The sequence below is a fragment of the Pseudomonas synxantha genome (assembly GCF_900105675.1).
GTDB lineage: Bacteria > Pseudomonadota > Gammaproteobacteria > Pseudomonadales > Pseudomonadaceae > Aquipseudomonas > Aquipseudomonas synxantha.
On sequence record NZ_LT629786.1, the window covers coordinates 1,537,273 to 1,640,325 of the forward strand.

Sequence of the window (103,053 nt, forward strand, 5' to 3'; positions counted from 1 at the left end):
CGCCGTTGTTCACGGCCGGGTAGATGCGTTCGTTCAGCGCATCAATAGTTGCGCGCAGTGACTCGGGGTAGAAGTCCAGCCTGTTGCCGGTCAGCCCGTTGAACGCGCTGTTGAACATGCGGATGATCTCCGCCGACTCATTGCTGACGATGCGCTTGAGCTTCTTGTCCCATAGCACCGGCACGGTGACGCGCCCGGTGTAATCGGCGGTTTCGGCGGTGTAGCGCTGGTGCATGAAGTCCAGACCGTCCAGTTTGTCGCCGCTGGAGCCGTGGGCCTTGTCGAAGGTCCAACCGTTTTCCAGCATCAACCAGCTGACCACCGAGACGTCAATCAGGCTTTCCAGGCCTTTGAGCTTGCGCAGGATCAAGGTGCGGTGCGCCCAGGGGCAGGCGAGGGAAACATAGAGATGGTAACGACCGGCCTCGGCCTGGAAGCCGCCTTCACCGCTGGGGCCAGGCTGGCCATCGGCGGTCACCCAGTTGCGGCGTTTTGCCTGCTCCCGCTGGAATGCGCCATCTGCGCTACTTTCGTACCACTGGTCTTTCCAGTGTCCTTCAATCAGCAAACCCATGACTGACTCCTTGGCTATAAGCGTTGGAGCCAGTCTAGCGGGGTGAGTTCGAACTAAAAGCGCAAAGACCCGGGCTTAATTATCGATTAAATCGATTTGTCCCGTGCGTCCCAGTATTGTCGGGCCAATTCGAACGCCTGTTGCCGTGGGTGACCGAGGCCGCGCAAGGCCAGGGCCATGGTGGCGATCAGGGCTAATTGTGGATAGCTGTCCTCGATCTCACCGCGCCACAGTGCTTTCAAGTGTTCAGGTTCCAGCGTCGCCGGCTTGACGTGACGCTGGGCGGAGAGGGCGGGCCACTCTTCGTCCCAGCTCTGGCCGCCAGTGGTGCCATACAAGTGACTGAGGGTGTCGGGGTTGATCTCGATCTCGCCACCGTCGCCCTTGACCACAATCACATTGTCACCGAGCAGGCCACTGGCATCGCGATGTACGCCCTGGTAACCCGGGTGGAAGATGCTTTGCAGGCCGCAACGCGCGTTCAGCGGGTTAAGCAACCGTGCTAGCGAATGGATGGGCGAGCGCAGGCCGAGGGTGTTGCGCAGGTCGATCATGCGTTGCAATTGCGGTGCCCAGTCGCCTAGCGGGATAAACGCCAGGTTGCCGTGCTCGAAGGCGCTCTCGACTTGCTGCCAATTGCGGCACAGCGGGATCCGTAGAGCCTCCAGCAACTGCTCGGTGTACAACCGGCCCGCCGTGTGGGCACCACCGCCGTGCATCAGGATGCGCACGCCGTTTTGTGCCAGGCACTTGGCCGCGAGCAGGAACCACGGCAGGTGGCGTTTCTTGCCGGCATAGGTCGGCCAGTCGATGTCCACATTCAGGGCTGGTGCGTTGAGCCGTTCACGTACCGCTTCGGTGAAGCCGGCAAGCTCTTCGGGGCTTTCTTCCTTGTGACGCAGCAGCATCAGGAAGGCACCGAGCTGGGTATCCTCGACCTTTTCGTCGAGCAGCATGCCCATGGCCTCCCGGGCTTCCTCGCGGGTGAGGTTGCGCGCGCCGCGCTTGCCTTTACCGAGGATGCGCACGAACTGCGCAAAGGGGTGCTCTTCAGGCGTTGCGAGGGTCAGGGGGGCAAAGTCGGTCATAAGCAATTCGTCGGCCTGGGCAGGCCCGCCAGCTTGGCGGCGAGTTTGGCGGGAGTGCCATTGAACAATTTGTTGAGGTGCAGGCTGTTGCCCTTTTCCGGGCCCAGCTTCAAGGCGGTGTACTTGATCAGCGGGCGCGTGGCCGGGGACAGCTGGAATTGGGCATAGAACTGGCGCAGCAGCCGGAGGATCTCCCAGTGATCCGGGGTCAGCTCCAGGGCTTCGGCGGCGGCCAGGGCCTGCGCCACCTCCTCGGACCAGTCATCCAGGTCGACGAGGTAGCCGTCCTTGTCCAGTTCCAGGGCGCGAGCGCCTACGGTCAAGGTGTTCATAGCCAGGTGTTGACCTTGTCGTAGTCGATCGACAGTTGTACGAAACCTGGGTAGTCCACACTGTCGGCCCAGTCGGGCAGGGGCAAATTACGCGCCTGCATGTCTTCGGCCAGTACAAACACCTTCACGCCCTTGGTGTGCAGGGCAGGGCTGTGCAAGCCGTAGGCGCCATCGCCGCAGAGCAGGATCGCGTCTTCGCGCCCACACAGGCGCAGGCAGCTGTCGAGGCGGCTATCGGTGAACGGAGAATGAGACAGCACATGTAAAGTTGACATCAGAGGGTTATCACCTGGTCGTAACGGTCAATCAGCCTGCAAATGTCTTCGTTGCCCAGGGGCTGGGCGCTGGCCGGCGGGGTGAGCCCGCGCTCCGCCAGGCTATGGCTGCAAGCGAATACGTCATCAATGCCAAACAGCCCCAATGCCTGCAGGTTGGCACCGAGGTCCTTTTGCTGCACAGCCTTGGCGTCCTGGTGCGGTGCCAGCTGAAACACACCGTCGTCAAGAAACAGCAGGCCAATGGGCAGATCAAACGCGCCACCGGCCAGCACGATATCCAGCGCTTCCCGCGCACTCGGCCCGGACCATGGGGCCTGGCGGCTGATTACCAACAGGGATTTGGACATGTCATGGCCCTCCAAAACAGATCAGGCGGTCGGCGCCCTGTATAGCGTCATGCAATTGCCCCAGGCCCGACAGCGCCCAGGGTGCCTCCAGGTTAACCGCGCTGCGTTGATAGCGCGTGGCTTCCTCGGCATTGAGCACGCCACGGCGCAAGGCCGCGGCGATGCACACCACGCCATCAAGCTGGTGCTGGCTGACAAATTCGCGCCATTGGCGGGCGATATCTTGCTCATCCTGGGGAGCAACGATGTTATTGGATGCGCTGTACACGCCATCTTGATAAAAAAACAGCCGCACAATCTCATGCCCGCCGGCCAGCGCCGCCTGGGCGAACAACAGGGCGCGGCGCGAGGAGGGCGTGTGGGCGGCGCTATACAGTGCAATCGCGAACTTCATGGAACACTCTGCCAACTAACGTGGGCCAATGATAAAGCCGCCGCCGCGAAAAAGCCCGCCGTGATCAAAACGGTCACTGCCGCTGATCGTTCTGACGATTGCCGGCAGGCGCAAGGCTGCCTAGTCTGTGGGGATTCGCAACCCGGATGGAGTCCGTATGTCAGGTCCCTTGGCGTCCCTTAAAGTGCTGGATTTTTCCACCTTGCTGCCCGGCCCGTTTGCCTCCTTGTTGCTGGCGGACATGGGCGCCGAGGTGTTGCGTATCGAATCGCCTACGCGCATGGACCTGCTGCGCGTATTGCCGCCCCATGACCGCGGCACGTCGGCGAGCCATGCCTATCTCAATCGCAACAAGCGCAGTCTGGCCCTGGATCTCAAGCAGGCCGAGGCGGTGGAGATCGTGCGTGAGTTGGTGAAGGAACATGACATTCTGGTCGAGCAGTTTCGCCCCGGGGTCATGGAGCGCCTGGGTTTGGGTTACGCGGCGCTGAAAGCGATCAACCCCCGGCTGATCTATGTATCGATTACTGGCTACGGCCAGACCGGCCCTTATAAGGACCGCGCCGGCCACGATATCAATTACCTGGCGTTGGCCGGCGTGGCCAGCCACACCGGGCGCCGGGACAGCGGGCCGCTGCCGCTGGGGGTACAACTGGCCGATGTGGCAGGCGGGTCGCTGCATGCGGTGGTGGGCTTGCTGGCGGCGGTGATTGCCAGGCAGCAGAGCGGGGTGGGACAGTACCTGGATGTGAGCATGACCGATTGCTCGTTCAGCCTGAACGCCATGGCCGGCGCCGGTTACCTGGCCTGCGGGGTGGAGCCTGAGTGGGAGAACCATGTGCTCAATGGTGGGAGTTTCTACGACTACTATCGCAGTCGTGATGGACGCTGGATGTCGGTGGGGAGTTTGGAGCCAGCGTTTATGCAGCAATTATGCGAGGCACTGGGACAGCCGGAGCTGGCGGCCCACAGCGTGAAGCCTGAACAGCAGGCCGTTCTTAAGCAGGCCCTGCGGGTGGAGTTTGAGAAGCGCAGCTTTGAGGAGCTTTGCGAGCTGTTCGCCGGGGTGGATGCGTGTGTGGAACCGGTGTTGAGCCTGGCGGAGGCTGTTGAACATCCGCAGTTGAAGGCTCGAGAACTGGTCAGCCAGGTGCCCAGAGGGGATGGCTCGACACAAGCGCAATTGGCCTGCCCGCTGAAGTTTTCCGAAGGTTTGCCAGAGCCTCGGCATATTGGTGTGGCAGTGGGGGCGCACAGTGATGAAGTGTTGGCGCAGTTGGGGTTCAGTGCTCAGCGGATAGAGGCGTTGCGGCAGGCCAGGGTGGTTGGGTGAATGTACTGGCCTCATCGGGAGCAAGCCCCCTCCCACCTTTGGATCTGTGAATACATTCTAAATGTGGGAGGGGCTTGCTCCCGATGAGGCCCTTATTCCACCCGTGTCTCCCCGGTATATACCAGGGTCTGCCGACACCGCCGACACAAATACCGCCGTCCCTGGTTCACCAACCCATGGCGCTGCGCCGAAAACGGAAAATCACTGTCCGCACACGGGCATCGGTAGATATAGCGCTTTACCTGGCGACGCTTGATCTCATAGGTATGGCAACGATCCGGCGGCAGTTCATAAACCCCGCGCATGATCAGCTGCCATTCCTCGCCATGGGGCTGGATACGTTCGCCGAACAACTGGTGGGCAATCAGGTGCGCCACTTCGTGGGCCACGGTTTGCTTGAGAAAGTGCTGGCTGTTTTCACGGTACAGCTGAGGGTTGAAGCGCAGCAGGTTCTCGTGCAAATGCGCGACACCGGCCTTCTGGCCCCGCAGCTTGAGGCTGACCTGGGGGCGTTTGAAGCTTCGTTTGAAAAAGGATTCGGCTTGCAGGAAACAATCTTCGACGCGGGTATTGAGTTGCTCGGGCATGCTGTACATATCTCCAGAGACACCCAGTATGCCGCAAAACCAGGTGTTTCCGAATCTGTCAGGCGCCGAATGGTCATGCATGACGCACAAAGCCACCTTGCGGTGGCCTTGCCCCAGGGTTTTGTTTGTTCAGCTGGTGTAGATCGGCCCGACGCCCAAGCCCCAGACGATGACAGTAAAGGCCATGATCGCCACCAGTACCACGAGGCCCACGGCCAATACCGAGCTGGAGAACAGGAAGCCTTCGTCCGGGTCGATGCTCATGAAAGTCGGCAAGCCCACATACAGCAGGTACACCGTGTAGCAGATCGCCGCCGTGCCGACGACCATGCCCAGCCACATATGCGGGTAGAGCGCCGCCAGCCCACCGATAAACAGTGGGGTCGCGGTGTAGGTGGCAAAGGCCACGCAACGGGCCATGCTGGGGCTGGCGTCGTAGGTGCGCGCCATCCAGTGAATGAACGCCCCCATCACTGCTACACCGCCGAGCATGGCGGCGTAAGACATCAGGGTCATCCACAGCGCGCTTTCCTGGGTCAGCATGACCGGCGCGCGGTTGCCGATGACCCAGCCGACCTGGGTGGTGCCGATAAAGGCAGATACGGCGGGGATCGCTGCAAGTATCAGGGTATGAGTGAGGTACATGTGGCCGATGCTTTCTTCCTTATCGCCACGAATTTCCCGCCATTCCTGGTCGGGATGGGTAAACAGCCCCACGACGTGATGGATCATGCCAGTCACTCCTGTCGTTATTACCATCGCCCCCCATCGGAGCGCCCACGGGCCAGATGGCCTGAAAGGTCTGGATATATGTGTGCGACCTCAAGTCGCAGTATAGGAAGTGATGACCGGAATAACTGTAGGGCCTTTAGAGCAAATCGCACTGTAAACCTGGGGTTTAATCGCCGCTGGGCCTGTCAAATATGGGGGGCTTGCTCCCACATTGAATGTAAGTACTCGACATCGCTAAAATACCCGGCTTTTCGTCACACACCTTCAGCGGATCCAAGCGCCATGGGCACTCTTACGGTCAACCAGAACAAACTGCAAAAACGCCTGCGTCGCCTGGCCGGTGAAGCGGTCGCCGATTTCAACATGATCGAGGATGGCGACAAGGTCATGGTCTGCCTCTCCGGCGGCAAAGACAGCTACACCATGCTCGACGTGTTGCTGCACCTGCAAAAGGTTGCGCCGATCCAGTTCGAGATCGTCGCCGTCAACATGGACCAGAAACAGCCTGGCTTTCCCGAGCACGTGCTGCCGGCCTACCTGAAAGAACTGGGCATCGAGTACCACATTGTCGAGAAAGACACCTACTCGGTGGTCAAGGAGCTGATCCCGGAAGGCAAGACCACCTGCTCGCTGTGCTCGCGCCTGCGCCGTGGCACGCTCTACACCTTTGCCGACGAGATCGGCGCGACCAAGATGGCCCTGGGTCATCACCGCGATGACATCGTCGAGACCTTCTTCCTGAATATGTTCTTCAATGGCTCCCTCAAGGCCATGCCGCCCAAGCTACGCGCCGATGACGGGCGCAATGTGGTAATCCGCCCGCTGGCGTATTGCAACGAGAAGGACATCCAGGCGTACTCCGACTTCAAGCAATTCCCGATCATCCCCTGCAACCTGTGCGGCTCCCAGGAAAACCTGCAGCGCCAGGTGGTCAAGGACATGCTGCTGGACTGGGAGCGCAAGACCCCCGGGCGTACCGAGAGCATCTTCCGCAGCCTGCAGAACGTCATCCCGTCGCAGTTGGCCGATCGCAACCTGTTCGACTTCACCAGCCTGAAAATCGATGAGACGGCCGCATCGCGTTTCGTCAATGTAGTGAACCTCTGAGCCTTATCAAGGCTCTAGTACACGGCGCTTGCGGGCGCCGTTTTCAATTCAACTGCCAGGAGAGGGCATGCGCGATTACAAGTGGCTGCACGAATATTGTCTGAACCGCTTCGGTTCGGCGGCCGAGCTGGAGGCCCACCTGCCTGTGCCCAAGACCCCGGCGCAATTGCGCAAGATCCCCGATGACCGTTACCTGTCGACCTTGGCGCTACGGGTGTTTCGTGCGGGCTTGAAGCACAGTGTGGTCGATGCCAAATGGCCGGCATTCGAGCAAGTGTTTTTCGGTTTCGATCCGGAAAAAGTCGTGCTGATGGGTGCCGAGCACCTGGAGCGCCTGATGCAGGACACGCGCATCATCCGCCACCTGGGCAAGCTCAAAAGTGTGCCGCGCAACGCGCAGATGATCCTCGATATCGAGCAGGAAAAGGGCAGCTTCGGTGCGTTCGTCGCCGATTGGCCGGTAACCGATATCGTCGGGTTATGGAAATACCTGAGCAAACACGGCCACCAGTTGGGCGGGCTGTCGGCGCCGCGGTTTCTGCGGATGGTGGGCAAGGATACGTTTGTGCCGAGCTATGACGTGGTGGCGGCGTTGAACGCACAGAAGATCGTCGACAAGGCACCCACCAGCCTGCGGGATTTGGCAACGGTGCAGGGCGCCTTCAACCAGTGGCATGGCGAGAGTGGGCGGCCGATGTGCCAGCTGTCGATGATGCTGGCGTATACCGTCAACCATTGATCATCGTAGGAGCGTGTCAATCGGCCAGTCGACGGTTCAGTTGATGCCGCCAACGCACATACAACAGCGCCGTGCAAAACACCGCCAGGCTCGCCAGCATCTCCAACACCCCGAACCACTGGCGGTTCGGGTCGTACGCCGCCAGTGCGCCCTTGATGAAATACAGGTTCACCACAAAGCACATCCACGAATGCCCGCGGGCGCTGCCTATGATCATCCCGGGCGCCAGTACCAGCAGCGGCACCAGTTCGATCAGCAGGATCACCCATGGACGCGCCCCATGCAGGTCGGCGATGAACAGGTAGTACACGCACAACAAACCCACCAGGCCAAAAAACGCCAGCAGGCTCAGCGCCCGTGCAACCTTGACCCGCGGTTCCAGCCACGCCTGGGGCGGCAGGATTTTAGGCTTCCTGGCCACGGCCGTTCTCCAGCAGCGTGGCGGTCTTGGCCAGGCGCAGGCCCAGGGCTCGGCACAGGGTGATTTCATGGGGGTCGAGCATACGTTTGCCGTCGGGCCCGGAATGGTGGCTGGCGCCGTAAGGCGTGCCGCCGCCCTGGGTATCAAGCAGCGCCTGCTCGCTGTAGGGCAGGCCGGTGATCAGCATGCCGTGGTGCAACAGCGGCAACAGCATCGACATCAGCGTGGTCTCCTGGCCGCCATGCAGGCTGGCGGTGGAGGTGAACACGCCGGCCGGCTTGCCCACCAGCGCGCCGGTGAGCCACAGGTTGCTGGTGCCGTCGAGGAAGTACTTGAGCGGCGCGGCCATGTTGCCGAAACGGGTCGGGCTGCCCAGGGCCAGGCCCGAGCAGTGCTTCAGGTCATCCAGGCTGGCATACAGCGCGCCTTCATCGGGAATGCTCGGCGCCACGGCTTCGCACTCGGTGGAAATCGCCGGCACCGTGCGCAGCCGCGCTTCCATGCCGCCTTGCTCGATACCGCGGGCAATCTGCCGGGCCATCTCGCTCACCGAGCCATTGCGGCTGTAATACAACACCAGCACATAGGGCGCGCTCACGGCAGGATCTCCAGCACGTTCTCGGGTGGGCGGCCAATGATGGCTTTATCGGCGGTTTCCAGGATCGGGCGCTCCATCAGCTTGGGATGGGCGGCGATGGCGGCGATCAATTGCGCTTCGCTGAGGTTGGCGTCGGCCAGGTTGAGGGTCTTGTATTCGTCTTCGCCGGTGCGCAGCAGCTGACGGGCGTTGATCCCCAGTTTTTCCAGCAGGGCCTTGATTTGCGCCGCATCCAGTGGGGTTTCCAGGTAGCGCACCACGGTCGGGGCGAGGCCACGGGCTTCCAGCAGTTCGAGCGCACCGCGGGATTTCGAGCAGCGCGGGTTGTGATAAAGCGTCAGATCGGTCATGTGCGGGTCGCATCTTACGTAAGGTGGCGGGTATTCTACCTGCGCTGGCGCCTGTCCTTAAACCGTAAGAGGCGATAGGCCGCAGCCCATGTTCATTTTTGCGAAGGAATACCCCATGACAAGGCGACTGATCGGTGCATTGGCGATCATCACAACCCTGCTGCTCAGCGGCTGCGGTAACGATTACGGCGTTGACCAATACGGCCAGAAAGTGGCGGCCGAACGGCTGGACAAGCAGTGGCTGGTGGTCAATTACTGGGCCGAATGGTGTGGACCGTGCCGCACGGAAATCCCTGAGCTCAATGCCTTGGCTGAGCAACTGAAAGGGCAGGGTGTGGGCGTGTTCGGGGTTAATTTCGATAATGTGCAGGGTGAGGAACTGAAGGCCGCCAGCGACAAACTGGGGATCAAGTTCACGGTCCTGGCCCAGAACCCGGATGGGATCTTCGAGATTCCGCGCAGCGAGGCTTTGCCGGTGACCTATATCATCGATGACAAGGGCAAGGTGCGGGAGCAATTGATGGGGGAACAGACCGCAGAAGGGGTGCTGGGCAAGCTCAAGGCCCTGCGCGGTTAAAGCAACACCTCAGAGAAAATGTGGGAGGGGGCTTGCTCCCGATAGCGGTGTAACAGTCAATTGATGTATTGACTGACACACTGATATCGGGAGCAAGCCCCCTCCCACATTGAGATCCCATCAATCCGAAGATTGAGGATATCAGCCTTCTTCAAGCCACAAGCGGATCGGCTTACCCTCGGCCGGCCAGAACCGCGTCTGTTCGATCGGCGAGATGTCCCAGCGCTGCACGCCTTGCAGAGCCTGGAAGAAGCGCTGCTCCTGCTCCATCAGGGCCTCGGCGCAGAGTTTGCGGGTGCTGCCGATCTGGCCGAAGCTGAGCTTGTCGCCCTCGACGGTGTACGGCGCGAACCAGTGGTTGCAGCCGCCATTGCCATAGGCACGGCCATCGGCACCGAGGGTGACGGTCAGGTGCGCATAGTCCATCAGCGGTCGTTCACCGATCCATTCCACCACATAGCTGTGGTCGCGCTCCAGCTTCGCGCCATCCGCGGCGCAGCCGGCCAGGCCAACGCCGATCGCGGCGAGCAACAACGCGCCTTTCATTGCGCAGCCTGCTGGCATTTCGGACAGCGGTGCTTGTCGCCTTCGCTGGCCCAGCCGAGTTCTTTGATGCGTGCGTTGGCAGCCGGCTGCAGTGGTTCCTTGGTCAGCTTGGTTTCCACCGCAAATTCAAACTCCAGCACGGTGTCGCAGCTGTCGCAATTGACCTTCCAGGTATGAATCTCCAGCTCACCGAACTTCGGCCCCTGGGCCATGGCGACCCATTGGCCGGCCGGGCGGATGGAGTAGCGCGCATCCCCTTCGACGGTCAGGCGCATCGACAGGGTTTTACTGCCGCGCAAGGTGACGATCAGCACGTCGCCATGCTTGATCGAACCACCGTTGCCGGTGACTTGGTAACGGCCCGGCACCAGGGCGCGGCATTCGATCAGGGTGTGTTGCGGGCTCAGCAAGCTGAAGCGGAAATCGTGTTCGGCCATGGATCCTCCAAATAGGCGCGGCATCCTATCACGGGTGCCGGCCTATCATGAGCCTGGTATGTGACCGCTGATCATCCCTCGACCCGGTTCTGCGCCCGTCCCTCGGCCCAGGCCGCGATGTTGGCCAGTGTCGTGCCGGCAATCGCCGCCAGGGCCTCGCGGGTGAGGAATGCCTGGTGCGCGGTAATGATCACATTGGGGAAGGTCAGCAGGCGGGCGAGCACGTCGTCTTGCAGGGGCAGGTCCGAGCGATCCTCGAAAAACAGCTGGGCTTCTTCCTCGTATACATCCAGCCCCAGATAGCCCAACTGGCCCTCCTTGAGCGCTTCGATCAGCGCCGGGGTATCGACCAGACCACCGCGCCCAGTATTGATCAGCATCGCGCCGGGCTGCATCTGCGCCAGGGAGCCGGCGTTGATCAGGTGCTGGCTGTCGACGGTCAACGGGCAGTGCAGGCTGATGATCTGCGCCTCGGCCAGCAATTCGGGCAGGCTCACGTAACGGGCGCCGAGGGCCTGGACCTGAGGATTCGGGAAGGGATCGCAGGCCAGCAGCTGGCAGCCGAAGCCGGCCATGATCTTGGCGAACGTGGCGCCGATTTGCCCGGTGCCGACCACGCCGACGGTCTTGCCGACCAGATCGAAACCGGTGAGCCCGTGCAGGCTGAAATCGCCATCGCGGGTGCGGTTGTAGGCCCGGTGCAGCCGCCGATTGAGCGCCAGGATCAGCGCCACGGCGTGCTCGGCCACGGCGTGGGGCGAATACGCGGGCACGCGCACGATGGTCAGGCCCAGGCGCTTTGCAGCCCGCAAGTCGACGTGGTTGTAACCGGCCGAACGCAGGGCGACCAGGCGCGTGCCGCCTTTGGCCAGCTGCTCCAATACCGGTGCGCTGAGGTCGTCGTTGATAAAGGCGCAGACCACCTCGTGATGTTCGGCCAGGGCCACGGTGTCGAGGTTGAGGCGGGCGGGTTGGAATTGCAGCTCGATGCCCTGGGGGCGCGGCTCTCCGAGAAAGCTGTCACGGTCGTAGGCTTGGCTGCTGAACAGAATGACGCGCATCAAAAAGGCTCCCTGCAATTTACACGTTGGAAATGCTGACTAAATGTGGGAGGGGGCTTGCTCCCGATGGCAGTGTTTCAGTCGAATATCTGTAACTGATACACCGCTATCGGGGGCAAGCCCCCTCCCACATTGTTGATTCGGTGCCCATGAATACAGGATCAGGCACTGACCCTGGCTTCACTGGCCAGCCGCGCAATTGCCATGTCCAGTTCATCCAGCGCGGCCATGGCCTTGGCATCATCCTGCTTGAGCAGGGTTTCGGCGCGTTGGCAGGCTGCGCGCAGTTGCGGCACGCCGCAGTAGCGCGTGGCGCCATGCAGACGGTGGACGCGTTCGATCAGGGCATGGTTGTCATTGGCTTCGCGGGCGAGGGTGATTGCCAGGCGATCAGCTTCCAGGGAAGCCAGCAGCATGGCGAGCATGTCAGCGGCGAGGTCTGCCTTGTTGGCGGCCAGGCGCAGGCCTTCCTCGTGGTCGAGCACCAGCAGTTGCACGCCCTGGGCCAGGCCGTCGTTGACGCGCTCCGGGCCTTGATTGCGCAGGGCCAGGCCGGTCCATTTCAACACCACCTGGGCCAATTGCCGCTCACTGATGGGCTTGGTCAGGTAGTCGTCCATGCCGCTTTGCAGCAGGGCGCGTTTTTCGTTGGCCATGGCGTGGGCCGTGAGGGCGACCACCGGCAGCGGCGTGCCGTGGCGTTCGCTTTCCCACTGGCGAATGGCCTCGGTGCTCTGGCGCCCGTCCATGCCGGGCATTTGTACATCCATCAACACCAGGTCGAAGGTTTCCTGCTTCACCGCATCAATGGCCGCATAACCGCTTTCCACCGCCTGCACCTTGGCGCCCATGTCTTCCAGCAGGGTTTGCACCAGTAGCAGGTTGGCCGGGTTGTCGTCCACGCACAGCACCCGTGGCGCACGGCTGGACAGCGGCTCTCCCGGTTCGCTGCGCGAGGGGCGCGGGCTGATCAGGTCGGCCAGGGAGCGGCGCAGCTTGCGTGTACAAGCGGGCTTGGCCTGCAACTGGCTGTTGGGGTTGGGCACCGATTGGTTGAACAGCATCTGCTCGGTAGTCGGGCACAGTACCAGGACCTTGCAGCCCAGGTGTTCGAGGTCCCATAAGTGTTGGTTGAGACGCTCGGGTGGAATGTCATTGGCGGTGACGCCGAGCACCGCAAGGCTGATCGCCAGTTCGGTCTGGTGCGCACTGGTGATGCCATTGGTCAGGCTTTCCAGGGTGTTGAACGGTGTGACTTCCAGGCCGCAGTCTTCCAGTTGATGTTGCAGGGCCTGGCGCGCCAGTTCGTGGTTTTCCAGCACAGCCACGCGGCGACCCAGCAGCGGCGGGCCGGGCAGATCTTCAACGTCGTCACGGGTCTTTGGCAGGTTCAAGCTGATCCAGAACTCGGAGCCTTCACCTGGTGTGCTGTCGACGCCGATTTCGCCGCCCATCTGCTCGATCAAACGCTTGGAAATTACCAACCCCAGGCCAGTGCCGCCGGGCTGGCGCGACAGCGAGTTGTCGGCCTGGCTGAACGCCTGGAACAGTGCGCGGACATCCTGGTTGGACAGGCCAATGCCGGTGTCTTGCACGCTGATGCGCAACTGCACGCTGTCTTCCTGCTCATCCTCGATCATCGCCCGGGCAACGATGGTGCCTTCGCGGGTGAACTTGATCGCGTTGCTGATCAGGTTGGTCAGGATCTGCTTGAGGCGCAGCGGGTCGCCCACCAGCGCCAGCGGCGTGTCGCGGTACACCAGGCTGACCAGTTCGAGCTGCTTGGCATGGGCGGCGGGGGCGAGGATGGTCAGGGTGTCTTGCAGCAGGTCCCGCAGGTTGAACGGCACGCTGTCGAGTACCAGCTTGCCGGCCTCGATCTTCGAGAAGTCAAGGATCTCGTTGATGATACCCAGCAGGTTGTCGGCGGATTTTTCGATGGTGCCCAGGTAATCCAGCTGGCGCGGTGACAGCTCGCTTTTTTGCAGCAGGTGGGTAAAGCCGAGGATGCCGTTGAGTGGCGTGCGGATCTCATGGCTCATATTGGCCAGGAACTCCGACTTGATGCGGCTGGCTTCCAGAGCCTCCTTGCGAGCCAGGTCCAGCTCGATGTTCTGGATCTCGATGGTCTCCAGGTTCTGGCGCACGTCTTCGGTGGCCTGGTCGATGCTGTGTTGCAATTCTTCCTGGGCATTCTGCAGGGTTTCGGCCATGCGGTTGATGCCCGACGCGAGCTGGTCCAACTCCTGGCTGCCTAACAGCGGCAAACGGGTTTCCAGGTTGCCGTCCTTGAGCTGGGCCACGGCTTGCTTGATCTGACCAATCGGCGAATTGATGGTGCGGCTGATTCGCAGGGCGAGGGCAGCGGTACACATCAGACCGATGGCGATCAGCAACAGGCTGGCGAACAGGCTGCGGTAGCCGCGCAGCAGCATGCCGTTGTGGGACAGCTCCACTTCGACCCACCCCAGCAGGCGGTCAGACTCATCGGGGATGAGTTCGCCGGCCAGATTGCGATGCCGGCCGAATACCGGCAGCAGATAACGGGTGGCATCGTTGCCGGTGCGCTGCAGTAGATGCGAACTGTTACCGGTAGGCGGCGGGTTGAGCATGGTCGGGCCGGCGTGCGCCAAGGGCGAACGGTCTGGAGCGAGGAACGACACCGCGCGCACGTCTGACTGCTCCAAGGATTGAGTGGCGATGCGCTCCAGCAGTTCAGTGTTCTTATGGCCCAGGGCAGGCGCCACCAGCGGCGCCAATTGTTCGGCGATCATTTCGCCGCGTTGCAGCAACTGGCTCTGCAATTCCGACAGTTGCATCCAGGTGAAATACCCTCCCAACACCAACACCAAGGCCATCAGGCTGGTCGGTAATAAGGTCAGCAACAGTACGCGGCCTTTTATCCCCATTCTTCTAAGCACGCCACTCTCCTGCTACCACGTTGTTATCAATTATCCACGCTGGCATCCGGCCCGCGCCACCTGCGCAGTGTAGCCATTTGCACGGTCTGGAATCTTGCAAATTAATGACATGCGGCAATCTTCGGGCCATTCGGCGCCGCGTGGCGATTGCCTGTAACCATTTAATCTTGAATAATCAGTGATTGAGAATGACTTGCAGACGCTAATGACTCCCGCAACAGTTGGCCTACCCACTATCCTGACCATCGAAGATGACCCTGTGTTGGGGGCCTACGTGCATGAGCAGCTCGGCCACAGTGGTTTTCAGGTGACGTGGTGTCGCAACGGCCAGCAAGGCCTGCAAATGGCCCGAGACCAGGCATTTGACCTGGTGTTGATGGACATCCTGTTGCCGGGGCTGGACGGGCTGTCGATCCTCACGCATTTGCGTCAGAGCCACGCCATGCCGGTGATTCTGATGTCGGCCCTGGGCGCCGAAGCCGACCGCATCAGCGGCTTTCGCCTGGGCGCGGATGACTATCTGCCCAAGCCGTTCAGCATGGCTGAATTGCGCGTGCGCATTGAAGCCATCCTGCGCCGGGTGGCCCTGGATCGCCGGCCTGAGCCGCCGCGCGCAGTGATGCGGGAGAATGCCCCGATGCTGCATTTTGATGATGAGCGCTGTGATGTGTGCTGCCAGGCACAGTGGGGCGGGCTGACGCGCAGCGAGTACCGGCTGCTGGAAACCCTGCACCGCAACGCTGAAGAAGTCCTCAGCAAAGCCTTCCTGTATCAGCAGGTGCTGCAGCGTGGTTATGCGCCCCATGACCGCAGCCTCGACATGCACGTCAGCCAGATTCGCCGCAAACTCAAGGCCATCGGCTATGCCGAGCGTGAAGTGCGCACGGTGTGGGGCAAGGGTTACATGCTGAGCGGTCATGATGAAGGGCTTTGAGCGGCTGCCGGGCAAGCACTCGCTGTTCTGGAAACTGGCCTGCCTGTTGATCGCCTTCTGTTTGCTGATGATCTGGCTCAGTTGGTCGTGGGGCCGCTATATGGAGCAGCAGAGCGCGTACCTGTCGGACAAGTCGCGGGAGATCCTCGGTGGCTATGCGGCAGGTGCCGAGCTGGCCTGGAGCACACAAGGTCGCGCCGGGGTGGATGCCTGGTTGCAACTGATGGCCAAGCGTGAAACCACCTGGGTTGGCGTGATCGGCAACGATTTGCAATCCCTCAGCAACACGCCCCTGAGTGACAAGGAAAGCCAGCGCCTGACCTTTTTGCGCGGGCTGGATTGGCCGGTCAGCCGGCATGTCATAGGGCTGCCGTGGATGAAGGTGCCGTTTCCGGTCAATCCTGGCCTGGGGTCACTGGTGATCGAGTTGCCGCAACGTTTTATGCCGGGGCGCTATCAACTGTTCTGGCGGGTAGTCACCAACGGTGTGATTCCGGGCCTGTTCACCCTGTTGCTGTGCATCGGCCTCTATCGGCTGCTGATCATGCCCCTCAATCAATTGCGCGAGCAGGCCAATGCCTGGCGTGCCGACCAGTTGCATACGCGGCTGTCCCGGGATGCGACCAGCCGCCAGGATGAATTGGGAGAGTTGGGGCGCGCCTTTGACCATATGTCCGAACGCTTGCAGGGCACGGTGCGCTTGCAGCAGCAGTTGCTGCGCGACATGTCCCATGAACTGCGTACGCCCTTGAGCCGTCTGCGGGTGGCTTGCGATAGCGAGCAAGACCCGACCCGCCTGCGCGAGCGCCTGGGCCGGGAAATCGACGCCATGCAACGCCTGGTGGAAGACAGCCTGCAACTGGCCTGGCTCGACAGCGAAACAGCGCCGCTGCCCCAGGAAGACATTCAGTTGCAGGCGTTATGGGACATGTTGCGCGAAAACGCCTGTTTCGAAAGCCACTGGCCGGCGTCGCGCTTGCCGTGCCTGTTGCCGGCTGACAGTTGGGTGCGTGGCAACCTGAACACACTGGCCCAGGCTCTGGAAAACATCCTGCGCAACGCCATACGCCATTCTCCCGACGATGGCTGCGTGCAACTCGACGGGTGCCGCGAGGGGGATTATTGGCATATCTGGCTGCAGGATCAGGGCGGCGGTATTGATGAGCGGGATTTGGAACGCATCTTCGCGCCTTTCACCCGTTTGGACGGCTCGCGGCCCGGCGATGGTGGTTTCGGCCTGGGCCTGAGCATCGCCCGCAACGCCGTGCAGCGCCAGGGCGGGCGCTTATGGGCGGAAAATACCGGACAGGGCCTGCGGGTGCATCTGCGCTTGCTGGCGCGTTAGCTGTTCAGCGCCGACGCAATTTACGTTTTTTCCACTGGTGCGCCACCCACCAGCGCCAGTACGTCATCGTCAAGCAATAGGCCAGCGCCCCCAATACCAGCCCCAATACCACCGAGCCCAGCAGGAACGGCTGCCAGAGCGTGCTCAGCTGGCCGCTGATCCATTCCCATGTGAGGTTATCGGGCAGGCTGCGCGGCGGTACGTTCATCAGCCAGGCGCCGGTCATGTAGGTACACACAAACACCACCGGCATGGTGATCGGGTTGGTCAGCCACACCAGGCTGACGGCGATCGGCATATTGCCGCGCACGACAATCGCCAGGATTGCCGCGAGCAGCATCTGCAACGGAATCGGTATAAAAGCCGCAAATAAACCCACCGCCATGGCACGAGCCACTGAATGCCGGTTCAGGTGCCAGAGGTTCGGATCATGCAGCAGGGTGCCAAGAAACTGTAATGACTTATGTTCCCTGATACTGCTGGGATCGGGCATGTACCGTTTGAATAAGCGCCGGGGCATAAGGGGTCCAGGTCAATTTGAGGGGCAAGTATGCCCGGATTCTATAAACAGAAAATTCAGACTTTGTGACAAAACATCATAGGCGCTGCCGGTCAGCCAGCTAAGACTGAATGGATCAGTGGAAAAGGATGATCCATGAAAACAGCGATGTTGGCCTTGGCGCTGGGGTTACTGGCGTTGCGTTGGTTACCTGCGTTGCCGCCCGGCGCAGGGGTGTTGGCCATGTTGGTGCTGGCGTTGATGCTGCTGCCTTTTCGCACCTATCCCGGGGCGTTCTTTCTGTTCGGTTTGAGTTGGGCCTGTATCAGTGCGCAGTGGGCGCTGGATGACCGCTTGCGCCCGGTGCTGGATGGGCAGACGCGCTGGGTCGAAGGGCGTGTCATCGGCCTGCCGCAACAGACGGGCACGAGCGTGCGCTTCGAACTGGCCGACAGCCGGTCGCGCACTGCGCGGCTGCCCAAGCGCATTCGCGTGTCCTGGCACGGCGGGCCCACGGTTAACAGCGGGGAGCGCTGGCGCCTGGCATTGACGCTGAAGCGGCCTGCCGGCCTGCTTAATTTCCACGGGTTTGACCATGAGGCCTGGCTGCTGGCCCAGCGTATCGGCGCCACCGCGACCGTGAAGGACGGCGAGCGCCTGGCGCCGGCCCGCAATGCCTGGCGCGACGCTGTCCGACAGCGCCTGCTGGCCGTGGATGCCCAGGGCCGCGAGGCGGGCTTGGCTGCATTGGTACTGGGCGACGGTTCCGGGCTGGCGCCTGAGGATTGGCAGGTGTTGCAGGACACCGGCACGGTGCATCTGCTGGTGATTTCCGGGCAGCACATTGGCCTGCTGGCGGGGTTGATCTACGGCTTGATCGCTTTGTTGGCGCGCCATGGGTGCTGGCCCCGAACCTGGCCGTGGCTGCCGTGGGCGTGCGGCCTGGCATTTGCCGGGGCGTTGGCTTATGGCCTGCTGGCGGGGTTCGGCGTGCCGGTGCAGCGAGCTTGCGTCATGGTGGGGCTGGTGTTGCTGTGGCGTTTGCGCTTTCGTCACTTGGGTGTTTGGTGGCCGTTGTTGCTGGCGCTGAACGCTGTGCTGGTGCTTGAGCCCCTGGCCAGCCTGCAGCCGGGGTTCTGGCTGTCGTTTGCGGCGGTCGCAGCGCTGGTCCTGGCATTCAGCGGGCGCCTGGGGCCGTGGAGCGCCTGGCAGGTCTGGACGCGTCCCCAGTGGTTGATCGCCATTGGTTTGTTCCCGTTGCTGCTGGTGTTGGGTTTGCCCATCAGCCTCAGTGCACCCGTGGCCAACCTGGTTGCCGTGCCGTGGATCAGCCTGGTGGTGCTACCCCTGGCGCTGCTGGGCACGGCGCTGCTGTGGGTGCCGTTGGCGGGCGGAGGTTTGCTGTGGTTGGCCGGTGGTGCGCTGGACGGCTTGTTCAAGGGCCTGGCGCTGTTGGCCGCGCAACTGCCGGCCTGGATACCGGCCGAAGTACCTTTGGGCTATTGGCTGGTGAGCCTGGCCGGCGCAGTGATTTTGCTATTGCCCAAGGGCCTCCCGTTTCGGTTTTTGGGCTGGCCCATGCTGTTGTTGGCGGTGTTTCCACCCAGGGAGTCGATACCCCATGGGCAGGTGGACGTGGTGCAGCTGGATGTCGGCCAGGGGCAGGCCCTGATCCTGCGCACTCGCCATCACTCCTTGCTTTATGATGCCGGGCCCCGGTCGGGGCCTGTCGACCAGGGGGCGCGGGTTGTCTTGCCGTCGTTGAAAAAGCTCGGGGTAGGGCAGTTGGACATGATGCTGCTCAGCCATGCTGATGCCGATCATGCCGGTGGTGCGGCGGCAGTGGCCCGGGGGCTGCTCGCCAAGCGCGTGGTGGGCGGCGAAACCGAAGGCCTGCCAGGGTTTCTCGGTACCCAGCCCTGTACCAGCGGCGAGCGGTGGGAATGGGATGGCGTGGCCTTTGAACTGTGGCAATGGGCCGGTGCGATTGATGGCAATCCCAGGTCCTGCGTACTGCAGGTCGAGGCGAATGGCGAACGCCTGCTGCTCACCGGCGATATTGATCGCGCCGCCGAACAGGCATTCCTGGCCTCGCCGCTGGCGGTGCCGACCGATTGGTTGCAGGCCCCGCACCATGGCAGCCGCAGCTCTTCGTCCTGGCCCTTCCTGCAGCGGCTGGCGCCGGCATCGGTGCTGATCTCCCGCGGGCGCAGCAATGCATTCGGCCATCCTCATCCACAAGTAATGGAGCGCTATCAGGCCCTGGGCAGTCGGGTATATGACAGTGCTGAACAAGGCGCTGTGCGCCTGCGCCTGGGAACGTTCCTGCCGCCGACTGTTGCGCGCAGTCAACGCAGGTTCTGGCGCGAACCGTTACCGTAATCCGGCGTTACCAAAGACTCTGGGCCGCGACGGGGGGGCCTGTAGCCGACGAACCCCGCTGCCGAACCTATATGGTAAAGTGGCGCACTTTTTCGAGGGGACATTCACTGTGTGGGAATTGGTCAAATCCGGTGGCTGGATGATGTTGCCGATCATTCTGAGCTCCATCGCCGCACTCGGCATCATTGCCGAACGCCTGTGGACCCTGCGCGCCAGTCGCGTCACCCCCGAGCACTTGCTGGGGCAAGTCTGGGGCTGGATCAAGAACAAGCAGCTCGACAAGCAAAAACTCAAGGAGCTGCGCGCCAATTCGCCGCTGGGTGAAATCCTAGCCGCCGGCCTGGCCAACTCCAAGCATGGTCGCGAGATCATGAAAGAGTGCATTGAGGAAGCGGCTGCGCGGGTGATCCATGAACTGGAGCGTTACATCAACGCCCTCGGTACCATCGCCGCCATGGCACCGCTGCTCGGCCTGCTCGGCACGGTGCTGGGCATGATCGACATTTTCAGCTCGTTCATGGGCGCGGGCATGGCGACCAACGCGGCGGTACTTGCCGGCGGTATTTCCAAGGCCTTGATCACCACGGCTGCGGGCCTGATGGTGGGGATTCCCGCGGTGTTCTTCCACCGCTTCCTGCAACGGCGCATCGATGAGCTGGTGGTCGGCATGGAACAGGAAGCCATCAAGCTGGTGGAAGTGGTGCAGGGCGACCGTGACGTGGACCTGGTCGAGGGCAAAGCGTGAAATTTCGCCGCAAGCAACGGGAAAATGTCGATATCAACCTCGCGTCATTGATCGACGTGGTGTTTATCCTGCTGCTGTTCTTTGTCGTGACCACCACCTTCACCCGGGAAACCCAGCTGCGTGTCGATTTGCCTGAAGCAGTGAGCGGTTCGCCTGCCGAGGACCAGCAGGTCAAGCAACTGGATATCGCCATCAGCGCCGATGGCGTGTTTTCGGTGAATAATCAGTTGCTGGAGAAAAACGACCTCGCCAGCCTGATGGAAGCCTTGCAGAAGGAATCCGGTGGTGACACCCAGCTGCCGCTGTCCATCAGCGCTGACGGCAAGACCCAGCACCAAGCCGTGATCACCGCCATGGACGCGGCCGGCAAGCTCGGTTTCAGTCATTTGCGCATGACCACCGTCGAGGCGGCGAGCCCACCCTGATGGCCATGTCCGATCGTTTGCTCAAGGCCTGGTACGAGGGCCATCCGGCGCTGGTGTTGTTGCGCCCGCTGGAGTCACTGTATCGCCGGATAGTGCAACGCAAGCGTGCGCGCTTTGTGGCGGGTGAGGGCGAGATCTATCAATCGCCGGTGCCGGTAGTGGTGGTCGGCAACATCACCGTAGGAGGCACCGGCAAGACGCCGTTGATCCTGTGGCTGATCGAACACTGCCGGCGCAGCGGTTTGCGCGTGGGTGTGGTCAGCCGTGGCTACGGCGCCAAGCCACCGCAACTGCCGTGGCGGGTCGAGGCCAGCCACAGCGCCGACGTGGCCGGCGACGAGCCCTTGCTGATCGTACAGCGCAGCGGCGTAGCGCTGATGATCGACCCCGACCGCAGTCGCGCGGTAAAGGCCCTGCTGGCCAGTGAACCCCTGGACCTGATCCTTTCCGACGACGGCTTGCAGCATTACCGCCTGGCCCGCGATCTCGAACTGGTGCTGATCGATGCCGCCCGCGGGCTTGGCAATCGCCGCTGCCTGCCTGCCGGGCCGTTGCGCGAGCCGGTGGAGCGCCTGCAGAGTGTCGATGCGCTGCTGTATAACGGTGCCGCGACGGACCGTGAAGATGGCTTTGCCTTTCGCCTGCAACCCAACGCGCTGGTTAACCTGCACAGTGGCGAGCGCCAGCCGGTAGCCTACTTTCCTGAGGGCCAGCAGGTGCATGCAGTCGCTGGCATCGGCAATCCGCAACGTTTCTTCAATACCCTTGAAACGCTACACTGGCAGCCGATACCCCATGCTTTTGCCGACCACGCGCCCTACAGCGCCGAGGTCTTGAATTTTACCCCGTCATTGCCGCTGGTCATGACCGAAAAGGACGCGGTGAAGTGCCGCGCCTTTGCCCAGCCCGACTGGTGGTACCTTGCGGTGGATGCGGTGCCGTCACCGGCGTTCGTCGCCTGGTTCGACACGCAGCTGATGCGTCTGCTGCCCGACCGTCTCTTGCCTTAAAACGCTTCTTTCCAGGAAACACTCATGGACACCAAACTGCTCGATATCCTCGCTTGCCCGATCTGCAAAGGCCCGCTCAAGCTCAGCGCCGACAAGACCGAGCTGATCAGCAAGGGCGCCGGCCTGGCTTACCCCATCCGTGACGGCATCCCGGTCATGCTCGAAAGCGAAGCCCGCACCTTGACCACCGATGAGCGCCTGGATAAATGACCACCGCCTTTACCGTTGTCATTCCCTCCCGCTATGCCTCGACGCGCCTGCCGGGCAAGCCGCTGCAAATGATCGGCGACAAACCGATGATCCAGCTGGTGTGGGAACAGGCCTGCAAAAGCAGCGCCGAGCGCGTGGTGGTCGCCACCGATGACCCGCGTATTATCGAGGCGTGCAAAGGCTTTGGTGCCGAAGCGGTACTGACCCGTGAAGACCACAACTCCGGTACTGATCGCCTGGCCGAAGTGGCCACCCAGCTCGGTTTGGCGCCAGACGCCATCGTGGTGAACGTACAAGGCGACGAGCCGTTGATCCCGCCGAGCGTCATCGACCAGGTTGCCGCCAACCTGGCGGCCCATGGCGAAGCCCGCATGGCGACCCTGGCCGAACCGATCGAAGATATTGACACGCTGTTCAATCCGAACGTGGTGAAAGTGGTCAGCGACATCAATGGCCTGGCACTGACGTTCAGTCGCTCGACCCTGCCTTGGGCGCGGGATGCCTTCGCCAGCAATCGCGACATATTGCCGGAAGGCGTGCCGTATCGCCGCCACATCGGCATATACGCCTATCGTGCCGGTTTCCTGCATGATTTCGTCAATTGGGGCCCCTGCTGGCTGGAAAACACCGAATCCCTGGAGCAACTGCGTGCGCTGTGGCACGGGGTGCGCATCCATGTCAGCGATGCCCTGGAGGCGCCGCCAGCAGGTGTCGACACCCAGGAAGACCTGGAGCGCGTCCGTCGCCTGCTGGGCGCCTGATGGAAGTCCTGTTTGTATGCCTGGGCAATATCTGCCGCTCGCCGACCGCTGAAGGCGTGCTACGCCATAAATTGCGCGACGCAGGCTTGTCCGGCCAGGTTGAAGTGGCGTCTGCCGGCACCGGCGAATGGCATATCGGCAACCCGCCGGACCAGCGCAGTCAACGTGCGGCGCTGGCGCGGGGTTATGACTTGTCGTCCCAGCGTGCCCAACAGGTCAGCCGCGCTGACTTTGCGCGCTATGACCTGATTCTGGCCATGGACCACAGCAACCTGCGCAACCTCAAGGCCATGCAGCCGGGGCAGGGCAAGGCGGAGCTGGATTTGTTCCTGCGCCGCTTTGATGGCGAAATGGACGAGGTGCCAGACCCTTACTACGAAGGTGAGCAAGGTTTCGAGCGGGTCCTGGACCTGATCGAGCGCGCCTGCGATTTATTGGTGATCGAATTGAAGGGGCGGTTATGACCTTGCAAGTGCTTGCGCAGGTATCGCTCAAGCCATTCAACAGCTTTGGCATTGATGTGCGTGCGCAATTGTTTGCCGAGGCCCACAGTGATGCGGATGTCCGCGAGGCGCTGGCCTACGCGGCTGCACAAGCGCTGCCGCTGTTGGTGATCGGTGGTGGCAGCAACCTGTTGCTGACCCAGGATGTGCCTGCCCTGGTATTGCGCATGGCCACCCAAGGCATTCGCGTGCTGCATGACGATGGCGAGCAGGTCATCGTCGAGGCCGAAGCAGGCGAAGCCTGGCATCCGTTTGTGTTGTGGACCCTTGAGCACGGCTTTTGCGGCCTGGAAAACCTCAGCCTGATCCCCGGCACCGTCGGTGCGGCGCCGATGCAGAACATCGGTGCCTACGGCGTGGAGATCAAGGATGTGTTCGCCGGCCTCACCGCCCTGGATCGCCAGACCGGCGAGCTGCGGGATTTCAGCCTGGACGAATGCAGGTTTGCTTACCGTGACAGCCTGTTCAAGCATGAGGTCGGGCGCTGGTTGATCCTGCGAGTACGCTTTGCCCTCAGCCGCGCCAGCCAGCTGAAACTTGACTACGGCCCGGTACAACAACGCCTGGCCGCCCAGGGTATTACCGACGCCACGCCAAGCGATGTCAGCCGGGCGATCTGCAGCATTCGCCGGGAAAAACTGCCCGACCCGGCAGAGCTGGGCAATGCCGGCAGCTTCTTCAAGAACCCGCTGGTATCCCAGGCCCTCGCTGATGAGCTGAAAAGCCAGTACCCGGACCTGGTGGCCTACCCCCAGGCCGACGGGCAAATGAAACTCGCCGCCGGCTGGCTGATCGACAAGGCAGGCTGGAAGGGCTTTCGAGACGGCGACGCGGGGGTACACAAGCTGCAGGCGCTGGTGCTGGTCAACTACGGCACCGCCACAGGCCGCGAGATTGCCAACCTGGCGTTGCGTATCCAGCAGGATATCTTCAAGCGCTTCAAGGTCGAGCTGGAAATGGAGCCCAACCAGTACTGACCATTCGTGCAGGCCTGAAAATAAAAATGCCCCGTATCTCACGATACGGGGCATTTTTTATTGTGACGACTGATCAGTCGTCGCGGCTCATGATGCCGAAGATCTGCAACAGGCTGATAAACAGGTTGTAGATCGAAACATACAGGCTCACGGTCGCCATAATGTAGTTACGCTCACCGCCGTGGATGATGGCGCTGGTCTGGAACAGGATGCACACCGAGGAAAACAGCACAAAACCCGCGCTGATCGCCAGTTGCAAGCCGCTGATCTGGAAGAACATGCTGGCCACTACTGCCGCCAGCAACACGAAGAAGCCCGCGGTAATGAAGCCACCCAGGAAGCTCATGTCCTTACGGCTGATCAGCACGTAGGCCGACAGGCCACCAAACACCAGGGCAGTCATGGCAAACGCCGAACTGACCACTTCCGCACCGCCGGCCATGCCGAGGTAGCGGTTGAGGATGGGCCCGAGGATGAAGCCCATGAAACCGGTCAAGGCAAACGCCGACACCAGGCCCCAGGCCGAATCGCGCAACTTGTTGGTCAGGAAGAACAGACCATAGAAGCCGATCAGCACGACAAAGATATTCGGATAACCAACGCGCATCTGCTGGGCCACGTAGGCCATCACGCCGCTGAATGCGAGGGTAAGGGCGAGCAGTCCGTACGTGTTGCGCAAGACGCGGCTGACTTCAAGCTGCTCAGCCTGCGCGTTACCATTCACTGCGTAATTCTGTTCGCGCATGGCGACACTCCTTCAGTTTTGAAACGTTCAGTCGCAAAGATCATAACAGACGCCCTGTAACAAGCGATGCAGAGAGTTTGACAGTGTGTTTCATTCGGGTATTATGGCGCCCGCTGAGACGGGATGAGCTACTATAATCCTGTGATGCACAAGGGAAATTGGCAGAGTGGTTGAATGCACCGGTCTTGAAAACCGGCGAACGTTAATAGCGTTCCCAGGGTTCGAATCCCTGGTTTCCCGCCAAGATTTACACGAAAGCCTCGCGAAAGCGGGGCTTTTGCGTTCCTGGGGTTTGAGAATGTTTCTTCTGCTTTTGGCGGGAGTTCCGAAACTTTTAGGTAGGAGTTCCGAAACTTTGCCTATTTGGACGGTTTCGCGGTGGCGCCAATCCTCCTGTAAACCCGCTTTGTGATCTCCTGTTTGCTGTGTCCAAGCAGCAGGCTTGCATCCCCGATATCGATGATTTCCGACGCGGCCTTCGGCCGGATGTCGCGGAACTGAAACTCTCCAATCTTGGCCGCGAGCAGCGGGTCGCCTTGTTCGATGGCGTTCTGCTGAGCTTTTTCCCGAGCCTTGTCCCAGCGCAAGCGCAACATCCCCTTCGTCATTCGCTTTCCATGCCTGTTGATCAACAGGTACTTGGATGAATGACCGACATTCCTTTCGGCAATCTCCCTGACCAATCTCCCCAAGCTGTTTTCCCCGGCTTCTGCACGCATCAGGATTCGAAGCTTCTGGCCGGTCTTGCCCTGCGTTACCAGGAAGTAGTCACCCTCGATATCGTCGCTGCGCATGATCAGCACGTCAGCTGGCCGCTGTCCGGTCAAATAGCCCAGGTCCATCGCTTCTTTGAGTTCTTGTTCGGCAACCGCGTAGACGGCATCCCAAACAGCTGCGTTGGCGTAGTAATCGCGCGGCGCCTCCTTGTTCTTCCTGATGCCCTGGCAAGGGTTCTCCCGCTCCGTCAGCCCCCACTCCCTGGCCATGTTGAAAACGTGCGACAGGAGCGCGATCTCGCGGTTGGCACGAACCTTTGCTGAGCGGGCATCACGGTAGCCGGCGATGTTGAACGGCGTAATTGAATCGATGGGCGCCTCATCAAACGTAGGACGAAGCTGTTTCAGTTCGGCCATGTTGTCCTTCTGGGTCCGCTCCCCCTTTTTTGGGATGACGTCGCGCACGTACCGGTCGAAGATGCCCTTCATCGTTGTCAGATCGGCAGGCTTTTCTTTGGCCTCCAGTTCGGCCCACTTCAGCCGGGCTTTGCTCAGGTCTGTACCAAGCGGAATCTCTTTTCCTGCTGAGTCACGGTAGTAGTAGCCGATCCAGACCTTGCCATTCTTCCTTGGGCGCTTACGGCGCACCATTCCTGGCGGCAAGTCCCTGTTTTCCGTATTTCGGGGGCGCATATCAGTTCACTCTTGAGAAATCAGGCGTCCAAGCTGGACGCGCCGGCGGCGGATTTGGATCAGTGATTTCGGCGTTAACCATGCCAAGTTTCATGCGGGCGAACATCCGGCCAACTAGCGGTCGGCCGCCGCGGCTCTCGACGAACACCCAGTTGCGATCCTTGAGCCATTTGCGCTGATCAGATCGACGCTTGTAGCCGGTTAGGTCGGCGAGTTCATCGTCCGACAGGATTTCAGCTTGCATATCTACCTCCCGCCGCCAGTAGTGGGTCGCGCTGTCTTGATGATGTGAACGACCAGGCCGAAGCTGACCAGCAGCCAGGCACATGTGCCGGCGAAGGCGTAGAGCAGTGCCTCGGTGGTGCCCGTGCCAACAAGTTCAGGCCCGGCCCAAAAGAACCAGTAGAGCGTTCCGACCAGGTACAGCAAAGCGCCCAGCAGTGTCAGGGTGAGTTTCATAGCAAGCATGGGGTATGTCCTAGCCGCGCGGGGCGGCATATAGGGGAATGGAGTGATAGCTTTCTGCCTATCTTTCAAACAGGTCCGAAGCGGTGTACAAAAGGGTTCAACTAAGTTCGTGATGAGGCATGGACGTGTCACACAACTTCGATGCACCGATAGCGCACGCTTACCGGGGCTATGTGATGTTTCTCAAGTTCGACTGGAGTCGCCCGAACGACGAGAGCCCTGTTGGCGCAAAGATCATTGAGTCAGCAGCCATCAATGGCCTGGGCGAGGTTGCAGCAGAATTAGAAGGCCCTTGGCCTGACTATCCGGCAGCGCTTGATGAAGCGATGGCGGCAGCTGAACGATGGATCGATAGTCAGTTGCCGTGACTTCGCCCACCGCCAGGCATGTAGGGGATTGGGGTTAGGGCTTTGCTGCTGCTTTTCGTTTTCTGGCAGCGATGACCAGTGCTTTCGATGTGCTGGCCACTCCGCCGGCTACGTCTTCAGGGAGAATCGCGGTCGTGCAATGAGGGCACAGCGGTGCCATCTTTGTGCTGCGCCAAGCCTCGTCCATTACTTTCGCGGCGCGGCTGCGCATCTGGAAAGTTTCGGCCTCTGCCAATTCACGCTGTCGCCGCTTCAGCGAGTTCATGCCGCCGCTGAACACCCCGACAATGCCAACGAATGCATCGAAGGGCTCGACCTCTGATTCGCAGTCGCTGCACCAAACGCGGCGCTCTTTCTCGTCGTAAACCAGTTTCTTGTGCTGGCAGGAGCTTGTCGGCCGTCGCGTCATGCCACGGGCAACGCGCAAATCTTCGATCTGCACGACCTTCACGCCGTACACGTAGTCCTGCGGCTCAATAGGTACGTCGCTCATGGCCTTGGCCCCTTGTAGATGAAGACGTAGGCGAACCAGAGGGTGGCGATCATCAATAGTCCTCCCAGTTCAAGCCTTGGATATATTCGTTCGGGATGGTGACTGCTGCGTCCGGTATCGCGCTTTCGACCTGTGCGTTGCCGAAGTACCCGATTGCCGCCTGGGCCCGCTCCATTGACAGACGAGCGTGTCGCAGCTGCCAGGCCTTGCGTGCCTTGTAAGAGCGCAGTGCCAGTGCCTTGTCGGTGTAGGCGAATCGACGGCCCCAGTTGCCACCGTCTTTCAGCACGCGCTTTCTGCGTTTCTTCACCGCCTCAGCGGTCCAGCTGTATTGCGGGCCTTTGACCAGGTCGCACGTATGGGTATCGCCGATGTAGAAACACTGCGCCGTCTCGCCGATCACCTGATAGGTGATGCAGTGCACCTCCAGGCCTTCCGGGCCAATGGTGTCGATATAGCGGAAGTGGTCCAGCCAGGCTTTGTTGATTTCTTCAGGCATGACTTCGTCCTTGCCGCTATAGCGGCTAACTTTGAAGGGGGAGGGGTTACAGGTTTTGCGGGTGGAGTACGGATGTACTCCTATCGGGGTTCTGCTGCATCGCTAGTGATCGGCACGGCCCTGGCCGCGATGTCTCGAATCACCTCGATAGACGGAGTTGGCATGTGCATCCCATCGTCAATGAATGCCTCAGCCCTACCGTGAATTCGGGTCAGCGCAGTGGTAAGCACATCCGTCCGCTCATCCGCCGCGGTCAGGCGCCGTTGCAGTTCCTTCTCCCGACGTTCCGAGGCTACGCAGCGTTCGGCCGCGTCTAGAAACAGGCGAGTGGCGTTGTCGAAGTCTTCGGCCATGACTACCGTTGGCTGGAAAACCGCCTTGCATTCACCCTCAACACCGGGCAGGAAGCCTTTCAACTTCCAGCGCTTCACTTCGCTCATACAGCCTCCCTCGTTACCAGATCATGGGCACTCATGACCGTCATGCCAGCGAACTCTTCGGCGGTGGGCAGATCTTCCAGGCAGGCAAAGATCGGCATACCCAGTTCACGGGCTCGGTGTACCTCGCCCAGGGTGCCGGCGCTGCATCGCCAGCCATTGATCAGGACAACCGCGTCACACCGCTCCATCAGCGCCAGGGTGCCGTCTAGGAAGAACTGGTCTTGGCCTGGCAGGTCGTCATCGAAGTGCGCGGTGTTGGTGTGCGGGCAGAGCGGGAACCAGCACAGACGGGCGGTGGCGACCGCGACCGACCTGGCAACGGCAATATTCTCGGCAATCAGTTCGCGGGTTGTGGCGCGGTAAGGGCCGGCCACGTAGACGACAGGGATTTTCTGTTTTGTAGGCATGGGGAGTCCTTGCCGGGCCATGCCCGGGCGGTGGAGTGGGGTCAATGGGGGAAAGATTTCAGAGGTAGTTGTAGTCGGGGCTTCTACAAGGTTTCACCCGCGAGAACTTCAATAAGCGCGTCATAAACTGGGCGGACTTGAAAAAGAGGCTCAGACCATGTTCGACAAATTTATGAAGTTCGTTCTGCTTGTCACAGCGATTCTCAAGCTTGTAGAAGTTATTCGCCGTACGGGCTGGTTTTGAGTTGCTGCAGAAGCCGCCGGCCGATCCAGCGAACTACGGTGACGGCCTTGCTGTTGCCGATCGCCTTGTAGCGGGGGCCGTCTGGGCATTCGCTTGCAGGCTTGCCGCGCCAGGGGATCAGCGTGTAGTTGTCGGCCATGCCTTGGGGTCGTTCGCACTCGACAGGAACGAGTCGGCGCACAGAGCTTGTATGCGACACAACGTTGGGGCCCAGGGCTGAGTCCGTGTTGTCGACCTGTTTGCCGTAGTTGCAGGTCAGCGTCTGCGCCACTTCTCGACACGCAACAATCGGCTGCCCGCGACCTGTCCCATCCTCGCTACCGTCGAATCCCTCAGCTTTCAGCGTGTGAGTGATTTCTCCAGTGATGCACACAGCTACCTGGCCGCCGGCGTTTGCATGGCTGCCTGAGTGATTCATTGCGCGCAGGGTCGGCGCAATCACCCCGGCATCAGCGCCGTGATCCTTGCAGGAGAAGGCCAGCAACGCATTTTCCGCTCCGTTGTTTCGGCCCAAGGCAAAGGCAAGACTGTCACTGACACCAGGGTCTTGCGTGCCATGCACCACCAGCAGACCCGATTCAGCATCCTGCTGAGTGGCGCTGCCAGCGGCCTTTCCGTTGGCGTTGAGTGTGCCTGCGATCAAGTGACCAGCTTGGGCGTGGTCGACATCGGCGCCGCCATCTGTGCTGCGTAGTGCGCCTGCGACCGCAAGAAAGTGACCTGCCGCTGCGCCCTCCGGTCTTCCGCCTGCGCCGCCACTGTATGCGTTACTTGTGAAGGCTCCGATGACATCTGGCTGAACAAAGAACGTCTCGCTGTCCAGATCGTTCCGGCCTTCATGGTGGGTGAGGGTGCCAGCCTTCTCGATGGAACCGGACATGCGGCCGGCACCGAAGGCCGGGATGCCGCCGAACATCGATACCGCTGGCCCGAAGTCGCCTTCGCAGTTCGGGCAGCCATAGGCGCCTAACTGCTCGGGGAAGACATACTCGCATCCTTCTCCGCACTGGAGCGCAGGGCCGAAAGGAGCTGTTCCGGTAACGTCCTGCCCCTCGCCTCGGCGCGGCGCAGTATCCCGGCGCACGCCTTCTCGCTCAAAAAGTACCTCGGTGGGATCGAATGCGTCACGAGCACTTGCGACAACGAACACACGACGGCGTCGTTGGGCCAGGCCGAAATATTGGGCGTCCAAGATCCTCCACGCGATTGTTCTTTTGGGTCCATACACACAACCAGCGTCCTGCCATTTTTTCCCTGGAGGCTGCAGCTCGCAGTCTTCCCCAGCAAGCGCGCCAAGAAAGCATCCGAAGGCGTTCCCTTTGTCGCTGAGGACGCCGGGGACGTTTTCCCAGACGATAACGCTGGCGGGCTTTCGCTGGCCGGCGCGAACATAGTCAACTGCATCTGCAAGCTCCACGTACTTGATGGTGAGGGCGCCGCGCGGGTCGGTGAGGCCTTCGCGCATACCGGCGACCGAGAAGGCCTGGCATGGTGTGCCGCCGACCAGCACGTCCGGCGCCGGGATCTTGCCGGCCAGCACCAGGGCGGCCAGCTTGGTCATGTCGCCGTGGTTCGGCACGTCGGGATAGTGGTGGGCCAGGACCGCCGAAGGGAACGGCTCAATCTCGGCGAACCAGGCGGCGCGCATGCCCAGCGGGTGCCAGGCCTGGGTCGCGGCTTCGATGCCGCTGCACACAGAGCCGTAGGTGATATCGGGCATAGGGGATCCTCGCCGGCTGGCGTGATTCGTTGATATGGGGTATTACGGGTGACCGGCATGGAGCCGGATCAAGGAGTGGTTATGAGCGAAGAGCATCGCAAGCTGATTGGAATCCCTGACGGGCATGAGCTCAAGCACACCAGTTCAAAGCGGGAACAGCGTAAAGGTCGCGATACTGATATTGACTTTTACGATGAGATAAATGAGGCGGGAGAAGTGCTCGCTAGCTACGAGGTACGAGACAGCATGTCTATCTACCCGCCACAAAGCACGACGCTGACGTTCAAAAAGCTCTGATTTTGCCGGTCAGTTGGCGGCGCGCTTGAGCTGTTCGGTCAGTTGGGTTGGCAACCCCTTTATGACCAAGGTGCCGCCTGCTTCGTCGAACTCGATCTTGTCGCCCAGCAGGTGCGCCTCGAAGCTGATCGACATACCTTCGGCGCGGCCGGTGAAGCGCCGGAATTTGTTAAGCGTCTTCTTGTCCGGCGGCAGGGTTTCGGAAAGCCCGTAGTCCTTCGCCTTGATGAAGTCATAGAAGTTCTTCGGCTGATCTTCGTCGATTAGCTCCGACAGTTCGCCAAGGGTGATCGGCTCACCCAGTTTTGCCTGGGCCATGGAGTAGCTGACCAGCGCTTGGGTCTTCTCGCGTGCTGACTCTTCTGGCAGATCCTCGCTTTCAACAAAGTCGCTGAACGCCTTGAGCAAGGTCCGGGTTTCGCTCGGGCCGTCGATACCTTCCTGACAGCCGATGAAGTCGCGGAAATAATCGTTGAGCTTCCGGCCCTGCTTGCCCTTGAGGTACGAGATGTACTGCTTCGACCGCGGGTTGCTCTGCCACTCGCTGATGTTGATGCGCGCGGCCAGGCGAATGTGGTCCAGGTCCAGGCGCTTCACCGTCAGCAGGCTGAGTTCCTCGGTCATGGTCACCGCTTCGGTTTCCTGCACCAGCGCAATGACCATGTATTCGGTCAGGCCTTGCTGGTAGTGGCAGAAGAGGGCGTTCCCGCCGGTGGTGAGGTTTGACTCTTCCATGAGCTTGACCAGGTGCTCGACAGCGATGGTGCTGAACTCGAGGAAGTCGGCCCCCTTGGCCAGGTACTTGTTGATCCAGCCGCTGAGTGGGTGAGCGCCTGACTCAGGGTGAAAGAGGCCCCAGCCCTTGCCGGCAGTGGCGTTGTAGCTTTCGTTGAACTGGTGCATCAGATCGTCGCGGGCCTGGCTCTCCACTTGCTCAGCGCCGCCAAGGAATAGAACGGCCGGGCTGCCATCAGGCTTCTTATCGATCTTGTGGATTGCACTATGAAGTACGGGCATTGCGGTTACCTCAGGTAGGCGCCGTCCTCCGTAACCGGTGGTGGCAATTTGGTTTGGGTTGGGGTATTACGGGTGATCGGCATGGGGCCGGATCAAGGAGAGAAAATGTCAGCTACTGCGGAAATGCTTTTCAACCTTCAGAAATTCCAATTGCTCACGCTCTTTACGAGCGATCGCACCGGAAAGAACATCACGCCCGCTTACGCGTACGCTTGGGACAATGGCGTCTACCCCATTGCGAATGAGGGCGCGTCTTGGCACGAACCATACAAGGAACAGTTCGAAATCGGCGAAGAGCAGGTTTCTGAATTGGCAAAATTTTTGGAAAACAAGTGGTTAGAAAAAGAAAAAATCTCCTTTTACGAACTTGAAATCCATTACGGTATTCGAGGGGCGGCAAGGTCTGCATATGAGTGGGAGCGAGGATCTTTGATTAACGCCTGTCGTTATTTTTATCTATCAGACTGGTTTGATGATGAGTTCTGGAAAGGGCTTGTCGGCCATTCTGACTGCCCATCTGAGTCGCACTCTATACGCCGCGAGTTCAAACCAGAGGGTGTATATTTCCTTTAGACGCCCGGCGTTATTATTTCGTCGTCCGGGTCTGCTGATAATTCGGCCATGCTCTTCTCGTAAAAGTCTCTCGACACCTTTTCGCTTGGTTCGTAAGGTGTCGTGACACATCGAAGCATATTGCCCTGGGTCTCGAAGTCAGCCTCAATCAGATTCATCAGCAGCCGCTGGTGAACGTCCTGCTGGTTGTTGATGCCGTGGGCCTTCATGACTCGCTGAAGGTCCTTCTTGAAAACGCCAGCAACCTCAACCGTGAACTTCTCGATGCCCAGGGCGGCGGCCTTCGCCGCTGCCTTCTCGCGCTTGCGACGCTGCTTCAAGGCTTCCGCCGTCGGCTGCTGCTCTTCCTCGGCCATGGCCTACCTCTTCTATTCCGCTGGCCGGCAGTGCGAGCCAGGTTTGACGTTTGCGCTGCTGGGTGCGGGCTATGCGGCGCATGAATCGACCTTCACCTGGTGCCAGGCGCCGACCGCTTCGAAGATCCGTGCGGCGTTCGCCTCGTCCAGCGACATCACTTCGGGAATGGCGATCCAGCCCGACGCCACTATCTGGCTTTGATTGGCCTCGTCGCGGAGCTTCTTGTAGCAATGCTCTATTACGTCTTCCAAGTGGTCGGAGAAGTAGTTGCCCTCGGGCGCAATCTCTACCGACTTGCTGTAGCGGTCTCCGCGGGCGTCGATACACAGGGCGCTGAGGTAGATCGTCCAGCGGTGGGGGATGCCGCAGACAGCCTGGCCAATCTTCCCTGGAGCGATGTTCTTCAGCGATTTGTAGTTGATCATGCCCTGTCGGCCACTGGGGTCGATGTTCACCACTGCGACGTGGTTGGCGGCCAGCAGCGACCGGCAGGATCGGTCAATGCGCGCTTTGAGGTTGTGCGCCTTGCGTTTGCTCATAATGCCTCCGCTAGTTTGCGCAGCGCGTTACGCTCAGCCCTCGTGATTGGCGGCTTGCGGCGCTTGAGGATGGTTTCGGGATCGATCTTGGTGGAGCGGGGCGGTGGCAGCGGTTTGCGTGGCGGGCTTGGCAACTGCGCGACTGTCCCGCCAGCGGCCAAGAACTCCGCCGTACGCTCCGATATCGAGTAAGCGTCCTGGCGGTGCTGCTCGACCAGGCTGAGGTGGTTGCTGATCATGATCAGGCTCCTAAACGATGGGCTTGTGCCCTAGCTCTGTCTGCTACCTCGTCAACCATGCGATTCAGTTCCAAGTTGAACTGGACCAGCTCTTTGTGAAGGTTGGCGATGTAGTCTTCGTCGCGGTAAATCGTTTCGATGTAGAGCTTGCACTCGTCGTCCTGGCGAGAATCGAATGACAGGAAGTCCCACCACTTACGTCCCGTCACGAACATGCAGCCCTGGACTTGCGGCATGTGTTCCTCGGGCATGCCTTCAAGCCAGGTCCTGACGTGAATCGCCTCGCTGAAGGGGTTCTTCGATTCGATTCCGCCATCAATGTCTATCAGTCCGTCAGGGGAGCACCCAAGCCAGTCGTACTTTGGGTGAACGATGAATCCTGACTTGGTCACCACGTTGCCGGTCAGCATCTCGTATGCGTCGTGGGATGGCTTCTCTTGCTCATGCCCCCACGCAAGCGACTTGCTGCTGACGCTGTGCTTGGCGCGCCTTGCTAAGCGCTCAAAGCACAGCTCGTGCATATAGGTGGTGCGGGCGCCTTGCGGAACTCGTTTGCCGTTTTTGTCCGGCTTCCCCCAGGCCATCACATCTTTGAAGCGGCTGGCTGTCACGCGGCCAGATCGGTCCGCATGCCACTTCTCTGTGCCCTGAAGTTCCGTTCTCACTATGCCGCCTCCTCTGCCTGGGACTGGTCGCCGTTATGGCCGGTCATATCTGTAAAGTCGGCATCGACAGTCGCCGCCATGGCTTTGAGGGCTTCGTGGCACTCCAGGCCGATTGCTGCGCGCTGCTTCGGCTTGAGACCTGCCCAGGCTGCCGCATAGGCCTCGATGTCTTGCTGCTTCGCGACGACCAGAAGGTCTGCAAATACACCGTCGATTTCTGGTGAAGGGGATTTGGGGCCGAACGAAACGCCAGCAGCGGCAGCAGTGTTTGCAGCATGCTTAGCGGGAGTAATGTCGATCTCGCCACCGTACGAGTCTTCGAATTCATCAGGGGTATAGACGCCAAGGATGACGTCAGGGCAGAAGAGGCGGGCCCACTTTTTAGTGACCAGGTACGCGATTTGCTGCTTTGGGTCTTCCGCCCAAAGCGTAGAGTTGCGAGTACGGACCTGAGTCAGCAAAAGCTCAAGGGTGCGTGGTTCGTCTTCACCCCGGAAGGTCGCCCAAACCTTAACGCCGATACCTTTTTCGTCGTCAAAGCTCCAGGCCGGAACGCGGTATTTTTTAAACTCTCCGGTGTCCTCGTCCTTTTTGGTCTTGCTGGTGACTTCACGCATTTTCCCGATGACGTTTTCCCAGGGGCCAAACCATTCGAAGTTAAGGCGACTCTTGACTGGCGCCTTGGCGATGATTACTGCGTTAACGAGCTGCGCCTCATAGCTCAACGCGCCACCGTTGACGATGAAGGTCTTCTGCGCAACGGCGAAGGGATTCATCTGCCACTGCATCGCTTGAAGCACCACCGCCATGCAGTCGGCCTGGTTACCCTTGAGATGTTTCGGGACGGTGGTCACTCCCTTCGACATCATCATTGCGAGGTCACTCATCGACCGCATGGTGCCCGGGTCGAGGATGAGTGCTGCCGCGTTGTGCGATGGGTCGTGGTAGGTGGCGAGGCCGGTTTGTGCTTGAGTGTCTGTGTCGGTCATAGCGCTCTCCGTAGCCAGCATGGGTTGTGCTGGCCGTCAGATGGAAAGGGTGGTTAGAAGCGGATGGCACGAAGCCAGGCGAGAGCAGTTTCGAGGTCTACGTCAAAGCCCAGTGCTACAACCTCGACAATGTCGTCAACTGCCGGTGCGGACGTAGTCAAATCGTCCTGTTCAGCTCTGGTCGCCTGTGAGATGACTGGTGCGACCTCGGCCTTCGCTTCGATCGACGCAGGAGCCGTAGCAATGACCGGAGCCGGCGCGGCAGCTTGTGCGCGCAGGCGGGCCAGTTCTTCCTGATCACGTTGGTTCTGCTCGTCCTTCAAACGCTGGGCATCTTGATCGCGCTGCAGTTGCTCGCGCTGCCGGTTGAGTTCTGCCTGCTGGTCTGCAATGCGCTGGCGATCTTCTGCTGCGATCCGTTGGCGTTCCTTTTCTGCGTTTTCATCGGCAATCCTTTGCTTCTCGCGCAACTCGTCGAGCTCTTTCTGCTGGGCTGCCAGCTTGGCGGCAGCCTCTTCACGCTCGACAGCAGCCCTGTGCAGCGTTTCAAGCTGCTCAATAGCGTTGTCCCGGGCGATGGTGCCTTCCGCTTCGAACTCGGCATATTCCTCTGGCAGGATTACCGACTCTTTGACGTTCTGCAGGACGCTCGCAACATCAGCGGCGCTGCGGCTTGCATATGCGGCAGCGACAGAACTGAAACGGGTAATTTTTGCCCGGATGGCTTCGATTCGCTCTTGCTCCAGGCGCTCTTTCTCGGCCTTAGCGTCGGCGACGCGCTTCTCCTCCGCCTTGATCGCTTCATCAATTGGCTCTTCAAGTACGAGGACGCGAGCCCTAAGCGTTTCGCCAAACTCTTTGACTTGATTGACACGGGCCTGCGCCTCTTTGACCTTCTGCTGATATGGCACCAGCGCCGTCTTGGTGGTGTTCGCCAGGGCATAGCGCACGTCGCGGATATCGACGCGAACCTCCTTCGCATTTGCCAAGCCTTCGCTCGTCGAGCAGTCAACGACCAGCTTCGCGTAGGTTGTTTCCAGGCGAACGATTTGTTCTTCGTGAGGCCGATATTCAGCGATGTCGGTGACCGCGACCGCAGGGGATACAGCTTTTTGCGCATCTTCGGCTTCGCTCATTTCGCGCGATTCTTGTGCAGGTGCTTTTTTAGGATTTGTGGACATGACGATCCCTCGCCGCGCCTGGCGCAGCATTGAAAGTGTTGTGGTGGGTTGGCGCCGTTAAGCGGCGGAAACGGTAGAGGTGTTGTAGTTGGCGTAAATCTTGTCGATGCGGGCGCGGAAGTAACGATGTTCGTTCTCGTCTATAACCCGAAGCATGAAAGCAAGGGTTACGCACGATGTGGCCGCCGCGCTGGCGTTTGGCTTGCCCAAGTCAAGAATTAGGTTTTCGATTTCGCCTTCGATCCAGCGAACGGCTGTCTGGTGGTTTCGCTGTTTAAGATCCATGCTTCACCTCGATGGGCGGACAGACCAGCTCCATCTGAGCCATGGCCAGACCGATGCGTAGTTTTAGGCTGGCCCGCTCCTTGAGTCGTCGCGCCTCGCGCTTGGCCAGATCATCAGCCGTGTACTCGTGAAACAGATCGACGTGCTGTTTCCTTCCGAAGTCGGGCAAGTCCCAGCGCCTGTCGGATTCCCTTGCCTGGGCGCTATCCGCGTAGCTGGTTGGCATTGCGAGTCTCCAGGCGCCGAGCGAGGGCGCAGGCTTCGTTGTGTTGACGGCGGAAGCCCATAACCTTGCCTGTCTGGCTATCTACCACATGGTAGAAGTCACGGCCCGCAGGCTTCACCGTCATTCTGAAGGTGACCACTGGCATTGGCCGATCAATCAGCCGGTAGAAATCGGCAGTGGCGAGAAGGGAGCGCTGATGCAGACCGTCGACAATGTCGCGGCGCATTTGGATGTCAGGGTGCATGGTCGCCTCCAGGCGTGATTACTCGATGGGTCGCATGAGGTGCGGTTGCCAATGGGTTACCCGATGCTCGAAGCGTGATCCGTCCGGATAGCGCCAATCGATGCCGTTCCAATAGAGGAAGCTCGATCCATTGGCGAACCGTTGCGCCTTTTTCGCTGGGGTGTAGGCAATGGCGTGGTGCTTTCCGCCACCCTTCGGCAGATCGGGCAGCCTGTCGCTGCACTTGATCCAATCGCTCATGGCGACCTCCAGTGTTTGGGGTTAGGCGGTAGCCTTGGCGATGATGCATTCGGCGTCGGCCAGGGCCGCGTGGTAATTGCCCAGGTGCGCGGCGCCGAGCCTTGCCAGCCCGACTAGATTTGTCAGGCTCTCCAGCAGGTCGCGAGAGGCCGCCATTGCCTTCGCGGTGGAAAGCGCTTCGGCGTGGGTGATCTCGCAATCGGCAATCACCGGGTGCGCGTCTCGCTGAGCCACGATCGCGACACTCTGATAAGCCGGGCAACGATCTGTATCAATGATCCGGAAGCCGCCTGTCACCGCGACCTCATCCACTTGAAGCACCATGTCGTTTCCTCCGTTGGTTCACCTGTATTCGTCAACACTCATTCCTCCCGCTGGTTGCCGATGGGCGCGGGGGAGGAGTGCTGACGTAATAGAGGTGGGGAAGGGGGGATGCCGGTCTTTCCCGGCTGTCATGGCGCTGGTTGTTCAGTCGTACAGGCCATAACTGAAATCGTGCTCGTCGCAATCGATCACCAGCTTGGCACCACCGAAGTAGAGGGCCGCAGTGAGCTTTTCCCACTTCTTGTAAATCATGAAGTTGCGGCCAATGGGTGCGCCGTCCAGCTTCGCGCTGTAGACCTCACCGAAGTCGTAGCCCCGGTCGTTCTGGCCCTTGACGCTGATGCTGATCCGATTTGCCAGCTCCCATTCGGTGCGCTTGGTACCAGAGGAGTATCGAGATGACGAACTGCGCTCTTCCGGCTGTGGGTCAAAGCAGATGTGCATGTGCTTGCTGCTGCCGATGTAGTCGTTTTCAGCCTCACGAATGGTGATGTGCGGGCTCTCCCATTGCTCGTCGGTTGCACGCTCTTTGTTTTCTTCGATGAAGGCATTCAACAAATCGCTCAGGTTTACGAATTCCGGCACGATGTCGTCTTTCAGCGCATCGTCGATCGCTGCTTGCGAACGACGGAGCATTTCGCCTGTAACGCCTGAAGACTCCCACTGTGTTTTCAATGCGGTAGCGATCAGGTCGTTGTAGCGAGTCAGCTCAAACAGATCGCTCACGTTGGATGGCAGCGCATCTTTAATGGCCTGGCTGACCAGCTTGCCCATGTCGCTGTAGCTGCGGAAATTGTCTTTGATGATGTCGGTGAACATGCTTTCCACATGTTTATCGATGATTTCGGCTGGCTTGGCGCTGTCTGTGAATCGGGTTACGCCATCCATCAGCATGGATTGAAGTGTTTGCTCGTTCATTTGGTGCTCCGTGCTTGATCGGTTGTTTTCCCAATGCACCCGACCGAACTGCAGTTGGGTGCATCAGTGAAAACTTCCGCGGTAACCCGCTACTGGCGTCGGTCACCGGCTTGAATCAAATGTTCTTCCAGCCGCGGGCCTTTCGGCTTGTTCTCCCGCTGGATAACTGTTCTTGGCGCTTTACGCTGCACGCCCGGGTCAGTTGCCAACCCTCTGAACCGTTTAGGCCGGTTCATCGCTGCCTTTGAATCTGGGCCGGTGGTGATCCGGCAAGGGGTGAAACCAAAGAGCGGTAGGCTGTGAGGCCCTGTCGAGCCCTGTTGGGTGACTCGATGGAGCAAAGATAAGCTAATGCCTAATCACCTGTAAATAGGTAATGCCTAATTATTTAAAGAAATTTCTCCTGCTGGTTATTCCCCTTTTTGGTGGTGACATTCAGATCGGGGCTGATATAAGCTTTGCCTAACCTGTATGGATATACAGCATTTAACCGGGAGGGGATTTCATGGCGAAGAAGCAGGCGGTATCGGCAGCACGGCAGGAAATGAGCGGCATGGCGCGTCTGGGGCTGCGCGTCTCATCGATGATCAACCACCCCATCGCCCAAGAGCGGCGGGAGGTGACGATTCACCGCCTGGACACGGATGGAGATCGCGAGTGGGAAGAGGTGCTGAGCGTAATCGCCGAAACCGACGAGCTTGAGCTGACACTCAATGACGACGGCAGCGTGACGGTGAGGTGGGAGCAGCAGGAAGTCGAGGTAGCGGGGAGGGGAGAGGTCGAGTTTCAGCCAGAAGAAGAGGCGGCGCCTTTCTGATAGGCATGAAAAAGCCCGCTCGTTGCGGGCTCACTTAAGCATGGTTAGTCAGTCCGTAATCGGTGGGTACTTGCCGCTCACCGAGTCTCTGTAGACGATCTCGCTGAACAGCCTGGGGCCATCACGCATAGTGACCAGGGCTGCCTTGGCCTCTTCCTTGGTTTCATATGGGCCGGCACCTACGGCCAGGCCGATCATAGAAACTACTGGAAGCCCGGTACTGGTAATTGCCTCAATGGTTCGCTGCTGTTCTTCTTCGTCACGGCAGGCAGTTGATGCAACCCATCCATTTTTAAGGCGCGGGGCGGCTAGTGGCTCAACATCGGCGCCGCAGTGCTTGCACTTGACCGCAGCAGTCTTGATGCTCTCGGCACACATAGGGCAGGGGCGAGTGTCTTTCTCTGCCTGGGTAGAAGCGGGGGAGCCCTTACCGCCCAGCAGAACCATGAGCAAGCCCGCGAGCGCGATCATGCCACCAACGATCGTATGGATCTGTCGGTCGGCCATCAGGCCCATGTTGTTTACTCGGCCGCCAGCGCCGGTCGGCACGGAGACATCCATGCCCAGTGCGAAGATCAGCCAGCAGACGCCAACAATCAGCGCGAACATCCCAAATCCTTTCATTGGATCCCTCCCGTAATTGAGCCAGCACTCTACCATTCGTGGCGTACAGCCACCATCGGCCCTGCGGACGATCAATTGCTGCTAACGACGCGAATCGGTCGCACGTCCAAACTAATGCGCTCGTGCCCCAGTTATCACGTAGAGGACGTCAACGCCGGCTTTTGCGACATTGGCCAGGTAGTTTGCGTTCGGCACTCGAGCGCCTCTCTCATAGTTGCCCTGGGCATTGACCAATACGCCTCCGGCGGTCGCAAGTGCTTGCTGTGTGAGGCCCAGGCGAACCCTTTCTTCCTTGAGCCGATCAGTGATCTGTTTCATTGGGTATACCTCACAATTGGGCAGACACCTTATCACTTAATTCGCAGGCACCTTTTGAGGGGGCGAATACCAGGTCTTGCGCTGCGCTATATCCAGGAACAAAAAGCCCGTTCAGTGGCGGATAAACCGGAGTTACGAAATCTTGTGATAACCCAAATTACTGAACACTCATACGCGCTCCGAACTCAATAAACTGTGTCTTATTTGGTGGTGAGCATGAGCAACGACAGGAAGGAAAATGCGCTAGCCCTTTGGCGCTCCATGATGGAAGAAACCGAACTGTATATCGACTATGAGGAGCTTTACGAAATTCTCATCGAAATGGCAAACGGCTTGATGCGTGAAGGAGTTGTCACTGAGGCTGAGTGGCTTGATCTCGTTCGACAGGCCTCCAAGATTCTGGCTTAGTCAGTCCACGGGTCCAGATCGGGGAATGCAATAACAAAAAGCCCGCCAGTAGGGGAGAGGCCATGGCGGGCTTGGCCCTTGGCCAGATGGATAGACGCCTCACTGGCGATAGACCAGATCGGGAAGGGCGGATACAAGAAGCCCGGCGCTGGGCCGGGCTCGTTTTGATTATTTCACGATGCTAAGGCGTGGCTTTTGCTTGAAATTATACAAATTACCAAAGTCTTCAGGCGCCAATCCAAGGATGCTCATTAGATCTTCAAGCGAATATCCCAGATCTTCCAGGTGAAGCTCCAGAATCTCTGAAGTCAGATGAGCTTTCTCATGCGGAAAGTCCAGTTCAGCGGGCTCCCTCATTCGATAGCCGAGGCTGCCGATTTGTCTCCACATATAATCGCTCTGAGACTTTGTAATTGCACCGATCGTGCCCGCCCTATAGAGCAAGGCGCTCATAGATACTTTCCATACAGGCTTAAGCGCGGCCAGCGACTGTATGCTGATGTTCTTCAACTGATAGAAAATATCTTTTTCTGGCATCAGTAATGCGGCTGCGAATTTGTTGGCCTCATCCTCCATCGTTGGACTGGGTTGTCGATGCATCACTAAATGACCGAGCTCATGAGCAAGTGAAAATCTCATTCTATCTGCGGATTGATTTTTGCTCAGAAAAATACAAGGCGGCATCCCACGAATGGCAAGGGTTACGCCGTCAATTTTTCCAGCAGGAAAATCGCAAACAAATATCAAAACGCCAGCGCGCTCCACGAAATCGGCGAGATTTTTGATAGGTCCGTCAGGGATCATCCACGATCTTCTGACCAAGAATGCGATCTCATCGGCATCGCCATTGTACTGGTCGATGTCTAGATAAGGGAGCTCATAATCCTTTGCGAGGTCGACGGATTTAAGAAGCTTTCGGTAGTGCATGATGCGCAGATTCATTTCGGCCTGGATGGCGTCAAGCGTCTTCTGCGGGACAGTAGCCTTCTTGCGATAAGCATGAACACTAACCGGCAGCCCATACACCCGATCCTGGTTAAAAAAATATTCCCTAGGAAAGGAAAGGCACTTGCAGAAGGCTTCAACCATTTCCTCGGCAGGCTCCATTAATCCATTTTCAATCTTTGATAGGTAGCCTTGAGTGATGCTCATGGATTTGGATAGAGCGCTCTGGCTGAAGCCGCGAAACTGCCTGGCCAGCTGAAGCATCTCAGGGTTAAATGTATTGCTCATCACGATGGTCGGGCCGGTTTGCTTTCAGTAGGTTTAACTGGCGCCAGCTCTTTCTTGACTGTTGCTCGGCGCCTTCTCGCGGGCTGGGCGCCCTGCGAATCCTTCGATGGCGCTGCGGGCAGTCCAGTTGGGATAGCTTCAACAGGCGCGACTGGTCGCTCATAAACTGGACGGGACCAAGCTACCGACTCGCCATCCCTGCGAACCATGCGGACTTGAAAGATCTCGGTTTCAAGCTTGTTGAGGATGTAAATAATTTCGGTCTTTACTGCCTCTGGAATCCCAAGAACCTGCTGTTCGGGGTCGTGAAAGGCAAGAGCCATAGGCGTAGGGTAGTTGCTGCTGAACCCCTTTTCGTCGCCTTTTTTGAAGCGAAATGCCAATTGCTGGCCAATCATGAAAATACAGGTGTTTCCCGCCCTGTTAACGTGGACGCCAGGGAGCGGATCAAGCGCCTCTTCCAAAGCTCCAATAGTGTAATCCCAAACAACGTTCGCCCGAGTTCTGTTATAGAACTGAGCTCGATTTGGCACCTCAAGCCATTGCTTCCAGCCTTTGAGTACGGCTTCTGCGATGACCTGTTCGTAGGGTTTGATGAGATTGCTGATTTCTGAGTCGGATAACTGGGCGGTCATACAGGAGCTCTCTCTAAGGCTTGAGAGAATCATAGAGCAGCTACAAAATATTAGTCAAATTATTCCAAAAAATATTCCTAAATGCGCCGACTTCCTATTTTAGCCTTGTTTTAACCCCTTCCTTGTACCTTGCCGCGTCACGCTTTCAATGCCTTCTGCACCTCATCCCCGCGCACCGTAGAAGTGGTTCAGCAGCATCAGCTCAACCACAGCCACGAAAGCGCAGACCACGACAAAGCCAGGGCTGAAGACTCGCTTGCGATGGGATGAACTGCCGTCCGGCCAAATGCCAGCTTCGGCTGTGAAAACCAGCATGAGCGCCATCAGAGCATAGGTCCACACCTTGCTCCAGAAGCTCTGCTCTCGCCATGCAGTCATTTTTTCTGTTCCGCAGACCGAATTATCCGGCCGTCCTTCACCTCATCCGCATAACCCGCCAGTCGATCCTCGTCCGCATGAAGCACGGTACACATCCTCAGCACGGCTTGGGCGTCCGCCTCATTCCTGGCAAGGCTCAGTCGCTCTGCAATCCTCATCAGCTCTACGGCCGACCACTTGAGGTCTGAGGCGATGCCTTGTAGGTCGCGCTTGAGATCTTGGTTTGGTTTGTCGAGGGTCATAATGCGTCCTTACAGATCTATGGCTCGAAGGCGCTCAATGGCGTCTCTGAGCTTTACGGACTGCTCCAGGGCTGCTTCGCCGAGATCGATAAGGCCTGCATTCATTAATTCCACTGCCTGACTGGCCAGCGTTTCGGCGATAGCTTCAAGGTTCGCCGAGTAAGCTTCAATCTCAGATTTTGCAGTCTGCGTCATAGCCATGTTCTCCGCATTTATCTGTGCGATTATTTACCTAGCGACTGACGCGCGTTATATGCGCCGTCTTTACCTCATCCGCATACCCATCCATCAGCTCCTCGACCTCCTGGAACCTCATAGCGATCGCTATCAGTTCGCGAGCGTCATCTTCCTGGCCGGCATCAGAAAGCTTTACAGCAGCCTGCTTCAGGTCGACGCCTGACCACTTGAGCAGGGCGGTAGCCTCTTTAAGGTCGCGGTGCAGTTGCTGGTTTGGCATGGTGAGGGGCATGCAGTCTCCTTGCTGTTTCTTCGATCCTACTCAGATTCGGTTCGCGTTATCAGTCCAGCACCAACCTCGTCTGCGAGGGCGGCGAGCCGATCCGCATCATCGTATAACTTCGCTACCAGCTTTAGGACGGCTGCAACATCGATATCTTGGCAGTCCTTAGTGATGTTGATTATGCCGCCCGCGGCTTGCTCGAGGCCCAGCCCAAGGTAATTGAGCTCGTTGCACAGCTGTTTGTTGGGCTTGGTGAGGGGCATGGGCTATACCAGATTGGCATTCCAGACGAGCAGCACACGCGCCTGGATGTACGTTTCATCAAGAAAGATGTCCTCGGCCTTGTGCTTCCGATTGTCCGACAGCATCTTGAATTTGTCCTTACCCTTCATTTGCAGACGCTTGATGTACTGAAAGCCTTGGTACGAGAAGAAGTAGATTCCATCGCCAACGAACTCTTTGATGCTGACATCGACCAGTAGCGGATCGCCATGCTTGATGGTTGGCGTCATGGACTGCCCCCAGCCGGTGATCATCTTCAGATGGAAGTGCTCTTTGAACTCGACGCCCATGGCTCGGAGCTGGGAGGGGCTGACGCGCACGTCCTGGAGCATCTCGGGGAAGTCATGAGCAATTTCGCCGCCGCCCAAGGCTCCGCGTACGTCATAGTGAGCAATCCATACTTCGTCGCCCACCTTTCCAGGCCTGTAGGCGTCATGCACCAAGCCGCCCAACTCCTCGCCCAGGGCGTCATCTTCCGCAATAGCTAGAAGCCTCATTAGCTTGTCTTCGCCGAGGCGCTTCCCAGCAAGCATTGCTCGGAACTTCTCGACGGCGGTCGAAGCAGGCTCTGGCTCAGCAACTAAAACGCCAGTTCTGGCGCCGTCTCCAATATTTTCATATGAAAAGCCAGGGCGCAGACCCCAGTGCTCTGGGCCAACGACATCGGAGAAATAGGCGATCACGTCCATCAGCTTCGACTTGTCGATCCTGCCGTTTTTCACCCAGCCCTGTATCGACGGAGGCTTCACGGAGAAGTCGTCTGCGAGGTCTTTTTTCGATACGCCCTTGGCGATCCGCGCAGCTTCAATGGCTGCGCCTAATTCTGGTCCGGTAAGCATTGCCTAATTAAGCCTATTGCGCTGACGGTTAGGCAATGGCTTGCCCGTGATAAGGTAATGCCTTATATTCGACACAAATCTCCAGGAGAGAACTCATGAAATCAGCAGAAGCGGCCAAAGAAGCATCTCGCTTGCTGGGTAGTCAGGTGGAAATGGCGCGCCTGCTGCAGGTCACTGCACCCACCGTTAATCAGTGGTGCTCCGGCGAGCGCGCAGTCCCAGCAAAGCGCGCAGTTCAAATCGAAGCATTGACCGGTGGCGTCGTAAACCGCGCCGACCTTTGCCCATCGTTTCCATGGGGGCAGATCGCTTCGGCATCTATTGAGGCTTCGCAGCAGTCCGCCGCCTGACATCCCCGTCCGCCGTTCCATTGAAGCCAGATTAGAAGAGAGCAGTCCCCATGCAAACGTCGAACTTGCGACACGAAACACGCGATGCGGTCTTGGTCGCCATTGCGCGCGACATGATCGCGAGAACGAGCATGAGCCAAGACGGCTTCGCTGAGCAGCTCAACCACCAGCTGTTTACGCGAGCGCCGGAGCGCTGCAAGGAAAAGGGTTTTCCGGATTTACAGGGCATGACCAAAACCGCAGACATGCAGGCCTACGGTCGCGCCTACAAGGCCTGGAGCAAGCGCGTAGAGCGCTGGCTCGATGACAGCGGCGACCGCATTGAGATCCCTTCGTGGATTGAAGAGTCATGGGTTGCAGCCCTGGATCAGCCCTGGCGTGACCGCGCATTGATTGAGCTGTCGAGTCGCTACGGTCTTTTGGCTGTTAAGCAGGTTGGCTCTGGTATCGACGACGCCTTGCAGGTGTTCGCCGGTATCTCAACGAGTTTTGGGCTCGTAGCTGGCCTGGGCGGAAAGGTTTTTGCCGATGGCGTGTTTGACCAGAAAGACCAAGTTTACGCCGAGTCATTTGAAACCTTCTGCCGGTCCCTTGCCGCTCATGCCGTCGCAATGGCAGATCGGGCCGCGCTTGTTGGTTCGAAGGCTCACTAAATCACAGGCACAAAAAAACCAGGTTCGTGGCCTGGCTCATTGCTACATCAGCGAGGCAATAATGAATACACAATCAACCCCCGTCAATACCTCCAACAATCTCGCGCCACGTTTTTCGCAATCTGAAAACGTGGCGCGGATTAAACCAGTGACACCTTTCGACTTCCACGGCTTTCCCGTCCGCGTAATTGACGACGGTCACGGGGAGCCATGGTTCATCGCCAAGGACATCGCCGAAGCCCTGGGCTACTCCAACACGTCGAAGGCGATCAATGTCCACTGCAAAGCGGTCAGCACCTGCCATACCGAAATGGGAGGTCAGGTCCGCGCAGTGCAAATCATCCCTGAACGCGATCTCTACCGGCTGGTGATGAAGTCCAAGCTTCCGGCTGCTGAGCAGTTCGAAGAGTGGGTGGTTGGCCAGGTCCTGCCGACCATTCGAAAGACCGGCTCTTACACCGGCCAGGAGACGAACAACTCCAAGGTCATTGGCGAACTCGCCATTCTGGAATGCTTCGATCGCCTGCTGAAGCCGGCGCCCTCCAGCAAAATGATGATGCTTGTGCAGATCGCCGCCAACAACGGCCTGGATGCCAAATTCCTCCCAGGCTATGCAGTGGACGCCGCCTCCGACGCTGCCGGCGGGTCTTCGATGCCGACCAAGGCAATCACCGCCCTGATCAAAGATCACGCCATCGCCAGCACTGCCCGCGCCTTCAACCTTGCACTTGAGGCCCACGGCTTCCTCAAGGTCCTCCAGCGCAAAAACTCCAAGCAGGAAATGGTGGACTTCTGGTCTGTGACCGAGAAGGGCATGGCCTACGGCAAGAACCTCACCAGCCCTCAATGCCCCCGCGAGACGCAGCCTCACTGGTACGTGGATCGCTTCCTTGATTTGGCCGCTAAGGTCGGGAAGGCCTGACATGCAATACACCGTCACGATTAATCAGGTGAAGGCGCTGGAGTGGGGGCTGAATTCTCAGCAGGCCCTGCTGTTTGCCTTCGTCTACGGCTGCCCGAGCTGGACCAAGCCAATCAAGACCGATGACGGGGTCTTCTTCGCGCTGAGCAAGGCAAAGATCACTGAGGAGCTGCCGCTGCTCACAGACAAGCCAGACACCGCTTACCGCATGCTGAAGGCCCTGGAAGAGGCCGGTTTGATTGAGCTTTCCAGCACTTCGAACATCACGCTTTTTCGCCTTACCGAGAAGGCCATCGAGTGGAACCAGAAGCTTGATGGGTCGGAAAAATATCCGACCCCACCAAAAAACAAAGGTCGGAAAAATATCCGATCTACCTCGGATAAATCTCCGAGCAAGGTCGGAAAAAAATCCGAGCAAGGGTCGGATAAATCTCCGACAAATCAGGATACCAATCATCAGGGTACCAATCAGGACACCAGTCAGGACTTGCAGGACGCCACCGGCAAGCCGGCTCAGTCCCGCGGCTTGGTGCTGGTGGTTGATCGCACCGATGCCCCACGGGTTGAGATCCCCGCCGATATGCCGGGCCCCAAAGACCAGACCTGCAAAACCTTCAAGGTCTGGGCGAACTACGCCATGGCTTACCGCAAGCGCTACAGCGCCTGGCCTGTGTGGAATGCCAAGGTCGGTGGCCAGCTCGGACAGTTGGTCGACCGCCTCGGCGCCGATGTAGCTCACCACGTCGCCGCCCACTTCCTGAAAACCAGCGACGCCGCTGTGCTGCGCAAGTGCCACAGCCTCAACGAGCTGCTGGCCAACGCCGAGAGCTATCACACCCAGTGGGTAACCGGGCAGCGCATCAACGGCACAACTGCTCGCCAGATGGAGCGGACAGAGGCGAACCACTCCGCAGCGGAGCAGGCCGCCCAGATGGTTCTGGCCAAACGCCAAGCAGGTGACCGCAATGAATACCTCTGAAATGAACGACCAGCAGGTTGCCGGGCTGGCCGCCGCCATCTGCGCCACAGCCGAGGCCATGGGCCAGGAAATGAACCCGGGGACCGCCGCAATGATGGCCGAAGACCTGTGCGCCTATCCGGTGCCAGCGGTCAAAGCCGCGTTGAAGGCCTGCCGCTTCGAGGTGAAAGGCAAGCTGGCTATGGCTGACATCCTCCAGCGCGTCCAGGCCTCCGACGGTCGCCCGGGCAAGGACGAGGCTTGGGCCATCGCAATGACCACCAACGACGAATTCGAAACCGTGGTGCTGACCGACGAAATCCAGCTGGCCCTGGCCGCCGCTAAACCGGTCCTCGACGCCGGCGACAAGATCGGTGCGCGCATGGCGTTCATCAGCGCTTACGAGCGGTTTGTCGGCCAGGCCCGCCAGGACACGAAGCCGGTGAATTGGCATGTCTCCGTGGGATTTGACGCTGGTCGTCGCATCCAGGCTGTCACCAAGGCTCTGGAGTTGAAGCGCATTCCCAGCGAACACGGCCAGAAGTACCTGGCAGACCTGAGCGTTGAGCCGATCACCGAGGATGGGCGCGCCCTGGCTGGCCTGATCACTGGCGCCGTTACCCGGCCGGCTCCAGCGCTGCGCGAAAAGTTGCAGATGGTGAAGGATTCGATGCTGGAAATGCGCGCTGCCAGTGCTGAAAGGAAGGATGAAATGCGGATAGACGCGGCCAATGAGTTGGCAGATCGCCGGGCGCTGCTGCTGAAGCAGGCGCGGGACTTGGAGCAGGAGAGGGCGTCGCAATGAATGAAGCCAGACAGCAACAGGTGCTCGCCGGGCAGTCCTCAATAGCTAAGAAGGTTTTCGGCTACGTCCCAATCCAAACGAGCTGGAGCAACCACGAAATCCACGGCGCGGTATCGACAGCCAAGGCCACCAACGCATCGCCTTACGCCATCCGCCGCGCCCTGGGCGAACTCAAGGAAGCGGGCCTGATCCGCGAGCCAGTCGGCGGCAAGTTTCAGCGTGACGCAGCAACCCCTAAACCCAAAAAGGAGCAGGCCGTGACCCAGGTAGCCAAGCAGGCAGTTGTTTCGACCAAGAAGCCAGAGGCCGGCGCCCTGGATGTTCTCGCCGGCTTGTCGGTCGAGGTGGTCAGCTTGGCCGATGAGATTGGTCAGCGCTTGAAGACGCTGGCCGGCCGCATCGAAGAAGTGGCGCTGTCGGTTGAGGCTGAGCGCGAAACCAATGCCGCTGCCGTGGGCAAGCTGAAGCAGTTGCAGGAGCTGCTGAAGGGGATCTCGCAATGAAACGAGCAAACCCAGCACAGCTACGCCAATCCATTGAGATGGCGAACACCATGGTCAAGCACGGTATTCGTTTCGTGTGCATGCCGGTGGTGGATGAGGCGGACTTAGCCAATCTCGCCAGCCAGGCCGCCGAGCGCTTTGAGCGCATGGCATTGATCGCAGAAGCAGCGGAGCAACGGACATGACCGACAAGATGCGTGAAGAGTTCGAGAAAAGCCCGCGCTTTCGTGGGATGGATTTCACTCGCTCGGCGACTCACCCAGAGTTCTACGACAGCCCTTACGCGAACGGCGCATGGGACGGCTGGAAGGCCTCCCGCGAGGCGCTGGTGATTGAGCTTCCTGATTACACAAGCCCGTATTACGGCGGCGACCACTTCGACGAATGTCAGTACGCAGCTGACTGTGAAAAAGCCATCGAAGCCGCAGGCCTGAAGGTAAAGCCATGATAATCGACAAAGCGAAGCTCAAAGCGCTGGTCGAGCAGGGCAGCTTGCCTCCTATCATCACGGCTCTAATCGAGGAAATCGAAAGGCTTGAAGGGTCCGTACAAAGCCTTATCCAGATGGAAAGGAACACCGGCAATCGGGCGCTCGAATATGCAGGGAGGTGTGACCAACTCCGCGCCGAAGTCGCCGGCCTCGAGACCGGCTACGAAGCCTACGAGCGGGTGAATGCTGAGCTGAAGGCTGAGGTGGAAGTCTTTCGGGGTCTTCTTCGTGAGATGCGCGCCATCGGGAACCATGCGCCTGCGGAGCTGACGCTGCGTATCGACGCGGCCTTGGGCAAGGGAGTGCGGTCATGACTCTGGATTCAATCGCTTTATGGCTTGGTTACGGCGTGATGATGGTCGGTGGTGCGCTGCTGGTGGTGGCAATACTCCTTGCGATCAGCCTGGTTCTCTCAGCGAAGGTCGATCTGATCGGGAAGTACCTGCGGTTTTACTGGGACCTGAAGACATTGCGCGCGACCATGCGCCAGCTTGAGGCTGAAGGGAAGGTAAGCAAGACAACAGGGGTGAAGCCGTGACCAGCCTGCAGATCCGCAACGAATCAGACCGTGCCCGGGTGATTGGGCATATCGCTGGAATGGACATCACCAAGCCAAAGAAGCTCGCCATCACCGAAGTGGACCGTAGCGGGGAGCAGAACAAGGCCCTGCACGCGGCCCTGGCCGATATCGCCGCCCAGGTCGAACACGCCGGGAAGAAGTGGGACGTCCTGATCTGGAAGCGCCTGCTGACGGCCGCCTGGCTGCGCGAAACGGGCGACCAGCCGCAGCTGATACCGGCGGTGGACGGCAACGGCTTCGACGTCATCTACGAGCGCACAAGCAAGCTCACCGTCAAGCAGTGCGGCGATTTGATCGAGTGGGTTATGGCTTTCGGCGCCGAGCACCAGGTGCGATGGACACAGAAGGACAAATGGGGAGGGCGTTATTGAATGGCCATCGAAAGGAAGCAGCCCAAGCCGAAAAAATGCCGCGTTGCTACGTGCAGGGCCTCATTCGTCCCTTCGCGGATGGGGCAGGCGGTTTGCAGCCCGGCCTGCGCGATCATCGACGGGCCGAGGCATGCACCGAAGGCGCGAAAGGCGCTGGCCGACATCGAGCGCAAGGACATCAACGTCCGCAAGGAGAAGCTGAAGAGCAGGGCTGATCACCTTAAGGATACACAGAAGGCCTTTAACGCATGGGTGCGCGCCCGTGACGCCGAGTTGCCATGCGTGAGCTGTGGGCGTCACCACCAGGGCAAATATGACGCAGGTCACTACAGGACGGTCGGGGGCAATCCAGCGTTGCGCTTCGAGCCCCTGAATTGCCACCGCCAGTGTTCACAGTGCAACACCCAGCTTTCCGGGAACATCGTGAACTATCGAATCGAACTGGTTAAGCGTCTCGGCGTCGAGGCAGTTGATTGGCTGGAAGGTCCTCATGAGGCTAAGAAGTACACCATCGAGCAACTGAAGGCGATGACCGCCGAATACCGGGCAAAGACCAGAGAACTGAAAAAGGAGCAAGCCGCATGAAGCTGATCAATGCAAGACAGGTTTGGACCGAAGCACAACACGAATCGAACGCGTCGATCAGCGCTGCGGCCATCGACCGGGCGGAGTCGGCACCAGTGAAGACCGGAGGGCGCATCGGCAAGCGTGACGCCCAGTTCCCAGCCCTGGGCAGCGAGAAGGGGGAGGAGGCCGGGCGCTTCTCAGTGCCTGGGCAGCGGATCAGCATCAGCGAAACCCGGCGCACATCCGCTGGCAAGTCCACGGCCCGCGCCGCACACCTGGCAACCATCGGCAAAGTCCTGCGCGCCATCGGTACACTTCCATTCCAGGAGCAACAGTTCGGGCACTACCTGTATCACCCATGCATGACGCTCGCTCACGTTCTCAACGCCGAGAAGCTGATCTGGAGTTGCGTGGACTTTTCCACCCTGACCGAAGCCAAGGAAGCAAAGGTGCATTGCCTTGTGACGATGGCCCTGCAGTCCTACAAGGTGGAGGCTCATGACGGCGCTCAATGGGGTCCAGCTCGTATCGCCGAGGGCATGCTCAAGCTCTACGGCGTCCACATAGAGCCCAAAGTATGGGATAGGGACTGGAAAGAAGCGTGGAATTTCCTGCGAGACGCCATTGAGGAAGTGGATATTCGTGTGCAACAGCCGGTTTGGCAGGTCATTCACGCAGAAAAAGAAGAGGTGGCGGCATAAAGGTGTTGTCATGTTGGGGTTTTTGATGTACTTTCCCCATAGTGCACAAGTAACGCGAAACGCACACGAAACCTTAAACCCGGCCAAGAGCCGGGTTTTTTGTGCCAAAGATTTCCCCAAGCCCTCAGAGCCTCTGACTTGTCGCGCTGATGAGGGACCTGTTCAGGGCCTCTGCACATGCAGGGCCCTTTTAGTTTTCGGCTCCGCCACACCCATTGCTCCGAGCTGGGAGTGCTGTGTGAGCCGATTCAATTCCGCAGGCCACGACCTGCCATATTCCTAACTCCCTGACGGGGAGGAACCGAGATGTCCAACATGCCAGACAAACCAGACACCTGGGCGATAGCGCTTGCGTGGTTGAGCCAGCATTCGCCGATTCTCTATGCGGCTGCGTTGTCCTGTGCGATGGCTGTTCTGCGAATCACCTACGGTGGCGGCACGCGTCGCCAGATGATCGTTGAGGGTGCTATCTGTGGTGGCCTGGCCCTGACCATCATCAGCGGCCTTGAGTTCTTCTCGCTCCCACAGAGCATGGCTACCTTCGTCGGGGGCTGGGTTGGCTTCCTGGGCGTGGAGAAGATTCGGACCATTGCCGACCGGGTGACTGACTTCAAGCTGCCAAGCCGTAAGGTCGATTAAGCCGCGCCACGTTTTCGAATGCGCCAAATCGTGGCGCGCATTAATGAGGAATCACCCATGGATAACCAGCATAAGAAAATCACCGGCTACCGCGACCTGAGCCAGTCCGAGATCGACGGCATGAACTCCATCATGGCGCTTGAGGCTGACGCGGGCGAGCTGTTCAAGCAGATTGGCCAGATTGAAGGTGTTGACCCGCGCCTGCTGACCTTGGCCAAGACCAACCTGCAACAAGGCTTTATGTGGTTCGTGCGTTCCATTGCTAAGCCAGCTGATACGTTTAGTTAACGCCCGCTCCTATCGTCGAGGTTCATCGAGGGCCATAATCGCGCCTTCAATAAATGGAGGTGTGAATGAACGTTAAAATCCTAGATCAGGCACAGCACAGGGCAGTGAGAGACGCGAAGGGCAACCTGAAGAAAGCGGCGGAATTTGCGGATGAGTTTCGCACGATTTTGCAGCACCAGTTTGCTAAACCTGGGGCTCCCGAAGCGTGGGGTGTGGACGTTGAGTTCGACTCCAGCGGCTTAGGCTTCAAATTGAAAACTCCATTTGGCCTTGCTCGAGCTATTGCTGTCAGCTCGATTATCCATGGAAAGTCTCAAATTCGATATGTAATTGAGAAGGAAGTAACGCTTGAGGGTGACGTGCATGGGCACGTCAAGGTTGCTGCAATTTGCATTGACGAGTTTGGAGTAGTCAGTGCAGAGGATGACGGAGATAAACTCGCCAATTTGAACGTTATCGATGAGAGCCAAGTGCACAGAGAGGTTGGCGAAGTTGGCGTTTCGATTGTTCACGCGATAGGCGCTGAAGAGAGGTACTTTTCGCAGCAATAACATGCCATGGAGTAGTCAATGAACAAGCAATCCGACTGGGAGGCAATCGAGCGCGCCTACCGGGCCGGGTTGCTTTCAGTGCGTGCCATAGGTGAATCGCACGGTGTCAACCACGCGACCATCCTGAAGCGAGCAAAGAAAGAAGATTGGAAGCGCGACCTCACAGACCAGGTCCGAGCGGCAACCAAGCAGAAGGTAACCACGGCGGTAACCACTAAAAGTAACCAGTCGAAAGTGGTTACCGACGCCGAGATCATCGAAGAGGCGTCTGACCAGGCCGCAGCTGTCATCCTGGCTCATCGCTCAGGGCTGGCTCAGTGGCGTGGCATTGCAGACAAGCTCAGCTACGTTCTGTCCGGCATGGAAGTGACCCCAGACAATGCCGGCGACTTCGCCCGATCCTTGAACGCCGGTGTTGATGCCCAGCTCAAGGTCATCAAGGGTGAGCGCCAAGCCTACAACCTCGACACCGAGACCGGCGATAAGACAGTCAGCGACCTGGCTGCACTGATGGACGATCTATCGAAGGAAGCCTGACATGAAGCCCGAGCACTTGAAGCTGCTCCGGGATAAGCGCTGGCGGTTGAACAACCTCTACTTCATCACGGACAAGCAGGGCAAGAAGGTCCGCTTCCGGATGACGGATGAGCAGATTGAATACTTCGAGGGGATGCACACCCGGAACATTATCCTGAAAGCCCGGCAACTTGGCTTTACCACTGAGTGCTGCATCATCCAGCTCGACGCAGCGCTGTTCGAGTCGGCCAAGTGCGCGCTGATCGCTCACACCCTGAACGACGCCAAGCGCCTGTTTCGGGAGAAGGTCAAATATGCCTACGACAACCTGCCTGCTGAGATACGTGCCGCCAATCCTGCTTCTAACGATGCTGCTGGTGAGCTTGTGTTCAGCAAGGGTGGATCGCTCTACGTGTCCACGTCCTTCCGGGGCGGGACTCTACGGTATCTGCACGTATCCGAGTTCGGGAAGATCTGCGCCAAGTTTCCCCACAAGGCCAGAGAGATCGTCACCGGCGCCTTCGAGGCTGTCGCCACCGATTGTTTCGTCACGATTGAATCGACGGCGGAGGGTCGGGCGGGCTACTTCTTCGATTACTCGCAGAGCGCGGAACGCCAGCAATTGGCTGGTGTGCCCCTGGGCCTGCTCGACTGGAAGTTTTTCTTCTTCTCCTGGTGGAAGAACAATGCCTACTGGCTTAACCCGACTGACGTGGTCATCCCTCAGCGCCTGACCGGCTACTTCAACGAGCTGCACGCCAAACACGGGATCGTCACCAACGACGGCCAGCGGGCGTGGTACGCGGCCAAGGAGAAGACGCTCGGCGACGACATGAAGCGGGAATACCCGTCTCTGCCGGCCGAGGCCTTCCAGCAGTCGATCGAGGGCGCGTACTACGCCAAACAGTTCACCAAGCTGTACAGCGCGCAGAGGATCGGCCCGCTGCCGGACAACAGTCATCTGCCGGTCCACACGATTTGGGATATCGGCGTCGGCGACTCCACGGCCATCTGGTTCGTTCGGATCGTCGGCGAGGAATACCACGTCATCGATTTCTACGAGAACAGCGGCGAAGGCCTGCGGCACTACATGAAGGTGCTCAAGGATCGCAAATACACGTATGGCGATCACTGGGGCCCGCACGACATCGACAACCGCGAATTCGGTAGCGACGGCAAGACTCGGCGAGAACTAGCCCGGGAGGGCTACGAGATCGACGGACAAAAATACAGCCTCAAGTTTAGCGTTGTTCCAAAGCTCGGCATCGACGAAGGCATTGAGCAGGTTCGGGAGATCCTTCCGGCCTGTGCCTTCGATGAGTCCAAGTGCGAACTGGGCATTTCCTGCCTGGAGAACTACCGCAAGGAGTGGGACGACAAGCGCGGCTGCTGGAAGGACAAACCACTTCACGATTGGTCATCGCACGGCGCGGACGCCTTCCGCTACTTCGCCGTCTCGATGGGCCGACGCAAACGCACAGGCGGAACACGCCGAATTGGAGGCTTGGCCTGATGCCAGTGCAATCGACAAACCCCGACTACGACGCGCACATCGCCGAGTGGGAGATGATGGACGACGCGCTCGAGGGTGAGTGCGCCGTGAAGCGCAACGAGCGCAATTTGCCCAAGCCGAGCGGCATGGTTGAGGCTGAAAAGCTCGACGGTGCGGGCAACAAGTACCTCTACGAGAACTACACGAACCGTGCCCAGTACGAGCACTGGGTGCGCGACTCGCTGCGGTCGATGATGGGCCTGGTTTCCCGATTGATTCCGGAGATCGAGCTTCCTGCTGGGCTTAAGGGGTTGGAGGACAACGCTACTGCTGACGGCTTCGGCCTGAAGCAGTTGTTTTTTCGCATGGTGCGCCAGGCCATTTCCCACGGCCGGGTGCCGCTGGTGGTGAACATCGACGACAGCGGCGAGCCGTACTTCTCGACGTACGCCACGCGCAACGCGATCAACTGGGACACCGCTGATCAAGGCGGCCGGCAGGATCTGGTGCTTTCTGTGTTCCGAGAGTTCCGCAAGAAGAGCGGAGATCGCTACAGCCATGACTGCGATGCGGTGTTCCGTGAGTTCTTCATGCAGGGCGAGGTCTGCTACACAGCGGTGCGCAACGAGGCCGGTGAGCTAATCGACGACGAACGGCCCCTGGGCACCACCGGCACCGACAACCGTTTGGTCAAAGGCCTGCCATACCTGCCAGTGATCTACTGCGGTTCGACCGACAACTCGCCAGAAGTAGACGAGGTTCCGCTGCTGACTATGGCGCGCGCCGCGCTCAAGTCTTACCAGTTGAGCGCCGACTACTTCACTTCGCTGCATCAAACCAGCCACCCGCAACCATGGGTTTCAGGGCTGGATGAGGCTGTAGAGCTGAGCGTCACCGGCCCTTCAGCGGCATGGGACCTGGGCCCGAACGGCGAATGCGGCTACTTGGAGTTCCAGGGCGCGGGTATTGAAGCCGTGCGCAGAGCCATGGACGACCAGAAAAACGCCGCGCTTGAGGCCGGCGCCAAGGTTATGGACGTGGCCGGCACCGAGTCGGGGGAGGCGCGCAAAACACGCCAGAACGATCAGCACGCCACTCTGCATAGCATTGTCATCACTGTGGCCGAGGCGGTCGAGCAGGGCCTGCGATACGCAGCCGAGTGGAAGGGCTACGACCCCAAGCAGGTCAAGTTCAAGGTGAACCCTGAGTTCGTGACCCCGGTGGTCGACGCCCAGGTTCTCGCCGAGCTGCTCAAGGGGGTGATGGCCGGCACGATCAGCGCCGACACCTACTGGCAGTACCTCACCACCGGCAAGCTGCCGGAGCGCCCATACGAAGACGAGGCCGAACTGATCAGCGATGAGCGCGAGTCGGCCGGCATCAACTTGGACAAAGACGATGCCATCGACAAACCTGGTGCAGGCGGACAGCCAACTGCTGGAGCAGACGACGCGCCACTCGGTAATGCTGGAGCGGCTTAAGGCCGGCGAGGTCAAGAAGTTCGAGAAGTACCTGCGCCAGATCGACAAACTGGTGCGGGATCAACTGACTCGCAAGGAGCTGACCACCTACAGCCGGGATCGCCTTGAGCAGTTCCTGGCCCGGGTGGACGGCAAGCTGCTGGATATCTACAAGGCCTACGGCGACCTTGTGCAGGCTGATCTGGTCGACATCGCGTTGTATGAGTCGAGCTTTGAGGCCAAAAGCCTGAGCAATGCACTCCCCATCGACGCGGTGGTGCCGACCAATACGGTGATCCGGGCGGCGGTGTTCTCCTATCCGCTGCAGGTGAAGGGTATCGACGGCGGCAAGCTGCTGAAGAGCTTTGTGAGTGGCTGGACGCGCACCGAGACGATGCGGGTTACCAACACCATCCGTCTTGGCTTCGGTCAGGGCCAGACCAACGCCCAGATCATCCAGGCGATTCGCGGTACCGCGGCACAGAACTTCACGGACGGCGTCCTGGCGGTGAGCAACCGCAATGCTGCCGCCGTGGTGCAGACGGCAATCCAGCACGTAGCCACCACGGCACGAATGGAGACGCTGAAGGCCAACAGCGACGTGGTGCTGGGCTATCGCTGGGTGTCGACGCTCGATCGCAAAACCTCGCAGCAATGCAAGGGCCTGGATGGGATGCGATTCGACCTGGGCAAAGGTCCGCTGCCGCCGGCGCATATCAACTGCCGGTCAACCACGGTGCCGACCACCAGGCTTTCGGAGATGTTCGCCAAGGACGCCACCCGTGCCTCGGTGGGCGACAACGGCGGTGCTCAGGTCGATGCAGGCCTGAACTATTACGAGTGGCTTGCCACGCAACCGGCGAGCTTCCAGGATCACGCCCTTGGTCCGGTCAGGGGCAAGTTGTTCCGCGATGGCGGGCTTACGCCGGAGAAGTTCGCCAAGCTGCAGCTCGACAAGTCGTTCAAGCCGCTGACGCTGGCGCAGTTGAAGGATGCAGAGCCCGACATGTTCACCCGAGCAGGCGTTACACTCGGCGCTCCACCAGGTTGAGATAGCACATGCAGATCATCGTTGAGGATGGGAAGGGCAGGCCAGACGCGAATAGCTTCGTGCCGCTGGAGAAGCTGACCTTCTACCGCGACTACTACGGGTTCCGGATACCTGAAGCAGAAGCTGACCAGGTCGAACTGCTGCTGCGCGCCGCAGCCGACATCAGCGGTCGCCAGTGGAAAGGGCGCAAAGCCAATCCTGAACAGGCAATGGCCTGGCCTCGGCGTGACTGCAAGATCGAATACCAGACGCTATCCGAGACGTTCGTGCCCTTTGAGCTTGAGTGGGGACAGGTACGGCTGGCGGTCGAGCTGTACGCCGCCGAGCAGGGCTTCCAGATCGAAGAACCGACGCATTGCACTGAGCCGAATGGCCGGCGCACGCGGCTCAACCGAGATACGCCCGGACTGCGCATGCGTCCGCCGCCATACGCGCCGAGCAGGACGCAGTTCGCCGATTACCTGGTGATGCGCGGGCTCTCGATAGTTCGATAAATCACAGAATTCACACCAAGCCGCCCAATGGGCGGTTTTTTATTGCCTGCAAAGCGGGCCGACCAAACCCAAGGGGTGCACCAAGTGGCAGACGAAAACCAGATTGATCTTGAAGACCCGGCAGTTCAGACCGCCATTGCTGCAGCTGTCGAGGCTGCGACCCTGGGCCTCAAGAACAAGAACACCGAGTTGCTTGGCTCGCTCCGGACCACCAAAACCGAGCTGGACGGCTTCAAGTCCCAGTTCGAAGGCCTGGACATCGCCGCAGTGAAAGGTCTGCTGACCAAGGTTGGCCAGGATGAAGAGACCAAGCTGATTGCCGAGGGCAAGCTGGACGAGGTCATTACCCGCCGTACCGAGCGCCTGCGCACCGACTACGACACCAAGCTGGCAGCCGAGAAGGCCCGTGCCGACAAGGCCGAGCAATTCGCTGCCAAGTACAGTGACAAGGTGCTAGCCGACTCCATCCGCGCCGCTGCCATCAAGGCCGGTGCGCTCCCAGAGGCCGCCGAGGACATCATCCTGCGCGCCCGGGGCACTTTCAAACTCAGTGAAGACGGTGAGGCGATTGCCACCGACCGTGACGGCGAGGTCGTTTACGGGAAGGACGGGAAAACCCCGCTGTCGCCGCTCGAATGGGCGGAGTCTCTGCGTGAAACAGCAACACACCTGTGGCCAAGGGCTCAGGGCGCCGGACAGGTCGGCGATCAAGGTGGCAAGGCCACGAAAAAGTGGGGCGAGTACACGGAAACCGAGCGCGCTGCGATCGCTCGTGACAATCCCGATCTCTTCAAGAAAATCCAGGCCACCAAAGGAACCTAATCCATGGCAACTACCCAACTAACCGACATCTTCGTCGGCGACTACTACGCCTCTCTGGCACCGGTTAACAGCCCGGAAAAGACTGCTGTATATGAGTCGGGCATTGTGACCCGCTCGCCTGTGCTGGATGCGATCGCCTCCGGCAGCCAGGGCACTGCCGAGATCAGCTACTGGCAGGATCTCAACGCCGATGAAGCGCCGAATATCAGCAACGACGACCCGAACGACCAAGGTGAAGTCGGCAAAGTCACCCAGGACAGCATGCGTGCCCGAGTCCTGTACCTCAACAAAGGTTACGGCGTGGCTGACCTGACGGCTGAACTGGCCAACAGCGAGCCTCAGCAGCAGATCCGCAACCGTTTCGGCACCTACTGGACCCGCCAGTGGCAGCGTTACACCCTGGGCGCGGCTCGCGGCATCATCGCCTCGAACATCGCGAACAACGGTGGTGACATGGTCATCGACGCCGGTGCGACCATCAGTGCGAATGCTTTCCAGGATGCAGCGTTCACCGCCGGCGATGCCGCTGACCAGTTCGGCGCGATCGGCGTGCACTCGGTGGTGATGAACCAGATGGTCAAGCAGGACCTCATCGAGTACCTGCGTGACTCCGACGGCAAGATCATCCTGGCAACCTACCTCGGCAAACCAGTCTTCATGGACGACGCCCTGGTGTACGGCGCAGGCAAGTACCTTTCCGTGTTCTTCGGCCAGGGCGCTTTCGGTTACGGCGAAGGCACGCCGAAGGTGCCGGTAGAGCTGGAACGCAAGCCTGGCGGCGGTAACGGTGGTGGTGCCGAAGTGCTGTGGGAGCGGAAGACCTACATCCTCCAGCCTGCAGGCTTCAGCTGGAAAGGCTCCGAGGCTCAGAACCTCAGCCCAACCGCGACTCAGTACGCAGCTGCTGCAAACTGGCAGCGCGTGTTCAGCCGCAAGCAAGTTCCCTTCGCTGCTGTCATCAGCGGTACCACCACGCCGTAATCCGGCCCACACAACCTGGCGTCTTTATCGGCGCCGGGGAGCTTTTGAGGTGACTCATGAAAGTGATCTACACGGACAAGCCGGGCAAAGAGCGCAGCGTGTGCTACCGCCTGCTGAGCGAATTCTTCGGTGTCATCGGCTCCGCTACCGAGGTGGTGGTCGATGGCGATGCCCCGGACATCTACGACGCCTACCAAGCGGCCGGCATCAAGGTGTCTGACGGCAAGGAGCCGGAGAGCAAAGAAACCGACCCTCTGAAAATGAAGGTCCCCGAGCTGAAAGAATGGCTGACCGAGAGGGGCATTGCCTTCGACCCGTCCGCTAAGAAAGAAGACCTGCAGGCCCTGGTGCCAGCGGAATAAGGACAAGCACATGACCGATTACATCACCGTCGCCGATGTTGACGCCCAGCTCGGTCCCGACTGGGCCGGCACCGGTGATCCGGTCCTTGCTGTGACCATGGCCAATGCCTGGCTCACGGCCAAGATTAAGCGGGTTGTTCCCGATCCGGTCCCGGCCGAGATCAAAACAGCCGGCGCCCAGGTTGCCGAAGAGGCAGCGGCTGGCAAGCTGTACACAGCAACGCAGAAGGAAGTGCAGAGCAAGACGGTATCGGCTCAGTCCGGTACGTCCGTGAGCAAGACCTACGTGGCGGGCTCTACCGATCAGTCGGCGGGCGTCAACTTCGCCCTGGCCTTGCTGGAGCCGTGGATCAAGCGCTCCGGCGTGATGATGCTGAAAAGGATCTGATCATGGGCATGCGCGAAGAGATCCAGGCCGAACTGGCTGAAGCGTTCGACGATCCTGACGGCTTGGCCGACGCGGTTAAGCCCGTGACGGGCGTGCGCAAGGTTGCGGGCGAGTATGACCCCGACTTGGGTGGCGAAACGCCGGAGACCACGGTGACGTACTCGGGGCGCGGTGTTCTGGGCAGCTACCTGTCCAAGGAGATCGACGGTTCCCTCATCCAGACCACCGACAAGAAGCTGCTCGTGCTGCAAAACGAGCTATTCGTCTCGGATGGCGCCGTGCCAACGGCGTTACCGGCAGCGCCGGCCATTGGCGACATCATCAACGGCCTGCGGGTTATGAATGTGTCCGCCGATCCGGCCGATGCCACCTGGACAGCTCAGTTGAGGAAGTGACATGGCAAGTAAAGGCGCCGGTCTGAGCGGAAGTTTTTCAGCTCAAATACAGGATTTCGCAGACCAAGCAAAAGAAGCTATAGATGCGACGTTGCGCGACATCATTATCAAGGTCGGGACGAGTGTAATTACGATGTCTCCGGTTGGGCAGCCAGAGATTTGGAAGATCAACAAAATAAGCCTCGAGTACAACAAGGCGGTCGCCGAGCATAACGACAACCTGCGAAAGAACCCTCAAAATTTCGACAAGCGCGGGTACTTAAGGCGCGGCCTCAAACTCAATGACGGTATGGGTATTCTCGCTCCAAAGGGATACGTTGGCGGGCGATTTAGGAACAACTGGATGTTCAGCGTCGGCACACCGGACAACTCGACAACCGAGGCGGTTGATGCGTCAGGGGCGGGCTCAATGGCGCGCATCGTCAATGGCGCAATTGAGTTCAACGCGGGCGAAACAGCCTACATAACAAACTCCCTGCCGTACGCAATTCCTTTGGAATATGGACACAGCTCCCAGGCTCCAAACGGAATGATTAGGGTGACCGTGGCTCGCTTCCAGCAGACCGTGCTGGAGGCCATCAGGAATAACCAGGTATGAGTCACGCAATCATCGCCTCGATCTACGAGGCAAAGCTCATCGCCTGGAACGCTGCCAGGTCGGAGAAGTTGAAGATCGTCTTGGAGAACAAGGCCTACACGCCGGCGGCGGACGAGACCTACCTTAGGGCGTTCACGATCCCGGGCGATACCGCGAGCAACACGCTCGGCGGTGATCACCGGCTGTTCACCGGCGTGTTCCAGGTGAGCATCATCGCGCCGGCGGGCACCGGCAAGACCAAGACGAACCCGATAGCAGCCGAACTGACCGACCTCTTCCCGCTGTATGTGCGCGACACGAAGAACGGCTTCGTCGTCACGCCCATGACACCTGTCGATCAGGGCCCCGGTATCACCGGCGACTCCACCTACACCGTACCGCTGTCGTTCTCATACCGGTCCGACACCACACCATAACCCGCCCGTTGGGCAAATCCTGAACCCGCCAAGTGCGGGTTTTGTCATTACTGCAAAGAGGAAAACCCATGTCGATCTACTTCCCCAACGGGGCAACACTGGCGCTCTCGACCGGCTTTGCTGCCGCCAAGTTGATCTCCGCCATCAGCAACGCAAATCCGGGTGTGGCCACGGCCCTGGCCAACGGTTTCGCCAATGGCGACATCCTGCTGATCACTTCTGGCTGGGAGGACATCAACGAGCGAGCCGTGCGCGTGTCCAACGCTGCGGCCGGCGCCTTCACGCTGGAAGGCATCGATACCTCGAACGTTGCGTTCTTCCCGGACGGCATCAGCGCGGGCACCGCCAAAAAGGTCACCGGCTGGGTTGCGGTGAACCAAGTGATCGGTAACTCGATGTCTGGCGGTGAGCAGCAATACTGGACGTACGCACCGCTGGAGGCTCGCCGCGACAAGCAGATTCCGACCACCAAGAATGCCCAGGCGTTTGCTTTCCAGCTCGCCGACGACGACAGCCTGGCTTGGTACGACGAACTGGACAAGGCTGATCGTGAGAAGGAAGTGCGCATCCTGCGGATGTCTCTGCCGAACGGTAAAACGATCTACTACGCCGGTTACCCGTCGTTCAACAAAACACCAACGCTGGTGCGCAACGAGGGTGCTGCTGTGACGTTCGGCTTCACCATCAACGCTGAGATTACGGCGTACCGCGCGCCAGTGGCTGCTGGCGGGGGTAGCTGATCATGGCGAAGTTCAAGATCGCGCAAGGCGCAACCTTCAAGGCTGATGTGGAGATTCCGCGCGTTGGCGGTGCATTCATCAAGGTGCCGTTTGAGTTCAAGTATCGGAACCGCAATGAACTGGCGGCCTTGTTTGCGGGGTGGCAGCAACGGGCGAAGGACGATCAGGAGGCTTTCAAGGCCAAAGCTGACGATCTGACCCTGGTGGATATCACTGATGCGGACATTGAACGCCAGGTAGATCAGGTCCAGGCATTGGTTGAAGGCTGGGGGTTTGAAGACAAGCTGAGCCCTGAGTCGATCCGTGCGCTGGTGGAAACATCTGCCGGCGCCGGTGAGGCCATTGTCGCGGCCTATCAAGCGGCTTACGCACCGGCCCGCGCGGGAAACTGATCCGCGTCGCACGCGCCCTGTATGAGCCACCTCCGAGTGCCGAGCAGTTGGCGGCATTCGGTCTTGACGCCTCGGACATGGAAGATGCGTTCGAGGTGTGGCCGTGTGTTTGGCCTTCATTCCGCCTATTCGACGGCCTCTCTACTCAGTGGCGCACCGGCGCGTGCGGCGCGACCGGCATTGATTACACCGCAATCACCAGCGTTGCCGAGCTCATCGGCATGAAGAAAAAACAACTCAGAGAGATCTTCCCCGACCTTCAAGTAATGGAGGCCGAGGCGTTGCTCGTTATGTCTGAGCAATCGAAATAATGGAGCACTCATGTCTACGATCGCTGAGCTTGGCATTGCGGTAAATTCAGGCGAAGCGGTCAAGGCCACCTCCGACCTGGAGAATCTCGCCCAGGCCGGCGCCAAGGCCGAGAAAGCGGCTGATGGTGTGTCTGCCGGCTTCGACAAGGCGGCGACCGCAACGGCGGATCTGTCGGCGTCTGAGCGCAAGCTTTCCGAGACGCTCGACGAAGCCAAGGCCCGCCTTCTGGCAACGGCGAAGGCCTCCCTGGAGTCGAGCGAGTATTACCAGCGCCTGACCACCAGCGTGAACACCAACGCTTCCGCTATGGAGTCGTCGGGATCGTCGGTAAGCAGCCTGGCTTCGCTTCAGCGGCGCTTGCAGGCTGAATCGGATGCGCTTGTCGGCTCGACTGATCGTCAGGCCGAGGCAACCAAGAAGGCCGCCGCAGCGACCGGAGTTCAGGCCGAGGGCCTGCAAGAGCTGCTCGGCAAGCTCAACCCAACAATGGCCGCGCTCGACAAGCTCGATCAGCAGCAGGCGCAGTTGCAGAAGTACAAGGCGGCCGGCGTCATTGATGCCGACACCTTCCGCGAGTACTCGACACGTATCGACGCGTCCCGGCAGAAGCTGGGCGAATTCGATGAGGGGCTTCGGAAAACCGGTATCAGTTCGGGGCAGACGCAGGCGGCGCTACGGCAACTGCCCGCGCAGTTCACGGACATTTTCACCAGCCTGGCGGGTGGCCAGAACCCTCTGATGGTCCTGATTCAACAGGGCGGTCAGATCAAGGACTCGTTCGGCGGCATTGGCCCGACAATGGACGCGCTCAAGGACAAGTTCCGCTCGCTGTTTTCTGGCGGTGCTGGTGCTGCTGTGCTGGGCGAATCCCTGGCGGGCATTGCTTCTGGCGCGAAGGACACTGCCGAAAACGCAGGCGAGGCAGGCGAAAGCCTCTCAGACCTGGCTGAAGGCTCGAACACAGCGGCGGAAGCGGCTGAGAACGCGCAGAAGGCATATGGCGCACTTCCGCCAGCCGTTACCGGCGCCTCTATGAGTATTTTGGGCATGGTCGCGGCGGTGGCGGCGGTCGCAGCAGTCCTTGGTACCGTGATCTATGGATACAGCCAGGGTAGCCAGGAGGCTGGTGAGTACAACAAGGCGCTGATCCTCACCGGGAATTACGCCGGCACCTCGGCTGATCAACTAGCAAGCTTGGCGCGCCAAGTCAGCGCAACGAACGGCACCACAGGCGAGGCCGCCGCATCGCTGGCCAAGCTGGCCGGTAGCGGCGCCGTCGCAGGTGAGAGTTTCGGAATGATTGCCGAGGCTGCGGCGGCAATGGAGGACGCCACCGGCAAGTCGGTAGACGCAACCATTGCCGAGTTCATCAAGATCGCGAAGGACCCCGTTGCGGCGGCCAAGGAGCTGAATGACCAGTACAACTTCCTTACTGCGTCCGTTTACTCGCAGATTGTCGCGCTCAAGGAACAGGGCGACACGGTAGGCGCAGCCGATCTGTTGACCAAGGCTTACGCAGAAACCATTCAGACCCGAAGCGGTGAAATCACCCAGAACCTAGGTCTGATAGAGCGCGCCTGGAAGGGTATCAAAGAGGCAGCCGCTGGAGCGCTGGATGCGACATTGAATGCCGGCCGCGCCCTCACCATGGAAGAGCAGGCCCAGGCTATACGGGATCGTCTCGCAACCAATCAAGGAAAGGGCGGTCGCCTCCAAGGGCTTGGAGCTGAGACGCGGAATACCAAGAAAGACCAGGCCGACCTGACGCTCCTTGAGCTTCAAATCGAAGCTGAGAAATCCAAGACAGGCTACTTGGGCGAGCAGGCGCGAATCCAAAAAGAGGGTATTGCCGCCGAACAGCGCCTGAAGCAGATCAGCGACTCTAACCTCACCAATGCCGAGAAACGCGGCAAATTGACTGAGGAGTATCTGCGCTACGTCAAGCAGCTCAAGGAGGCAAACCCGGACAGCCCGTTCGTCAAGGATGACTACGTTGCCAAAACCCTCCAGAACATCAAGGACAAGAACAAAGATCCAAAGGGCACGTCCGCCGGCCCCGTGGACCTTACCGTCTTCAACGACGCCCAGAACGCACTCAGGGGTATTCAGGACGAGTACGCTAACACCCTAAGGCAATTGGACGCCGCACAGAAGGCCGGGCTGATTTCGCAGGCTGATTACGCCACACAGCGCGCAGTTTTGATCCGCGCCGAAAAGGACGAGGTAACCGCCGGCTACCAAGCCGAGATATCGGCGCTGGAAGCTGCCCAGGGCAAGAAAGCTACAACGGCTGAGCAAAGCATCCAGCTGGACCAGAAGATCGCCGATGCACGCGCCGGCATGGTCAAGGCGCAAAAAGATGCCGACAGCCAGTTGGAAGTGCTGGCGATTGCGGAGAAGGGACGACTCGATAAGCAATCGCTCAACATTAAACGGTACGTCGATGCGCTGGGTGAGCAACAGAAGGCCCTGGAGCTGGCCGGTCAACGTGCCGTTATTGGGGTAGGCCAAGGAGATCGGCAAAACGCATTGTCCGGCGAGCTGAATGGCCAGCAGGACACCTATGCCAAGCAGGTTCGCGATCTTGAGAGCCAGCAGTCCGACCCATCACGGAAGATGGACCCGGAAGAGTTCGCTCGAAAGTCGCAAGCCCTTGCCGACGCGAACAAGAAAGCCACCGATCAGATCCGGCAAAACTACGCGGACGTGGAGGCCGCTCAGCGCGATTGGACGAAGGGCGCATCTGCTGCCTGGGAAAACTATCTGGATTCGGCGCAGAACGTTGCAGGCCAGACCAAGGCGCTGTTCAGTAACGCGTTCAGTTCCATGGAGGACGCGATTGTCAACTTCGCCATGACCGGGAAGCTGTCCTTCGCGGATTTCACCAAATCCATCCTGGCGGACATGGCGCGTATTGCCGCCCGCCAGGCTGCTTCTGGGCTGCTCAGTTCTCTTGCGGGGCTTGGGGCTTCGGCTTTGGGGGCGTATTTCGGTGGAGGTTCTGCCCCGTCATCTGCGGGCTCAACCGCTGCCGGCTACAGCCCTGAGGTTCTTGCTGGCTGGTCCGGTGTCACTCAGGCCAACGGGGGCGCCTGGTCGGGCGGTGTACAGATGTTCGCCGACGGCGGCGCGTTCACCAACTCAGTCGTCAGCAAGCCAACGGCCTTCGGTATGGCCGGCGGCAAGAAGGGCATTATGGGAGAGGCGGGTGATGAGGCGATCATGCCTCTCGCCCGGACATCCAGCGGCAAGCTAGGCGTTATGGCCATGGGCGGCGGCGGGGCCGGGTCAACACAGATCAATGTCGAGGTGCATATCGATGGTGACGGTAACGCGTCGTCCTCGGCTGATGCGCCTGGCTATGACCTGTTCGGCAAAGAGCTGGCCACGTTCGTTGAGCAGAAGTATCAAGAGTTGCGCTCAAGGGACATGCGCCAGGGCGGCGTCATCAACAAAGCAATCAAGGGGCGCTGATGGCAATCGAACGATTCACCTGGGCAACGGAGAAGGGCGCGGAGGGTGATATCACCCAGCGCGTTCGCTCTAAGAAGTTCGGTGACGGTTATGAACAGTCGGTCGAGGACGGCCTCAATAATAAGTCGCAGTCCTGGCCGGTCACCTTTACCGGCATGAAGTCGCGCATCAAGGACATCATGGCCTTCCTCGACCGGCACAAAGGGGCAACGGGCTTCCTCTGGGAGCCGCCCCTGGGTGAGCTTGGCCTTTACAAGTGCAACGGCTACAAGCCAGTGCACCGGGGCGGCCAGGTCTACGCCATCACCGCTACTTTCCAGCAAACCTTTCATCCCTGAGATAACCGCCCATGGCACTGATCACGGACATCCAGAAACTGGAGCCCGGCGGCGAGATTCGCCTGTTTGAAATTGACGGGACGGAATACGGCGCTGATTACCTGCGCTTCCACGGTCACGCCATCCCGCACACGCCAGAGGAATTGCTTGCCTACGAAGGATCCGAAGAGGACCTGCCAGCCAAGTCGATTATCTGGCAGGGCCAGGAATACGCGGCCTGGCCGGTGCAGATTGAGGGTATTTCCTCGAGCAGCGATGGCACCGCTTCTCGGCCGACTTTCGCCGCAGGCAACGTCAACGGGCGCGTAACAGCGTTGTGTCTGGCCTTCGAGGACATGCTCAAGTTCAAGCTGACGGTCCGCGAGACCCTGGCCAAGTACCTGGACGCGGCCAACTTCCCCGATGGCAATCCGACAGCCGACCCGACCCAGGAGGCGCTGGAGATCTGGTACATCGACCAGAAAACCAGCGAGGACGGCGAGGCGGTGGTCTGGGAGCTGTCTTCCCCGGGTGAGATTGATAACCACGGGCTGCCCGGCCGGCAAATGACGACGTTCTGCCACTGGGCCATGACCAACGGTTACCGGGGGCCGGACTGCGGATACACCGGCGCGGCCATGTTCGACGACGAGGACAACCCAACGGACGACCCAGCGCTGGACCGGTGCAAGGGTTGCCTGTCGTCCTGCAAGCTGCGCTTCGGCGAAAACAACGAACTGTCCTTCGGTGGATTCCCTGCCGTTTCCCTGATAGCAAGGAGCTGACCATGCGCAAGCACATAATTGCGACGGTCCAGGCGCATGCGGCAGCCGAGTATCCGCGCGAATGCTGCGGTCTGCTACTCGCTGTTGGCCGGGCGCAGAAGTATTTCCCTTGCCGAAACATCGCCACCGAGCCGAACGAAGAGTTCCGGCTTGATCCCGAGGACTATGCTGCGGCGGAAGACTTGGGCGAAGTGATCGGCATTGTTCACTCACACCCGGATGCCACCAGCAGGCCGTCACCGCATGACCTGGCCATGTGCGAGGCCACGGCCTTGCCCTGGCACATTCTGTCCTGGCCCGAGGGCGACCTGCGGTCGATCACCCCGACCGGCAATACCCCGTTGCTGAATCGCCCGTTCGTGCACGGGGCCTGGGACTGCTGGCAGGTCTGCGCTGACTGGTATCAACGTGAGTGGGGGCTCGAGTTCGAAGCCTTCCAGCGCGCCGACGGCTGGTGGGAGAGTGCGCAAAACGCCAGCCTGTACGAGGCGAACTACGAGGCGGCTGGGTTTGTGCGCGTCGACCGGCCACAGCGCGGTGACATGATCGTTATGCAGGTTGGCCGTACGGTGCACCCGAACCACGCAGGCATATACCTGGGCACCGATCCGGCGCTACCTGGTGAAGACTCAGGTACCTTCGGCCCTGGCCCGTTCCTGCTGCACCACCTATACGGCAGGCCATCCGAGATCATCGTCTACGGGGGGCCATACCTCGACAGAACACGCTTGATCCTGAGGCACAAAACAGCATTCAACCCTGAATGATAATCCGAATAGATCCTTGCAAAAGGTTGCGAATACTTGTTTACGGTTGTAAATGGTTGGGCAATCGTTATAATTGGTTGACACCAGCTACAAAGCCGAATAGGCAGCTGAAACGCTATCGACCCAAGTAGGGCGAATCAAATGACAAATACTGAAATCCGGTTGGATGGAAAGAAATCCACGCTTAGCGCCTACGAGCGCAAGATGGCCCGTCAGCGCCCTGCTTTTCTCAATCAAGCCACGCTTGATTACATTGCTCATGATAGTGCCGCCTATCTGATTGAATTGGGTAAGAAGTCCGGCGCTAAATGACAGCAGTCATCCTGAGCAGGAGGCTCACTCTTCTGATGCCGCGACAGGAAGCGGTTTCCCTCGTTTCCGAATTTAAGCTATGGCGCGAAGGTGGTATTGGGCCAGGCGATACGTTCGGTAAAGACTCAGCTTTTAAGAAACCGAAGAGTCTAGTTGATATGGGCTTGAGGAAGGTTCATCTGGAAGAGCCTTCCGTCTCCCAAGAGTGGGACCGCGGGATACGCCGTGGGATTATAGACCCTCAGCGATTTACATCAAACCGAGTGCTCGTATATGGGCAGCTTGGTGAGATGAAGCATAACCCTTATCTGTTACTGACTATTCTTGATCCTGGGCACTCGTTCATGGAGCAGCCGGACCTTGTAAGGGGGTTGGGCGTTTTCTTTGAAACAGAGAGGCAGGATATCGGAAAATATTTCCCGTCTCCTGAGTGGATTTCAGCCGGCCCCCCATAAAACCGTTTTGCCGTGTGCCAGAACGCCCAGCCTAACCGCTGGGCTTTTTCGTTTCTGAGTATTGGTACAGGCGAGAAAAGCCCAGCGGGCCGGGCTTGGGGGAGGGGTGTTCATACTGTGAATACCCCTCTGTTAAGCATAGGTCGTCAGTCGGGCGGATTAGAAAAGTCGATGCGGATGCTGCTTAGCTCATCAAGCGCCACTTTATAGCCTTGCTCTTCGAGGGCCTTGACAAGCCGCTTCAAGAATTCAAGCTTTTCAGACGGCAATTCAGCAAGGTTGTAGTCGTCAAGCCTTACAAGGGTTTCTGTGACTCCAGCGTTTGCTGCTGCAAGGATGAACCTTTGAACTCTCTCCTGAACATTCGTAGCGACATCCTTCCTTGCATATTCCGCGAGCGCCAGCGCCCGATCTGCGGATAAGAATCTATCCGGGCTTGGAGTGTCGAGTGCCACGCTGACCTCGAGGCGCATGACTACTTCTGACGTAAGTGAACGCCCGTTCGATTTTGCCGCCGCTTCAAGGTCTCTCTTGAGGCTGGCCGGCATTCTGAAATTGACCTGCAATTCTTCTTTGCTCATACAGAGAATTCTCTAGCACTTTGCTATAGACGGCAATAAAGCAAAGTGCTTTAATCGAGACCAAGCAAAGTGCTATACGAAAAGGAGAGGGCTAATGAGCAGGAAAGACCCGCAGTTCAACCTGAGGCTACCGGAGGAGGTAAAGGAATGGGTGGAGCAAAGCGCAAAGGAAAATTGCCGGTCACAGACTGCCGAGATTGTCTTCTGGCTTACGGCGGCAAAGAAGCGTCAAGAACAGGCGATAGCCTGAAACGAAGAAGCCCCGGCGTGCAGGCCAGGGCTTCAGGTGTAGTTAATTTCGAGGTCAACCACATGAGCAATATTACCGCAGTTCCAGCAGAACACAATGTCCGGCGTCAGACGGCCGAAATTATCCCTTTCAGTTTCGGCAAACGGCAGGTCCGCACCTTGCTGATTAATGATCAGCCTTGTTTCGTAGCGACTGATGTGTGCGAGGCGCTTGCGATCGTCAACACTGCACGAGCACTTAGCCGACTGGATGATGATGAAAAGGGTACTCACGCAGTGAGCACCCTTGGTGGCACGCAGAATCTCAGTGTGGTTAACGAGTCTGGCCTCTATTCATTGATCCTCACTAGCCGGAAGGCCGAAGCCAAGATTTTCAAAAAGTGGGTAACGGCCGAGGTTCTCCCTGCCATCCGCAAGCATGGTCGCTATGATGACCACGGCAAGATGACAACCCTCATGGACGAATTGATCGGAATGAGCGAGCTGAACGTCATCAAGGGCTTGATCCGAGACAAGTCCAAGGCTGTTCCGGCTGATCAGCGCCAAGGCTTTCAACTGGTGATGCACAATCGCCTGCACACCCGATTCAATGTTCCGCGCACCGAGCTGATTCCTGCCGCCCAATTTGATCAAGCCTGCAACTTCATTGGCAGCTATGCGCTTGAAGGCGAGTACATCCCGGCGCGAACGCACACGGGTGGGATTCATCTCGATCAGTTCGAGACGGCTAGCCTTTACATGCTGATGTCGCGCTTTGTGACTATGGAGAAGCATAAAAGCAGCATGCTCGCCGCCTCAAGGGCGCTGGGCTCAAGCGCGCTGATGGACTTCTTCGACCAGTTGCATGACGGCCACATTTCATTTTCTGTTCTGGACAAGCGCCGCGATGAAATTTATGCCGCTTACAAAGCGACTGGTTGCGAAGGTGGCTACGTGTGGAGGGCTGCGGCATGAACTTCACCCTAAAAGCTGGCGGTCGCGCTCTGATCCTTTCCCCGGCGCGGCCAAATCTGGTCGGTCGCTCCGGCCAGTTGATCCGCAAGATTGAAGAAAACTGGCTGATGCTGGTCGAGGGCAAGCGCTGCTCGGTCAGCGAGAAAAGCCTGATGCCGCTGGACGGCTTCAATCCTGGCGCGGCGGCATCGGTTGAGTTGAGGAAGATCGCATGAAGTCGACCATCATCCCGTTTGACTACAACGGAAACGAGATCAGCTTCAACACTGATGGCTGGATCAATGCCACTGAAATCGCAAGGCCATTTGGGAAGCGCCCCGTTGACTGGCTGAAGCAGGATGAGACCCGGCAGTACCTTAAAATTCTGGGCGAGGTTCTTAATTGTGATCCTGAGTCACTTTTAGAAACCCGCCGAGGCAGGCATCACGGCGGAACCTGGCTTCATCCGAAACTCGGCGTTCGGTTTGCGCAGTGGCTGGACGTCAGGTTCGCCGTCTGGTGTGACTTTCAAATTGATTCGATCTTGCATGGTGATTTGGGTGCGAGGCAGCAATTTGAAAATGCGTCCAAAGCTCTGGACCATCGCAAAGACCTTGCAAGCCTCCAGGGAAAGGGTCTTGCGGCATGGCGATGGCAAAAACCCACCCTTGAGAATCGCGTGGAGTATTGGCGTGAACAACTGCAATTGCAGCTCACGCTAGACGCGTAACCCCCACGAACCCGAAGAACCCCGCCCATGCGGGGCTTCCGTGTTGCCCCCTTGTTGGTGATAAAGTCTCGCCACATATCAACGAGGGAACGACATGAAATTATTCGTAGGGGCGCTGGCCTTGGTTGCGCTGTCAGGATGTTCAACTCCATCAGACTTGATGGCTGGGAAGCCTGTTACGACGCAATTTACGACGAAGGACCCGCGCGCGGTCGCGGTATGCGTGTATCCAGCCTGGCAGGACTACCGCTCCAACGCTGTGATGAGCGAAACCACAACTGGTTATCGAATCGTTGCTGGATCTGATGCTGGACAGACCGACGACGTTTTGGATATCGAGCGCGGGAGCCAGGGTAAGGGCAGCATCGTGAAACATTACCAGCGCGCCGCATGGTCGCAAATTGGACGCGGCGGGCTTCTGCCGGCCCTAAATAGATGTATTTGAGTTCAACTTAAAAAAGCCGCCTCCGGGCGGTTTTTTTATTCCCGGAGAAAGCCATGTCAGCATTAGCAATCAACTATCAACCAATGACAACAATTCTGCTTTACGGCCAGCTACGCCAGTTCGGTAGGTCATTTCGACTATCCGTTCGATCGCCAGCTGAAGCGATCAAGGCGCTATGCGTTCAGATACCGGGGTTTGAGCGGTTTATCTCAAACGCCAAATCGCGCGGGATAGAGTTCGCTGTTTTCCGGGGAAAAAAGGCTCTTGGCGAGAAGGAAGTGGCGTTTTCAGGCGCTGGTGACATTCGAATCGCCCCGATTATTACCGGCAGCAAGCGAGGCGGTCTTATTCAGACAATCATCGGTGCGGTGTTGATTGCTGTGTCTTTCATCCCGGGGTTCCAAGTGCTTGCTGCGCCTGGGATTGCGCTGGCGGCCGGTGGCGTAATCCAGATGTTGAGCCCTCAAGCCACGGGCCTAAAGACCAGCGCCGCGCCCGAGAATACCCCCGGTTATGCCTTCGGCAGTGCCAAGAACACCACGGCGTCGGGTAATCCGGTCCCGCTCTGCTACGGCAAACGCCGGGTGGGCGGCGCGATCATCAGCGCCGCGATCTATGCCGAAGATCAGATGTAGCGAACACCTGAAACACCGCTGCCGCCCATGAGGCGGTTTTTTATTGCCTGGAGAAAAGCATGGGCGCAGCACGCAAGATTGACATCCACGGCGCCAAGGGCGGCGAAGATAAACCAAAAACGCCGACCGAAGCGCCAGACAGTCTTCGTTCTGTCGCCATTGCCAAGATGCTCATTGCCATTGGTGAGGGCGAGTTCGAAGGGACGCCAATCGCCAAGGATATCTACCTCGACAACACTCCGCTGCAAGACCCACAGGGGAACATGAACTTCCCGAACGTGAAGTGGGAGTGGCGCACCGGGGCAGTGGACCAGACCTATATCCAGGGGATCCCGTCGGTCGAGAACGAGACCACCATCAGCACCGAGCTGCGCAGCGGTACACCCTGGGTCAGGGCGATCAATAACACCCAGCTTTCCGCCGTGCGTGTGCGCTTCGCCTGGCCTGCGCTCCAGTCCGTGGATGCCGGGGGCAACATCAATGGGTACCGGATCGAATACAAGGTTGAGCTGGCCACGGATGGCGGCGCCTACCAGCAGGTGCTGAGCGAAGCTGTCGATGGCAAGACCACCAGTGTGTACGAGCGCACGCGCCGTATCGACTTACCCAAAGCCACGACCGGCTGGCTGATGCGCATCACCCGCATCACGCCCAACCAGAACAACAACAAAATCTCGGACACCATGCAGATCGCCGGATTTACCGAGGTGATCGACGCGAAGATTCGCTACCCGAATACCGCACTGCTCTACATTGAGTTCTCAGCCGAACAGTTCCGCAGCATCCCGGCGGTTACGGTCGAGACCAAGCTGAAGAAGATGCAGGTGCCGAGCAACTACGATCCTTTGTCGCGCTCGTACAGTGGTGTTTGGGACGGCACCTTCAAGCAGGCCTGGACCGACAACCCTGTCTGGATGACCTACGACGTTACCACCGCTGACCGATTTGGCCTTGGCCGGCGAATCAAGCCGTGGATGGTGGATAAGTGGGAGCTGTACCGGATCTCGCAATACTGCGACCAGTTGGTGCCAGACGGGAAGGGTGGCCAGGAGCCGCGCTTCATCTGCAGCCTCAATCTGCAAAGCAAAGCCGACGCCTGGTCACTGCTGCGTGACATCTCGGCGATCTACCGAGGCATGACCTACTGGGCCCAGGGCCAGGTCTTCACCCTGTCGGATATGCCGCGTGCCACTGACTTCGACTTCGCTTATACCCGGGCCAACGTCCTCGACGGCAAGTTCACCTACTCGAGCGCGTCTGAGCGCACCCGCTACACCCGTGCACTGGTCAGCTACGACAACCCGCTGAACAACTACGACACCGACGTCACCGCCGTGACCGATCAGAAGCTGCAGCGGCGCTACGGCGACAACCCGCTGGAGATCAGCGCTATAGGCTGCACCCGCGAATCCGAGGCCCAGCGCCGCGGTAAGTGGGCGCTGCTGACCAACTCCAAGGATCGGGCCGTAACCTTCAAGGTTGGTTTGGATGGCCGTATCCCGCTGCCTGGCTACGTGATCCCGATTGCTGACGAGCTGCTGGCCGGCCGTGCCATTGGCGGGCGTATCTCAGCGGTAAACGGCAAGGTCATCAAGCTGGACCGCGACACCCAGGCCAAGCCCGGCGACCGACTGATCCTCAACCTGCCTGACGGCAAGTGCGAGGGGCGTACCGTGGAAGTGGTCAGTGGTCGGCAGGTCACGGTCACCGTGGCCTATTCAGTTACGCCTGAGCCGGAACTTGTGTGGGCACTGGATGCTGATGACTTGGCCGTTCCGCTTTACCGGGTGGTCAGCGTTGCGCGGCCAGAGCCTGGCGTGTTCGAAATCTCGGCCGTGCAGTACGACCCGAGCAAGTTTGCGCACATCGACACCGGCGCACGCCTGGAAGAACGCCCAATCAGCGTTATCCCGATCACCGTGGTACCGCCGCCGGCTAGCGTCACGCTGACGTCGAGCTACGCGGTGAACCAGGGCATAGCCATCAGCACCATGAACATCTCGTGGCCTGCCGTCGCTGGAGCCGTCGCCTATGACGTGGAGTGGCGCAAGGACAACGGCAACTGGATCAAGGTGCAGCGCACAGGCTCAACGAGCGTCGACGTCACCGGCATTTACTCAGGCGCCTATCTGGCCCGGGTGCGTTCGGTAAGCGCTTTCGAAATTTCGTCGATCTGGAAAAGCTCCAACCTGACCAACCTGGAAGGCAAGACAGGTCTGCCGCCGGCGGTGTCGTTCCTGACAACCACCAGCGAGCTGTTCGGCATCGGCATCAAGTGGGGCTTCCCTGCTGGCGCCGAGGATACGCAGCGGACCGAACTTTGGTATGGACCGGCGAACAACCTGGCGGCCGCGACGAAGCTGGCCGACCTGGCTTACCCGCAGGCTGACTACCGGATGCAGTCCCTGCTGGCGGGCGCCACGCTGTTCTTCTGGGCGCGCCTGGTGGACCGTACCGGCAACATCGGTCCGTTCTATCCGGTGGTGAATGGGGTTATGGGGCAGGCCAGTTCGGATGCCGGGCCGATTCTTGAGCAGATCAAGGGGCAGATAGACGAGACCGCCCTGGGTCAGCATTTGAAGGACCGGATCGACCTCATCGACGGGACGGGGCCTGGCTCTGTCAATGGCCGCATCGAAGCAGCCAAGGACGAACTGGAAGGGCTGATTGACCAGATCGTCGACGCGCTTGAGTACGACCCTGCGAAGGCGTACGCGCTTAACGATATCGTGCGCATGGGGCAGCACCTGTATCAGGCCAACGGCCCGGTTCCGGCGAACAGCCCGCCGCCGAACGCTACTTACTGGACCGACATCGGCACGGTAACGCAGACGGTCAACGCCCTGGTGACTCAGGTTCAGCAGAACTCGGCGACGATCAACCAGCACGGCCAGGACATCACCGCCCAGGCGCAACAGCTCAATGCGGTGAAGGTCACGGTCAACGACCCAGTCACCGGCGTGAACGCCACGGCCAGCGGGCTAAGTACCCTCAAAGCCACGGTTACCACGCTCGACGGCAAGGTCACCACCACGGCGCAGCGAGTAGACGGCATCTACCTGCAGGTCAACCCGCCGCTTCAGGGTGATGACAGTGCCTTGATGGGGTCGGAGGCCAGTTATGTAGGCGTCTGGTCCGTTCAATCCGCCCTGATCGAGGGCGACCTGGTGCAGGGGCAGCGAACCGACACAGTGGAAGTGAAGGTGGCCAACAACGCCGCCGCAGTCGTTGCTGAGCAAACCGCCAGAATCAATGCCGTCGGAGCGCTGTCGTCCAGCATCGAAACGGTCAAGAACTCGGTCAACGGCAACACCCTGGCCATCCAGACCAACACCACGGCCATTCAAACGGTCGACGGTAAGGTCACGGCGAATTGGTCGGTGCGGATGCAGTACGAAACCGCCACCGGGCTGTACAAGATCGCCGGCATTGGGCTTGGGCTGGAGAACGGCCCAGGGGGGTTGCAGTCGCAATTCATCGTGGACGCTGACAGGTTTGCCATCGGCCAGGCGGAGACGGTGCCCTTTGCGGTCACAGGTGGGCAGACCTTTATCAAGGCTGCGTTTATCCAGGACGGCACTATCACCAACGCCAAGATCGGGTCTTACATCAGTTCGACCAACTACATCGCAGGCCAGCAAGGATGGATCCTCAACAAGGACGGAACCTTCGAGATTAACGGCGTAGTGCCAGGGCAAGGTCGCTCGATTATGACGAATCGATCTTTGCGATTCTGGGATGTTAATAACGTGAAGCGGGTTCAGATCGGAGACTTGAGCGAATGAGTTCCGGTCTGAGGATATGGTCATCGGCTGGTGTGCTGGAATTCGATACGGGTACCTCAACTTATAGGGTTGTTCTGTCCGTACTTGTTTCATATGCGGGCGAGGGTAGATCCACGAAAACGTTTTCAGTGCCTGGATGCAGCCCTAGCAATTCAGTATGTTTCATGCTGCCGATCAACAATAATAATGATGACAGCTTGGCAACTAATAGGCAGTTGGAGTGCGAGATGGGGAATGGAGTAGTCTCTGTAAGAAACTTTCTAGGTCAGAGGCCGAATGATTCTATTTCCCAGGCGACGATGCGCTTAATAGTTATGAGGTGGATTTAATGAGTTATGGTTTAGAGGTGGCTAATGACGCTGGCGCCGTCTCTCTTGATTCCGAATATGCGAGGCTGTGTGTTTTTCACAAAGGCACGTATACAGCGGGCGTTTCCATCGTTTTTGCTTCGGTTATTGACACGCAGGAGCCTCCACTTGTCTTCGTTCGGCCTCAAAGTAACGGATCGCTCATTCAGCTTGGCGTTCTCCTAGTAGGAACGCCAGGCGCCTGGACGGGGTGTAGTGTCACATCAGGTCAAGCCCACTCAGGCGCTATTTTTGTCGCGGCATTTTCATCGAAACCTACTGCCTCATATGGATTGAGATTGTGGGATGCGACTGGAAAGCAAATATTTGATTCTGGAACCCAAGCAGCAGTATTTACCAGGGCCTTACAAAACTGGACCTACACACATACGACCTATAGCGGACAGGGGCTGCCTACTAATTGGTACTCTGTTCCGATGAGTTATGAGCTTGGCGATTATTTGATGGTAAATAATTCCAGAATGCCGATGATGGGCGGGAATAATGAATCCCGCGGGATTGGGCTTAGGTATGATTTTGCAGCCTCGCTTTTGAGATTTAGCGTTACGACTGTATCAAATCCAATCTACTTTTTGCTTCCTGCGATATTTGGAAAAATAACCGCTTAAATGTAATTTACAAGGAACATCTAAATGGCTAGGCAAGAAATTAATGTCGGCACGGCCCCAACAGGCGCCGGCGGCGACACTACCCGAAGCGCCGCTGTAAAAATCAATTCGATGACGGCAGAGCTATATGCGAAGACTAATAGCCTGGGTAGTGCGGCAACTCGGAATGTTGGCATCGCTTCGGGAAACGTCATGGAGATTTCACCAGCGCAACTGGTCGACGGGAACTCAGCGTTTATTGTTGAGGGTAGTCGGTTCCTATCCTACGGGGAAGGGACCACGGGTGGCCCACCTGGCGTTACCTATGCATCCGGCATCCGTTCAAGATTCTACGATGGTTCTTTTTTTGCTGTTGATATTGTCGGGAATATTCTGAACGGCAATCTTTACTGGCGAACAGTTAACTCGGTCGGGGTGCAGAACGGCTGGCGAACTATCTACGACACTTCCAATACCACCCGTGCCCAAGACGGCACCTTAAAGGCGATCTGAACATGGCAAGAGCAGCAATCAACATCGTGGGCGAAACCGGCGCCCTGTTTGACATCACATCGCTCGGAGGCAAGGACGTAGATAGTTACCGCTCTGGTGTCGGCGTGTACTGCGTCACGGGCACCCTGGGCATGGTTCCTTTTCCGCCATTAGATCAGGGCTGGGGCTACTCGCTGCATCCTTCGGAGGACACCGCGAAGGTCGATATCGCTTTCGCTGAAGGCCTGCTGACCGTGACCGTCACTATGGATGGCGAACCCTACGATCTGAAAACGATGATCACGCTTCACATAATGGTTCCGGACTTGCCGGTTCCGAAAATGCCCGAGGCGCCGCCGGTTGTTACTGACCCTTTGAAAGAGGCGCAGGCCGAGATTACCCGTCTACGAGCCATAGCAGACTACGCCGTCGCGCCGCTGCAGGATGCGGTCGATGTGGACGAAGCCACTGACGCCGAGATTGCTTTGCTCAAGGTCTGGAAGAAGTACCGCGTTGCGCTGAGCCGAGTGCCCGAGCAAGAGCATTACCCGGACGCTATCGAGTGGCCCGTGGTTCCGGCCTGACCGCCGACCTGGAAACCATCACCGCCTTGTGCGGTTTTTTTTCGTCTGGAGAAAAGCATGAACGCAATCGAGAGAGACCGAGACATCCTGGCGCGCACGCTGTGGGGCGAAGCCCGCGGTGAGGGGCTGGACGGGCAGATCGCCGTGGCCTGGACCATCCGCAACCGTGTGTTCGATGGCAAGGCCAAGTCATGGTGGGGCGAGGGCTATGCCGGTGTGTGCCTGAAGCCATGGCAGTTCAGCTGCTGGAACCAGAACGACCCGAACTACGCCTACCTGAGTGGCGCCAAGCAGATCCCGGCCGCGCAGTTCGCCCAGGCCCAGCGTGCGGCTGATCAGGTGATGTCGGGTGCGGTATCGGATCCAACCGGTGGCGCCACGCACTACTACGCAAACACGATGCCGGAGGCCCCGGCCTGGGCGGCGAAGGCTAAGCAGACCCTGCGCCTCGGGCACCACGTTTTCTTCAAGGATGTGCCGTGATGACGCCTGCACAGAACCTGATCGGCCTGGGGCTGGCAATCCTGCTGGCGCTGGCCATCGGCTTTGGCGGGGCATGGAAGGTTCAGGACTGGCGCCTGGGCAAGAAGATGGCCGAGCGTATCGCGGAGCAGGGCGCCCACCACCAGAAGGAACTGGATGCAATCACTGGCGAGGCCTGGCTTCAGCAGTCGGCCGAGCTGGATAAGCGCCTGGCCACCGAGGAAAAGCTCGCTCTCCAGGACCAACAACACACCAAGGAATTATCCGATGCCCAGCGCAACCAGGCTCGCCTGCGTGACCGGCTTGCTACTGCTGATGTCCGGCTGTCAGTCCTCATTGCCGAGGATTCAGCCAGTAGCTGCAACGTGCCTACCGCCCCCGGCGCCGTCGGCGTGGTTCATGCAGCCCGTCGAGCCCAACTTGACCCAGCGCATGCTCAACGAATTATCGCCATCACCGACGACGGGGATAACGCCATAATTGCCTTGCGCGCGTGCCAGGCGTACGTCAGGGCTGTGGCTCCTTGAGTGCCCGCAGCTCATCCAGCAACCGTTGGTTTTCCCTGAGAAGGTGATCTCTCTGCTCCGTGATTATCGCCAACCCGTTTAGCTTGCGGCCCTGGCCTGAGTTTTCCAGGTTCAATTCAGCAACTTGGGACAGTGCGGCTTTCAGGGCGGCCTCGGCCTGATCCTTTCCCGTCATCAGTAGGTCATTCATCTGCACCAGCCCGGCGATATTTGCCCGCGCTCGACGCAGCATGCGCTCGGTCTCCACCAGCTCATCTACGAGGATTGAGCATTGGTGCTGGTACATTTCCAGCGGAGTGGGGCAGCCGAGCCAATCATCGGTGTCCATGTCAACGTTCATAGCGTTAATCTCAAATACTGTATGCGTGTACAGTAATCGAGGTGCTGCTGGTTTGGGGAGTGGTGTTCGTCGGCAGGACGCCGGGAGGGGAATCACTGTAGCAATATCCAACGCTAAGTTATTGATTCTTATAGAGCTATAAGCAGGTTTTTGGAGTGGCCTAAATAGGCCTGATTTCTATATATATCAGTCAGTTACGAGTGTTCCGGGGTCACCTTGACATGGTGGCGTGCAGATCTACCCTGCAGGTGGATAGGTCGCGGATGAGCAAATTTGACTTGCCATTGCTCCGACTGGGGAGCTGCCCATGATGACCGATTTTCCTCCAGCAGGAAGAAGCGCCCAAGTGTACCCAACATAGGCCCCGTAGCTATTCTTCCCGTTGATTTCGATACACCAAGAATCTTTCGATTTGTCTCGCGCTTCTCCGCGGGCATCTGAGGTTACGAAAAACGTATCACGAAACTTCGCGCTTTCTGGATCCTTGAGATCGTGACTCGCCACCGTGTGAGCAAGCAGTACCGCGTTCTCGCTCATCGGATATCGGTATAGGACCAGGGGTTTTGCAGGGGCGGGCCTTGGTGGCGTGGAGCATCCAGCGAGAGAGATCAAAATCAAAGACAGGGTGAGATTCTTCATGCAGACACTCCATTGTTCATATTTCGGCCGCGACGATTGAGGATGGTACATGTTTCGGCTCGTGTCACTTCCGCGATATTTATTTTTCAGCAAGCAGGGCGTGAGGGAGGGTCAAAAAGAGTTCCAAAACTAAAACCGCACCCCTTGTAGAATGCGGTCTGTAGCCCGGTCACTTTCCTTTAGTAATGGAACTCCAAGGGGGCTCAAGGCACTAGCCCGCTTGAGTATGCATAGCGGTCTTGAAAACCGGCGAACGTTAATAGCGTTCCCAGGGTTCGAATCCCTGGTTTCCCGCCAAGATTTAAACGAAAGCCCCGCGAAAGCGGGGCTTTTGCGTTTCTGGGGCTTGGTTATGTCGGGCTATTAATGTTGACGATTCCGCATCAATGGCCACCCACCATAGCGTGTAAAAAACGCTTCGGGAAAATTGAAGCTTGCGCATCTATGAGAAATCCGAAAATTATCGAATGCTCAGCCGATCTGGGTTTTGCGTAGAAGCACGATTTTCAGTCCAACACTGGGCGCCAATCGCGGTGATAAACGTTTTTACACATCCTCGACCGAGAACTTCCCTCGGGGTTGCACGCTTGATTGGCGCCTGTATCTCATAAATGCGGGGCATCTGTGTCTACCGAAAAGGATCACTGCATAGGTACGGTCCGCAGACCCCCTTCCATTGATGAGGTAAACATGGACCTGACCGCTGTTCCATTTGGTACGACCGATTGGTCAACTGTCGAACCTATCGAGTACGTTGGACAGACGGGTACCGCCTATTGGCGAACTTGCCAGTTTGGTTCGACACGTGTGCGAATGGTTGAATACAGTCCTGGCTATCTTGCCGATCACTGGTGCTGGAGAGGTCATATCCTGTTGTGCTTGGAAGGCGAGTTGCACACGGAGTTGGAGGATGGTCGTCAGTTCACACTCACCGCGGGGATGAGCTATCAGGTGGGCAGCAACGCTGAGGGGCACCGATCTTCCAGCACCTGTGGGGCGAAGTTGTTCGTCGTGGATTAACGCTGGGATAGACCGCTATAGGCCCAGGGTTCCGGTGGTGTTGAGGACGATAGCCAGAAGATGATGCCGCAATCAAAAAACCACAGCAGGTGCGGTGGCCTTGTACACGTCGTTGCTCATGGATTATGTGCATTCAGGCGCCGCTCTCCGTGATCGCGGATGGTGGCGCAAAGGTTGATAAGGTTACGATGTGAGGAAATCTACAATTTCATTTTTATCAGGGAGACGAAAAAATGTTCCACAGGTACGTGCGCCCAGTTGGCTATTGGTTGGTGGTAGTAGGGACGATTTCGCTACTATTTTCGGCGTTTGAGTTGTTTGCTGGAAGAGATTCTCTGTTCGCCGTGGCTAAATCAGCAGCGTTTGTTCTTGTTGGTGTTTGGGTGATCAAGAGCTCAGTAAAACCCTAGTTATATGATTCTGGCCATGGTCGGAGGTTTTTTTCTTCGGCATGATATTCGCGAAATTCGAGCCTAATAAGTAGGTTTAAATCAAATTTATCAGCATGGCTGATTCACTCGCCTTCACCGTCGCCTTCGATGTCCATTCGTAGGGATTGCGCAAAGTCTGCCTGCCGTAATTTGCGCGCAACGTTTTTGGATACTGCCAAATCGTGGCGCGAAATTGTGAAGTAATCGGCGCCCAGCGGGTGGGCATGTGCGATCAGTGGGGCACCTTCGGCGGTTCGCTCCTGGCGGCCAAAGCCACTGAACTCTGGGCGCTCATTCCACCGCGGGCATGCTGATTTTGGTCGCCCTCCAGCTGCTGATCTTCGTGTGGGCGGAAAAAATTGAACCGTCTGCTAGGCTTCACTCCGCTGCTTCGGAGAAAGATGATCCTTTTGCCAGCATGTATGACTACTTAAGGAAAAGACATGTCGGTCTACACAGTTACCATCCCCTGCTTTGCGCAAATGCTACGAGCGTTATTGTCTCTTTTGTCTAAGGGCGAGGCCGCTGCATTCGAGCGCGGTTATGATCCGCAAACTCTACTCGAAGCTCGACTTGCACCGGATATGCATGATCTAGCCCGGCAAATTCAGTACGCTTGCACTCAAGCCCTTGAGGCTGTTCAGCGACTTACACAGCAGCCAGTGCGAACACTCACTCCTCCTGAAAACTTGACCACAGCGAAAGCACTCATTGAACGTACTTTGATAATTCTTGATTCGATGGACCGCGCTCAGATAGAGGAAGGGGCAGAGCGTCAAATCGCTATTGAATTGCCAAATGGCATGGTTTTCGATATGACCGGCAGTGAGTATGCTGTGAACTGGGCTATTCCACAGTTCTACTTTCATCTGGTCACTGCTTACAACATCCTGCGTCATAACGGCGTACCTCTCGGAAAGGCCGATTATGTACAGCACATGTTTGCCTATCTGCGAAAATAACCGTTGCGCATAACGTGCGGTAAAATCTCCCCGCCCACTATTGGCAACGGACTGGGTTGGTTGCGTGATCGATGAACGTGCCTACCGGGAAACGTCGTGGCACATCACGATCATTCCAATTTCGGCTATGTCGGTACTGAAGGGGATTTCGCCCGACGCCCTAAATCCGAAGCTCTCATAGAAGCGCTGCGCGTTTGAGTTGGTCTTCAGTACGTCCAGCCATAAGAAACCTTCATTGCGATTTTGCGCCGCGTGTTGGATGAACTGGAGAAGCTGCTTTCCGTAGCCTTTACCCGCCTGAGACTTAAGGAAGTAAATTTTCTGGAGTTCGGCGCCAATCTGATCAGACATTGGGATGGGCTTGGACCAGTTGACCTTCGAAAAGCCTACGGCCTCTTCCTTCTCGTTGAGTGCAATGAGCCAACAATGATGGGTAGGCGATTCGATAGATTTCTGCAGTTTACATGCTGAGAAGTCTTCGCTCAGGAAGGTCTGTAGCCCTGCATCGGTCCAGATATCAGAAAAGTGTTCTTTGTAAGTCTCTATGCCGATGGCTTGGAGCGTTTGAAGGTCATCAATTGTTGCCTCTCTAATCGTGATCACTGTCCTGCTCCTTGCACTGAATGACTTTAATCAATACCGGCAACGCTCTACTATTTCAAGCTCAAGGTAATCATGGATAGGCCATACCCTCGGTCGTCAGTGCCTGAGTTGTCCCCCATGGGGGTAATACCCTCCGATAAAAACGGGATATAGTCATGAAGAACATCTTCTTCGCGACTAAGGACGGTGATCATGAATTTCAAATACCTTTTGCCCCTGCTTCTGCTGGCCGGCTGCGTTCAGGAGTCTCTGAAACCCTTGTATTTGTACCCCAGCCAAGTGAGTCAGGAACTTGGCATTTAAACGCATGTACAGGCTCCATCGTTGCAGCATGCTCCTTGTGCGGCATTGGGCGTAGGGAACACGATGAAGAGCGCACCATTCAATTTATTGCGTTGCCAAAAGGTCGGTGTGGAAGCCGTGAAGGCGGACACCGCGCTCAGCTTTGGACGGCACACCCACGAGCAGTTCGGTGTTGGTCTTATCGATCGTGGGGCGCAGAAGTCAGCCAGTGGCCGGGGCATGGTTGAAGCGGGTGCGGGCGATATCATCACCGTCAATCCAGGTGAAGTGCATGATGGCGCACCGCTCGGCGACAACGGGCGTGCCTGGCGGATGCTGTATCTGGACCCTGCGATCATCCTCGAACTGGGCGCTGACATTGATGAAGGAAGGCTTTGCTGCGCCGTAGAGTTCGCCCAACCCACAGTCCGTGACGAGTGCATGGCGGGGCTTTTTCGAACGCTTTTTCATACGATGACCGAAGGCGGCAATAACCCTGATGAATTCGCAGCGGACGAAGCACTGTTACTCTTCATTGCGGGCTTACTGCGGCCAAAACCTGGCGCCGAGCGTGCAATACCTAGTGGGATTGCATCAGCTCGCGCCATGATCGACGACGCCCCGGCATCAATGTTGACCCTCGCTGCACTGGCAAACGAAGCTGGCCTGAGCCGCTATCAGTTCTTGCGCGGTTTCACTCGGGCTACGGGGCTTACACCCCATGCCTACCTCATACAGCGACGAATCCATCACGCGCGCCAACTAATCGGTCGCGGCGTCCGGTTGGCCGAGGTCGCCGCAGACAGCGGTTTCTCTGATCAGAGCCATATGACAAGGCTGTTCGTACGTTGCTTCGGTATATCACCCGGCGCTTATGCAAAGGCGTTCGATTGATTCAACGTTGCTGCAATTTTATTCAAGACGCATAGACCACTGTGAGTGAGGATCGAGGCTGAATATCCCTCCATATCCCTCACAAAGGCGCTGGTGCCATGAATACCGAGTTTCTTCTTACGTCCCTGATCATCATTGCTTCACCTGGGACTGGTGCGCTGGTCACTTTGGCCGCTGGCTTGTCGCGGGGACCCCGGGCGGCGGTCATCGCGGCCCTGGGTTGTACGCTGGGCATTTTGCCCCACATGCTCGCAGCGATTACGGGCCTGGCTGCTCTTCTACATACCAGCACCGCTGCTTTTGAAGCGCTCAAATACGCTGGAGTCGCCTACCTGCTTTATATGGCATGGATGACGCTCAAGGCCGACGGTCCATTACAACTGGATGCCGATAGCTGCGCCCAATCCGATTGGGGGGTGATCCGGCATGCCATCCTGGTGAATCTGCTTAACCCCAAGCTGTCGATCTTCTTCTTTGCCTTCCTGCCACAATTCATTGGCCAAAACGTCGAGCAACCCACTCTGCTCATGCTGCAACTCTCGTTCATCTTCATGGCAATGACATTCATGGTGTTCATCGGCTACGGAGTATTTGCCGCGGGTGTTCGCGGCCGCATTCTGGCGAATCCAGACATACTCAAGTGGATGCGCAGGAGTTTTGCCGCCGCTTTTGTAGGGCTCGGAGTCAAGCTGGCTTTTGTCCAAGGTAATTCGGTTTCATAAGCACCGACCGATTCGATTCAGCAGTTGAACACCGGCGCATAACGCTCTTCGCGCTTTTTGAAGTGAATCGGCGCCATGGGGACTTTTTCACCGTTGACGAAGATATCCGGAAAGGTCAGCGTGAAGTCGTCCATGTCGCCTTTACCCAAAGCTGTGCCTTTAATCGAGGACGTGGATATTTGCTTGGGGTCGAACCCAGTTTTCAACTGCTCAATACTGACCTGATAGGTCTGCCCAGAAGCCAGTTTCACGGTTACGTCAGGCGAGGCCGCACTTACCCAAAGCGATGTGGCGGCGTTGCCCAGATGCGGTTTATACAGGCGCCCGAACAGGCGAAGTTCTGTGTCGGTAGCCCTCACCTTACCCGGCCAACTGAGTGTCCCCGGCGGGGCCACATACACCAGCACGCGAACCCAGTTGAGCTCTTCGGACAGTGGCGTAAAACTGATTGCGGCGTGTGCACCCGGGCAGGTTCGTGAGAGCAGGGCATTCTGGCCCACCGACGATTCCGGATGCAGGTAGGGGCCCGTGCTGCACCCCGCGACCAGTGCCAACAGCGTACACAGCAGGTATTTGTTCATCGCGCATTTTCCTTTGCTATCTGGGTATCGCGTGCATTAAAGCATTTATATCGCGCTGGGCCGTGCACGGCGGATAACCCGAGCATTGACTGCGGCGGCGCGGTCTTTGGCCCAGTGGGGACGCCACACCCACCGTACCGGATCAGCGTGCAGCAGATCTTCCTGCCTGGGTTTCTACATCGGCTCTTCGACCGCTTGTCACCCACCGCCAAATCTATTTGAAATTTTGCCCGACGGGCCACTTCAGATAACTGAGAGGACGCAGTCGACGTCTTGCCGATTGAGTTTCGTCTTCCAGCCTGAGGAGATTTGTCATGTTTTTACATAACAAGCGACTTCAATACACGGTACGTGTTGCAGAACCCAATCCGGGGCTTGCCAACCTGCTGCTCGAACAGTTTGGCGGCGCCAATGGCGAGCTCGCCGCGGCATCCCGATACTTTACCCAGGCCTTGGCCGAGGATGACCCTGGGCGTAAAGACTTGTTGATGGATATTGCCACGGAGGAACTGAGCCATCTTGAAATCGTCGGCTCCATTATCGTGATGCTCAACAAGGGCGCAAAGGGCCGAGTGGCCGAAGGTGTGGAAGAGGAGGGCGAGCTGTACAGGGCGATTAACGGCGCGGGCAACGATTCGCATATCACCAGCCTGCTCTATGGCGCCGGGGCGCCGTTGACCAACTCCGCTGGGGTGCCTTGGTCAGCCGCGTACGTCGACACCATCGGTGAGCCGACGGCCGACTTCCGCTCCAATATCGCCGCAGAAGCGCGCGCCAAGATTGTTTATGAACGCTTGATGAATGTCACGGACGACCCTGGTGTCAAGGAGGCGCTGGGGTTCTTGATGACCCGCGAGATTGCCCATCAACTCTCGTTTGAAAAAGCGTTGCATGCCATTCAACCAAACTTTCCTCAAGGGAAACTCCCGGGTATGCCGGAGTTCACCAACGTTTACTTCAATATGTCCCAGGGCGCTGAGAGCACGCGCGGGCCCTGGAACCAGGGGGAAGATTGGGAGTTCGTCGAGCAGCCAGGGCCGGCTGTCGATGGAGGGGACGGTTCTGCGAGCGTTAACCTGGATGCCGATGATGAAGCGCTGCTAATGGACATGAAAGCCAGGACGATGTCGGACCCGGATTCAGACCCGATTACCGGTGCTGATCTCGGCTCGGGCGGCCAACCTGACATGAATGTTTGAGCAACCATTGCCGCACGCCCGTAGTGGCGTGCGGCCCAAGCTGAAAAATTATAATCAGGAGATTCCCATGAGTCGTGATCACGTGAATATGGCTTCGACTTCAGTTACAGCATTGGACGCTCTATTCCGCTCGGCAGCCGCTTCGTTCGAGCGTGATGCTGGGCGTATTGCCCAGCAACTGGCGTTGATGAAACGTCCTGCGCGGCGCGGTTCAATCAAGCGGGGCGGCTGATGTCGGAATTGACCACGGCGCCTGAAGGCTTGAAGAACGGCTGGGTCCAGCGTGCTGCGCAGTTGGGCTGGTCAGGAAGGTTATTCTGGACGGTTCTTGCGACGGTCACTGTCCTGCTGCTCGTTTGCGGGTATAGCGCGATTGTAGATGCCGATAAAAACCACCTTCGCTACGCCGTATTGGGGGGCGCGAGTGGTTTTGTCGCGACGGCAGCCGGTGCCATCGCTGCAATACTTTTGCGTGATATCGGCGCGAAGACCCAGGATGTGATGCTGGGGTTCGCCGCCGGGATGATGCTTGCAGCGAGTTCCTTCTCATTGATCCTGCCAGGCATTGACGCCGCTCAAGCCATCAGTGGCAATCAGCTGTTGGCCGCGGGCGTCGTCGTGTTGGGGCTTGCCCTTGGCGTTGCGCTGATGGTCGGACTTGACCGCTTCGTACCTCACGAACATGCCGAGATTGGACGCCAAGGTCCACAGACCGAGCGCTTCAACCGTGTCTGGTTGTTTGTTCTTGCGATCACGCTGCATAACCTGCCCGAGGGCATGGCCATTGGTGTCAGCTTTGCCCATGGAGACCTGACCGTTGGCATGCCCCTGACAACCGCTATCGCCATCCAGGATATCCCTGAGGGCCTGGCGGTGGCACTGGCGCTGCGCGTGACCGGCATTTCGGCATTGCGCGCCGCGCTTGTTGCCATCGGCTCCGGACTGATGGAGCCGCTGGGCGCTGTGGTCGGCCTGGGGATTTCAAGTGGATTTGCCTTGGGTTATCCCATCGCATTAGGACTTGCCGCAGGGGCGATGATTTTTGTCGTGTCTCACGAAGTCATTCCAGAAACCCACCGCAATGGGCACCAGACATCTGCCACATTGGGGTTGATGTTGGGCTTTGCGGTGATGATGTTTCTGGACACGGCGCTTGGTTAGCATGGGCAGTGGCTGTGTGGCAGGTTGCCGTCAGCAAGGCGCCAAAAGCTGCGCAAACACGTATCGGCATTCCCTATTTGTGAATGACATCACGATGCCTCTATGATCAGCACGCGCCCGGCATCGGGCCGCTGAGCCTCAACCCCCTTTGAAGGATACGAGCATGGACAAGTACTTCGATAATTCAGGCCTTTTCAAACGCACTTCGTATGAAGGCAATGCCTCCCTGGACGCCAGCATCACTGGCTGGGAGCTGAAAAATATCGCGCTGAATACGAAGGAATTTTTGATATGTCCAAAGAACTACTCGGAGTTTTTGCTTTAGGGTTGATGGTGATCGGGGAGTTTTGTGCAATCTACAGCGAGGTGGTAACCGCCAGGCTGGCCCACACCGGTGGCGGCTCCTGGGGAGCGTTTGTGCTGCCCGTCGTGGTGATGTGTTTTGCCGGGTTTTGCCTGCTGGGCGCCTATTGGCTGGGGTATAGGGCGGTGGGTGACATCTGGATTGTCACCGTGGTCTCGGTCACGTCCTTGTTGCTGCTTGAGCCAGTGGTGGTGTGGTCGCTGTTTCATGAAGCGCCAGGGCGCGGCGCGCTGGTCGGGTTTTGCCTGGGCGCCTTGGGCATGCTTGCCACGATACTGCTTTAACGCACCCGTTCATCCAGTGCCGGGTCAGATCAGCGCCTGTAGTCCTATGCTTATCTGACCCGTGCGGCTGCACTTTTTTCCATTCTGCTGATCTATCCCTGTCCCGGCCACCCGACTCCCGCGGGTAGCCCACAGAATCAGACCCGGTGCCGATGGATCGAACGTCAACCGTTTTTACCTCGCTATGGCCGCTGTTGTTGGCTGTGGTATTCGCGCTCTGCGCAGTGGGCTGCAGCCAGCAACAAGGCCGCGATATCGCCAGGCAGTTCAGCAGCGGCAAGCCCGATGAGTTCTTCCAGACCAGCGTCGACCGCATGGCGACCCTGGGCATGCGTGACAACCTGCAAAGCCTCTACCTGCTGATGAGCAAGCTCTACCTGCGTAACCCCAACCAGTGGCGCCAGTCGGGTTACCCGGATGCGGTGAGCGCTGCGCGGGAAATCCGCCAGGCCATCGAAAACCGCCAACCCTTGCCCGCACTGGGAGACCGGCGTGATTTGGCCGCGCTGAGTTATTCGTTGAGTCCCGACTTTCGTGGCGACCGGGTCGGTGCGTTTATCTACGCGATCGGCAGCATGCTCGTGACCGCCCACGGCGGGCGCACGCAGTTTTATGTGACTGACTCGATCAACCCGCAATTCGTCAGCAATGCCGCACGCAATATCGAAAAGGCCACCTGGCTGCTCAGCCAACGCCAGGATGCCAACGGTGTATTGCTGCTGTTTTCCAATGAGATATCGGAAGAGGGCAGCAACCTCAGTTTTGCTGTTGAGTTCGGCAAGATCGTTGCGCGCCTCGACTTGCTTACCGAAATTCTCGATGAACGTTACCGCCGCATCGGCCTCAATTATGCACAAAGCCTGTTGCTGATGAATTTTCTGCCGGTCCAGTGAGACGCGACAACGCGCATAAATAGCTCAAACGGTGCGGTGTTTCCCTTTCCACTGTAGGAAGCGGCCTATCTTGCCTCCTGCTGCTTGAAACGCGTCCCTGCGGGCAATAGCCTCGGATTTTTCTTAAACACGAGGCCCTACCTTGGGTAAACGAAAAACGGTTTGGCCCACGGATCGCGAAATACGTTTGCGGTTTATCCTCTTCGCCGTGATCGATGCGGCGACTGTCCAGGGCGTCTCTGCCGAGTTGCTGTTGCCGGCCCACAAGCTGCTGCGTGACTCGCCCACGGAGGCCCAGTTGCGCGATGCACTGGGTGAGATTCTGGCCACGGAGCAATGTGCGGTTTCCGCTTCCCGGCAGGATCGGAGGCCGATGATCTGATGCGGGCTTTGGCGGCGCCGGACGGCTAAATCAGGTTCGATACTGTTTTGAACGCCGCCTGGTCCGTCAATAAGGCGTGACTTGGCGGGCGTGCCTGCCTTCCCATCACTGTTCGCGTGGTGGGCCCGGCCTGCCACGCTCCTGAATTCCAAGGACCCGCGCCAATGTTGCTGCGTCAACCCCCGTTCCTTTTTGCCGCCCTGACTCTCAGCTCGCTGGTACAGGCCGAAGGCCTGCAATTGGCGCCGGTCGAAGTCACCACCACTGAGGCCAGCGCTGGCGAAATCGCCCAGGCGCAGCTCAACAGCGTGCCCGGCGGCACCAACTACATCGATATGAGCAGCGTGCAACAGGGGCGTGTCAGCACTAACGAAGATGTGTTCAAGTACCAGGCCGGGGTGTACGCCAAGGCGGCGAATAACGAAGGGGTGAAGTTATCCATTCGCGGCTCGGGCTTGAACCGCAGCCCGGGTGCCCATGGCTCCGGCCTGTATGAGATGTTCGACGGCCTGCCGCTGACTGGCCCCGGCGGCACGCCCTATGAGCTCAAGGACCCGCTGTGGCAAAGCCGGGTGGAAGTGCTGCGGGGCGCCAATGGGTTCGATCAGGGCGCATTGGCCTTGGGCGGTTCGGTCAATTACGTCACCCACACCGGCTACGACGCGCCCAAGCTGCAAATGCGCTACGAGGTCGGCAGTCGCGGCTACGCCCAGCGCGAGGTCAGTTCCGGCCAGGTGCTGGGGGATGCCGACTACTACATCAGCCTTACCGATTCAGAGTCCGACGGCTACCAGCACCAGAGCGCCGGCACCGGCAAGGGCATTGCCGCCAACTTTGGCTACCGCTTCAACCCGGACCTGGAAACGCGTTTCTACCTGCGCTACCGCGAAACCACCAACGATTCCCCCGGCAAGCTCACGCGCTACCAGGTCAGCCATGACCCGCGTGCCGCCAACAGCGTGAATGCTGCTCGCGATTCCAAACGCCTGCAACCGGGCTCCACCTGGATCGCCAACAAGACCACCTTGCAACTGGACGACGCATCAAGGGTCGAGGTCGGGCTGGCCTATCATGACTACCCCATGGACCTGCGCGAAGGCAGCAACCGCCTGAAAGTCGCCTACACCGATATCAGCGGCACCCTCAACTACATCCGCCAGGACAGCCTGTTCGGCCATGCCAGCAAAACCACCGTCGGCTTGCGTACCACCCAGGCGATGCCCAACAATGGCGCCTCCGAGTACGTACGCACCCCCACTGGCAATACCGCCAGCTACGCCCCCGGCACCAAGACCCGCGACTACAGCTACCTGGGGTCAGACACCGTGCTGCACATCGGCAACGACCTGGAGCTGGTCCCCGACCTATGGCTCACCACCGGCCTCGCCGCGATCTACACCCGCCGCGAAACCCAGGTGACTTACCCCGAGGGCCAGGCGCCGCTCAGTCAGCATGACTGGGACTACGCACCGCGCATCGGCCTGCGTTACGACTTCACCCCGCAATTGCAGCTGTACACCAACCTGAGCCGCTCGGTGGAGCCGCCCCATGCCTGGTCGATGATCTGGGGTTCCAACAAGTACTTCAGCACCGGACCCGCGAATGGGCTGGCACGCGAAGGCGTCAGCCTGAAGAACCAGACCGCCACCACCCTGGAAATCGGCGGGCGCGGCGAAGCCTGGCTCGGCCAGTGGGACCTGGCCCTCTACCGCTCCGAAGTACGCCACGAACTGCTCTCCGTGGAAACCCAGGCCCAGACCTCCACCAGCAATGCCGTTATCGCCGAATCCAACGCCAGCCCCACCGTGCACCAGGGTGTGGAACTGGGCCTGCTCAGCCCGTTATGGGACGGCGGCCGCAGCGGCAAGCTCGACCTGCGCCAGGCCTACACCTTCAGCGATTTCCACTACCGCGACGATGAGCGTTTCGGTGACAACACCCTGCCCGGCATCCCCAAGCACTACTACCAGGCGCAGGTGCGCTACAGCCACCCGACGGGTTTCTACACCAGCCTCAACACCGAGCATGCTTCACGGGTTGCTGTGGACTACGCCAATTCCTACTATGCCGCGGCCTACACTACCTTCGGTGCCACCTTCGGCTACGACGCACCCAAACAGGACTGGCAAGCCTGGGTCGACTTGCGCAACCTCACCAACCGTCGTTATGCCAATACCGTTACGCCGGGTTACGACGACAAGGGCATGGACGCAGCACGCTCTACCCCTGCTGATGGACGTGGTGTTTACACCGGTGTGTCTTGGAGTTGGCGTTAAATCAGCCTTCGTGCTGGCGCAGGCGTTTGTACAGGGTGTTGCGGCTTACCCCCAGTTCCCGCGCCAGGTGGGAAATATTTCCGCCCACGGCCTCAAGGCGTTGGCTCAGATCCAGGTTGTCATCCAGGCGCTCACGTGTAGACAGCGGCGCCGCCTCTTTTAGATCGACAAAAAAATCATCGGGCAGATGCTCCGCACGGATCGGCTGTTCTTCGGCCATTGCCAGCGCCACCTGTAACACGCTGCTCACCTGGCGCAAATTCCCCGGCCACGGATGTTGCTCGAACAACCCCAGCACCTCGGCACTCAGCCCGGCCCACTGGGTCGGCTCGCGGTGTTGCTGCCACAGTTGCTGGAACAACGCCTGTTTGTCAGTGCGCTCGCGCAACGGCGGCAACTCCAGGGTCAGGCCGCCGATGCGGTAGTACAAGTCCTCACGAAAGCGCCCGGCCTGCACCAGCTCACGCAGGGCCCGGTTGGTCGCCGAGATGATGCGCAAGTCCACCGGGAACACCTCGCTGCTGCCCACCGGTTGCACGCAGCGCTCTTGCAACACCCGCAACAACCGGGCCTGGGTCGGCAATGGCATATCGCCAATCTCATCGAGAAACAGCGTGCCCTTGTCCGCCTTGCGGATCAGACCGATGCTGCCTTTCTGATTGGCGCCGGTGAAGGCGCCTTTTTCATAGCCGAACAGTTCCGATTCCACCAACTCAGCGGGAATCGCCGCACAGTTCACCGCGATAAACGCCTGGCGGCTGCGGGAACTGGCCTGATGCAGGGCCTTGACGAACACCTCTTTGCCCACGCCGGTCTCGCCGTGGATCAGCAGCGGAATGTCCTTTTCCAGCAGACGCTCGGCCTGGCGCACGGCTTTTTCCACCCGTGCATCGCCAAAATGCAGGGTCTTGAGGTTGATCGAGGTCGGGGTTGGCGGCGGCGTCGGTTCATTGAACACCCGCGCTTGCACCGGCATCTGCTTGGGCCGCTTCAACAGGCACTGGAACCGATTGCGTCCCGCGGCCTGCAGCGAGAACGGCAAGCCCTCCGGCTGGTTGAGCAGCTCCAGCAGCGAGACCTTGAACAAACGGTCGATCATCACCCGCGACAGGCTGATACCCAGCAGGTTGTCCGCACGCCGGTTGGCCGACAGCACCTGGCCGCTTTCATCGAAGATCAACAGGCCGGCCCACTGGCTGTCGAGATTGCTTAAGCCGGTGTTGAACGTCAGTTGGAAATGTTCGCCGCGGAACAGGTTGAGGATCAGCCGGTTTTCCACGGTCTGGCTCATCATCTTGACCATGCCCAGGGTGTGGGAGGGCGGCAGGTAGCTGTCGCTGGACACATCCAGCACCGCGATGATTTCGCGCTGTGCATCGAAAATGGGGGCGGCCGAGCCGGTCATGAAGCGGTTGGCCTTGAGAAAGTGTTCATCGTGTTCGATATGCACCGCCTGGGCGCAAGCCAGCGCGGTGCCAATGGCATTGGTGCCGCTGGAACGCTCCTTCCAGCTGGCGCCAGGGCTGAAACCACGGGCCAGCTTGGGCTCGATAAAGCGCTGGGTGCCCCACGAGGTCAGCACCTGGCCCTGGTTGTCGGCCAGCATGATCAGGCAGTTGGAATTGCTGAGGATGTTCTCGTAGTAGGGCAGCACTTCCTGGTGGGTGGTCTGCACCAGTGAATGCTGGCTCTCCAACAGTTGGCGAATGCCTTCGGCGGGGAGTTGGTCAAAGCTGGGAGCGCTCTGGTGATCCAGGCCAAAGGCGCGGCAACGGCGCCAGGAATCCTGGATAAGGGTGTCGTGAGCCAGTGGTTCGGCCATGGTGCGACCTTCATTTTTATTGTTATTGGATGTGCACATTCAACCATTGAAATGGGTTCAAGTGTGGGAGGGGGCTTGCTCCCGATAGCGGTGTGTCAGTCAGCATTTTTTCACTGACACACCGCTATCGGGAGCAAGTCGAATCGTCGCACCGCCCCTCCCACATTTTTATCCTCTGTTGGTCATGAGAGTGTTGTTCAGAACTGTTCATTGTCAACCCCGAAAGTGTTCAGTTGTTCAGCCACTTTGTTCACTCCTGAACATCCCCATTAACCTATTTCCTTACGCATCAAGCGCTTGCAGTTTTGGCACGAAACTCGCTCTGACGACTGGCCAGATTCATTCCAATAATAAAAAGGTCGTGTCATGTCATTGACCCTGGAACATGTCTCCCGCGTTGTCGACGGCCAAACCTGGATCGACGACGCCAACCTGCGTTTCGAAGCCGGTTCGTTCAACGTCTTGCTCGGTCGCACGCTGTCCGGCAAGACCAGCCTGATGCGCCTGATGGCCGGCCTGGACAAGCCCGACAGCGGCCGCATCCTGATGAACGGCGTGGACGTCACGCAAAAACCGGTGCGCCTGCGAAATGTGTCGATGGTCTACCAGCAGTTCATCAACTACCCGACCATGACCGTATTCGAAAACATCGCCTCGCCGTTGCGCCAGGCCGGTGTGTCCAACGAGCTGATCCAGAGCAAGGTGCTGGAAACCGCCAGGATGCTGCGCATCGAGAAATTCCTGCAGCGTCATCCGCTGGAACTGTCCGGCGGTCAGCAGCAACGCACCGCCATGGCCCGCGCCTTGGTCAAGGACGCAGAACTGATTCTGTTCGATGAGCCGCTGGTCAACCTGGACTACAAACTGCGCGAAGAGCTGCGTCAGGAAATGCGCGAGCTGTTCAAGGCACGTCATACCATCGCCATCTATGCCACCACCGAACCCAACGAGGCCCTGGCCCTGGGTGGCACCACCACCATTCTTCACGAGGGCCGCGTGATCCAGAGCGGCAAGGCGGCCGAGGTCTATCACCAGCCGCAGACCGTGCTTGCCGCCGAGCTGTTCTCCGAGCCGCCGATCAACCTGATGCCCGGGCGCATCAGCGGCAACGAAGTCAGTTTTGCCAACTTCGTGCATTTCCCGCTCAACGTCGACCTGCGTCCCATCGGCGAAGGCGAATTTCGCTTTGGCGTGCGCCCCAGCCACATCAGCCTGGTGCCGAGTAATGACGATGACCTGGAGCTGGCGGTGACCGTGGAAGTCGCCGAGATCAGCGGCTCGGAAACCTTCCTGCATGTACGCAGCGAGCATTTCCTGCTGGTGCTGCACCTGCCGGGGGTGCACGAGTACGACGTCGACGCGCCGATCCGCGTGTATATCCCCACCCATAAACTGTTTGTGTTCGATGGCCAGGGCCGTTTGGTCCAGGCCCCAGGGCGCCGTATCGCGAGGGTTGCCTGATGGCCGAGATCCATTTGCGTAACCTAGCCCATAGCTACAGCCCTACGCCAGCGGGGCCAGAGGACTACGCTATCCGGGAAATGAACCACGTATGGGAGCAGGGCGGCGCCTACGCCTTGCTCGGGCCGTCGGGCTGCGGCAAGTCCACGTTGCTCAATATCATCTCCGGCCTGCTCAGCCCCTCCGAGGGCCAGGTGCTGTTCGACACCCAGGTGGTCAACGACCTGACCCCGGAGAAACGCAATATCGCCCAGGTGTTCCAGTTCCCGGTGGTGTACGACACCATGACGGTGTTCGATAACCTGGCCTTCCCGCTGCGAAACCAGGGCATGGCTGAGGCGAAAATCCACAGCAAGGTGCAGGAAATTGCCGAGGTCCTCGACCTGCAAAACCTGCTGAACAAAAAAGCCCGAAACCTCACCGCCGACGAAAAACAGAAAGTCTCCATGGGCCGTGGCCTGGTCCGCGATGACGTCTCGGCGATCCTGTTCGACGAGCCGTTGACGGTGATCGACCCGCACCTGAAATGGAAGCTGCGGCGCAAGCTCAAGCAGATTCATGAGCAGTTCAATATCACCATGGTCTACGTCACCCACGATCAACTGGAAGCTTCCACCTTCGCCGACAAGATCGCGGTGATGTACGGCGGGCAGATCGTGCAGTTCGGCACCCCGCGTGAATTGTTCGAGCGCCCAAGCCATACCTTTGTCGGCTATTTCATCGGCAGCCCCGGGATGAATCTGATTGAGGTGCAGGCCAAGCCCGGCGGCGTGGGCTTTGCCGACACGCTGCTGCCGTTGTCCGAGGCCTTGCAGCAACGTATCAGCGCCACCGACTACCAAAAGCTCCAAGTGGGCATCCGCCCGGAATTTATCCACGTATGGGACGAGTACAACCCTGACGCCCTGCAAGCCGAGATCGTGCACGTGGAAGACCTCGGCACCTACAAGATCATGACCCTCAACCTCGACGGCGCGCCGCTGAAAGTGCGCCTGGCCGAAGACAAGCCAGTGCCGGAGGGCAGGGCGTCGATCAGCTTCCCCGCGCAATGGCTGATGCTCTACGCCGACGATTACCTGCTGGAGGTGGCGCCATGAACAAGGTGCAGAACAACAAGGCCTGGTGGCTGGTGTTGCCGGTGTTCCTGCTGGTGGCGTTCAGTGCGGTGATCCCGATGATGACCGTGGTCAACTACTCGGTGCAGGACATTTTCGACCAGTCCAGCCGCTATTTCGTCGGGGCTGACTGGTACAAGCAGGTGCTGCTTGATCCGCGCCTGCACGACTCGCTGCTGCGCCAGTTCATCTATTCGGCCTGCGTGCTGCTGATTGAAATCCCCCTGGGCATCGCCATCGCCCTGACCATGCCAACCAAGGGCCGTTGGTCATCGCTGGTGCTGATCATTCTCGCCATTCCGCTGCTGATTCCGTGGAACGTGGTCGGCACCATCTGGCAGATTTTCGGGCGTGCCGACATCGGCCTGCTGGGTTCGACCCTCAACGCCATGGGCATCAGCTATAACTATGCGGCCAATACCATGGACGCCTGGGTCACCGTGCTGGTGATGGACGTGTGGCACTGGACCTCATTGGTGGCGCTGCTGTGCTACTCCGGTCTTCGGGCCATCCCGGACGTGTACTACCAGGCGGCGCGTATTGATCGTGCCTCGGCCTGGGCAGTGTTCCGACATATCCAATTGCCGAAGATGAAAAGCGTGTTGCTGATCGCGGTGATGCTGCGCTTCATGGACAGTTTCATGATCTACACCGAGCCCTTCGTCCTCACTGGCGGCGGGCCGGGTAACGCCACCACTTTCCTCAGTCAGACGCTGACCCAGATGGCCGTAGGCCAATTCGACCTGGGCCCGGCGGCGGCGTTTTCCCTGGTGTACTTCCTGATCATCCTGTTGGTGTCCTGGCTGTTCTACACCGCCATGACCCACTCCGACGCCAATCGCTGAGGCCGCCAACATGAGCAAGCGCAAGGTTATCCCATTACTGATCTACATCCTGTTCCTGCTGGTGCCGATCTACTGGCTGTTGAACATGTCCTTCAAGAGCAACACCGAAATCCTCGGCGGCCTCACGCTGTTTCCGCAGGATTTCACCCTGGCCAACTACAAGGTGATCTTTACCGACCCGAGCTGGTACACCGGTTACCTCAACTCGTTGTACTACGTGAGTCTGAACACGGTGATCTCCCTCAGCGTGGCGTTGCCGGCAGCCTATGCGTTCTCGCGCTACCGCTTCCTGGGTGACAAGCACCTGTTCTTCTGGCTGCTGACCAACCGCATGGCGCCGCCGGCAGTGTTTCTGCTGCCGTTTTTCCAGCTGTATTCCTCCATCGGCCTGTTCGATACCCACATCGCCGTGGCCCTGGCTCACTGCCTGTTCAACGTGCCGTTGGCGGTGTGGATCCTTGAAGGCTTCATGTCCGGTGTACCCAAGGAAATCGACGAAACCGCCTACATCGATGGCTATAGTTTTCCCAAGTTCTTCGTGAAAATTTTTATCCCGCTGATCGGCTCCGGCATCGGCGTCACGGCGTTTTTCTGCTTTATGTTTTCCTGGGTCGAGTTGCTGCTGGCGCGCACCCTGACTTCGGTCAACGCCAAGCCCATCGCAGCGGTGATGACTCGCACGGTTTCGGCCTCGGGTATCGACTGGGGCGTGCTGGCAGCGGCGGGGGTGTTGACCATCCTGCCGGGCATGCTGGTGATCTGGTTTGTTCGCAACCACGTGGCCAAGGGCTTCGCCCTGGGCCGGGTCTAGAGGAATCGATGATGGAATGGATGGCCTGGACCACCCCTACTGCGCTGTTTTTTGGCGGCATCGCGCTGATCCTGGCGGGCATGACCACCTGGGAACTGCGCTCGCCGAGCATCCCCCGGCGCGGTTTTCTGCCGATCAGTACCACTCGTGGTGATCGCTTGTTTATCGGACTTCTCGGCAGCGCCTACCTGCATTTGCTGGTGATCGGCGTTACCGACTGGAGCATCTGGGTGGCGTCCGCGCTCTCCCTGGTATGGCTGTTGAGTGTGATGCGTTGGGGCTAGTGCCCTTATGAATAAACAACCAGGAGGTCTCTATGTTGAATAAAAACAATAAGCTGCGACATAGCATTTCATTGGCCGCCGTACTGGCCCTCAGCGGGTTGAGCGCCTCGGCCTGGGCCGATGCCTATGAAGATGCCGCGAAAAAATGGATCGTCAGCGAGTTCAAGCCCTCCACCCTCACCGAAGCCCAACAGCTCGAGGAGTTGAAGTGGTTTATCAAGGCGTCGGAACCCTTCCGTGGGATGAAAATCAACGTGGTGTCGGAAACCCTTACCACACACGAGTACGAGTCCAAGGTGCTGGCCAAGGCTTTCAGTGAAATCACCGGGATCAAGCTGACCCACGACCTGCTCCAGGAAGGCGACGTGGTGGAGAAGCTGCAAACCCAGATGCAGTCCGACAAGAACATCTACGACGGCTGGGTTAACGATTCCGACTTGATCGGTACGCACTTTCGCTACGGCAAGACCGAATCCATCACCGACCTGATGGCCAATGAAGGCAAGGACTTCACCTCGCCGACCCTGGACCTCAAGGACTTTATCGGCCTGTCCTTCACCACCGCGCCGGACGGCAAGATCTACCAGCTGCCCGACCAGCAGTTCGCCAACCTCTACTGGTTTCGCGCCGACTGGTTCGAACGCCCGGAGCTGAAAGCCAAGTTCAAGGAAAAATACGGCTACGACCTCGGCGTACCAGTGAACTGGTCGGCCTATGAAGACATCGCCAAGTTCTTCAGCGAAGACGTCAAGGAAATCGACGGCAAGCGCATCTATGGGCACATGGACTACGGCAAGAAAGACCCGTCCCTGGGCTGGCGCTTCACCGACGCCTGGTTCTCCATGGCCGGCGGCGGCGATAAAGGCTTGCCCAACGGCCTGCCGGTAGACGAATGGGGCATACGTGTGGAGGACTGCCACCCGGTGGGCTCCAGCGTGACCCGCGGCGGCGATACCAACGGCCCGGCGGCAGTGTTCGCCACGCAGAAATACGTGGACTGGATGAAGGCCTACGCGCCACCGGAAGCAGCCGGCATGACCTTCTCCGAATCCGGCCCGGTGCCGTCCCAGGGCAACATCGCCCAGCAGATCTTCTGGTACACCGCGTTTACTGCCGACATGGTCAAGCCGGGCCTGCCGGTGGTGAACGCCGACGGCACGCCGAAATGGCGCATGGCGCCGTCGCCGGTCGGGCCTTATTGGGAGAAGGGCATGAAGAAGGGCTATCAGGACGTAGGTTCCTGGACCTTCCTCAAGTCCACCCCCGAGAAGCAGAAACTTGCGGCCTGGCTCTACGCGCAGTTCGTCACCTCCAAAACTGTGTCGCTGAAGAAAACCATCGTGGGCCTGACGCCGATTCGTGAGTCGGATATCAACTCCCAGGCCATGACTGACATGGCCCCCAAACTCGGCGGCCTGGTGGAGTTCTACCGCAGCCCGGCTCGCACCGAGTGGTCGCCGACCGGCACCAACGTGCCGGACTACCCCCGCCTGGCGCAACTGTGGTGGAGCAACATCGCCGCCGCCGCCAGCGGCGAGAAAACCCCGCAACAGGCGTTGGACAACCTGGCCAAGGAACAGGACGCGATCATGACGCGCCTGGAACGCTCCAAGGTGCAACCGGTATGCGGCCCGAAAATGAACCCCGAGCGTGACGCGCAATACTGGTTTGACCAGCCGGGTGCACCGAAGCCGAAACTGGCCAATGAGAAGCCGAAAGGCGAAACCGTGAACTACAACGACCTGCTAAAGCAGTGGGAAGCGGCGCGTAAATAATCGCGGTGGGGATTGAAGGATAAAACGGCATGCTTGCGTGCCGTTTTACCTTTGCGCGTCAGTCGTGCAGGCCAGGCTTTGGCGAACCGCATTCAACAGCGTGGGGTTGAACGCGTCGTGTCCGGCCTTGAACAATCGGCACTGCAAGGGCACACGCCGACGCAACCAACGCAGGCTTGCCAGGCCAATGGCATCGTTGACACCTTGTATGACCTGGCACACGTGGGTCAATGACAGTGCCTTATCCTGTTCGGTAAAAAAATACCCGGCTCGGTGGTAGTGCAGTTCCAGGCGAATCGCCCGCAGCGCGACATCATCGATAAACGCTTCCAACGCTTGTGCGTCGAAGTATTGGCGGTTAGCCCGCAGACCCGCTTTTACCCAAGCCATGGCGGCGAGCCGTTGGTGGTGCAGGTTGGGATGCTCGATGTCACTGCACAGGTGTCTGAACGAGGTGAAACCCAAGGTTTTCAGGTGTCGCGTCAACGCTCGATGGTAGGCTGCCCTGTTTTCGGGAGAGGGCACGAACAGGGACGCCAATACCAGCCGACTTACTCTGGAAGGGTGATGCCAGGCATATTGCAGCGCCAGCCAACTCCCCCAGGAAATACCCAGCAACGCGATTTGGGTAAAACCGAAGTACTGCCGCAAGGCTTCAATATCTTCAATGACCAGAGCTGTGTTGTTGTCCCGGCATTCGCCATGGGGTGTAGAGCGTCCGCCACCGCGCTGGTCGAACAAAATGATGTCAAAACGCGCCGAGTCAAAAAAATCCAGATGATGACCGCTGGAACAGCCGCCCGGGCCTCCGTGTAAAAAGAATACGGGTTCGGCGCCGTCACAGCCGTGGCGTTCCCAGTACAGGGAGTGACCATCCGCCCTTGGCAAGTAGCCCTGTCGGGGTATTGGCCTCATGGCGAGGGCCGTGTGAGCACATAGCATTGGAACAGCTCAAGCCGATTCGGTCGTGAGGCTATACACGATTCCAGAATCAACCCCGATTGTTGCGCAATCCAGGGGACTGCTGGCAGCACCGGAGTATGACCAAACACCAGGGCCACGCCCCCCGGGTTGAGGGAAGTGAGCAGGGTACCCAGCAAGGCTTCGGCATCAAGACGGGACATAACTTCTGCATTGAGAAACCGCAGGATCAATGCGTCGCAGTTTATTGACTCTACGGTTGCATCGGCTTGCCGCAAGTGCACGGGTGAGCTGGCGTACTGGGCGCGGGCATGGTCGATCATCGAGCCGCAACGGTCAGAACC

Annotated in this window: 141 protein-coding genes, 1 tRNA gene and 2 pseudogenes (2 of these 144 cut by a window edge); 87 read left to right on the plus strand and 57 right to left on the minus strand. The window is 58.9% G+C overall.

All coding sequences use genetic code 11. The annotated features are described in order from the left end of the window. From BLU48_RS07265 to tusD, 6 genes are all read right to left on the minus strand, one after another. Window positions 1-574: the 5' portion of a glutathione S-transferase family protein gene (locus tag BLU48_RS07265; protein ID WP_057024329.1), read on the minus strand. The gene continues 422 nt to the left of window position 1, outside the view; the window shows 574 of its 996 coding nt (coding positions 1-574); its start codon is at window positions 572-574; the stop codon falls past the left edge of the window. Window positions 575-660: 86 nt separating this feature from the next. Next, window positions 661-1,662, minus strand: a complete 1,002-nt coding sequence (locus tag BLU48_RS07270; protein ID WP_057024330.1) for a glycosyl transferase family protein — start codon at window positions 1,660-1,662, stop codon at window positions 661-663. Then, the gene (locus BLU48_RS07275) at window positions 1,659-1,994 is read right to left on the minus strand and encodes a TusE/DsrC/DsvC family sulfur relay protein (RefSeq protein WP_046068626.1); all 336 of its coding nucleotides are present in this window, start codon (window positions 1,992-1,994) and stop codon (window positions 1,659-1,661) included. Before BLU48_RS07275 ends, BLU48_RS07270 begins: the two co-directional genes overlap by 4 nt. Beyond that, window positions 1,991-2,269, minus strand: coding sequence for a sulfurtransferase complex subunit TusB (gene tusB / locus BLU48_RS07280; protein ID WP_057024331.1), 279 nt, complete (start codon window positions 2,267-2,269; stop codon window positions 1,991-1,993). Before tusB ends, BLU48_RS07275 begins: the two co-directional genes overlap by 4 nt. After that, window positions 2,269-2,619, minus strand: a complete 351-nt coding sequence (gene tusC / locus BLU48_RS07285) for a sulfurtransferase complex subunit TusC (protein WP_043046620.1) — start codon at window positions 2,617-2,619, stop codon at window positions 2,269-2,271. The genes tusB and tusC overlap by 1 nt, the downstream gene beginning before the upstream one ends. A 1-nt stretch (window position 2,620) precedes the next feature. Further along, window positions 2,621-3,013 (minus strand): sulfurtransferase complex subunit TusD, encoded by a 393-nt coding sequence (tusD, locus tag BLU48_RS07290; protein WP_057024332.1) that lies wholly within the window; start codon window positions 3,011-3,013, stop codon window positions 2,621-2,623. Between the two features lie 157 nt (window positions 3,014-3,170). Here tusD and BLU48_RS07295 point away from each other — a divergent pair, with 157 nt between their 5' ends. Further along, the gene (locus BLU48_RS07295) at window positions 3,171-4,346 is read left to right on the plus strand and encodes a CaiB/BaiF CoA transferase family protein (RefSeq protein WP_057024333.1); all 1,176 of its coding nucleotides are present in this window, start codon (window positions 3,171-3,173) and stop codon (window positions 4,344-4,346) included. Window positions 4,347-4,438: 92 nt separating this feature from the next. Here the strand turns inward: BLU48_RS07295 and BLU48_RS07300 are convergent, their stop codons facing one another. Together BLU48_RS07300 and BLU48_RS07305 are read right to left on the minus strand one after the other, a co-directional pair. Then, on the minus strand, window positions 4,439-4,933 hold the full coding sequence (locus BLU48_RS07300; protein WP_043046725.1) for a SprT family zinc-dependent metalloprotease: 495 nt from the start codon (window positions 4,931-4,933) through the stop codon (window positions 4,439-4,441). Window positions 4,934-5,062: 129 nt separating this feature from the next. Beyond that, window positions 5,063-5,665, minus strand: coding sequence for a Yip1 family protein (locus BLU48_RS07305; protein ID WP_043046623.1), 603 nt, complete (start codon window positions 5,663-5,665; stop codon window positions 5,063-5,065). A 282-nt stretch (window positions 5,666-5,947) separates the two neighbouring features. On the opposite strand from BLU48_RS07305, the gene ttcA reads away from it, so the two are divergent. Then, window positions 5,948-6,772 carry a tRNA 2-thiocytidine(32) synthetase TtcA gene (ttcA, locus tag BLU48_RS07310; protein WP_005789069.1) on the plus strand — a complete coding sequence of 275 codons (825 nt, stop codon included), beginning with the start codon at window positions 5,948-5,950 and terminating at the stop codon, window positions 6,770-6,772. A gap of 67 nt (window positions 6,773-6,839) precedes the next feature. Continuing rightward, entirely contained in the window at window positions 6,840-7,511 is a 672-nt protein-coding gene (locus BLU48_RS07315; RefSeq protein WP_057024334.1) for a DNA-3-methyladenine glycosylase I, read from the plus strand. A 16-nt stretch (window positions 7,512-7,527) separates the two neighbouring features. Here BLU48_RS07315 and BLU48_RS07320 read toward each other — a convergent pair whose 3' ends face one another. Genes BLU48_RS07320 through arsC form a run of 3 tightly spaced genes read right to left on the minus strand, consistent with a single transcriptional unit; the run spans window position 7,528 to window position 8,880 of the window. Next, complete coding sequence (locus tag BLU48_RS07320; protein ID WP_057024335.1) at window positions 7,528-7,932, minus strand: DUF2069 domain-containing protein; 405 nt, start codon at window positions 7,930-7,932, stop codon at window positions 7,528-7,530. Further along, window positions 7,916-8,530 (minus strand): NAD(P)H:quinone oxidoreductase, encoded by a 615-nt coding sequence (wrbA, locus tag BLU48_RS07325; protein WP_057014436.1) that lies wholly within the window; start codon window positions 8,528-8,530, stop codon window positions 7,916-7,918. Before wrbA ends, BLU48_RS07320 begins: the two co-directional genes overlap by 17 nt. Beyond that, window positions 8,527-8,880 carry an arsenate reductase (glutaredoxin) gene (arsC, locus tag BLU48_RS07330; protein ID WP_057024336.1) on the minus strand — a complete coding sequence of 118 codons (354 nt, stop codon included), beginning with the start codon at window positions 8,878-8,880 and terminating at the stop codon, window positions 8,527-8,529. The genes wrbA and arsC overlap by 4 nt, the downstream gene beginning before the upstream one ends. A 115-nt stretch (window positions 8,881-8,995) precedes the next feature. Here arsC and BLU48_RS07335 point away from each other — a divergent pair, with 115 nt between their 5' ends. After that, entirely contained in the window at window positions 8,996-9,457 is a 462-nt protein-coding gene (locus BLU48_RS07335; protein ID WP_043046629.1) for a TlpA disulfide reductase family protein, read from the plus strand. Between the two features lie 141 nt (window positions 9,458-9,598). Here BLU48_RS07335 and BLU48_RS07340 read toward each other — a convergent pair whose 3' ends face one another. The 4 genes from BLU48_RS07340 to BLU48_RS07355 all read right to left on the minus strand — a co-directional run bounded on the left by BLU48_RS07340 (window position 9,599) and on the right by BLU48_RS07355 (window position 14,422). Next, complete coding sequence (locus BLU48_RS07340; RefSeq protein WP_057024337.1) at window positions 9,599-10,003, minus strand: META domain-containing protein; 405 nt, start codon at window positions 10,001-10,003, stop codon at window positions 9,599-9,601. After that, window positions 10,000-10,440: a hypothetical protein gene (locus BLU48_RS07345; RefSeq protein WP_043046633.1), complete on the minus strand. Its 441-nt coding sequence runs from the start codon at window positions 10,438-10,440 to the stop codon at window positions 10,000-10,002. Before BLU48_RS07345 ends, BLU48_RS07340 begins: the two co-directional genes overlap by 4 nt. Before the next feature lie 71 nt (window positions 10,441-10,511). After that, the gene (locus tag BLU48_RS07350) at window positions 10,512-11,501 is read right to left on the minus strand and encodes a 2-hydroxyacid dehydrogenase (protein ID WP_057024338.1); all 990 of its coding nucleotides are present in this window, start codon (window positions 11,499-11,501) and stop codon (window positions 10,512-10,514) included. A gap of 161 nt (window positions 11,502-11,662) precedes the next feature. Beyond that, window positions 11,663-14,422: a response regulator gene (locus BLU48_RS07355; protein WP_057024339.1), complete on the minus strand. Its 2,760-nt coding sequence runs from the start codon at window positions 14,420-14,422 to the stop codon at window positions 11,663-11,665. A 205-nt stretch (window positions 14,423-14,627) separates the two neighbouring features. Here BLU48_RS07355 and BLU48_RS07360 point away from each other — a divergent pair, with 205 nt between their 5' ends. After that, window positions 14,628-15,356: a response regulator transcription factor gene (locus BLU48_RS07360; RefSeq protein ID WP_057024340.1), complete on the plus strand. Its 729-nt coding sequence runs from the start codon at window positions 14,628-14,630 to the stop codon at window positions 15,354-15,356. Next, window positions 15,343-16,701, plus strand: coding sequence for a sensor histidine kinase (locus BLU48_RS07365; RefSeq protein ID WP_057024341.1), 1,359 nt, complete (start codon window positions 15,343-15,345; stop codon window positions 16,699-16,701). Before BLU48_RS07360 ends, BLU48_RS07365 begins: the two co-directional genes overlap by 14 nt. 4 nt (window positions 16,702-16,705) lie before the next feature. Here the strand turns inward: BLU48_RS07365 and BLU48_RS07370 are convergent, their stop codons facing one another. Then, the gene (locus BLU48_RS07370; protein ID WP_043046639.1) at window positions 16,706-17,221 is read right to left on the minus strand and encodes a DUF2062 domain-containing protein; all 516 of its coding nucleotides are present in this window, start codon (window positions 17,219-17,221) and stop codon (window positions 16,706-16,708) included. A gap of 135 nt (window positions 17,222-17,356) precedes the next feature. Between BLU48_RS07370 and BLU48_RS07375 the strand changes: the two genes are divergently transcribed. From BLU48_RS07375 to murB, 8 genes are all read left to right on the plus strand, one after another. Continuing rightward, on the plus strand, window positions 17,357-19,582 hold the full coding sequence (locus BLU48_RS07375; RefSeq protein WP_231989021.1) for a DNA internalization-related competence protein ComEC/Rec2: 2,226 nt from the start codon (window positions 17,357-17,359) through the stop codon (window positions 19,580-19,582). 109 nt (window positions 19,583-19,691) lie between these two features. Further along, complete coding sequence (locus tag BLU48_RS07380; protein WP_043046641.1) at window positions 19,692-20,327, plus strand: MotA/TolQ/ExbB proton channel family protein; 636 nt, start codon at window positions 19,692-19,694, stop codon at window positions 20,325-20,327. Then, on the plus strand, window positions 20,324-20,752 hold the full coding sequence (locus BLU48_RS07385) for an ExbD/TolR family protein (protein ID WP_043046643.1): 429 nt from the start codon (window positions 20,324-20,326) through the stop codon (window positions 20,750-20,752). The genes BLU48_RS07380 and BLU48_RS07385 overlap by 4 nt, the downstream gene beginning before the upstream one ends. Beyond that, window positions 20,752-21,762: a tetraacyldisaccharide 4'-kinase gene (gene lpxK / locus BLU48_RS07390; protein ID WP_057024343.1), complete on the plus strand. Its 1,011-nt coding sequence runs from the start codon at window positions 20,752-20,754 to the stop codon at window positions 21,760-21,762. The genes BLU48_RS07385 and lpxK overlap by 1 nt, the downstream gene beginning before the upstream one ends. A 24-nt stretch (window positions 21,763-21,786) precedes the next feature. Then, the gene (locus tag BLU48_RS07395) at window positions 21,787-21,972 is read left to right on the plus strand and encodes a Trm112 family protein (RefSeq protein WP_003174668.1); all 186 of its coding nucleotides are present in this window, start codon (window positions 21,787-21,789) and stop codon (window positions 21,970-21,972) included. Then, complete coding sequence (kdsB, locus tag BLU48_RS07400) at window positions 21,969-22,733, plus strand: 3-deoxy-manno-octulosonate cytidylyltransferase (protein ID WP_057024344.1); 765 nt, start codon at window positions 21,969-21,971, stop codon at window positions 22,731-22,733. Before BLU48_RS07395 ends, kdsB begins: the two co-directional genes overlap by 4 nt. Then, window positions 22,733-23,197, plus strand: a complete 465-nt coding sequence (locus BLU48_RS07405) for a low molecular weight protein-tyrosine-phosphatase (protein WP_057024345.1) — start codon at window positions 22,733-22,735, stop codon at window positions 23,195-23,197. Before kdsB ends, BLU48_RS07405 begins: the two co-directional genes overlap by 1 nt. After that, the gene (gene murB / locus BLU48_RS07410; protein ID WP_057024346.1) at window positions 23,194-24,213 is read left to right on the plus strand and encodes a UDP-N-acetylmuramate dehydrogenase; all 1,020 of its coding nucleotides are present in this window, start codon (window positions 23,194-23,196) and stop codon (window positions 24,211-24,213) included. The genes BLU48_RS07405 and murB overlap by 4 nt, the downstream gene beginning before the upstream one ends. A 73-nt stretch (window positions 24,214-24,286) precedes the next feature. Here murB and BLU48_RS07415 read toward each other — a convergent pair whose 3' ends face one another. Then, the gene (locus tag BLU48_RS07415; RefSeq protein ID WP_046068609.1) at window positions 24,287-24,958 is read right to left on the minus strand and encodes a Bax inhibitor-1/YccA family protein; all 672 of its coding nucleotides are present in this window, start codon (window positions 24,956-24,958) and stop codon (window positions 24,287-24,289) included. A 152-nt stretch (window positions 24,959-25,110) separates the two neighbouring features. On the opposite strand from BLU48_RS07415, the gene BLU48_RS07420 reads away from it, so the two are divergent. After that, window positions 25,111-25,201: transfer RNA gene (locus BLU48_RS07420), tRNA-Ser, on the plus strand. Window positions 25,202-25,317: 116 nt separating this feature from the next. Here the strand turns inward: BLU48_RS07420 and BLU48_RS07425 are convergent. The 3 genes from BLU48_RS07425 to BLU48_RS07435 are packed head-to-tail and all read right to left on the minus strand — an operon-like array spanning window position 25,318 to window position 26,835. After that, entirely contained in the window at window positions 25,318-26,367 is a 1,050-nt protein-coding gene (locus BLU48_RS07425) for a tyrosine-type recombinase/integrase (protein WP_057024347.1), read from the minus strand. Window position 26,368: 1 nt separating this feature from the next. Further along, window positions 26,369-26,611 (minus strand): DUF4224 domain-containing protein, encoded by a 243-nt coding sequence (locus BLU48_RS07430; RefSeq protein WP_057024348.1) that lies wholly within the window; start codon window positions 26,609-26,611, stop codon window positions 26,369-26,371. Between the two features lie 2 nt (window positions 26,612-26,613). Continuing rightward, the gene (locus BLU48_RS07435) at window positions 26,614-26,835 is read right to left on the minus strand and encodes a hypothetical protein (RefSeq protein ID WP_057024349.1); all 222 of its coding nucleotides are present in this window, start codon (window positions 26,833-26,835) and stop codon (window positions 26,614-26,616) included. A gap of 119 nt (window positions 26,836-26,954) precedes the next feature. On the opposite strand from BLU48_RS07435, the gene BLU48_RS07440 reads away from it, so the two are divergent. Continuing rightward, window positions 26,955-27,203, plus strand: coding sequence for a hypothetical protein (locus BLU48_RS07440; protein WP_231989022.1), 249 nt, complete (start codon window positions 26,955-26,957; stop codon window positions 27,201-27,203). A gap of 34 nt (window positions 27,204-27,237) precedes the next feature. Here the strand turns inward: BLU48_RS07440 and BLU48_RS07445 are convergent, their stop codons facing one another. The 5 genes from BLU48_RS07445 to BLU48_RS07465 all read right to left on the minus strand — a co-directional run bounded on the left by BLU48_RS07445 (window position 27,238) and on the right by BLU48_RS07465 (window position 31,006). Next, window positions 27,238-27,696 (minus strand): hypothetical protein, encoded by a 459-nt coding sequence (locus BLU48_RS07445; RefSeq protein WP_057024350.1) that lies wholly within the window; start codon window positions 27,694-27,696, stop codon window positions 27,238-27,240. 52 nt (window positions 27,697-27,748) lie between these two features. Next, window positions 27,749-28,195 carry a hypothetical protein gene (locus BLU48_RS07450; protein WP_057024351.1) on the minus strand — a complete coding sequence of 149 codons (447 nt, stop codon included), beginning with the start codon at window positions 28,193-28,195 and terminating at the stop codon, window positions 27,749-27,751. Between the two features lie 80 nt (window positions 28,196-28,275). After that, window positions 28,276-28,635, minus strand: a complete 360-nt coding sequence (locus BLU48_RS07455) for a hypothetical protein (RefSeq protein WP_057024352.1) — start codon at window positions 28,633-28,635, stop codon at window positions 28,276-28,278. Then, window positions 28,632-29,042, minus strand: coding sequence for a DUF7768 domain-containing protein (locus tag BLU48_RS07460; protein ID WP_057024353.1), 411 nt, complete (start codon window positions 29,040-29,042; stop codon window positions 28,632-28,634). The genes BLU48_RS07455 and BLU48_RS07460 overlap by 4 nt, the downstream gene beginning before the upstream one ends. 218 nt (window positions 29,043-29,260) lie before the next feature. Then, complete coding sequence (locus BLU48_RS07465; protein ID WP_057024354.1) at window positions 29,261-31,006, minus strand: DNA cytosine methyltransferase; 1,746 nt, start codon at window positions 31,004-31,006, stop codon at window positions 29,261-29,263. An 81-nt stretch (window positions 31,007-31,087) separates the two neighbouring features. On the opposite strand from BLU48_RS07465, the gene BLU48_RS07470 reads away from it, so the two are divergent. Continuing rightward, window positions 31,088-31,303: a hypothetical protein gene (locus BLU48_RS07470; protein ID WP_057024355.1), complete on the plus strand. Its 216-nt coding sequence runs from the start codon at window positions 31,088-31,090 to the stop codon at window positions 31,301-31,303. A 9-nt stretch (window positions 31,304-31,312) separates the two neighbouring features. Here BLU48_RS07470 and yejK read toward each other — a convergent pair whose 3' ends face one another. Continuing rightward, window positions 31,313-32,320, minus strand: a complete 1,008-nt coding sequence (gene yejK, locus BLU48_RS07475) for a nucleoid-associated protein YejK (RefSeq protein ID WP_057024356.1) — start codon at window positions 32,318-32,320, stop codon at window positions 31,313-31,315. Between the two features lie 105 nt (window positions 32,321-32,425). Between yejK and BLU48_RS07480 the strand changes: the two genes are divergently transcribed. Then, window positions 32,426-32,893 carry a hypothetical protein gene (locus tag BLU48_RS07480; RefSeq protein WP_057024357.1) on the plus strand — a complete coding sequence of 156 codons (468 nt, stop codon included), beginning with the start codon at window positions 32,426-32,428 and terminating at the stop codon, window positions 32,891-32,893. On the opposite strand, the gene BLU48_RS07485 is transcribed toward BLU48_RS07480, so the two are convergent. The 12 genes from BLU48_RS07485 to BLU48_RS07540 all read right to left on the minus strand — a co-directional run bounded on the left by BLU48_RS07485 (window position 32,890) and on the right by BLU48_RS07540 (window position 39,100). Continuing rightward, a complete protein-coding gene (locus tag BLU48_RS07485; protein ID WP_057024358.1) occupies window positions 32,890-33,249 on the minus strand; it encodes a hypothetical protein in 360 nt (119 codons plus the stop codon). The genes BLU48_RS07480 and BLU48_RS07485 overlap by 4 nt on opposite strands. Before the next feature lie 69 nt (window positions 33,250-33,318). After that, window positions 33,319-33,789 carry a hypothetical protein gene (locus tag BLU48_RS07490; RefSeq protein WP_057024359.1) on the minus strand — a complete coding sequence of 157 codons (471 nt, stop codon included), beginning with the start codon at window positions 33,787-33,789 and terminating at the stop codon, window positions 33,319-33,321. Further along, complete coding sequence (locus tag BLU48_RS07495; protein WP_047882107.1) at window positions 33,786-34,028, minus strand: hypothetical protein; 243 nt, start codon at window positions 34,026-34,028, stop codon at window positions 33,786-33,788. The genes BLU48_RS07490 and BLU48_RS07495 overlap by 4 nt, the downstream gene beginning before the upstream one ends. A gap of 2 nt (window positions 34,029-34,030) precedes the next feature. After that, window positions 34,031-34,693 (minus strand): lambda exonuclease family protein, encoded by a 663-nt coding sequence (locus tag BLU48_RS07500; RefSeq protein WP_057024360.1) that lies wholly within the window; start codon window positions 34,691-34,693, stop codon window positions 34,031-34,033. Beyond that, window positions 34,693-35,682, minus strand: a complete 990-nt coding sequence (locus tag BLU48_RS07505; RefSeq protein ID WP_057024361.1) for a RecT family recombinase — start codon at window positions 35,680-35,682, stop codon at window positions 34,693-34,695. The genes BLU48_RS07500 and BLU48_RS07505 overlap by 1 nt, the downstream gene beginning before the upstream one ends. 53 nt (window positions 35,683-35,735) lie before the next feature. Next, the gene (locus BLU48_RS07510) at window positions 35,736-36,818 is read right to left on the minus strand and encodes a coiled-coil domain-containing protein (RefSeq protein ID WP_057024362.1); all 1,083 of its coding nucleotides are present in this window, start codon (window positions 36,816-36,818) and stop codon (window positions 35,736-35,738) included. 102 nt (window positions 36,819-36,920) lie between these two features. Further along, complete coding sequence (locus BLU48_RS07515; protein WP_057024363.1) at window positions 36,921-37,148, minus strand: hypothetical protein; 228 nt, start codon at window positions 37,146-37,148, stop codon at window positions 36,921-36,923. After that, entirely contained in the window at window positions 37,138-37,374 is a 237-nt protein-coding gene (locus BLU48_RS07520) for a hypothetical protein (RefSeq protein WP_057024364.1), read from the minus strand. Before BLU48_RS07520 ends, BLU48_RS07515 begins: the two co-directional genes overlap by 11 nt. Continuing rightward, window positions 37,352-37,618: a hypothetical protein gene (locus tag BLU48_RS07525; RefSeq protein WP_057024365.1), complete on the minus strand. Its 267-nt coding sequence runs from the start codon at window positions 37,616-37,618 to the stop codon at window positions 37,352-37,354. Before BLU48_RS07525 ends, BLU48_RS07520 begins: the two co-directional genes overlap by 23 nt. Before the next feature lie 18 nt (window positions 37,619-37,636). Continuing rightward, window positions 37,637-37,858, minus strand: a complete 222-nt coding sequence (locus tag BLU48_RS07530) for a DUF551 domain-containing protein (protein WP_057024366.1) — start codon at window positions 37,856-37,858, stop codon at window positions 37,637-37,639. 21 nt (window positions 37,859-37,879) lie between these two features. Further along, window positions 37,880-38,182 carry a hypothetical protein gene (locus BLU48_RS07535; protein ID WP_057024367.1) on the minus strand — a complete coding sequence of 101 codons (303 nt, stop codon included), beginning with the start codon at window positions 38,180-38,182 and terminating at the stop codon, window positions 37,880-37,882. 144 nt (window positions 38,183-38,326) lie between these two features. Beyond that, entirely contained in the window at window positions 38,327-39,100 is a 774-nt protein-coding gene (locus BLU48_RS07540) for a hypothetical protein (protein ID WP_057024368.1), read from the minus strand. A gap of 505 nt (window positions 39,101-39,605) precedes the next feature. On the opposite strand from BLU48_RS07540, the gene BLU48_RS07545 reads away from it, so the two are divergent. Continuing rightward, entirely contained in the window at window positions 39,606-39,917 is a 312-nt protein-coding gene (locus tag BLU48_RS07545) for a DUF1654 domain-containing protein (RefSeq protein WP_057024369.1), read from the plus strand. 48 nt (window positions 39,918-39,965) lie between these two features. Here BLU48_RS07545 and BLU48_RS32215 read toward each other — a convergent pair whose 3' ends face one another. Beyond that, a complete protein-coding gene (locus tag BLU48_RS32215) occupies window positions 39,966-40,526 on the minus strand; it encodes a hypothetical protein (RefSeq protein ID WP_231989023.1) in 561 nt (186 codons plus the stop codon). Between the two features lie 126 nt (window positions 40,527-40,652). After that, window positions 40,653-40,859 (minus strand): helix-turn-helix domain-containing protein, encoded by a 207-nt coding sequence (locus tag BLU48_RS32555; protein ID WP_057024370.1) that lies wholly within the window; start codon window positions 40,857-40,859, stop codon window positions 40,653-40,655. 216 nt (window positions 40,860-41,075) lie between these two features. Between BLU48_RS32555 and BLU48_RS07560 the strand changes: the two genes are divergently transcribed. Beyond that, window positions 41,076-41,267 (plus strand): hypothetical protein, encoded by a 192-nt coding sequence (locus BLU48_RS07560; RefSeq protein WP_057024371.1) that lies wholly within the window; start codon window positions 41,076-41,078, stop codon window positions 41,265-41,267. A 168-nt stretch (window positions 41,268-41,435) separates the two neighbouring features. Here BLU48_RS07560 and BLU48_RS07565 read toward each other — a convergent pair whose 3' ends face one another. From BLU48_RS07565 to BLU48_RS07600, 8 genes are all read right to left on the minus strand, one after another. After that, a complete protein-coding gene (locus tag BLU48_RS07565; protein WP_057024372.1) occupies window positions 41,436-42,500 on the minus strand; it encodes a helix-turn-helix domain-containing protein in 1,065 nt (354 codons plus the stop codon). Continuing rightward, entirely contained in the window at window positions 42,500-43,135 is a 636-nt protein-coding gene (locus tag BLU48_RS07570; protein WP_057024373.1) for a hypothetical protein, read from the minus strand. Before BLU48_RS07570 ends, BLU48_RS07565 begins: the two co-directional genes overlap by 1 nt. A 162-nt stretch (window positions 43,136-43,297) precedes the next feature. Beyond that, window positions 43,298-43,513, minus strand: coding sequence for a hypothetical protein (locus BLU48_RS07575; RefSeq protein WP_057024374.1), 216 nt, complete (start codon window positions 43,511-43,513; stop codon window positions 43,298-43,300). Continuing rightward, on the minus strand, window positions 43,510-43,755 hold the full coding sequence (locus BLU48_RS07580) for a hypothetical protein (RefSeq protein ID WP_057024375.1): 246 nt from the start codon (window positions 43,753-43,755) through the stop codon (window positions 43,510-43,512). Before BLU48_RS07580 ends, BLU48_RS07575 begins: the two co-directional genes overlap by 4 nt. A gap of 9 nt (window positions 43,756-43,764) precedes the next feature. Beyond that, window positions 43,765-43,950, minus strand: coding sequence for a hypothetical protein (locus tag BLU48_RS07585; RefSeq protein ID WP_124356191.1), 186 nt, complete (start codon window positions 43,948-43,950; stop codon window positions 43,765-43,767). A gap of 37 nt (window positions 43,951-43,987) precedes the next feature. Further along, the gene (locus BLU48_RS07590; protein ID WP_057024376.1) at window positions 43,988-44,224 is read right to left on the minus strand and encodes a hypothetical protein; all 237 of its coding nucleotides are present in this window, start codon (window positions 44,222-44,224) and stop codon (window positions 43,988-43,990) included. A gap of 26 nt (window positions 44,225-44,250) precedes the next feature. After that, complete coding sequence (locus BLU48_RS07595) at window positions 44,251-44,478, minus strand: hypothetical protein (RefSeq protein ID WP_017736483.1); 228 nt, start codon at window positions 44,476-44,478, stop codon at window positions 44,251-44,253. A gap of 3 nt (window positions 44,479-44,481) precedes the next feature. Then, window positions 44,482-45,336, minus strand: coding sequence for a S24 family peptidase (locus tag BLU48_RS07600; protein WP_057024377.1), 855 nt, complete (start codon window positions 45,334-45,336; stop codon window positions 44,482-44,484). Window positions 45,337-45,431: 95 nt separating this feature from the next. On the opposite strand from BLU48_RS07600, the gene BLU48_RS07605 reads away from it, so the two are divergent. The 37 genes from BLU48_RS07605 to BLU48_RS07780 all read left to right on the plus strand — a co-directional run bounded on the left by BLU48_RS07605 (window position 45,432) and on the right by BLU48_RS07780 (window position 70,243). After that, complete coding sequence (locus BLU48_RS07605) at window positions 45,432-45,686, plus strand: transcriptional regulator (RefSeq protein ID WP_057024378.1); 255 nt, start codon at window positions 45,432-45,434, stop codon at window positions 45,684-45,686. A 50-nt stretch (window positions 45,687-45,736) separates the two neighbouring features. Beyond that, window positions 45,737-46,339, plus strand: coding sequence for a hypothetical protein (locus BLU48_RS07610; RefSeq protein ID WP_057024379.1), 603 nt, complete (start codon window positions 45,737-45,739; stop codon window positions 46,337-46,339). Between the two features lie 61 nt (window positions 46,340-46,400). After that, a complete protein-coding gene (locus BLU48_RS07615; RefSeq protein WP_057024380.1) occupies window positions 46,401-47,261 on the plus strand; it encodes a BRO-N domain-containing protein in 861 nt (286 codons plus the stop codon). Window position 47,262: 1 nt separating this feature from the next. Continuing rightward, a complete protein-coding gene (locus tag BLU48_RS07620) occupies window positions 47,263-48,240 on the plus strand; it encodes an SIR2 family protein (protein ID WP_057024381.1) in 978 nt (325 codons plus the stop codon). Continuing rightward, a complete protein-coding gene (locus tag BLU48_RS07625; protein WP_057024382.1) occupies window positions 48,227-49,024 on the plus strand; it encodes a hypothetical protein in 798 nt (265 codons plus the stop codon). The genes BLU48_RS07620 and BLU48_RS07625 overlap by 14 nt, the downstream gene beginning before the upstream one ends. Next, a complete protein-coding gene (locus tag BLU48_RS07630) occupies window positions 49,021-49,527 on the plus strand; it encodes a hypothetical protein (protein WP_057024383.1) in 507 nt (168 codons plus the stop codon). Before BLU48_RS07625 ends, BLU48_RS07630 begins: the two co-directional genes overlap by 4 nt. Beyond that, window positions 49,524-49,712, plus strand: coding sequence for a DUF1382 family protein (locus tag BLU48_RS07635; RefSeq protein ID WP_057024384.1), 189 nt, complete (start codon window positions 49,524-49,526; stop codon window positions 49,710-49,712). The genes BLU48_RS07630 and BLU48_RS07635 overlap by 4 nt, the downstream gene beginning before the upstream one ends. Then, entirely contained in the window at window positions 49,709-49,975 is a 267-nt protein-coding gene (locus tag BLU48_RS07640) for a hypothetical protein (RefSeq protein ID WP_057024385.1), read from the plus strand. Before BLU48_RS07635 ends, BLU48_RS07640 begins: the two co-directional genes overlap by 4 nt. Then, on the plus strand, window positions 49,972-50,331 hold the full coding sequence (locus tag BLU48_RS32220) for a hypothetical protein (protein WP_057024386.1): 360 nt from the start codon (window positions 49,972-49,974) through the stop codon (window positions 50,329-50,331). Before BLU48_RS07640 ends, BLU48_RS32220 begins: the two co-directional genes overlap by 4 nt. After that, window positions 50,328-50,555, plus strand: coding sequence for a hypothetical protein (locus BLU48_RS07650; RefSeq protein WP_057024387.1), 228 nt, complete (start codon window positions 50,328-50,330; stop codon window positions 50,553-50,555). Before BLU48_RS32220 ends, BLU48_RS07650 begins: the two co-directional genes overlap by 4 nt. Further along, complete coding sequence (locus BLU48_RS07655; RefSeq protein ID WP_057024388.1) at window positions 50,552-50,968, plus strand: recombination protein NinB; 417 nt, start codon at window positions 50,552-50,554, stop codon at window positions 50,966-50,968. The genes BLU48_RS07650 and BLU48_RS07655 overlap by 4 nt, the downstream gene beginning before the upstream one ends. After that, entirely contained in the window at window positions 50,969-51,553 is a 585-nt protein-coding gene (locus BLU48_RS07660) for a recombination protein NinG (RefSeq protein WP_057024389.1), read from the plus strand. Continuing rightward, window positions 51,550-52,236, plus strand: coding sequence for a hypothetical protein (locus BLU48_RS07665; protein WP_057024390.1), 687 nt, complete (start codon window positions 51,550-51,552; stop codon window positions 52,234-52,236). Before BLU48_RS07660 ends, BLU48_RS07665 begins: the two co-directional genes overlap by 4 nt. A 306-nt stretch (window positions 52,237-52,542) precedes the next feature. Beyond that, window positions 52,543-52,875 carry a phage holin, lambda family gene (locus tag BLU48_RS07670; protein WP_057024391.1) on the plus strand — a complete coding sequence of 111 codons (333 nt, stop codon included), beginning with the start codon at window positions 52,543-52,545 and terminating at the stop codon, window positions 52,873-52,875. A 57-nt stretch (window positions 52,876-52,932) separates the two neighbouring features. After that, window positions 52,933-53,163, plus strand: coding sequence for an Acb2/Tad1 domain-containing protein (locus BLU48_RS07675; protein ID WP_057024392.1), 231 nt, complete (start codon window positions 52,933-52,935; stop codon window positions 53,161-53,163). A 65-nt stretch (window positions 53,164-53,228) separates the two neighbouring features. Further along, window positions 53,229-53,714: a hypothetical protein gene (locus tag BLU48_RS07680; protein ID WP_057024393.1), complete on the plus strand. Its 486-nt coding sequence runs from the start codon at window positions 53,229-53,231 to the stop codon at window positions 53,712-53,714. 18 nt (window positions 53,715-53,732) lie between these two features. After that, window positions 53,733-54,251 carry a hypothetical protein gene (locus tag BLU48_RS07685; RefSeq protein WP_057024394.1) on the plus strand — a complete coding sequence of 173 codons (519 nt, stop codon included), beginning with the start codon at window positions 53,733-53,735 and terminating at the stop codon, window positions 54,249-54,251. A gap of 1 nt (window position 54,252) precedes the next feature. Then, entirely contained in the window at window positions 54,253-55,743 is a 1,491-nt protein-coding gene (locus BLU48_RS07690; protein ID WP_057024395.1) for a hypothetical protein, read from the plus strand. Continuing rightward, a complete protein-coding gene (locus BLU48_RS07695) occupies window positions 55,743-57,203 on the plus strand; it encodes a DUF4055 domain-containing protein (RefSeq protein ID WP_057024396.1) in 1,461 nt (486 codons plus the stop codon). The genes BLU48_RS07690 and BLU48_RS07695 overlap by 1 nt, the downstream gene beginning before the upstream one ends. Then, on the plus strand, window positions 57,121-58,233 hold the full coding sequence (locus BLU48_RS07700) for a minor capsid protein (RefSeq protein WP_371851106.1): 1,113 nt from the start codon (window positions 57,121-57,123) through the stop codon (window positions 58,231-58,233). Before BLU48_RS07695 ends, BLU48_RS07700 begins: the two co-directional genes overlap by 83 nt. Before the next feature lie 8 nt (window positions 58,234-58,241). After that, window positions 58,242-58,727, plus strand: coding sequence for a DnaT-like ssDNA-binding protein (locus tag BLU48_RS07705; protein ID WP_057024397.1), 486 nt, complete (start codon window positions 58,242-58,244; stop codon window positions 58,725-58,727). Between the two features lie 84 nt (window positions 58,728-58,811). Further along, entirely contained in the window at window positions 58,812-59,549 is a 738-nt protein-coding gene (locus BLU48_RS07710) for a hypothetical protein (RefSeq protein ID WP_057024426.1), read from the plus strand. 3 nt (window positions 59,550-59,552) lie between these two features. Further along, window positions 59,553-60,530: a major capsid protein gene (locus tag BLU48_RS07715; protein ID WP_057024398.1), complete on the plus strand. Its 978-nt coding sequence runs from the start codon at window positions 59,553-59,555 to the stop codon at window positions 60,528-60,530. A 56-nt stretch (window positions 60,531-60,586) separates the two neighbouring features. Then, window positions 60,587-60,892 (plus strand): HeH/LEM domain-containing protein, encoded by a 306-nt coding sequence (locus tag BLU48_RS07720; RefSeq protein ID WP_057024399.1) that lies wholly within the window; start codon window positions 60,587-60,589, stop codon window positions 60,890-60,892. Window positions 60,893-60,902: 10 nt separating this feature from the next. Next, window positions 60,903-61,280 carry a hypothetical protein gene (locus BLU48_RS07725; RefSeq protein WP_057024400.1) on the plus strand — a complete coding sequence of 126 codons (378 nt, stop codon included), beginning with the start codon at window positions 60,903-60,905 and terminating at the stop codon, window positions 61,278-61,280. 2 nt (window positions 61,281-61,282) lie between these two features. Further along, window positions 61,283-61,675 (plus strand): hypothetical protein, encoded by a 393-nt coding sequence (locus tag BLU48_RS07730; RefSeq protein ID WP_057024401.1) that lies wholly within the window; start codon window positions 61,283-61,285, stop codon window positions 61,673-61,675. A gap of 1 nt (window position 61,676) precedes the next feature. Next, window positions 61,677-62,273: a hypothetical protein gene (locus tag BLU48_RS07735; RefSeq protein WP_057024402.1), complete on the plus strand. Its 597-nt coding sequence runs from the start codon at window positions 61,677-61,679 to the stop codon at window positions 62,271-62,273. Further along, window positions 62,270-62,689 carry a phage tail terminator-like protein gene (locus tag BLU48_RS07740; protein WP_057024403.1) on the plus strand — a complete coding sequence of 140 codons (420 nt, stop codon included), beginning with the start codon at window positions 62,270-62,272 and terminating at the stop codon, window positions 62,687-62,689. The genes BLU48_RS07735 and BLU48_RS07740 overlap by 4 nt, the downstream gene beginning before the upstream one ends. A 68-nt stretch (window positions 62,690-62,757) precedes the next feature. Next, on the plus strand, window positions 62,758-63,429 hold the full coding sequence (locus BLU48_RS07745; RefSeq protein ID WP_057024404.1) for a phage tail protein: 672 nt from the start codon (window positions 62,758-62,760) through the stop codon (window positions 63,427-63,429). A 2-nt stretch (window positions 63,430-63,431) separates the two neighbouring features. After that, the gene (locus BLU48_RS07750; protein ID WP_057024405.1) at window positions 63,432-63,821 is read left to right on the plus strand and encodes a phage tail assembly chaperone; all 390 of its coding nucleotides are present in this window, start codon (window positions 63,432-63,434) and stop codon (window positions 63,819-63,821) included. Window positions 63,822-63,898: 77 nt separating this feature from the next. Further along, complete coding sequence (locus BLU48_RS07755; RefSeq protein ID WP_057024406.1) at window positions 63,899-64,132, plus strand: DUF1799 domain-containing protein; 234 nt, start codon at window positions 63,899-63,901, stop codon at window positions 64,130-64,132. Between the two features lie 10 nt (window positions 64,133-64,142). Beyond that, window positions 64,143-67,607, plus strand: coding sequence for a phage tail tape measure protein (locus BLU48_RS07760; protein ID WP_057024407.1), 3,465 nt, complete (start codon window positions 64,143-64,145; stop codon window positions 67,605-67,607). Further along, complete coding sequence (locus BLU48_RS07765) at window positions 67,607-67,945, plus strand: phage tail protein (RefSeq protein ID WP_057024408.1); 339 nt, start codon at window positions 67,607-67,609, stop codon at window positions 67,943-67,945. The genes BLU48_RS07760 and BLU48_RS07765 overlap by 1 nt, the downstream gene beginning before the upstream one ends. Before the next feature lie 11 nt (window positions 67,946-67,956). Next, a complete protein-coding gene (locus BLU48_RS07770; protein WP_057024409.1) occupies window positions 67,957-68,709 on the plus strand; it encodes a phage minor tail protein L in 753 nt (250 codons plus the stop codon). A gap of 2 nt (window positions 68,710-68,711) precedes the next feature. Further along, complete coding sequence (locus tag BLU48_RS07775) at window positions 68,712-69,476, plus strand: C40 family peptidase (RefSeq protein WP_057024410.1); 765 nt, start codon at window positions 68,712-68,714, stop codon at window positions 69,474-69,476. A gap of 141 nt (window positions 69,477-69,617) precedes the next feature. Continuing rightward, window positions 69,618-69,788 carry a hypothetical protein gene (locus BLU48_RS31990; RefSeq protein WP_167659867.1) on the plus strand — a complete coding sequence of 57 codons (171 nt, stop codon included), beginning with the start codon at window positions 69,618-69,620 and terminating at the stop codon, window positions 69,786-69,788. Next, window positions 69,785-70,243 carry a type II toxin-antitoxin system YafO family toxin gene (locus BLU48_RS07780; protein WP_057024411.1) on the plus strand — a complete coding sequence of 153 codons (459 nt, stop codon included), beginning with the start codon at window positions 69,785-69,787 and terminating at the stop codon, window positions 70,241-70,243. The genes BLU48_RS31990 and BLU48_RS07780 overlap by 4 nt, the downstream gene beginning before the upstream one ends. 146 nt (window positions 70,244-70,389) lie before the next feature. Here BLU48_RS07780 and BLU48_RS07785 read toward each other — a convergent pair whose 3' ends face one another. Beyond that, on the minus strand, window positions 70,390-70,824 hold the full coding sequence (locus BLU48_RS07785) for an Arc family DNA-binding protein (protein ID WP_057024412.1): 435 nt from the start codon (window positions 70,822-70,824) through the stop codon (window positions 70,390-70,392). A gap of 94 nt (window positions 70,825-70,918) precedes the next feature. Between BLU48_RS07785 and BLU48_RS07790 the strand changes: the two genes are divergently transcribed. The 12 genes from BLU48_RS07790 to BLU48_RS07840 all read left to right on the plus strand — a co-directional run bounded on the left by BLU48_RS07790 (window position 70,919) and on the right by BLU48_RS07840 (window position 80,642). Beyond that, window positions 70,919-71,074: an Arc family DNA-binding protein gene (locus BLU48_RS07790; RefSeq protein WP_057024413.1), complete on the plus strand. Its 156-nt coding sequence runs from the start codon at window positions 70,919-70,921 to the stop codon at window positions 71,072-71,074. Between the two features lie 62 nt (window positions 71,075-71,136). Next, entirely contained in the window at window positions 71,137-72,027 is an 891-nt protein-coding gene (locus BLU48_RS07795) for a BRO-N domain-containing protein (RefSeq protein ID WP_082636702.1), read from the plus strand. Then, window positions 72,024-72,242, plus strand: a complete 219-nt coding sequence (locus BLU48_RS07800; RefSeq protein ID WP_057024415.1) for a hypothetical protein — start codon at window positions 72,024-72,026, stop codon at window positions 72,240-72,242. The genes BLU48_RS07795 and BLU48_RS07800 overlap by 4 nt, the downstream gene beginning before the upstream one ends. Then, entirely contained in the window at window positions 72,239-72,736 is a 498-nt protein-coding gene (locus BLU48_RS07805; RefSeq protein WP_057024416.1) for a KilA-N domain-containing protein, read from the plus strand. The genes BLU48_RS07800 and BLU48_RS07805 overlap by 4 nt, the downstream gene beginning before the upstream one ends. Window positions 72,737-72,830: 94 nt before the next feature. Continuing rightward, the gene (locus BLU48_RS07810; RefSeq protein WP_057024417.1) at window positions 72,831-73,181 is read left to right on the plus strand and encodes a hypothetical protein; all 351 of its coding nucleotides are present in this window, start codon (window positions 72,831-72,833) and stop codon (window positions 73,179-73,181) included. Window positions 73,182-73,234: 53 nt separating this feature from the next. After that, complete coding sequence (locus BLU48_RS07815) at window positions 73,235-73,816, plus strand: tail assembly protein (protein ID WP_057024418.1); 582 nt, start codon at window positions 73,235-73,237, stop codon at window positions 73,814-73,816. Window positions 73,817-73,875: 59 nt separating this feature from the next. After that, window positions 73,876-77,601, plus strand: coding sequence for a TipJ family phage tail tip protein (locus BLU48_RS07820; RefSeq protein ID WP_083348194.1), 3,726 nt, complete (start codon window positions 73,876-73,878; stop codon window positions 77,599-77,601). A 328-nt stretch (window positions 77,602-77,929) separates the two neighbouring features. Further along, window positions 77,930-78,577 carry a hypothetical protein gene (locus tag BLU48_RS31645; RefSeq protein WP_124356071.1) on the plus strand — a complete coding sequence of 216 codons (648 nt, stop codon included), beginning with the start codon at window positions 77,930-77,932 and terminating at the stop codon, window positions 78,575-78,577. A 24-nt stretch (window positions 78,578-78,601) separates the two neighbouring features. Next, complete coding sequence (locus BLU48_RS07825; protein WP_057025738.1) at window positions 78,602-79,069, plus strand: hypothetical protein; 468 nt, start codon at window positions 78,602-78,604, stop codon at window positions 79,067-79,069. Between the two features lie 2 nt (window positions 79,070-79,071). Further along, window positions 79,072-79,632: a tail fiber assembly protein gene (locus tag BLU48_RS07830; protein WP_057025737.1), complete on the plus strand. Its 561-nt coding sequence runs from the start codon at window positions 79,072-79,074 to the stop codon at window positions 79,630-79,632. Between the two features lie 57 nt (window positions 79,633-79,689). Then, window positions 79,690-80,115: a cell wall hydrolase gene (locus BLU48_RS07835; RefSeq protein WP_057025736.1), complete on the plus strand. Its 426-nt coding sequence runs from the start codon at window positions 79,690-79,692 to the stop codon at window positions 80,113-80,115. Further along, entirely contained in the window at window positions 80,115-80,642 is a 528-nt protein-coding gene (locus tag BLU48_RS07840) for a lysis system i-spanin subunit Rz (protein ID WP_069556779.1), read from the plus strand. The genes BLU48_RS07835 and BLU48_RS07840 overlap by 1 nt, the downstream gene beginning before the upstream one ends. Here the strand turns inward: BLU48_RS07840 and BLU48_RS07845 are convergent. Both BLU48_RS07845 and BLU48_RS31650 read right to left on the minus strand, forming a co-directional pair. After that, complete coding sequence (locus tag BLU48_RS07845; protein ID WP_057025568.1) at window positions 80,623-80,982, minus strand: hypothetical protein; 360 nt, start codon at window positions 80,980-80,982, stop codon at window positions 80,623-80,625. The two genes, BLU48_RS07840 and BLU48_RS07845, sit on opposite strands and share 20 nt — an antisense overlap. 237 nt (window positions 80,983-81,219) lie before the next feature. After that, on the minus strand, window positions 81,220-81,621 hold the full coding sequence (locus BLU48_RS31650; protein ID WP_124356157.1) for a hypothetical protein: 402 nt from the start codon (window positions 81,619-81,621) through the stop codon (window positions 81,220-81,222). A 690-nt stretch (window positions 81,622-82,311) separates the two neighbouring features. On the opposite strand from BLU48_RS31650, the gene BLU48_RS07850 reads away from it, so the two are divergent. Then, a complete protein-coding gene (locus BLU48_RS07850; protein ID WP_057025569.1) occupies window positions 82,312-82,641 on the plus strand; it encodes a DHCW motif cupin fold protein in 330 nt (109 codons plus the stop codon). Between the two features lie 874 nt (window positions 82,642-83,515). Beyond that, a complete protein-coding gene (locus BLU48_RS07855) occupies window positions 83,516-84,034 on the plus strand; it encodes a DUF1993 domain-containing protein (protein WP_057025570.1) in 519 nt (172 codons plus the stop codon). A gap of 81 nt (window positions 84,035-84,115) precedes the next feature. On the opposite strand, the gene BLU48_RS07860 is transcribed toward BLU48_RS07855, so the two are convergent. Further along, window positions 84,116-84,637: a GNAT family N-acetyltransferase gene (locus BLU48_RS07860; RefSeq protein ID WP_057025571.1), complete on the minus strand. Its 522-nt coding sequence runs from the start codon at window positions 84,635-84,637 to the stop codon at window positions 84,116-84,118. 366 nt (window positions 84,638-85,003) lie between these two features. Here BLU48_RS07860 and BLU48_RS07865 point away from each other — a divergent pair, with 366 nt between their 5' ends. Together BLU48_RS07865 and BLU48_RS07870 are read left to right on the plus strand one after the other, a co-directional pair. Next, the gene (locus BLU48_RS07865; protein ID WP_057025572.1) at window positions 85,004-85,813 is read left to right on the plus strand and encodes an AraC family transcriptional regulator; all 810 of its coding nucleotides are present in this window, start codon (window positions 85,004-85,006) and stop codon (window positions 85,811-85,813) included. A 98-nt stretch (window positions 85,814-85,911) separates the two neighbouring features. Continuing rightward, window positions 85,912-86,535: a LysE family translocator gene (locus BLU48_RS07870; RefSeq protein ID WP_057025573.1), complete on the plus strand. Its 624-nt coding sequence runs from the start codon at window positions 85,912-85,914 to the stop codon at window positions 86,533-86,535. A gap of 17 nt (window positions 86,536-86,552) precedes the next feature. Here BLU48_RS07870 and BLU48_RS07875 read toward each other — a convergent pair whose 3' ends face one another. Both BLU48_RS07875 and BLU48_RS32615 read right to left on the minus strand, forming a co-directional pair. Next, a complete protein-coding gene (locus tag BLU48_RS07875; protein WP_057025574.1) occupies window positions 86,553-87,116 on the minus strand; it encodes a hypothetical protein in 564 nt (187 codons plus the stop codon). A 75-nt stretch (window positions 87,117-87,191) separates the two neighbouring features. Continuing rightward, a pseudogene (locus tag BLU48_RS32615) lies at window positions 87,192-87,281 on the minus strand (DUF159 family protein); the annotation flags it as partial. Between the two features lie 149 nt (window positions 87,282-87,430). On the opposite strand from BLU48_RS32615, the gene BLU48_RS07880 reads away from it, so the two are divergent. From BLU48_RS07880 to BLU48_RS07905, 8 genes and pseudogenes are all read left to right on the plus strand, one after another. Beyond that, window positions 87,431-88,315 carry a manganese catalase family protein gene (locus BLU48_RS07880; RefSeq protein ID WP_057025575.1) on the plus strand — a complete coding sequence of 295 codons (885 nt, stop codon included), beginning with the start codon at window positions 87,431-87,433 and terminating at the stop codon, window positions 88,313-88,315. Window positions 88,316-88,382: 67 nt separating this feature from the next. Beyond that, entirely contained in the window at window positions 88,383-88,547 is a 165-nt protein-coding gene (locus tag BLU48_RS31655) for a hypothetical protein (RefSeq protein WP_156422425.1), read from the plus strand. After that, complete coding sequence (locus tag BLU48_RS07885; RefSeq protein ID WP_057025576.1) at window positions 88,547-89,476, plus strand: ZIP family metal transporter; 930 nt, start codon at window positions 88,547-88,549, stop codon at window positions 89,474-89,476. Before BLU48_RS31655 ends, BLU48_RS07885 begins: the two co-directional genes overlap by 1 nt. Before the next feature lie 163 nt (window positions 89,477-89,639). Beyond that, entirely contained in the window at window positions 89,640-89,801 is a 162-nt protein-coding gene (locus BLU48_RS31995) for a hypothetical protein (protein ID WP_164484442.1), read from the plus strand. A 5-nt stretch (window positions 89,802-89,806) separates the two neighbouring features. Continuing rightward, window positions 89,807-90,124, plus strand: a complete 318-nt coding sequence (locus BLU48_RS07890) for a hypothetical protein (protein ID WP_046068601.1) — start codon at window positions 89,807-89,809, stop codon at window positions 90,122-90,124. 152 nt (window positions 90,125-90,276) lie between these two features. Beyond that, window positions 90,277-91,017 (plus strand): hypothetical protein, encoded by a 741-nt coding sequence (locus tag BLU48_RS07895; protein ID WP_057025577.1) that lies wholly within the window; start codon window positions 90,277-90,279, stop codon window positions 91,015-91,017. A gap of 142 nt (window positions 91,018-91,159) precedes the next feature. Continuing rightward, window positions 91,160-91,428 (plus strand): annotated as a pseudogene (locus tag BLU48_RS07900) (hypothetical protein). A gap of 135 nt (window positions 91,429-91,563) precedes the next feature. Then, the gene (locus BLU48_RS07905) at window positions 91,564-93,675 is read left to right on the plus strand and encodes a TonB-dependent receptor family protein (RefSeq protein WP_057025578.1); all 2,112 of its coding nucleotides are present in this window, start codon (window positions 91,564-91,566) and stop codon (window positions 93,673-93,675) included. A 1-nt stretch (window position 93,676) separates the two neighbouring features. Here BLU48_RS07905 and BLU48_RS07910 read toward each other — a convergent pair whose 3' ends face one another. Further along, window positions 93,677-95,497, minus strand: coding sequence for a sigma-54-dependent Fis family transcriptional regulator (locus BLU48_RS07910; RefSeq protein WP_057025579.1), 1,821 nt, complete (start codon window positions 95,495-95,497; stop codon window positions 93,677-93,679). Between the two features lie 366 nt (window positions 95,498-95,863). On the opposite strand from BLU48_RS07910, the gene BLU48_RS07915 reads away from it, so the two are divergent. From BLU48_RS07915 to BLU48_RS07940, 6 genes are read left to right on the plus strand one after another with little or no spacing between them, the layout of a single operon-like run. Beyond that, complete coding sequence (locus BLU48_RS07915) at window positions 95,864-96,958, plus strand: ABC transporter ATP-binding protein (protein WP_043046713.1); 1,095 nt, start codon at window positions 95,864-95,866, stop codon at window positions 96,956-96,958. Continuing rightward, entirely contained in the window at window positions 96,958-98,055 is a 1,098-nt protein-coding gene (locus BLU48_RS07920; RefSeq protein ID WP_057025580.1) for an ABC transporter ATP-binding protein, read from the plus strand. Before BLU48_RS07915 ends, BLU48_RS07920 begins: the two co-directional genes overlap by 1 nt. Continuing rightward, window positions 98,052-98,918, plus strand: coding sequence for a carbohydrate ABC transporter permease (locus BLU48_RS07925; RefSeq protein ID WP_005789024.1), 867 nt, complete (start codon window positions 98,052-98,054; stop codon window positions 98,916-98,918). Before BLU48_RS07920 ends, BLU48_RS07925 begins: the two co-directional genes overlap by 4 nt. A 10-nt stretch (window positions 98,919-98,928) precedes the next feature. Next, a complete protein-coding gene (locus tag BLU48_RS07930) occupies window positions 98,929-99,729 on the plus strand; it encodes a carbohydrate ABC transporter permease (RefSeq protein WP_003174634.1) in 801 nt (266 codons plus the stop codon). 11 nt (window positions 99,730-99,740) lie between these two features. Further along, window positions 99,741-100,013, plus strand: a complete 273-nt coding sequence (locus BLU48_RS07935; protein ID WP_003232363.1) for a DUF2160 domain-containing protein — start codon at window positions 99,741-99,743, stop codon at window positions 100,011-100,013. A gap of 32 nt (window positions 100,014-100,045) precedes the next feature. Continuing rightward, a complete protein-coding gene (locus BLU48_RS07940; protein ID WP_057025581.1) occupies window positions 100,046-101,788 on the plus strand; it encodes an ABC transporter substrate-binding protein in 1,743 nt (580 codons plus the stop codon). A gap of 45 nt (window positions 101,789-101,833) precedes the next feature. Here the strand turns inward: BLU48_RS07940 and BLU48_RS07945 are convergent, their stop codons facing one another. Both BLU48_RS07945 and BLU48_RS07950 read right to left on the minus strand, forming a co-directional pair. Beyond that, window positions 101,834-102,703 (minus strand): alpha/beta fold hydrolase, encoded by an 870-nt coding sequence (locus tag BLU48_RS07945; protein WP_057025582.1) that lies wholly within the window; start codon window positions 102,701-102,703, stop codon window positions 101,834-101,836. After that, window positions 102,700-103,053: the 3' portion of a class I SAM-dependent methyltransferase gene (locus tag BLU48_RS07950; protein ID WP_057025583.1), read on the minus strand. 369 nt of this gene lie beyond the right edge of the window; the window shows 354 of its 723 coding nt (coding positions 370-723); its start codon lies off the right edge, out of view; its stop codon occupies window positions 102,700-102,702. The genes BLU48_RS07945 and BLU48_RS07950 overlap by 4 nt, the downstream gene beginning before the upstream one ends.

What these genes read in the sequence shown, in the direction of transcription:
- yejK (WP_057024356.1), bottom strand. Translation starts at nt 32,320, where the DNA reads ATGCCCGTACTTCATAGTGCAATCCACAAGATCGATAAGAAGCCTGAT.
- BLU48_RS07795 (WP_082636702.1), top strand. Translation starts at nt 71,137, where the DNA reads ATGAGCAATATTACCGCAGTTCCAGCAGAACACAATGTCCGGCGTCAG.
- BLU48_RS07675 (WP_057024392.1), top strand. Translation starts at nt 52,933, where the DNA reads ATGGATAACCAGCATAAGAAAATCACCGGCTACCGCGACCTGAGCCAG.
- BLU48_RS07785 (WP_057024412.1), bottom strand. Translation starts at nt 70,824, where the DNA reads ATGAGCAAAGAAGAATTGCAGGTCAATTTCAGAATGCCGGCCAGCCTC.
- BLU48_RS32555 (WP_057024370.1), bottom strand. Translation starts at nt 40,859, where the DNA reads ATGAAACAGATCACTGATCGGCTCAAGGAAGAAAGGGTTCGCCTGGGC.
- BLU48_RS07725 (WP_057024400.1), top strand. Translation starts at nt 60,903, where the DNA reads ATGACCGATTACATCACCGTCGCCGATGTTGACGCCCAGCTCGGTCCC.
- BLU48_RS07610 (WP_057024379.1), top strand. Translation starts at nt 45,737, where the DNA reads ATGCAAACGTCGAACTTGCGACACGAAACACGCGATGCGGTCTTGGTC.
- BLU48_RS07480 (WP_057024357.1), top strand. Translation starts at nt 32,426, where the DNA reads ATGTCAGCTACTGCGGAAATGCTTTTCAACCTTCAGAAATTCCAATTG.
- BLU48_RS07780 (WP_057024411.1), top strand. Translation starts at nt 69,785, where the DNA reads ATGACAGCAGTCATCCTGAGCAGGAGGCTCACTCTTCTGATGCCGCGA.
- BLU48_RS07425 (WP_057024347.1), bottom strand. Translation starts at nt 26,367, where the DNA reads ATGCGCCCCCGAAATACGGAAAACAGGGACTTGCCGCCAGGAATGGTG.
- BLU48_RS07885 (WP_057025576.1), top strand. Translation starts at nt 88,547, where the DNA reads ATGTCGGAATTGACCACGGCGCCTGAAGGCTTGAAGAACGGCTGGGTC.
- BLU48_RS07820 (WP_083348194.1), top strand. Translation starts at nt 73,876, where the DNA reads ATGGGCGCAGCACGCAAGATTGACATCCACGGCGCCAAGGGCGGCGAA.
- BLU48_RS07870 (WP_057025573.1), top strand. Translation starts at nt 85,912, where the DNA reads ATGAATACCGAGTTTCTTCTTACGTCCCTGATCATCATTGCTTCACCT.
- BLU48_RS07810 (WP_057024417.1), top strand. Translation starts at nt 72,831, where the DNA reads ATGAAATTATTCGTAGGGGCGCTGGCCTTGGTTGCGCTGTCAGGATGT.
- BLU48_RS07940 (WP_057025581.1), top strand. Translation starts at nt 100,046, where the DNA reads ATGTTGAATAAAAACAATAAGCTGCGACATAGCATTTCATTGGCCGCC.
- BLU48_RS31990 (WP_167659867.1), top strand. Translation starts at nt 69,618, where the DNA reads ATGACAAATACTGAAATCCGGTTGGATGGAAAGAAATCCACGCTTAGC.
- arsC (WP_057024336.1), bottom strand. Translation starts at nt 8,880, where the DNA reads ATGACCGATCTGACGCTTTATCACAACCCGCGCTGCTCGAAATCCCGC.
- BLU48_RS07490 (WP_057024359.1), bottom strand. Translation starts at nt 33,789, where the DNA reads ATGAGCAAACGCAAGGCGCACAACCTCAAAGCGCGCATTGACCGATCC.
- BLU48_RS07800 (WP_057024415.1), top strand. Translation starts at nt 72,024, where the DNA reads ATGAACTTCACCCTAAAAGCTGGCGGTCGCGCTCTGATCCTTTCCCCG.
- tusB (WP_057024331.1), bottom strand. Translation starts at nt 2,269, where the DNA reads ATGTCAACTTTACATGTGCTGTCTCATTCTCCGTTCACCGATAGCCGC.
- BLU48_RS07600 (WP_057024377.1), bottom strand. Translation starts at nt 45,336, where the DNA reads ATGCTTACCGGACCAGAATTAGGCGCAGCCATTGAAGCTGCGCGGATC.
- BLU48_RS07805 (WP_057024416.1), top strand. Translation starts at nt 72,239, where the DNA reads ATGAAGTCGACCATCATCCCGTTTGACTACAACGGAAACGAGATCAGC.
- BLU48_RS07535 (WP_057024367.1), bottom strand. Translation starts at nt 38,182, where the DNA reads ATGGTGCTTCAAGTGGATGAGGTCGCGGTGACAGGCGGCTTCCGGATC.
- BLU48_RS07510 (WP_057024362.1), bottom strand. Translation starts at nt 36,818, where the DNA reads ATGAGCGAAGCCGAAGATGCGCAAAAAGCTGTATCCCCTGCGGTCGCG.
- BLU48_RS07580 (WP_057024375.1), bottom strand. Translation starts at nt 43,755, where the DNA reads ATGACCCTCGACAAACCAAACCAAGATCTCAAGCGCGACCTACAAGGC.
- BLU48_RS07615 (WP_057024380.1), top strand. Translation starts at nt 46,401, where the DNA reads ATGAATACACAATCAACCCCCGTCAATACCTCCAACAATCTCGCGCCA.
- BLU48_RS07445 (WP_057024350.1), bottom strand. Translation starts at nt 27,696, where the DNA reads ATGAGCGACGTACCTATTGAGCCGCAGGACTACGTGTACGGCGTGAAG.
- BLU48_RS07560 (WP_057024371.1), top strand. Translation starts at nt 41,076, where the DNA reads ATGAGCAACGACAGGAAGGAAAATGCGCTAGCCCTTTGGCGCTCCATG.
- BLU48_RS07770 (WP_057024409.1), top strand. Translation starts at nt 67,957, where the DNA reads ATGGCACTGATCACGGACATCCAGAAACTGGAGCCCGGCGGCGAGATT.
- BLU48_RS07590 (WP_057024376.1), bottom strand. Translation starts at nt 44,224, where the DNA reads ATGCCCCTCACCATGCCAAACCAGCAACTGCACCGCGACCTTAAAGAG.
- tusC (WP_043046620.1), bottom strand. Translation starts at nt 2,619, where the DNA reads ATGTCCAAATCCCTGTTGGTAATCAGCCGCCAGGCCCCATGGTCCGGG.
- BLU48_RS07270 (WP_057024330.1), bottom strand. Translation starts at nt 1,662, where the DNA reads ATGACCGACTTTGCCCCCCTGACCCTCGCAACGCCTGAAGAGCACCCC.
- BLU48_RS07695 (WP_057024396.1), top strand. Translation starts at nt 55,743, where the DNA reads ATGCCAGTGCAATCGACAAACCCCGACTACGACGCGCACATCGCCGAG.
- BLU48_RS07745 (WP_057024404.1), top strand. Translation starts at nt 62,758, where the DNA reads ATGTCGATCTACTTCCCCAACGGGGCAACACTGGCGCTCTCGACCGGC.
- BLU48_RS07850 (WP_057025569.1), top strand. Translation starts at nt 82,312, where the DNA reads ATGGACCTGACCGCTGTTCCATTTGGTACGACCGATTGGTCAACTGTC.
- BLU48_RS07880 (WP_057025575.1), top strand. Translation starts at nt 87,431, where the DNA reads ATGTTTTTACATAACAAGCGACTTCAATACACGGTACGTGTTGCAGAA.
- BLU48_RS07720 (WP_057024399.1), top strand. Translation starts at nt 60,587, where the DNA reads ATGAAAGTGATCTACACGGACAAGCCGGGCAAAGAGCGCAGCGTGTGC.
- BLU48_RS07340 (WP_057024337.1), bottom strand. Translation starts at nt 10,003, where the DNA reads ATGAAAGGCGCGTTGTTGCTCGCCGCGATCGGCGTTGGCCTGGCCGGC.
- BLU48_RS32220 (WP_057024386.1), top strand. Translation starts at nt 49,972, where the DNA reads ATGATAATCGACAAAGCGAAGCTCAAAGCGCTGGTCGAGCAGGGCAGC.
- BLU48_RS07395 (WP_003174668.1), top strand. Translation starts at nt 21,787, where the DNA reads ATGGACACCAAACTGCTCGATATCCTCGCTTGCCCGATCTGCAAAGGC.
- BLU48_RS07730 (WP_057024401.1), top strand. Translation starts at nt 61,283, where the DNA reads ATGGGCATGCGCGAAGAGATCCAGGCCGAACTGGCTGAAGCGTTCGAC.
- BLU48_RS07935 (WP_003232363.1), top strand. Translation starts at nt 99,741, where the DNA reads ATGGAATGGATGGCCTGGACCACCCCTACTGCGCTGTTTTTTGGCGGC.
- BLU48_RS07755 (WP_057024406.1), top strand. Translation starts at nt 63,899, where the DNA reads ATGGAAGATGCGTTCGAGGTGTGGCCGTGTGTTTGGCCTTCATTCCGC.
- BLU48_RS07335 (WP_043046629.1), top strand. Translation starts at nt 8,996, where the DNA reads ATGACAAGGCGACTGATCGGTGCATTGGCGATCATCACAACCCTGCTG.
- BLU48_RS31650 (WP_124356157.1), bottom strand. Translation starts at nt 81,621, where the DNA reads ATGAAGAATCTCACCCTGTCTTTGATTTTGATCTCTCTCGCTGGATGC.
- BLU48_RS07690 (WP_057024395.1), top strand. Translation starts at nt 54,253, where the DNA reads ATGAAGCCCGAGCACTTGAAGCTGCTCCGGGATAAGCGCTGGCGGTTG.
- BLU48_RS07835 (WP_057025736.1), top strand. Translation starts at nt 79,690, where the DNA reads ATGAACGCAATCGAGAGAGACCGAGACATCCTGGCGCGCACGCTGTGG.
- BLU48_RS07575 (WP_057024374.1), bottom strand. Translation starts at nt 43,513, where the DNA reads ATGACTGCATGGCGAGAGCAGAGCTTCTGGAGCAAGGTGTGGACCTAT.
- BLU48_RS07305 (WP_043046623.1), bottom strand. Translation starts at nt 5,665, where the DNA reads ATGATCCATCACGTCGTGGGGCTGTTTACCCATCCCGACCAGGAATGG.
- BLU48_RS07415 (WP_046068609.1), bottom strand. Translation starts at nt 24,958, where the DNA reads ATGCGCGAACAGAATTACGCAGTGAATGGTAACGCGCAGGCTGAGCAG.
- BLU48_RS31655 (WP_156422425.1), top strand. Translation starts at nt 88,383, where the DNA reads ATGAGTCGTGATCACGTGAATATGGCTTCGACTTCAGTTACAGCATTG.
- BLU48_RS07920 (WP_057025580.1), top strand. Translation starts at nt 96,958, where the DNA reads ATGGCCGAGATCCATTTGCGTAACCTAGCCCATAGCTACAGCCCTACG.
- BLU48_RS07435 (WP_057024349.1), bottom strand. Translation starts at nt 26,835, where the DNA reads ATGCTTGCTATGAAACTCACCCTGACACTGCTGGGCGCTTTGCTGTAC.
- BLU48_RS07515 (WP_057024363.1), bottom strand. Translation starts at nt 37,148, where the DNA reads ATGGATCTTAAACAGCGAAACCACCAGACAGCCGTTCGCTGGATCGAA.
- BLU48_RS07450 (WP_057024351.1), bottom strand. Translation starts at nt 28,195, where the DNA reads ATGCCTGAAGAAATCAACAAAGCCTGGCTGGACCACTTCCGCTATATC.
- BLU48_RS07790 (WP_057024413.1), top strand. Translation starts at nt 70,919, where the DNA reads ATGAGCAGGAAAGACCCGCAGTTCAACCTGAGGCTACCGGAGGAGGTA.
- BLU48_RS07620 (WP_057024381.1), top strand. Translation starts at nt 47,263, where the DNA reads ATGCAATACACCGTCACGATTAATCAGGTGAAGGCGCTGGAGTGGGGG.
- BLU48_RS07925 (WP_005789024.1), top strand. Translation starts at nt 98,052, where the DNA reads ATGAACAAGGTGCAGAACAACAAGGCCTGGTGGCTGGTGTTGCCGGTG.
- BLU48_RS07350 (WP_057024338.1), bottom strand. Translation starts at nt 11,501, where the DNA reads ATGCGCGTCATTCTGTTCAGCAGCCAAGCCTACGACCGTGACAGCTTT.
- BLU48_RS07705 (WP_057024397.1), top strand. Translation starts at nt 58,242, where the DNA reads ATGCAGATCATCGTTGAGGATGGGAAGGGCAGGCCAGACGCGAATAGC.
- BLU48_RS07775 (WP_057024410.1), top strand. Translation starts at nt 68,712, where the DNA reads ATGCGCAAGCACATAATTGCGACGGTCCAGGCGCATGCGGCAGCCGAG.
- BLU48_RS07430 (WP_057024348.1), bottom strand. Translation starts at nt 26,611, where the DNA reads ATGCAAGCTGAAATCCTGTCGGACGATGAACTCGCCGACCTAACCGGC.
- BLU48_RS07640 (WP_057024385.1), top strand. Translation starts at nt 49,709, where the DNA reads ATGACCGACAAGATGCGTGAAGAGTTCGAGAAAAGCCCGCGCTTTCGT.
- BLU48_RS07685 (WP_057024394.1), top strand. Translation starts at nt 53,733, where the DNA reads ATGAACAAGCAATCCGACTGGGAGGCAATCGAGCGCGCCTACCGGGCC.
- BLU48_RS07665 (WP_057024390.1), top strand. Translation starts at nt 51,550, where the DNA reads ATGAAGCTGATCAATGCAAGACAGGTTTGGACCGAAGCACAACACGAA.
- BLU48_RS07585 (WP_124356191.1), bottom strand. Translation starts at nt 43,950, where the DNA reads ATGACGCAGACTGCAAAATCTGAGATTGAAGCTTACTCGGCGAACCTT.
- BLU48_RS07905 (WP_057025578.1), top strand. Translation starts at nt 91,564, where the DNA reads ATGTTGCTGCGTCAACCCCCGTTCCTTTTTGCCGCCCTGACTCTCAGC.
- tusD (WP_057024332.1), bottom strand. Translation starts at nt 3,013, where the DNA reads ATGAAGTTCGCGATTGCACTGTATAGCGCCGCCCACACGCCCTCCTCG.
- BLU48_RS07455 (WP_057024352.1), bottom strand. Translation starts at nt 28,635, where the DNA reads ATGAGCGAAGTGAAGCGCTGGAAGTTGAAAGGCTTCCTGCCCGGTGTT.
- BLU48_RS07630 (WP_057024383.1), top strand. Translation starts at nt 49,021, where the DNA reads ATGAATGAAGCCAGACAGCAACAGGTGCTCGCCGGGCAGTCCTCAATA.
- BLU48_RS07595 (WP_017736483.1), bottom strand. Translation starts at nt 44,478, where the DNA reads ATGCCCCTCACCAAGCCCAACAAACAGCTGTGCAACGAGCTCAATTAC.
- BLU48_RS07570 (WP_057024373.1), bottom strand. Translation starts at nt 43,135, where the DNA reads ATGACCGCCCAGTTATCCGACTCAGAAATCAGCAATCTCATCAAACCC.
- BLU48_RS07760 (WP_057024407.1), top strand. Translation starts at nt 64,143, where the DNA reads ATGTCTACGATCGCTGAGCTTGGCATTGCGGTAAATTCAGGCGAAGCG.
- BLU48_RS07700 (WP_371851106.1), top strand. Translation starts at nt 57,121, where the DNA reads ATGCCATCGACAAACCTGGTGCAGGCGGACAGCCAACTGCTGGAGCAG.
- BLU48_RS07360 (WP_057024340.1), top strand. Translation starts at nt 14,628, where the DNA reads ATGACTCCCGCAACAGTTGGCCTACCCACTATCCTGACCATCGAAGAT.
- BLU48_RS07765 (WP_057024408.1), top strand. Translation starts at nt 67,607, where the DNA reads ATGGCAATCGAACGATTCACCTGGGCAACGGAGAAGGGCGCGGAGGGT.
- BLU48_RS07460 (WP_057024353.1), bottom strand. Translation starts at nt 29,042, where the DNA reads ATGCCTACAAAACAGAAAATCCCTGTCGTCTACGTGGCCGGCCCTTAC.
- BLU48_RS07465 (WP_057024354.1), bottom strand. Translation starts at nt 31,006, where the DNA reads ATGCCCGATATCACCTACGGCTCTGTGTGCAGCGGCATCGAAGCCGCG.
- BLU48_RS07365 (WP_057024341.1), top strand. Translation starts at nt 15,343, where the DNA reads ATGAAGGGCTTTGAGCGGCTGCCGGGCAAGCACTCGCTGTTCTGGAAA.
- BLU48_RS07300 (WP_043046725.1), bottom strand. Translation starts at nt 4,933, where the DNA reads ATGCCCGAGCAACTCAATACCCGCGTCGAAGATTGTTTCCTGCAAGCC.
- BLU48_RS07740 (WP_057024403.1), top strand. Translation starts at nt 62,270, where the DNA reads ATGAGTCACGCAATCATCGCCTCGATCTACGAGGCAAAGCTCATCGCC.
- BLU48_RS07715 (WP_057024398.1), top strand. Translation starts at nt 59,553, where the DNA reads ATGGCAACTACCCAACTAACCGACATCTTCGTCGGCGACTACTACGCC.
- BLU48_RS07635 (WP_057024384.1), top strand. Translation starts at nt 49,524, where the DNA reads ATGAAACGAGCAAACCCAGCACAGCTACGCCAATCCATTGAGATGGCG.
- BLU48_RS07945 (WP_057025582.1), bottom strand. Translation starts at nt 102,703, where the DNA reads ATGAGGCCAATACCCCGACAGGGCTACTTGCCAAGGGCGGATGGTCAC.
- BLU48_RS07890 (WP_046068601.1), top strand. Translation starts at nt 89,807, where the DNA reads ATGGTGATCGGGGAGTTTTGTGCAATCTACAGCGAGGTGGTAACCGCC.
- BLU48_RS07530 (WP_057024366.1), bottom strand. Translation starts at nt 37,858, where the DNA reads ATGAGCGATTGGATCAAGTGCAGCGACAGGCTGCCCGATCTGCCGAAG.
- BLU48_RS07815 (WP_057024418.1), top strand. Translation starts at nt 73,235, where the DNA reads ATGTCAGCATTAGCAATCAACTATCAACCAATGACAACAATTCTGCTT.
- BLU48_RS07840 (WP_069556779.1), top strand. Translation starts at nt 80,115, where the DNA reads ATGACGCCTGCACAGAACCTGATCGGCCTGGGGCTGGCAATCCTGCTG.
- BLU48_RS07495 (WP_047882107.1), bottom strand. Translation starts at nt 34,028, where the DNA reads ATGATCAGCAACCACCTCAGCCTGGTCGAGCAGCACCGCCAGGACGCT.
- BLU48_RS07930 (WP_003174634.1), top strand. Translation starts at nt 98,929, where the DNA reads ATGAGCAAGCGCAAGGTTATCCCATTACTGATCTACATCCTGTTCCTG.
- BLU48_RS07370 (WP_043046639.1), bottom strand. Translation starts at nt 17,221, where the DNA reads ATGCCCCGGCGCTTATTCAAACGGTACATGCCCGATCCCAGCAGTATC.
- BLU48_RS07750 (WP_057024405.1), top strand. Translation starts at nt 63,432, where the DNA reads ATGGCGAAGTTCAAGATCGCGCAAGGCGCAACCTTCAAGGCTGATGTG.
- BLU48_RS07680 (WP_057024393.1), top strand. Translation starts at nt 53,229, where the DNA reads ATGAACGTTAAAATCCTAGATCAGGCACAGCACAGGGCAGTGAGAGAC.
- lpxK (WP_057024343.1), top strand. Translation starts at nt 20,752, where the DNA reads ATGGCCATGTCCGATCGTTTGCTCAAGGCCTGGTACGAGGGCCATCCG.
- BLU48_RS07625 (WP_057024382.1), top strand. Translation starts at nt 48,227, where the DNA reads ATGAATACCTCTGAAATGAACGACCAGCAGGTTGCCGGGCTGGCCGCC.
- BLU48_RS07895 (WP_057025577.1), top strand. Translation starts at nt 90,277, where the DNA reads ATGGATCGAACGTCAACCGTTTTTACCTCGCTATGGCCGCTGTTGTTG.
- BLU48_RS07295 (WP_057024333.1), top strand. Translation starts at nt 3,171, where the DNA reads ATGTCAGGTCCCTTGGCGTCCCTTAAAGTGCTGGATTTTTCCACCTTG.
- BLU48_RS07545 (WP_057024369.1), top strand. Translation starts at nt 39,606, where the DNA reads ATGGCGAAGAAGCAGGCGGTATCGGCAGCACGGCAGGAAATGAGCGGC.
- BLU48_RS07735 (WP_057024402.1), top strand. Translation starts at nt 61,677, where the DNA reads ATGGCAAGTAAAGGCGCCGGTCTGAGCGGAAGTTTTTCAGCTCAAATA.
- BLU48_RS31645 (WP_124356071.1), top strand. Translation starts at nt 77,930, where the DNA reads ATGAGTTATGGTTTAGAGGTGGCTAATGACGCTGGCGCCGTCTCTCTT.
- murB (WP_057024346.1), top strand. Translation starts at nt 23,194, where the DNA reads ATGACCTTGCAAGTGCTTGCGCAGGTATCGCTCAAGCCATTCAACAGC.
- BLU48_RS07670 (WP_057024391.1), top strand. Translation starts at nt 52,543, where the DNA reads ATGTCCAACATGCCAGACAAACCAGACACCTGGGCGATAGCGCTTGCG.
- BLU48_RS32215 (WP_231989023.1), bottom strand. Translation starts at nt 40,526, where the DNA reads ATGTTCGCGCTGATTGTTGGCGTCTGCTGGCTGATCTTCGCACTGGGC.
- BLU48_RS07315 (WP_057024334.1), top strand. Translation starts at nt 6,840, where the DNA reads ATGCGCGATTACAAGTGGCTGCACGAATATTGTCTGAACCGCTTCGGT.
- BLU48_RS07405 (WP_057024345.1), top strand. Translation starts at nt 22,733, where the DNA reads ATGGAAGTCCTGTTTGTATGCCTGGGCAATATCTGCCGCTCGCCGACC.
- BLU48_RS07470 (WP_057024355.1), top strand. Translation starts at nt 31,088, where the DNA reads ATGAGCGAAGAGCATCGCAAGCTGATTGGAATCCCTGACGGGCATGAG.
- BLU48_RS07345 (WP_043046633.1), bottom strand. Translation starts at nt 10,440, where the DNA reads ATGGCCGAACACGATTTCCGCTTCAGCTTGCTGAGCCCGCAACACACC.
- BLU48_RS07505 (WP_057024361.1), bottom strand. Translation starts at nt 35,682, where the DNA reads ATGACCGACACAGACACTCAAGCACAAACCGGCCTCGCCACCTACCAC.
- BLU48_RS07910 (WP_057025579.1), bottom strand. Translation starts at nt 95,497, where the DNA reads ATGGCCGAACCACTGGCTCACGACACCCTTATCCAGGATTCCTGGCGC.
- BLU48_RS07845 (WP_057025568.1), bottom strand. Translation starts at nt 80,982, where the DNA reads ATGAACGTTGACATGGACACCGATGATTGGCTCGGCTGCCCCACTCCG.
- BLU48_RS07485 (WP_057024358.1), bottom strand. Translation starts at nt 33,249, where the DNA reads ATGGCCGAGGAAGAGCAGCAGCCGACGGCGGAAGCCTTGAAGCAGCGT.
- BLU48_RS07275 (WP_046068626.1), bottom strand. Translation starts at nt 1,994, where the DNA reads ATGAACACCTTGACCGTAGGCGCTCGCGCCCTGGAACTGGACAAGGAC.
- BLU48_RS07525 (WP_057024365.1), bottom strand. Translation starts at nt 37,618, where the DNA reads ATGCACCCTGACATCCAAATGCGCCGCGACATTGTCGACGGTCTGCAT.
- BLU48_RS07605 (WP_057024378.1), top strand. Translation starts at nt 45,432, where the DNA reads ATGAAATCAGCAGAAGCGGCCAAAGAAGCATCTCGCTTGCTGGGTAGT.
- BLU48_RS07825 (WP_057025738.1), top strand. Translation starts at nt 78,602, where the DNA reads ATGGCTAGGCAAGAAATTAATGTCGGCACGGCCCCAACAGGCGCCGGC.
- BLU48_RS07440 (WP_231989022.1), top strand. Translation starts at nt 26,955, where the DNA reads ATGGACGTGTCACACAACTTCGATGCACCGATAGCGCACGCTTACCGG.
- BLU48_RS07660 (WP_057024389.1), top strand. Translation starts at nt 50,969, where the DNA reads ATGGCCATCGAAAGGAAGCAGCCCAAGCCGAAAAAATGCCGCGTTGCT.
- BLU48_RS07375 (WP_231989021.1), top strand. Translation starts at nt 17,357, where the DNA reads ATGAAAACAGCGATGTTGGCCTTGGCGCTGGGGTTACTGGCGTTGCGT.
- BLU48_RS07540 (WP_057024368.1), bottom strand. Translation starts at nt 39,100, where the DNA reads ATGAACGAGCAAACACTTCAATCCATGCTGATGGATGGCGTAACCCGA.
- BLU48_RS07650 (WP_057024387.1), top strand. Translation starts at nt 50,328, where the DNA reads ATGACTCTGGATTCAATCGCTTTATGGCTTGGTTACGGCGTGATGATG.
- BLU48_RS07915 (WP_043046713.1), top strand. Translation starts at nt 95,864, where the DNA reads ATGTCATTGACCCTGGAACATGTCTCCCGCGTTGTCGACGGCCAAACC.
- BLU48_RS31995 (WP_164484442.1), top strand. Translation starts at nt 89,640, where the DNA reads ATGGACAAGTACTTCGATAATTCAGGCCTTTTCAAACGCACTTCGTAT.
- BLU48_RS07875 (WP_057025574.1), bottom strand. Translation starts at nt 87,116, where the DNA reads ATGAACAAATACCTGCTGTGTACGCTGTTGGCACTGGTCGCGGGGTGC.
- BLU48_RS07565 (WP_057024372.1), bottom strand. Translation starts at nt 42,500, where the DNA reads ATGAGCAATACATTTAACCCTGAGATGCTTCAGCTGGCCAGGCAGTTT.
- BLU48_RS07855 (WP_057025570.1), top strand. Translation starts at nt 83,516, where the DNA reads ATGTCGGTCTACACAGTTACCATCCCCTGCTTTGCGCAAATGCTACGA.
- kdsB (WP_057024344.1), top strand. Translation starts at nt 21,969, where the DNA reads ATGACCACCGCCTTTACCGTTGTCATTCCCTCCCGCTATGCCTCGACG.
- BLU48_RS07865 (WP_057025572.1), top strand. Translation starts at nt 85,004, where the DNA reads ATGAAGAGCGCACCATTCAATTTATTGCGTTGCCAAAAGGTCGGTGTG.
- BLU48_RS07830 (WP_057025737.1), top strand. Translation starts at nt 79,072, where the DNA reads ATGGCAAGAGCAGCAATCAACATCGTGGGCGAAACCGGCGCCCTGTTT.
- BLU48_RS07520 (WP_057024364.1), bottom strand. Translation starts at nt 37,374, where the DNA reads ATGCCAACCAGCTACGCGGATAGCGCCCAGGCAAGGGAATCCGACAGG.
- ttcA (WP_005789069.1), top strand. Translation starts at nt 5,948, where the DNA reads ATGGGCACTCTTACGGTCAACCAGAACAAACTGCAAAAACGCCTGCGT.